Genomic DNA, 114,247 nt, shown 5'->3' with positions numbered 1-114,247 from the left:
CCGGACGCGGTCCAGCGCGACAGGGACGAAACGGCTTGCGTCTTGCTATGGTTCCTTCTTCTTCGCCGTGGGCGGACCGGGTGCCGGTCCGCCGCGGCCGGTCGTCAGCTCGCCTTCTTGGTGATCAGGGTCAGCGCGCCGCCGGTGTTCATGCTGGCGGCGACCACTTGCGCCGAGGTGAGCCCCTTGGCTTCCAGCGCCGACTTCACCTTGGGCGTCGCGTCGATAGAGCTGCGCAGTTTCTGCAGCCCGGCCTCGCCGCGCTCGGCGATCACCTGGTTGACCTGCGTCTGGGTGTCCTTGGGCAGCTCGGTGATGTCGACGATGTTGACGCTCTGGATCGTCGGCACGGCCGGCTGCGCGCCGGGCGCCGCGGGAGCGGTCGGCGCGGGCTGCTGCTGCTGGGCAGGCTGCTGCTGGGCGCTGGCGGCGCTCGCCAGCATCGCGGCAGCGGCGGCCGCCAGAAGTGTCGTTTTGCGCATGGATTTTCCTTCCATCGATTTGGCAAACGGTCGTTTCGGGGTGACTCGCCCACCTCAACCGCGAAATGGGAACACAAGGTGTCGCCCAGCGGGTCATTGCGTGACCATAGGATGGCGCCAATGTGGAGCCCGGCTTCGATCGGGCCGCTTTTCGGGAGCAAGTGCTGATGGCTAGAATTACCCGCGCCGCCTATGCGCAGATGTACGGCCCGACGGTCGGCGACAAGGTGCGGCTTGCCGACACCGAGCTCATCATCGAAGTCGAGAAGGATCTAACGCTCCACGGCGAGGAGGTGAAATTCGGCGGCGGCAAGGTGATCCGCGACGGCATGGGCCAGAGCCAGGTGTCGCGCGCCCAAGGCGCCGTCGACACCGTCATCACCAACGCCCTGGTGATCGATGCAAGCGCCGGCATCTTCAAGGCCGATATCGGCCTCAAAGACGGCCGCATCGCCGCCATCGGCAAGGCCGGCAATCCGGACATGCAGGACGGCGTGACCATCATCATCGGCCCCGGCACCGAGATCATCGCCGGCGAGGGCAAGATCATCACCGCCGGCGGCTTCGACGCGCATATCCACTTCATTTGCCCGCAGCAGATCGAGGAAGCGCTGATGAGCGGCGTCACCACCATGCTCGGCGGCGGCACCGGCCCGGCACATGGCACACTCGCCACCACCTGCACGCCGGGCCCTTGGCACATGGCGCGCATGATCCAGTCCTTCGACGCCTTTCCGATGAACATCGGCCTCTCCGGTAAGGGCAATGCCTCGCTGCCGGCGGGGCTGGAAGAAATGGTGCTGGCCGGCGCCTGCTCGCTGAAGCTGCACGAGGACTGGGGCACGACGCCGGCCGCCATCGACTGCTGCCTGTCGGTCGCCGACGCCCATGACGTGCAAGTGATGATCCACACCGACACGCTGAACGAGTCCGGCTTCGTCGAGAACACGGTGGCGACGATCAAGGGCCGCACAATCCATGCCTTCCACACCGAGGGCGCCGGCGGCGGCCATGCGCCCGACATCATCAAGGTCTGCGGCCTGCCCAACGTCATCCCGTCCTCGACCAATCCGACAAGGCCCTACACGGTCAACACGCTGGCCGAGCATCTCGACATGCTGATGGTCTGCCACCATCTGTCGCCGTCGATCCCGGAGGACATCGCCTTCGCCGAAAGCCGCATCCGCAAGGAAACCATCGCGGCCGAAGATATCTTGCACGACATCGGCGCCTTCTCGATCATCTCGTCGGACAGCCAGGCCATGGGGCGCGTCGGCGAGGTGGCGATCCGCTGCTGGCAGACGGCCGACAAGATGAAGCGCCAGCGCGGTTCGCTGCCTGAGGAGACCGGCGACAACGACAATTTCCGCGTCCGCCGCTACATCGCCAAATACACCATCAACCCGGCCATCGCGCACGGCCTGTCGAGGGAGATCGGCTCGGTGGCGGTCGGAAAGCGCGCCGACCTGGTGCTGTGGAACCCGGCCTTCTTCGGCGTCAAGCCGGAGATGGTGCTGGTCGGCGGCTCGATCGCCGCCGCCCCGATGGGCGATCCCAACGCCTCGATCCCGACGCCGCAGCCGATGCACTACCGGCCGATGTTCGGCGCCTACGGCAAGGCGCTGACCAACTCCTCGGTGACGTTCGTGTCGAAGGCGGCGCTCGACGCCGGCCTGCAGGAGAAGCTCGGCGTCGACAAGGCGATGGTCGCCGTCGAGAACACGCGCGGCGGCATCGGCAAGCATTCGATGGTGCTTAACGACGCCACGCCACACGTCGAGGTCGATCCGGAAACCTACGAAGTGCGCGCCGACGGCGAGTTGCTGACCTGCGAGCCGGCGACCGTGCTGCCGATGGCGCAGCGGTATTTTCTGTTTTGAAAAGATCAGCGCTTCTTGGCAATCGCCAAACCCGCAAATCCCTCGTGCTAGCCTTTGTTGTCCTCGGCTGTCTGGGCGGTTGCGGATATCTGAAAGAGCCGGTGGCCTTCCGCGCCGAATATGCGACTTTGAAATTGGAAGCAGAGCGCAAGTTTCCGACAGGTTCAAACGCGGCAGCCTTCGAAACATGGTTTGCCGGCAAATCGGCTTTTAGGCTGGCGAGCAATCCACCGGTTCTGCGACAATCCAAAGCTGGAGGTCAATGCGAGGTGCGCACCATGTGGCTTCGACGCGTCGAGGGTTGCATTAACATCATGGCTGCCAACTATTGCGTGGATGAAAAGGGCAAGATCGCTGAGATGACCTTTTCTCACTCCGGCTACTGCTAGCAACAAAGTCCGTTGCGGCTCTTAAAGGTACGCCGCAATATGCGGCTCACGACAAGTGGCAACGTGATCAGGCATGCCCACCGAAATAGCCTCCCCGCACGACGTCTTCCCGCATATCCGCATCGTCATGGGCATGGTGATCGGCCTTGGCGTGACCCGGCTTCTGTCGGGAGTTGCCCGCCTCGTCCAGCATCCCGGGCAGTACCGGCTCTATCCGGTGCATCTGGCCTGGGTCGGCTCCATGCTATTGCTGCTGGTGCATTTCTGGTGGTGGGAGTTCGGCCTGTACGCGCTGGAGACCTGGACCTTTGGCAAATATCTTTTCATCATCTTCTATGCCGTCACACTGTTCCTGCTCTGCGCGCTGCTGTTTCCGGATTCGATGCTCGATTACACCAGCTACGAGGACTATTTCTATTCGCGCCGCGCCTGGTTCTTCGGCCTGCTGGGCACCACCTATCTGCTCGACGTGATCGACACGCTGCTCAAGGGGGAGGAGCATTTCGCCCGCTACGGCCACGAATATCTGATCCGCACACCGGTCTTCGTCGGGCTCTGCATCGCTGCCATCATGGTGCGCGACCGCCGCTTCCACATCGCCTTCGTCGCCGTCACGCTGATCTATCAGGTATCGTTCATCCTGCGGCTCTTCGACACCATCGTCTGAGCGCCATTGGGCGGATGGACTGGATGAGCTACGCTTCGTTGGAAAGGCAGGTTTAGAGCCATGTACAAGGCCGTCGGATCGCGCGGGTCCCGGGTCAGCCGCGTCCTGTGGATGCTCGAGGAGCTCGGGCAGCCCTATGAATTCGTCGAGGTCAAGCTGCGCTCGCCCGAAGCTTACGCGCTCAACCCCTCCGGCAAGGTGCCGATCCTGATCGACGGCGATCTGAAGGTCACCGATTCCGCGGCGATCTGCGTCTATCTTGCCGAAAAGCATGCCGACAAAGGCATGGGCGCCAATCCGGGTCTCGCCGGCCGCGCCGAGATGGATTCCTGGATGCATTTCGCCCAGTCGGAATTCGAGGCGCCGCTGTGGAACAAGCTGCGCCACCGCTTCATTCTGCCGAAGGAAGTCCGCGTCGATGTCGGCCCCGCCGCCGCCCACGATTTCGCCGCGGAGGTCAAGGCGCTCGATCGTCGGCTCGGCGACAAGCCTTTCGCGCTCGGCGACCGATTTTCCGCGGTCGATGTGCTGCTTGGCGATATGGGTGGCTGGGCTCGCGCCGGGCGGTTTCCGATCGAGTCCGAACGCGTCAATGCTTATTTCGAGCGCGTGCTGTCGCGTCCCGCCCGCGCGCGGGCGCAAGCTAATGGCGGAGCCATGAGATGAAACTGAACATCAACACCGACTTCACCAAATTCCCGCGCGCGATCTCCGTTCTCGCCGCGGACAAGGCCGGAGCGACCGTCCCTTACGCTAGGGCAGTGCTTGCCCATGACGAGCGGCATCTGCGCCGCCGCGCCATCGAGACCGAGACCGGCGACAAGGTGCTGGTCGACCTGCCCGAGCCGGTGGCTCTCGACAATGGCGACCGGCTGGTGCTGGAGGACGGCCGCCAGCTCGAGATCGTCGCAGCACCCGAGGACGTCTACGATATCCGCGCCCGCGATGCCGTGCACCTCACCGAGCTCGCCTGGCATATCGGCAACCGCCATCTCGCGGCGGCGATCGAGGCCGACCGCATCCTCATCCTGCGTGATCATGTCATCAAGGCGATGCTGGAGGGATTGGGCGCCACGGTCAGCGAGGTCCGCGAACCGTTCAAGCCGGTGCGCGGCGCCTATTCCGGCCATGGCGGCCACGATCACGGCCATAGCCATGCGCACAGCCACGCCGAAGCGCATGCCCATGCGCATGGCGGCGAGCATTCCCACAGCCATTCGCACAGTCATTCCCATTCGCATGATGACCACCACCACCATGACTGAGCAGCCATCCGGCATCGCCCTGCTGCGCCTGATGGCGTGGCTGTCGCCGGCCTTTCCGGTCGGCGGTTTCTCCTACAGCCACGGCCTCGAACGCGCGGTGCAGGACGGTCTTGTGGCCGACAGGCAAAGCCTCGCCGCCTGGCTGGAGACGCTGGTCGAGATGGGCTCGGGCTGGAACGACGCCGTGCTGTTTGCCGAGAGCTGGCGCCGCGCCAGCGAGCTCGGCGATCTCGGCGAGATCGCGGCCGTCGCCGAAGCATTGGCAGGCTCGCGCGAGCGCCATGCCGAGACCATGCTGCAGGGCGCGGCCTTCCTCAAGGCAGCCTCGGCCTGGCCCAGTCCTGTGCTGGGGCGCCTGCCGGCCGATTGCCCTTACTGCGTCGCTGTCGGCGCCGTTGCCGGCGGCAACGGCATTGGCCTGACGGACGCGCTCTCCGCCTTCCTGCAGGCCTTCTTCTCCAACCTCGTCCAGGTGGCGATCCGGCTCGGCGTCGTCGGCCAGGTCGACGCTACGGCATCGTTAGCCGGCTTCGAGCCGCTGGCGCTGGCGACGGCCGCCCGCGCCGCCACTTCTTCGCTCGACGATCTCGGCGGCTGCGCCTTCGTCTCCGACGTCATGGCAATGCGGCACGAAACCCAGTACTCCCGGTTGTTCCGCTCATGATCGTGCTCGCCTTCGCGCTCTCGCTCGTCCTGCTCCTCATCACCGCGCTGCATGTCTATTGGGGCATCGGCGGCATCTGGCCGGGCACCGATGCCAAGTCATGCGCCCGAGCCGTCGTCGGCTTCCGCGGCGTCGACGAGATGCCGTCGCCTGGCGCCAGCTTTGCCGTCGCCGCCTGCCTTGGCCTGGCGACGCTGTGGCCACTGGCGCTCGAGGGCGTCTTTGCCTCGCCCTTTCCCAAGCCTGGCCTGGCCGCCACTTCGCTGCTCATCGCGCTGGTCTTCCTCGGGCGCGGCACTGCCGGCTTCACACCATGGTGGCGCCGGCTGGCGCCCGAACAGCCTTTCGCACGGCTCGACCAGCGCCTCTATTCGCCGCTCTGCCTGCTGATCGGAGCAGGCTTCGCAATCCTCGCCATCACGGAGTTTTCCGCATGACCCAGGCCAATGGCCCCCTTCGCATCGGCATCGGCGGTCCCGTCGGCTCCGGCAAGACGACGCTCACCGAAAAGCTTTGCAAGGCGCTGCGCGACGACTTCTCCATCGCCGTCATCACCAACGACATCTACACCAGGGAAGACGCCATGATGCTGGCCCGCCTGCAGGCGCTGCCGGAGGAGCGCATCGTCGGCGTCGAGACGGGGGGGTGCCCACACACCGCCATCCGCGAGGACGCCTCGATCAATCTGCAGGCGATCGCCGAACTGAACCGCAAATTTCCGGACCTCGACGTCATCTTCATCGAATCCGGCGGCGACAATCTTGCCGCCACCTTCTCGCCCGACCTCGCCGACCTCACGCTCTATGTCATCTCGGTCTGCCAGGGCGAGGAGATCCCGAGGAAGGGCGGGCCGGCCATCACCCGCTCCGATTTCCTCGTCATCAACAAGAGCGATCTGGCGCCCTATGTGAACGTCAACCTCGAAATCATGGAGAGCGACGCCGCCCGCATGCGCGGCAAGCGGCCGTTCGGCTTCACCGACCTGTCGCGCGGCAAGGGCCTCAAGGAGGTGATCGAGTTCATCGTCGAGCATGGCGGGTTGCAGTCGGCGCGCCCGGCCGCCTGACCCACGAGTTTGCCGTTGCTGGCTGGCCTTCAGCGCGGCATTGTCGCCAAAACCGGAGGATTTTCGATGAGCATCGCCCGCCTGCAGAAGGAACCGCTGAGCAACCTGCCCTTCTACGAGGAGCGCGTCGACCTCGCCTGCGCCTTCCGCTGGACGGCACGGCTCAACATGCATGAGGCGGTGGCCAATCATTTCTCGCTGGCCGTCAACGACGACGGCACCAGATTCCTGATGAACCCCAACCAGGTGCATTTCTCGCGCATCAAGGCGAGCGACCTGCTGCTGATCGACGCCAACGATCCCGCCACGCTCTCCGGCCCCAATGCGCCGGACCCGACGGCCTGGGGCCTGCATGGCGCCATCCATCGCAACGTGCCGCATGCGCGCTGCGTCATGCATGTGCACTCGATTCACGCCACCGTGCTCGCCTCGCTGGCCGACTCTCGCCTGCCGCCGATCGACCAGAACTCGGCCACCTTCTTCAACCGTCATGTCGTCGACGCCCATTATGGCGGGCTGGCCTTCGAGGAGGAGGGCGAGCGCTGCTCGCAGCTTCTGACCGATCCCAAGGTGAAGGTCATGGTCATGGGCAATCATGGCGTGCTGGTCATCGGCGACACTGCCGCCGACACCTTCAACCGCATGTTCTATTTCGAGCGCGCCGCCGAGACATACATCAAGGCGCTATGGACCGGCCGTCCGCTGCGCACCCTGTCCGACGCCATCGCCGAAAAGACCGCGGCTGAAGCCAACAACTATCCGGGCCAGGCCGAACGCCATCTCGCCGAGCTGAAGGCGATCCTCGACGAGCAGGAACCGGCCTACCGGAACTGAGGCCTCTTCCTTCTCCCCGTCACGCATACGCCATGCACACATCTTCTGTGACTGGCGTGACTGATCAGGCCGAGGCTTGATCGCCACGTGGTTCCCCCAATCCGTCGCTGCTTCGCAGCGCCACCTTTCCCCCTCCGGAGGGAAAGGAAGGGAGCGTTGACGGCAAAAAGCTTGGTGCCTTTCCTCTACCCCGTCGATCGGGGGAGAGGTGGCTCGGCGAAGCCGAGACGGAGTGGGGGTCGACCAGCGCTACATTAGACAATCCATGCGCCAAGCTACACGGTATCGCCAATGACCAGCCGCTTAGGATGACGGCGCCGACGCTTACGAGTTCGCTTAGAGCCCCAATTGCGCCCGCAATTCATCAGCGCTGTTGATCACCACGGCCCCCGGCGGCCCAGCCATCGGCGCTTCCGGCCAGAACATCGTGCGCATCCCCGCCGCAAGGCCGGCCATGGCGCCGGTCAGGCTGTCGTCGACCGCGACGGATTGCGCCGGATCGACCTCGGCCAGATGAGCGGCGCGCAGGAACGGCTCGGGATAGGGCTTGCCTTCGCGCACGTCGTTGCGGCTGATCGTCTTCATACCGGGGTAGATCAGGCCCACGGCGCGCAGATTGGCGTCGACGATCAGCCGGTCGGAATTGGAGACAACCGCTTGCTCGACACCGCGTTCGCGCAATTCGTTGAAGATCTCGATCGCGCCCGGGCGCGGCTTCAGCGTCTCGGCCAGCGGCAGGTAGTGATCGTATTTGCGCACGATCCAGTCGTCGAACGGCAGGTCGAGCCCGAATTCGGCGCGCAGCATTTCATAGACCGGCCATGCGGCGACGCCCAGCACCCGCTCATGCAGATTGGTCGGCGGCGCGATGCCGACGCTGCGCAGGGCCGCCACCAGAGCCGCCTCGTGCAACGGTTCGCTGTCGACCAGCGTCCCGTCCATATCCCAGAAAACCGCTTTCGGCGTCATGCAAGGCTCCTTTGCCGATCCCCTTAATCGGTTTGCGTGCCGAGATAAACCGTCAAGCAGGCCTTCCTTTGCCGCCGTCCCCATTCCCGGTCGCATCGCAAGTGCAGGCAATTGCCCTGTCGATAGACAATTGCGCGTTGGCACATTCCCTGTAAGCTAGTGGTACCCGCGCCCTGTTGGGCGGGTTTGGGAGGCAGAAGTGAATTCGCGGCAGGACAGCGGCAGCAACCGGTTGGACGACGCGGCGCGCGCCGGCTGGCTGTATTATGTTGCCGGCAACACGCAGGACCAGATCGCCTTGACGCTTGGCATTTCCCGGCAGACGGCGCAGCGGCTGGTGTCGCTGGCGGTCTCGGAAGGGCTGATCAAGGTGCGTGTCGACCATCCGATCGCCAATTGCCTCGACCTGGCGGCGCGGCTCAAATCGCGCTTCGCGCTCGATCTGGTCGAAGTGGTGCCGAGCGATCCCACCTCGTCCTCGACGACGATCGGCGTCGCCGAGGCGGCGGCGGCGGAAATCGAGCGGCGGCTGCGTTCCCCGGAACCCCTGGTCATGGCGATCGGCACCGGGCGCACGCTGAAGGCGGCGATCGAGCAATTGCCGCCGATGGAATGCCCGCAGCACAAGGTGGTGTCGTTGACCGGCAACATCTCGCCGGACGGCTCCGCCGCCTTCTACAACGTCATCTTCACCATGGCCGACAGGGTCAAGGCGCGCTCCTTCCCGATGCCGCTGCCGGTCATCGCCTCCTCGCCGGAAGAGCGCGACATGCTGCTCAGCCAGCCGATGATCCAGCCGACGCTGGCGCTGGCGGCGGAAGCCGACGTTACCTTCGTCGGCATCGGCGATCTCGGCCCCAAGGCCCCGCTCTACGAGGACGGCTTCATTTCCGAGGGCGAGTTGAAGTCGCTGCAGAAAGCCGGCGGCATCGCCGAGATCGTCGGCTGGGTGTTCGACCGCGAGGGCCGCATGATCGACGGCATCACCAATGACCGCGTCTCTTCGGCGGCGTTGCCGTCGCGCGAAAGGTCGCTGGTCATCGCCCTCGCCATGGGCGAGCGCAAATTGCCCGGCATCCTCGCCGCCGTGAACCGGCGTCTGGTCAACGGCCTCATCACCGACGAGCGAACCGCGACAGCCTTGCTTGGCGCATGATCTGCGCCTCGGGTTCGGAGCCGTTCATGCGCCAAGCCAGCAGGTGCCCCGATCTCCGATAAAATCAGCAGGGCCTAATTGTAGGGATCGAAATTGCCGTTGCCGTCCAGCAAGCCCATGTCGCGCTGCAGGTGCGGCGACAGCTCCCTGATGTCGAGATAGGCCCGCCGCTTCGCCCGATGGTGCGCAAATCCACGCACAAGCCATGAAAACCAAGCCTGGCCTGGAACGAGAAGCAGTTTTTCCTGTACCGTGGTCATGATCGTCAGCCTTCGCTATGTCTGGACGAGAGGTGTCGTCGACCCCAGATATCGGTCCGATCGGCCGCTGCGACCAATCAAACGTCGATCACGGCCCATAAGGAGGCCTTATGCCCGAACTCAGCTCACGGCAGCTCGCCCAGCTCCCGCCGCTCGCCGCGATCCGGGTCTTCGAGGCTGTGGCGCGGCATCTCTCCTTCACCAAGGCGGCCGCCGAGCTCGGCATGACGCAAGCCGCGGCGAGCTACCAGATCAAGCTGCTCGAGGAGCGCGTCGGCTCGCCGCTGTTCCTGCGCAAGCCCAAGCAGATCGTGCTGACCGAAGCCGGTCAGCGCCTGGCGCCGGCGGTCAGCGAGGCCTTCGCCCTGTTGAGCGGCGCCTATGCCGCGGCCCGCGGCGGCGCCGACGGCGTGCTCTGCGTCTCGACGCTGCTCACCTTCGCGTCGAACTGGCTCGCCCGGCATCTCGGCTCCTTCCAGGTCGCGCATCCCTCGCTCGCCGTCCGCCTCGACACCTCGAACCGCCTGGTCGACTTCGCCCGCGAGGACATCGACATCGCCATCCGCTCGGGCGGCGGCACCTGGCCGGGCGTCGAGGTGCACAGGCTGTTCAATGCCGATTTCACCCCTGTGCTCAGCCCGGAGCTTGCCGCCAGCATCGGCGGCGTCCGGGAACCGGCCGATCTCCTGCGCCTGCCGATCCTCGATCCCGGCGACATCTGGTGGCGGGACTGGTTCACCGCCGCCGGCCTGCCGGTCGAGGAGCTGGCCAGGCGCCCCAACACCAGCATGGGCGCCCAGGCCTATGAGGCCAATGCCGCGATCGCCGGCCAGGGCGTGGCGATCGTGACCAGGGCGCTGTTCAAGGCGGAGCTCGCCGACGGCCGCCTGATCCAGCCTTTCGATCTGGTCGGCGACGATGGCCATGCCTATTGGCTGGTCTATCCTACGGCGCGCCGCAACGTGCCGAAGATCCGCGCCTTCCGCGACTGGATCCTGGCCGAGATCGCCTGCCAATAGGCTGATCGCGAAAGCCCGTCCCTGGCCAACCCCGTCGCGCCTCTTCATGCATCTGCCCGTGCGCTTTTGCGTGTCGGCGCACGGGTCACTTGTGCTGCGCTGCAGCATCGAATCCGGCTTGACATAATTCACATCAGATGAGTAATTGCTCACAGCCAAGGCAAATGCTCACTTGGTTTATGGGAGGAATTTGATGAAACTTCGCACGCTCACCCTGGGCCTGTTGTCGGCCAGCGCTCTTGCGTTCGCCGCGCACGCCGAATCCATCACCATCGCCACCGTCAACAATGCCGACATGGTCCGCATGCAGACGCTGACCGACGACTTCAGCAAGGCTAACCCCGACATCACGCTCAACTGGGTCACGCTTGAAGAAAACGTGCTGCGCGAGCGCGTCACCACCGACATCGCCACCAAGGGCGGCCAGTACGACGTCATGACCATCGGCACCTACGAGGTTCCGATCTGGGCCAAGCAGAGCTGGCTGCTGCCACTCGACAAGCTCGGTGACGACTATGACGTCAAGGACATCCTGCCGGCTATCGCCGGCGGCCTTTCGGTCGACGGCAAGCTCTATGCGGCGCCCTTCTACGGCGAGAGCTCCTTCGTCATGTACCGCAAGGATCTGATGGAGAAGGCCGGGCTCACCATGCCCGAAGCGCCGACCTGGGACTTCATCAAGCAGGCCGCCGACAAGATGACCGACCGCGCCAATGGCGTGAACGGCGTCTGCCTGCGCGGCAAGGCCGGCTGGGGCGAGAACATGGCCTTCCTGACCGCCATGTCGAACTCATTCGGCGCCCGTTGGTTCGACGAGAACTGGAAGCCGCAGTTCGACCAGCCGGAATGGAAGAACGCGCTGCAGTTCTATGTCGACCTGATGAAGGCCGACGGCCCCGAGGGCGCCTCGTCCAACGGCTTCAACGAGAACCTGGCGCTGTTCCAGCAGGGCAAGTGCGGCATGTGGATCGATGCCACGGTCGCCGCATCCATGGTCTCCGATCCGAAGAGCTCGAAGGTCGCCGACAAGGTTGGCTATGCGCTGGCGCCCGACAATGGCCTCGGCAAGCGCGGCAACTGGCTGTGGGCATGGTCGCTGGCCATTCCCGCCGGCACGCAGAAGGCTGACGCGGCGCAGAAGTTCGTCTCCTGGGCAACCAGCAAGCATTACTCCGAGCTCGTCGCTTCCAAGCTAGGCTGGGCCAGCGCTCCTCCTGGCACGCGCACCTCGCTCTACAACAACGCCGAGTACCAGAAGGCGGCGCCCTTCGCCAAGATGACGCTGGACTCCATCAACGCGGCCGACCCGACGCATCCGACGGTCAAGCCGGTGCCCTATGTCGGCGTGCAGTTCGTCGCCATTCCTGAGTTCCAGGGTCTCGGCACCACTGTCGGCCAGCTGTTCTCGGCGGCACTCGCCGGCCAGTCGAGCGTCGACGACGCGCTGAAGCAGGCTCAGGACGCAGCCACCGCGGCGATGACCGAAGGCGGCTACATCAAGTAAGGCTCCTCCCGGTGCCGAACGCCGGTAGCGCATCATGACCGGCATTGGCCGCCCGAATCCCAGTCGGGCGGCCACCTTCACAATCTCGGAAATTGTGACACAACTCTAAAATCCGGCTGACATTTGGAGGGTGACCGTCATGGCTACTCAGCAGACCCGTTCGCTTGCCCGCTTCATGATGGCGCCATCGGTGATCCTACTGTTCGTCTGGATGATCGTGCCGCTTGCCTTCACGCTCTGGTTCTCGTTCCTGCAATACAATCCGCTGAACCCGATCCGCGACGGTTTTGTCTGGTTCTCCAACTACAAGCTGTTCTACTCCAACCCCGCATTCTTTGCGGCCATTCTCAACACGCTGACCATCGTCGTCAGCGTGCTGGTGATCACGGTGGTCGGCGGCATCCTCCTGGCGATGCTCATCGACCAGCCGATGTGGGGACAAGGCATCGTCCGCATCCTCGTCATCTCGCCGTTCTTCGTCATGCCGCCGGTAGCGGCGCTGGTCTGGAAGAACATGATCATGCACCCGCAATACGGCGTCTTCGCCGATATTGCGCGCTTCTTCGGCGGCCAGCCGATCGACTGGTTCGGCCAGCATCCGCTGACCGCCGTCATCATCATCGTCGCCTGGCAGTGGCTGCCCTTCGCCACGCTGATCCTGTTGACCTCGCTGCAGTCGCTCGACGGCGAGCAGAAGGAGGCGGCCGAGATGGACGGCGCCGGCTTCCTCAGCCGCTTCATCTATCTGACGCTGCCGCACATGTCGCGCGCCATCACCGTCGTCATCCTGATCCAGACGATCTTCCTGCTCTCGGTCTACGCCGAGATCCTGGTCACCACCAATGGCGGCCCCGGCTACGCCTCCACCAACCTGCCCTTCCTCGTCTATCAGAAGGCGCTGCTCGAATTCAAAATCGGCCAGGCGTCCGCCGGTGGCGTGATCGCCGTCATTCTCGCCAACATCGTCGCCTTCTTCGCCATGCGCGCAGTCGGCAAGAACCTCGATAAGTAAGGGAGGATAAGATGGCACGCGCAGTCACCACCCAGCACAAGACGATCGCCACGGTGGCGGCCTGGATCGTCGCCCTGCTGATCTTCTTCCCGATCCTCTACACGATCATCACTTCGTTCAAATCGGAGCAGGAGGCGATCCAGGGCTTCGCCCTGATCCCTTCGGGGACGTTCGAGAGCTATTCCGAGGTCCAGGCGCAGAGCGGCTATTTCAAGTTCTTCCTGAATTCGGTGATCCTGTCGGTTGGCTCGACCATCCTGGCGCTCATCATCGCCATCCCGGCGGCCTGGTCGATGGCCTTCTCGCCGACCAAGCGCACCAAGGACATCCTGATGTGGATGCTGTCCACCAAGATGATGCCGGCGGTCGCGGTGCTGTTCCCGATCTACCTGATCTTCCGCGACACCGGCTTGCTCGACAGCCGCGTCGGTCTGATGGTCATGCTGATGCTGATCAACCTGCCGATCGTGGTGTGGATGCTCTACACCTATTTCCGCGAGATCCCGGGCGAGATCCTGGAGGCGGCGCGCATGGACGGCGCCTCGCTGTGGAACGAGATCGTCTATGTGCTCACCCCGATGGCGGTGCCGGGCATTGCCTCCACCATGCTCTTGAACATCATCCTGGCCTGGAACGAAGCCTTCTGGACGATCCGGCTGACCACCACCGAGGCGGCGCCGCTGACCGCCTTCATCAGCTCCTTCTCCAGCCCGCAAGGCCTGTTCTGGGCCAAGCTGTCGGCGGCCTCGACGCTGGCCATCGCGCCGATCCTGATCATGGGCTGGTTCAGCCAGAAGCAGCTGGTGCGCGGCCTGACGTTCGGCGCGGTGAAGTAGTAGGGCGCCGCAAGCGGCGGACGACGGACAATAATCCCTCGGGGAGGAAACCATGGGAAACATCACGCTCAAGAACGTCTCCAAATCCTTTGGGTCGACGACGATCATTCCGAACATCGACCTGGTCATCGAGGATGGCGAGTTCGTCGTGTTCGTCGGTCCGTCGGGCTGCGGCAAGTCCACGCTGCTCAGGCTGATCGCCGGGCTGGAGGACACCAGCGGCGGCACCATCAACATCGACGGCCGCGACGTCACCGGCGAGGCGCCGGCCAAGCGCAAGCTGGCCATGGTGTTCCAGTCCTATGCGCTCTATCCGCACATGACGGTCGCCAAGAACATCGCCTTCCCGCTGAAGATGGCGGGCGAGGACCAGGCGACCATCGACAAGAAGGTCAAGGACGCCGCGCGGGTGCTCAACCTCACCAACTACCTCGAGCGTCGTCCGGGCCAGCTCTCCGGCGGCCAGCGCCAGCGCGTCGCCATCGGCCGCGCTATCGTGCGCCAGCCTTCCGCCTTCCTGTTCGACGAGCCGCTGTCCAACCTCGACGCCGCACTTCGCGGCACCATGCGCCTCGAGATCAGCGAACTGCACCACCAGCTCAAGACGACGATGATCTACGTCACCCACGACCAGGTCGAGGCCATGACCATGGCCGACAAGATCGTCGTGCTCAACGCCGGCAATGTCGAGCAGGTCGGCTCGCCGATGGAGCTCTACAAGACGCCGAAGAACCTGTTCGTCGCCGGCTTCATCGGCTCGCCGAAGATGAACCTGATCGAAGGCGCGCCGGCGGCGAAATACAGCGCCAAGACCATCGGCATCCGCCCCGAGCACATGAACATCTCGACCACGGCCGGCGACTGGAAGGCCTCCGTCGGCGTCGCCGAGCATCTCGGTTCCGATACATTCCTGCATGTCCATGCCGACGGCGTCGGCACCTTGACGGTGCGCGCCGACGGCGAACTCGCGGTCCATCATGGCGACACCATCTATCTGACGCCCGACCAGGCCAAGCTGCATCGCTTTGGCCCGGACGGAAAGGCGATGGCCCGGTGAGGCTCAAAGGCAAATCGGCGCTGATCACCGGGTCGGCGCGCGGCATCGGCAAGGCGTTCGCCGAAGCCTACGCGCGCGAGGGTGCGACAGTGGCGGTTGCCGACATCGATCTGGCGGCGGCCGAAAAGACGGCGGCCGCTATCGGCGACAAGGCCTACGCCGTCAAGCTGGACGTCACCGATCAGGCCTCCATCGAGGCGGCGGTGAAAGCGGTGGAGACCAGGACCGGCGGCCTCGACATTTTGATCAACAACGCCGCCATCTTCGACCTCGCGCCGATCGTCGAGATAACCAGGGCGAGCTACGACAAGCTGTTTTCGGTCAACGTCGCCGGCACGCTGTTCATGCTGCAGGCTGCTGCCCGTTCGATGATCGCCAGGGGCAAGGGCGGCCGGATCATCAACATGGCAAGCCAGGCCGGCCGGCGCGGCGAGCCGCTGGTCGCCGTCTACTGCGCCACCAAGGCCGCCGTTATCTCGCTCACCCAGTCGGCTGGGCTCGATCTGATCAAGCACCGCATCAACGTCAACGGCATCGCTCCCGGCGTCGTCGACAGCGACATGTGGGACCACGTCGATGCGCTGTTCGCCAGATACGAGAACCGGCCGAAGGGCGAGAAGAAGCGGCTGGTCGGCGAGGGCGTGCCCTACGGGCGCATGGGCAAGCCGGAAGACCTCGCCGGCATGGCCGTGTTCCTGGCCAGCGACGAGGCCGAATACATCGTCGCCCAGACCTACAATGTCGACGGCGGCCAATGGATGAGTTGACGGGGATGAGTTGAGGGGGAAAGGCGCCTCTCCCTTCCTCCGGGGAGAGGCTGCCGCCGGGGCATGCGGGGGCGGCATGAATGCTGGCAGGCAAATGCCGCCCCTCGCTGCCGCTCCTTCTCCCGAGGGTTGGGAGAATTGTCAGGCCATGTATCGGCCAAAGGGTAAAAGCAGATGACCGTGAAACTCTCTTCCTCGAACCTCGCCAAGCTCCCCCCGAAGGTCTCCGGTCCGAACTATGACCGTGCCAGGCTCAAGGCCGGGATCGTGCATTTCGGCGTTGGCAATTTTCATCGCTCGCACCAGGCCGTCTATCTCGACGACCTGTTCAACGCGGGCCTCGGCCACGACTGGGCACTGATCGGCGCCGGCGTCTTCGCCGGCGAGAAGATCGGCCGCGGCAAGCTCGAGGAACAGGACTGGCTGACCACGGTGGTCGAGCAGGACCAAGGCCATATGAGCGCCCGCGTCACCGGCGCCATGATCGATTTCCTGATGCCGGGCGAAGCGGCCGCGATCATCGAGCAGCTTGCCGACCCGGCGATCCGGATCGTCTCGCTGACCATTACCGAAGGCGGCTATTTCATCGATCCGGCTTCCGGTGTCTTCAACCCGACCCATCCCGACATCGTCGCCGATGCTCAGCCGGGTGCGGAGCCGAAGACCGTATTCGGCCTCATCCTTGCAGGGCTGGTGCGCCGCCGCGCCGACGGCATCGTGCCGTTCACCGTCATGTCCTGCGACAACATCCCCCATAACGGCCATGTCACCTCCGACGGCGTCATCGGCCTGGCGCGGCTGATCGACGAGGATCTGGCCAACTGGGTACGGGACAACGTCGCCTTTCCGAACGGCATGGTCGACCGCATCACGCCGGCCACGACAGACCGCGAGCGCGGCATCCTGGCCAGCGATTTCGGACTGGAGGACAACTGGCCGGTGTTCTGCGAGCCGTTCCGCCAATGGGTGCTGGAGGATCATTTCACCGCCGGCCGGCCGGCGCTGGAAAAGGTCGGCGTGCAGTTCGTCGGCGATGTCGCGCCCTACGAGTTGATGAAGATCCGTATCCTCAATGGCGGTCATGCCACGATCGCCTATCCGGCCGGACTGATGGACATCCACTTCGTCCACGAGGCGATGCAGGAGCCGCTGGTGCGCGGCTTCCTCGCCAAGCTGGAACGCGACGAGATCATTCCGACCGTGCCGCCGGTGCCGGACACGGTGCTGGAGGACTATTACCAGCTCATCGAGCGCCGCTTCTCCAACCCCAAGATTGGCGACACCATCCGCCGGCTCTGCCTCGACGGCTCCAACCGGCAGCCGAAATTCATCATCCCGACCATCGCCGACCGGCTAAAGGCGGGCAAGGGCGTCGCCGGCCTCGCGTTGGAATCGGCGCTGTGGTGCCGCTACTGCTTCGGCACCACCGACAGTGGCGTCGTTATCGAGCCCAACGATCCGAATTGGGATCGCCTGCAGGCGACCGCCAGGACGGCGAAGGATGCGCCCGGCGCCTGGCTGGCCATGGAGGACATCTATGGCGATGTCGGCCGCTCCGCCGCCTTCGCCGAGGCCTTTGCCCATGCGCTCAACGTCTTGTGGGCAAACGGCGCGCGCGAGACGCTGACGCGCTATCTCGCCGGCAAGCTCTGAAGCCACCGGAAGCAGCCAGGATGACGCCCGAACTGGTCATCTTCGACTGCGACGGCGTGCTGGTCGACAGCGAGGCGCTTTCGGTCTCTGCACTGCTCGGCATGATCGCGCTCGCGGGTGGTACGGTCTCGGAGGATGCCGCCTACGAGCATTTCCTCGGCAAGAGCATGAAGAGCGTGCGCGAGATCCTCGGCAGCGAGTTCGGGCTCGAGATCAGCGACCAGCACCTCACCGCGATGCGCGTCGACCTGATGCGCAAATTCCGTGAGGAGTTGAAGCCGATCCCCGGCATCAGGGAGGTGCTGCCGAGACTTGGCCTGCCGTTCTGCGTCGCCTCTTCCGGCACGCTGGAGCGCATCCGCTACGCGCTCGATGTCACCGGGCTGCTCGGCCTTCTGGAACCGCATCTGTTCAGCGCCGCCATGGTCAAGCGCGGCAAGCCGGCGCCGGACCTTTTCCTTCATGCCGCTGCCTGCATGCGGGCAAAACCACGCAAATGCCTGGTCATCGAGGACAGCCCGGCCGGCGTCGCCGCGGCCCGCGCCGCGGGCATGCGTGTCTTTGCCTTCACCGGCGGCTCGCATGCCGACAACCCCGCCTTGAAAGCGCGGCTTGCGTCGACCGAACCGGACTTTATATTCGCTGACATGCTGCAATTGCCCGATCTGATTGCAGGCCTGGGAGCGAGAGTAAAAGCATCTTGACCAACAGTTTCGTTTGCGCGGTCGATGTCGGCACCGGGAGCGCCCGCGCGGGCATTCTCGACGTCAATGGCATCTTGCTCGGGCGCGCCGATCATCCGATCGCCATGCATCAGCCCAAGGCCGATCACGCCGAGCATGATTCGCGCGATATCTGGTCGGCGGTCTGCAAGGCCGTGCGCGCCGCCGTCGCCAAGGCGGGGATCGCGGCCGATGACGTCGTCGGCATTTCCTTCGACGCCACCTGCTCGCTCGTGGTGCGTGGCAGGGATAGCGAACAGCTCAGCGTGTCGGTCACCGGCGAAAAGCGCTGGGACACCATCGTCTGGCTCGACCACCGCGCCATCGCCGAGGCCGACGAGTGCACGGCGAGCGGCCACGCCGTGCTCGACTATATCGGCGGCGTCATGTCGCCGGAAATGGCGACGCCGAAGCTGATGTGGTTGAAGCGCCATCTGCCAGCAACGTGGAACGAAGCCGGCTATCTGTTCGACCTCACCGATTTCCTGACCTGGAAGGCCACCGGCTCGCTGGCGCGTTCGCAATGCACCCTGACCGCCAAATGGACCTATCTGGCGCATGAGCAGACAAGCTGGCGGCGCGACTTCTTCGAGACCGTCGGCCTCGGCGATTTGTTCGAGCACGGCAATTTGCCGGAGAAGGCCAGCCCGGTCGGCGCCGATATCGGCCCGTTGACGGCGCAAGCGGCGGCCGAGCTTGGCCTGAGCGAAAAATGCCGGGTCGGCGCCGGCGTCATCGACGCCTATGCCGGCGCGCTCGGCGTGCTCGGCGGCTTTGCCGGCGACCAGAAGAACATCAGCCGACATCTGGCGCTGATCGCCGGCACCTCCTCTTGCGTCATGGCGATGTCGCCCGACCCGCAGCCCTTCGCCGGCGTCTGGGGGCCCTATTATGGCGCGGCGCTGCCGACGCTCTGGCTCTCGGAAGGCGGCCAGTCGGCCACCGGCGCGCTGCTCGACCACATCATCCGCTGGCATGGCGCCGGCGGCGAGCCGAATACAGCGATGCATGCCAGGATCGCCAGCCGCGTCGCCGAACTGCGCGCCGCCGAGGGCGAGGCATTAGCGGCGAGACTGCACGTGCTGCCGGATTTCCACGGCAACCGCTCGCCGCTGGCCGACCCGCACGCCGTCGGCGTCGTCAGCGGCCTGACGCTGGACTCCTCCTTCGACAGCCTGTGCAAGCTCTACTGGCGCACCGCCGTCGGCATCGCGCTCGGTGTGCGCCACGTGCTGGAAGCGCTGAACGAGAACGGCTATTTGATCGACACGCTGCACGTCACCGGCGGCCACACCAAGAACCCGCTGCTGATGGAACTCTACGCCGATGCCACCGGCTGCACTGTCATCGAGCCGCTGGCCGACGAGGCGGTCTTGCTCGGCACCGGCATGGTGGCGGCCACCGCCGCCGGGCTCTATACGGATCTGAACGCCGCCTGTGTCGCCATGCAGCAGGGCGGCAGGAAGCGCGCCGCCAATCCGGCGGCCGGCGCCCGCTTCGACCGCGACTACCGCATCTTCCTGGAGATGCACCGGCAGCGGCAGGCGCTCGACGCGATCAGCTGAGCAGGCTGCCGTTTCGTTCCGGCTTGCGCAGCGAGGCGCCGGATGTCGCGTCGAACAGATGGATGCTTTCCTCGTCGAATGTGTAGCGCACAGGCGCGCGCAACGCTGGGCATTCGCGCGCCGGCACCAACGCGCTGATCTCCTTGCCGCCGGAGCCGAACGTCACCAGCGCGTCATTGCCGTGGAATTCGATGAGGTCCGCGGTGCCCTGCAGCAGGTTCCGCCCGGCATCGGCGCCTGCCGTCTTCAGGTCGGGAGGCCGGATCCCGAGCACGGCGCGATCGCCATGCTGGAGATGGAAGGCCGAGCCGTCCAGCGAAAGCACCGTTCCGGCGCCGGTAAGCGACCAGCCGTCTCCCGCGCGGCCGACCGTCACCTCGACGAAATTCATGTTCGGCGTGCCGATGAAGCCGGCCACGAACAGGTTGCCGGGCCGGCGATAGATCTCCGCCGGCGAGCCGACCTGCTCGATGACGCCATCCCTGAGCAGCACGATGCGGTCGGCCAGCGTCATCGCCTCGAGCTGGTCGTGGGTGACGTAGACGGTCGTCGTCTTGAGCGACTGGTGCAGCCTTGCGATCTCGATGCGCATATGGTTGCGCAGCTTGGCGTCGAGATTGGACAGCGGCTCGTCGAACAGGAACACTTTCGGCGTCTTGATCATGGCGCGCGCGATCGCAACGCGTTGCTGCTGGCCGCCGGAAAGCTCGGTCGGCTTGCGGCCGAGATAGGGGTCGAGCCCCAGCGTCCGGGAAACCGCCTCGACCCGTTTCACGATCTCGGCCGCCGGCACTTTCTGCCGTCGCAGCCCGAAGGCGATGTTGTCGAAGATCGTCATATGTGGATAGAGCGCGTAGTTCTGGAACACCATGGCGATGCCGCGGTCGCCGGGCTCGAGGTCGTTGACCACCTTGCCGCCGATCGAGACCTCGCCGCCAGTGATGTCCTCCAGCCCGGCGAGCATCCTGAGCAGCGTGGACTTGCCGCAGCCTGACGGGCCGAGGAACACGACGAATTCGTGCTCTTCTATGCTGAGATTGAGATCTCGGATGACGGCGGTTGCGCCGTAGGCCTTGTCGACATGGGAGCAAACGATCGCGGACATGGTCAGCCCTTCTCGCCGGTAAGCAGGATCTGCAGCTTGACGTCCTGCGGGTTGCCCTCGGCCGCCCGCTCGAAGGCCTTGATGCTGTCCGAGAAATCATATGTGCCGGTGATCAGCGGCTTGAGGTCGACCTTGCCGGAGGCGATCAATTGCAGGGCGCGGTCGAAGATGTTGGCGTAGCGGAACACCGTCTCGATGCGCGCTTCCTTCGAGATCGCCGCCGGCACGTCGAGGCTGACCGGCTCCACCGGCAGTCCGACCAGCACCACCGCGCCGCCTGGCCGCACGATGTCGAACAAATTGGCGAAGGCTTTCGGGTTGCCGCTGGCTTCGAATACGATGTCGGCGCCCCAACCGCCGGTCGCGGCCGCGACGGCGTCGACCAGCGACTGCTCGCCGATATTGACCGGCATGATGCCTTGATACTGCGCGGCGATCTTCAGCTTGGGCGCCGAGAAATCGGAGATCAGCACCTTCGAGCAGCCGCCCGCCAGCGCCGCCAGCGCGATCATGATGCCGATCGGGCCGCAGCCGACGACGACGGCGACATCGCCGGGCACGATGCGCGCCCGCGCCGCTGCCTGCATGCCGATGGCGAAGGGTTCGACCATGGCGCCTTCGGCGAAGGAGACATTGTCCGGCAATTTGTAGGTGAAGGCGGCCGGATGCACCGCGAAAGGCGCAAGCACGCCATGCACCGGCGGCGTCGCCCAGAAACGCACGTCCGGATCGACATTGTAGATGCCGAGCTTCGTCGCGCGCGACGACAGGTTAGGCACGCCGGGCTCCATGCAGACGCGGTCGCCGACCTTCAGGCTCGCGACGTTGGCGCCGACCTCGATGATCGTGCCTGACGCCTCATGGCCGAGCACCATCGGCTGGCGCACTATGTAGCTGCCGATGGCGCCGTGCGTGTAGTAGTGCACGTCGCTGCCGCAGACGCCGACGGTGTGGATGGCGATCCTGACGTCGTCCGGTCCGACATCGAGCGGCAGCGCGATCTCGCGCAGCGACAGCTCGCCCTTTTTCTCAAGTACCAGTGCCTGCATCGGGTAATCCTCGCATCAACTCTTCTTTTGCCGGAAAACGGAATTCAGGAAGCCGCTGAGCACGCCGAGGAACAGCAGCGGCGGCAGCGACAGGAGCACGACCGAGGCATTGAGGATGCCCCACGGCACGTTCATGCCTTGCTGCGACAATTCCGAAGCGACGATCGGCAGCGTCTTGGCGTTGGAGCTGGACAGCATCAGCGCGATCAGGAACTCGTTCCAGACCAGCACGAAGCTGAACGCGATGGCGCCGGCGAGCGAGCGCGCCGCGACCGGCAGCGCGATCCGCCAGAACACCGAATAGGCGCCGTAGCCGTCGACGAAGGCCGCTTCCTCAATCTCCTTCGGCACGCTTTGGAAGGCCGGAATGGCGAGCCACATGATCACCGATATGGTGAGCAGCGAATAGGTGACGATCAGCGCCGGCAGCGTGTCGTAGAGGCCGATCTGCAGCCAGATCACCATCAGCGGTATGGCCACCGCCACCGGCGGCAGGAAGCGCAGCGACAAGACGAAGAACTGGATGTCGCCGGCGAAGCGGTTGGGATAGCGCGCCACCGCGTAGGCCGCCGGCAGGCCGAGAACGACGCCGATCAGCACGGCCAAGCCGCAGGCGACGACCGAGTTGTAGAGCCCGGTCATTACGCTGTCGCGGCCGATTATATAGCTGATGTTGGCAAAGGTCGGCGTGAACACCAGGCGCGGCACCCGCGTGATGATATCGACGTTGTTCTTCAGCGCATTGAGCGCCGTCCAGACGAGCGGGAACACGGCGAGGAATCCGGCCAGCGCCAGGATGGCCTTGGCGATCAAGCGGCCCGGTCGCATGCGGTATGGCCTCATGTCTGCACCCGCTTCCACAGCATGGTGAAGGTGATCACGGTGGCGATCATCATCAGCACCGCCATGGCCGACGCGTAGGAGACCTTGCCGGACTCGATGAAGCCTTGCGAGAACGCGTACATGTCGAGCGTCTCGGTCGCCACGCCCGGCCCGCCGCGTGTCATCACATAGATCAGGTCGAAAGAGCGCAGCGATTCGATCATCTTGACGAACATCAGGCTGATCAGCGGCGCCTTGAGCATCGGCAGCGTGACGTAGGCGTGGATCTGCCAGCGCCTCGCATGATCGAGCCGCGCCGCCTCGATCGGCTGCGGCGGCAATGTCTCGAGCAGCTTCAGCACGATCACCGCGAAGAACAGACCCCACTGCCAGACATCGACCGAGGCGACGGCGAACAGGGCGGTCGAGGCCTTGGAGAGTGGATCTAAGATCAGGCCGCCGGTGACCAGCCGGTAGGGATAGGTGGCGATGCCGTAGAGCGGATGATAGGCGAACTTCCACACGAAGGCCGCGGAGACGCGCGGCAGCAGCACCGGGATGATGAACAGCAGGCAGTAGACATTGCGCAGCCGCGGCGACGCCACTTCGAACATCAGCACGCCGAGGCCGATGGCCACCACCATCGTTGCCACGACGGTGACGATCTCCCATTTGACCGAGACCCAGACGGCGTTGAGGAAGCGGCGGTCGAGGAAAAGGTCGGCGAAATTCGAGAACCAGACCCAGGAATAGCCCGGCGAACTCAGCTCGCGGTTCTGCAGGGCGATGACGATGGCGTAGAGCGTCGGCACCATCGACAGCACCAGCAAGATGGCGAGCGTCGGGACAAGAAATGTGACGGGCAGGGAAGAGCGTCGGCGCATGGCCTATCCTCGCGGGCCTTTTCGGTGTTGGCTATCTTGAGAAAACACGCGGCGCGCAGGTCCCGGCATTCCGGCGAATGCCGTGGACCGCGCGCCGCGGCGGGAGGACTACTTCTTCTTCACCAGCTCGTTGGCGTAGGCCTCGAGTTCGTTGAGGCTGCCCTTGATGTCGGTGCGCGTGCCGGTGACCAGCTCCTCGAGGATGATGCCCCAGCGGTCGCCGAGATCCGGCCAGCGCGGATCCTGCCAGAAGTTCACCGCCGTCACCTTGCCGGTTTCGGCCAGCGCCTGGCCGAGATCGGCGCCGTAGATGTCGGCGAATTCCTTGCTGGACAGGATGCTGGTGCGGTTGAGCTCGCCGAACTGGTGCGCGTCGAGCCGGCGCTTTTCGTTCTCCTTCGATGTCGCCCAGGCGACGAACAAGCCGGCGCACTTCTTCGAGGCGTCGTCCGGATTGGCCTTCGTCGCGATGGCGAGGCCATGGCCGTAGCCGCCGCCAGGCAGCGGCGCGGGCGGCGGCAGGAAGCCGACCTTGCCGACCACCTGCGAGGTTTTCGGATCGACTGCCATGCCCGACAGCGGCGTCGATTCGACGAGGATGGCGACCTGGCCGGAGAGGAAGGCGCCGGTCGATTCATCCCAGCTGCCGGTCTGCGTGCCGGGCGCCGAATCCTTGAACAGCTTGAGGTAGGTCTCGGTCGCCTTGACGGCGGCGTCCGAATTGAAAGCCGGCTTGTCGCCGTCGAACCACTTGCCGCCATAGGCCTTGAAGTAGGGCATCCAGCGCCAGACATTGGCGCCCGAGCCGCGCGCGCCACGCAGCGCGATGCCATACATGCCCTTGTCGGCATTGGTCAGCTTCGGCACGTCGGCGAGCAGCTCGTCCAGCGTCTTCGGCGGCTGGATGCCGGCGGCCTCCAGAATGTCCTTGCGATAGACCATCAGGTCGCCACCGCCGGTCAGCGGCGCGAACCAGACCTTGCCGTCATAGGTGGCGACCTTCTGCCGGCCCGGATCGAAATCGGCGAAATCATATTCAGCCGGATAATAATCGGCGAGCGGCGCGATCCAACCGGACGACGCGAACAGCGCGACATTGGCTTCGTCGACATAGTAGACGTTGTAGTTGCCGACGGTGGACGCATCGGCGCGCGACTTTGCCCGGCGGTCGTTCTCGTTGAGGTAGTCGATCTGGAAGCCGGCGCCGGAGAGCTTCTTGAACTCGTCCTTGGAGTCCTCCAGCAGCGTCAGTCCGTCGCGCGGCTGCGCCAGCACCTTGACCGGCGCTGAGCAGACCGGCGCCTGCGCCAGCGCCATCGTTGAAGCGGATGCGGTAAGCACGAAAGCTGCGCCCAGGCTGGCAGCGAGCCGAGTTGATTTCATTGGTTTTTCTCCTCCAGGAATCGTCGCGGGAAGCGGCTGTCCTCGGGCTAAGCGACCCTCACCGTCGCCCGAGCGACTTGCCACCCGTCGCCAAAATGAGGAGTTGCAAAGGGGGAGGCTAGAAGCCCCGTTGCAGCAAACCTGTACTTTTATGCATTGTGCGGCGCAAAAAACCGCCAAGGCGGGACCGACCTGTCACACGAGTATCAGTGCTGTTTTGGGGGTCGGTTCTCGACCGGATCAGGCCCGCATCGCCAGCCGCTGCCGCGACAGCTTGCGGTAGGATGACGGCGTCATCTTGTGCTTGCGCAGGAAGGCGCGGTTGAAGTTGGAAATGTTCATGTAGCCGACCTGGAAGCAGATGTCGGTGATCGGGATGTCGGTATCGGAGAGCAGCTTGCAGGCCTGCCACAGCCTGAGCTTGGCGACATGGTCGCTGAAGCTGTTGCCCGTGTTCTTCTGGAAGAAGCGCGAGAATGTGCTTTCGCTCATCCCGGCCAGCTCCGCCACATCCGGCAGCTTCAGGTCCTCGGCGAAGTGCTGGAACAGATAGGTCAGCGTGCGCTGAATGATGTCGAGCGATTGGGCGTCGAGCAGCGGCGAGAAATCCGGCGACGACAACAGCTCGTATTCGTCGGTGCTGGCCAGGAGGTCGACCAGCTCGAGGAACAGGCAGAGCCGCGGCAGCCCGTGCACCGTGCCCATCCGTTCCATCAGCGCGGCGCCGTCGATTGCCGTCTGTCCGTGGAAGACCATGCCGCGCAGCGACCGCTCCAGGAACGGCTCCAGCTCGCGCAGCTCCGGCAGCAGGCCCGCCGAGCCGCGCAGCCGCTGCGGATCGAACTGCAACACGATATCGCGCCCTTCGATCAGCTCGCCGGGCTGCACGGCCGTCACCCAGTCATGCGGCAGGCCACCGCCGACGATCGCCAGGTAACCCGGCCCGAACTCGCCGATATGATCGCCCACCAGCGCCACGCCCGACGATTTCCTGAGCAAATGGATTTCGTATTCCGGATGGAAGTTCCAGACGTTGCGTTCCCACGGGTAGTCGTCCAGCCGCCACAGGAAACTGTCGCTCGCTTCGGTGACGATATGCTCGAAGGAGGGCACGGTGCGCGGGATCGCGGCGGTATTTTTCCTTTGCCTGAACGTCATCCATTCCTCCCGTCCCGGAAACCCGTAGCAGCCTCCGCGCGGCAAGTGAACGAGGCGCCGGCGCCGCTGGCTCAATGGTTCGCCGCCCGTCCTCCCTTGCCTTCATGTCGCGTTTCGTTCAATAGACGACGCAAACGGCGCCATTTTGCGCCGTTTGTGTGCGGCTTCCGGGCTCTGTCCCGACGCGCCGTGGTCTGAAGAGCAGGACAATGTCTGCGATCGAAGCCGGCGCTCGCGCGCCGGAAAATCTTTGGCGTCAGGAAATCAGGGCAACGCTTGCGCTTGCCTGGCCGATGGTGCTGACCAATCTCGGCCAGACCGCCATGACCGCGACCGACGTCATGATGATGGGTCGGCTGGGGCCGGACACGCTGGCAGCCGGCGCGCTCGGCGCCAACCTCTATTTCATGCCACTGATCTTCGGTCTTGGCCTGATGCTGGCGACCTCGCCGATGATGGCGACCGAGCTCGGTCGCCGCCGCCATTCGGTGCGCGACCTGCGCCGCACCGTGCGCCAGGGCCTGTGGCTGGCGATCCTGATCTCGATCCCGATCTGGGTCTTCCTCTGGCACGGCGAGAGCGTGCTTCTGGCGATGGGCCAGGAGCCCAGGCTGGCGCATCAGGCCGGCATCTATCTGCGCTGGCTGGAATGGGCGGTGCTGCCCTTCTATGGCTATATCGTGCTGCGTTCCTTCATCTCGGCGCTGGAGCGGCCGGGCTGGGCGCTGGTCATCGTCTTCGTCGCCGTCGCCTGCAACGCCTTCTTCAACTGGGTGTTCATGTTCGGCAATCTCGGCGTCGCTGCGATGGGCATTTCCGGCTCCGGCCTCGCCACCACGCTGTCCAGCATGCTGATGTTCTGCGGCCTGGCGGCGGTGCTGCTCGTGGAGAAAAAATTCCGCCGCTACCACCTGTTCGGCCGCTTCTGGCGCTCCGACTGGCCGCGCTTCAAGGGTCTGCTCAGGCTCGGCCTGCCGATCGCCGGCATCCTCGCCTTCGAGGTGACCATCTTCAACGCGGCGGCACTGCTGATGGGCCTGATCGACGCGGACTCGCTTGCCGCGCACGCCATCGCCATCCAGATCGCCTCGATCTCCTTCATGGTGCCGCTCGGCCTCAACCAGGCCGTCACCGTGCGCGTTGGCTTGGCTCATGGGGCCGGCAACCCGGAGGGCGTCTCGCGCGCCGGCTGGACCGCTTTCGTCATCGGCGTTTCCTCCATGGCGTTGATGGGGCTGGTGATGATTCTCTGGCCGCATTTGCTGATCAGCGCCTTCATCGATCTGAGCGATCCGGCCAATGCCAGGGTGATCGCGCTTGCGGTCTCCTTCCTGGCGTTTGCGGCGCTGTTCCAGATCTTCGACGGCGCGCAGGCGGTGGCCGCCGGCATGCTGCGCGGCCTGCACGACACCAAGGTGCCGATGATCTACGCCGCGATCGGCTATTGGGGCATCGGCCTGCCGCTCGGCGTGCTGCTCGCCTTCCATCTCGGCTTCAACGGCGTCGGCATCTGGATCGGCCTGGCGTCGGGGCTGGCCGTGGTGGCCGCGCTTCTGCTGGCGCGCTGGCTGCGGCGCGACCGCATCACGCCGCAGCTCGCCTTCGGGCATTGAAGAGAGCGGCCACCGAGATCGGTGGCCGTTCGTTTCATGGCTTGCTCAATTGCCGTCGGAAGACATGGCGCCCAGCAGCCTGCGGATGTCGCCGAAGCGCGCGATCGAGCCGAACACCAGCGCCGCCACCGCGACGAAGAACACTGACACCGCGGCCATGGTCGGCGTGTAGCCGTAGCGCAGCGCGTTGAAGATCTTGATCGGCAGTGTCTCGGTGGTGAAGCCGATCGTCATGTAGGCGACGATGTATTCGTTGAGCGACAGCACGAAGGCGAAGGCGTAGCCCGAGACGAGATAGGGCAGGATCAACGGCAGCACCACGGTCTTCAAGACGGTGCGGTCGTCGGCGCCCATGGTCGCCGCCGCCTCGACCAGCGAGCGGTCGATCGAGGCGAAACCCAGCGACAGCGTCACCAGCGGCAGCGTCACGAAGAAGATCGCGTGGCTGATGATGGCGGTGAAGAACTGGCCGAACAGCCCGACCGTCGCCCAGAAGCTCAGGAAGCCGAGCGCCGTGATGACCGGCGGCAGGATGAAGGGCGCCAGCCCCAGCACCTGGAAGATGTTCGCCCATGGCGCGATGCGCCGCCACAGGAACCAGGCAAGCGGCAGCGCGATGGCCACCGCGATCGCCGCCGAGCAGACGGCGAGCGTCACCGAATGGATCAGCGCCAGCCGCCATTCCGGATCGGTGAAGATCTGCGCGTACCAGGCGAGCGAGAAGCCGACCGGCGGGAAGGTGAGTTCCTGCCGCGAATTGACCGAGACGCCGGCGACGACGATGAGCGGCGCTGCCAGGAACAGCGCGACGAGGCCGAAATAGAGGCGGCGGAGCCAGGTCTCGATCATAGCGCGTTCTCCCTGCGTCCGACGAGCAGCGTCATGCCGACCAGTGCCAGCGAGATCAGCACCAGGAACACCGCCATCGCCGCCGCGAAAGGCATGTTGGACTGGTAGATCGCCTGGTCGGTGATCAGCACCGAGAGCGTCCAATGCTGCGGCCGCCCGAGGATCTGCGGCAAAAGATAGGAGCCGAGCGCGAAGACGAAGACCATGATCAGCGTCGCCACGATGGTGTTCCTGAGCGCCGGCGCGACAACGTTGAAGAAGGCCCTGACCGGCGAGGCGCCGAGCGTGCGCGCCGCCTCCAGCAAGGTCGGGTCGAGACGGACAAGCGCCGGGTAGAGCACCAGGATCGTGTAGGGCAGCGCCTGGTAGACCATGCCGGTCAGCACCGCGCCGAAGGTCGGCAGCAGCGCCACCGGCTTGTCCATCAGCCCGACCGCCACCAGAAGGTTGGTGATGCCCGCCGTGCGCGAGAACAGCGTCGACCAGGCAAAGCCGATGATGACCTCCGATAGCGACAACACCGACAAGAGGCCGACCAGCCACAGCGTCTGCACGCGGCGCGGCCGCCGGGTCAAAAGGTAGGTGAAGGGAAAGCCGATCGCCACGCAGCAGACGGCGACCAGCACCGCCAGCATCAGCGAGAAGCCGAGCACGCCGCCGAAGAAGGTCGACAGGAAGCGAGCGTAATTGTCGATGACGAAATCCGGCGTGTAGAAGCCGGACGGATTGCGCTTGAAGAAGCTGACCGCGATCATCGTCGAGAACGGCACGACGAAGAAGACGATCAGCATCAGGCCGGGAAAGAACAGCGGCGTATAGTCGGCTAGCGACCTGGGGGCTTCGCGTCTCATGAGCCGAGCACCACGCAGCTTTCCGGCGGCAGCACGACGCCGACCTTGGCGCCGACCGGCACGTCGTGCCTTTCGCGCGGGGTCGTCACCGCGACGATGCTGGTGTTGCCCACCTCGATGAAGGTCTCGATCGTGCCGCCGAGGTCGCGCACGAAGCTGACCTGGCCGGTGATGGCGCCGCCGGCAGGCTCGCCGAGATGCACATCCTCGGGACGGATCGACACCGAAGCCTTGGTCATGCCGGCCGGCATGGCGAGGCCCGCAATGGCGGTGCCGAGGATCGTCGTGCGCCCGGCACTGTCGACTTCCGCCGGCAGGAGATTGGTGATGCCGATGAAGTCGGCGACGAAGGCGTCGGCCGGCTTGCGGTAGATTTCGATCGGCGGCGCCGCCTGCAATATCTTGCCGTGGCCCATGACGACGACGAGGTCGGCCATGGTCATCGCCTCGCGCTGGTCGTGGGTGACGACGATGGTGGTTATGCCGAGGCTCTGCTGCAGCTGGCGCAGTTCCACCTGCATCGCCTCGCGCAGTTTGGCGTCGAGCGCCGACAGCGGCTCGTCGAGCAGGAACAGTTTCGGCGACAGAGCGAGGGCGCGGGCGATCGCCACGCGCTGGCGCTGGCCGCCCGACAGCTTCGCCACCGGACGGTCGGCGAAGCCCTCCAGGTGGATCAGCGTCAGCAGTTCGTCGACCCGCTTCTTCTGCTCATCCCTGGAGGCGCCGCGGATGCGCAGCGCGTAGGAGATGTTGTCGCCGACCGAAAGATGCGGAAACAGCGCCAGCGACTGGAACACCATGCCGAGATTGCGCTTGTGCGTCGGCAGCGGCGTGATGTCCTCGCCATCGAGAACGATGGCGCCGCTGGTCGGTTCCTCCAGCCCGGCGATCATGCGCAGCAGCGTGGTCTTGCCGCAGCCCGACGGGCCGAGCAGGCAGACGAAGGTGCCGTGCGGCACGTTGAGCTGGACATTGTCGACGGCGGCGAAGACGCCGAATTTCTTGGTGATGGCGTTTATGTTCAATCCGGACATGCTCACCCCTCTCTCAGGACGTTGCACCGCAAGGGCCGCCGGGCAGATGCCCGGCGGCCGGTTTCAGCTGGTGCTTAGCCGACGATCAGCTCGGTCCACTTCTGGTTGATCCAGTCGGCCTTCGACGTATAGAGGTCGTAGCGCGGGATGATCGGCTCGATGTCCGACGACACGGCGGCGAACTCCTCCGGCTTGAGGTCGAGCACCTCCTTCTTCAACGTCGGCGTGGTGCCGACCTTGCGCGACATCACGCCCTGCATCGAAGGCTGGCTCATGAAGTCGATGAAGGCGTGCGCTTCCTCGACCTTGGTCGAGGCGCGCGACAGCACCCAGTTGCCGGAATCCTGGATGCCGCCTTCCTTCGGGAAGGTCGAGCGGACATGGAAGCCGTCGGCGGCCGCAAGCCCGGTGACGTCGTGGTAGTACTGGCCCATCGGGATCTCGCCCGACTTCAGCGCCTGCTCGAACTGCGCCTCGTCGCGATACCACAGCCGGACATTCGGCTTGAGCTCGGCGAGTTTCTCGAACGCCTTGTTCAGCCCGTCTTCGGTGTCGAGCGCGTTGGTGCCACCCATGAAGGTCTTGGCCGTCACTTCGAGCAGGAACGAGTTGGAGGCGAGCGCCAGCAGGCCGAGCTTGTCCTCGTTGGCCTTGTCCCAGAGTGCTGCCCACGAGGTCGGCGCGTCCTTGTAGACGTCGGTGTTGGTGACCAGCGTGATCCACCAGGCCACCGCGCCGATGCCGGCGACGCGGCCGTCCGGATACTTGTTGATGAAGCGGGGCAGGAGGTCGCCATAGTGCTTGAACTTCGAGGTGTCGAGCGGCGTCCACAGTTCGGTCGACTGGCCCTTCAGCGTCGAGGTCTGCGACATCATCGAAAGGTCGGCCGGCGCCTGTCCGGCCTTGGCCGCCTGCTCGAGCTGCACCAGCCAGGCCTCGCCGGTCGGCTCGGCGACCGATTCCACCGCGATGCCGGTTGCCTTGGTGAATTCCGGAAAGACATGCTCGTCGAACGATTTCTTGAAATAGCCGCCATAGACGCCGACCTTCAGCGACTTGTCCTGCGCCCGCAGCACCGCGGGCATGGCGAGCACGCCGGCGGCGGCCAGGCCGGCGCCAAGCACGCCGCGCCGGGTGATGGGTGTTGCGATCAGTCTGTTCATCTCAATTCTCCTCTGTTTGTGCCGGTTGTCCGGCGGGTTCCCTTGGTTGCGTTTCTCCGCCGTCAGGCGGATCAGTGTGCCGCCGCTCGTTGCTCGAGCGCGCGGGCGTATTGCGTCAGTGGAAAGCACATGACGAAGAAGATCAGCGCCACCAGTCCGTAGACGGTGAACGGTTCGAAGGTCGCGTTGTTGATGGCGTTTGAGGTCCTGACCAGTTCCTCGAAGCCGATGATCGAGGTCAGCGCCGTCGACTTGATGAGCTGCACCAGGAAGCCGACGGTCGGCGCGCGGGTGATCGAGAACGCCTGCGGCAGGATGATCAGCCTGAGCTCCTGCAGGTAGTGCAGCCCGAGGCTGGCGCCGGCATCCCACTGGCCGCGCGGCAGCGCATCGACGCCGCTGCGCCAGATCTCGGCCAGATAGGCGCTGGCGAAGAAGGTGAGGCCGATCGCCGCCGCCGTCCATGGCTCGATGCGCAGCCCGAGCATCGGCAGGCCGAAGAACATCAGGAAGAGTTGCATCAAGAGCGGCGTTCCCTGGAACAGCGCGATGTAGCCGGAGGCAATCCGCCGGGTCCATTTGGTCTTGGCGATGCGCAAGAACAGCACGGCCAGGCCGACCAGCGCGCCGCCGACGAAGGCGGCGAGCGACAACAGCACCGTCCAGCGCGCGGCGAGCAGCAGGTTGCGCAATATGTCCCAGAAGGTGAACTCGATCATGACACGCCGGCTCCCAGAACACGGCGCCCGCCGCCGACCAGCAGCCGGCGCAGCCCCATCGACAGGCCGAGATAGACCAGCGTCACCACGAAATAGGTCTCGAAGGCGCGGAAGGTGCGTGCCTGCAGCATATCGGCCTCGTAGGTCAGTTCCCGCACCGCGATTTGCGACACCACGGCCGATTCCAGCATCATGATGACGATCTGGCTGGTCAGCGCCGGATAGATCACCTTCAGCGCCTGCGGCAGCACGATCTTGACGAACACCAGGCGAGGCCTGAGCCCAAGCGCCAGTGCGGCTTCCGTCTGCCCGCGCGGCACCGCGTCCAGCCCGGCGCCGACGATCTCGATCGTGTAGGCCGCCATGTTGAGCGTCATCGCCAGCATGGCGGCCAGGATCGGATCGAGCCTTATGCCGAGGCTGGGCAGGCCGAAGAAGATGAAGAACAGCTGCACCAGGAACGGCGTGTTGCGCATCACCTCGACATAGGCCGCGATCGCCAGCCGGAGCGGCTTCGGGCCGTTTCTTTTGCCGGCGGCGCCGAGGATGCTGAGGAATGTTCCCGCCAGCGTGGTGACGGCGATCAAAAGGATCGTCGTCGCCGCGCCGCGCGCGATCGCGCCTACCGCACCCGCAAGCCAGCCGAAGTCGAGGCTGTAGCCCATGGCAATGCCCCCTGCTGTCCCAGGATCAGTCCTTGAGGTTGTCGGGGTTGAGCGGCGTCTTCAGCCAGGCCTTCGAACTCTCGTCCAGCTTGCCGTCGGCCAGCATCTTGGCGACGGCGTCGTTGATCGCCTGCTTCAGCCGGTCCTCGTTCTTGTTGAGGCCGATATGCGAGGGCGAGGTGAGCAGCTGGTACTTCTGCTCCGGCTGCAGCGCATCCTGCTTGGCCAGAACCTGGGCGCCGACATCGTTGCCGACCACCATCAGCTGGGTCTGGCCGGAGATGAAGGCCTGGATGACGGAGTTGTAGTTGTCGAAGCGGCGGATGTCCGCCGAGGCCGGTGCCGCTTCGGTCAGCGAGGTGTCCTCCAGCGTGCCGCGATTGACGGCGATCGACTTGTCGGCAAGGTCCTCCTTGCCTTTGACGGCAAGCGCGGCCGGACCGATGACGGCGATGTAGTAGGGAGCGTAGGCGGCGGCGAAGTCGATCACCTCGGCGCGCTCCTTCGAGTAGCCGACGCTCATCAGGAAGTCGACGCGCTTGTCGGTGAGATAGGGAATGCGGTTCTGGCCGGTGACGCTGACGAGGTTCAGCTTTACCTTCAGGGAGTCGGCGATGGCCTGCGCCACGTCGATGTCATAGCCCTTGATGCTCATGTCGGCGCTGGCCGAGGAGAAGGGCGGGAAGTCGGAGAAGATGCCGACATTGATGGTGCCGGCCTTGGTGATGTCGTCGATGGCGTCGGCCCTGGCCGCCTGCGAGGCGAGGCCGGCGGCGCCGAGCATCAGCATTGCCGTGATGGCGGATTTCAGCGTGGTGCGAAGTGTCATTTTAGTTCCCCTTCTGGAAGCTTGTTGTTGAAACCGGCCGCCGGCTCCAGCGCGGCGGCCGTATTGGTCTGGCGCAGCCTCAGCCTTTCTTGATGGCCGGGCTGAACACCATCAGGCTCAGGATCTCGAACAGGACCTGGGCGCCGACATGGGCGGTGTTGGTGGTCGCGTCGTATTGCGGCGCCACCTCGACGACGTCGCCGCCGACGATGTTGAGGCCCTTGAGGCCGCGCAGCAGTTCGAGCACCTCGCGCGTCGTCAGCCCGCCGACTTCCGGCGTGCCGGTGCCCGGCGCGAAGGCCGGATCGACGCTGTCGACGTCGAAGGAAATGTAGGTCGGCCCGTCGCCGACGATCTTGCGCGCCTTCTCGATGATGGCCGGCATGCCCAACCCGGTCACTTCCTCGGCGTGCACGACCGTCATGCCGGACTCGTAGGAGAACTCCCACAGATACTCGGCCGAGCCGCGGATGCCGATCTGGATGGTGCGCGAGGGATCGAGCACGCCGTCCAGCACCGCGTTGCGGAACGGCCCGCCATGGTGGAACTTGGTCAGGTCGAACAGGCCGCTGGTGTCGCAATGGGCATCGATATGGATCATGCCGACCGGTGCCTTCTTGCCGACCGCCTTCAGGATCGGATGGCTGATCGAGTGGTCGCCACCGACCGAGAGCGGGATGACGCCGGCGTCGACGATCTGGTTGGCTCGGCGCTCGATGTCCTCATGGCTGGTCTCCAGCCGGTAGCGGCTCTGGAACGGCACGTCGCCGATGTCGGCGACGCGAAGCTCATGCGTCGGCGCGCACTCCAGCACATGGTTGTAGGGGCCGATGCGCTCGATGGCGCGCAGCGCCCGCGGCCCAAAGCGCGAGCCCGGACGGTTGGTGACGCCGAGATCCATCGGCACGCCGATCATCGCCACCTGCAGATCGCCGAAATCCGGCTTGTCGGCGGCCACCTCGCGGTAGGGCGCGGTGAGGAAGGTCGGGATGCCGGAATAGGGCGCCAGCCTGGTGCCCGACTTGGAGAAGATCTTGTCGGCGACCTTGCGGAACTTCGGGTCGAACATCTCGCCGCCATGGCCCTCGCCATACTTGCGACGCAACGCTTCAAGTTTGCCGCGATCGTAACCCATGTCGGTCTCCTCCGTCTGGCTGGTAGTGAAGCAACACCTATGATGCTGACCGCCATCCGGCCGGACCGCGGTCCCGCCCTGGCTGCCTGCAGATTTCACGTCTTGATGATGTTCCGGGACAAAGTTTCCGGCAGCTCCATTGAAAAATCAATTGATATTGTTAGGGTGTTTGTTGTGAGAAAATCTCACACTACTTGAGTGCACCATGGCCAAGCGTCTGCCCCCGCTGAATCCGCTGCGCGCCTTCGAGGCCACGGCCCGCCATGCCTCGCTGACCAAGGCTGCGGCGGAGCTGAATGTCACGCACGGCGCCGTCAGCCACCAGATCAAGGCGCTCGAGCAGTCGCTCGGCGTCAAGCTGCTCGAGCGCGCCGGCCAGCGGGTGAAGCTGACGCCGCACGGCGCCGAGCTTCTGCCGGCGGTGTCGAGCGCCTTCGACGGCATCGCCGCCGCCACGCAGCGCATGACGCGGCCGGCCAGCGCCGGCAAGCTCTCAATATCCTGCGTGCCGGCGCTGCTGCTCTTGTGGATGACGCCGCGATTGGGCTCGTTCACCGCGCAATATCCCGACATCCAGCTCACCTTGCTTCCCTCCAACGACGCCAGGGACATCCGCGCCCCGCATATCGATGTCTGCGTGCACTATGGCGATGGCAGCTGGAGCGATTGCTGGATGCGCAAATGGTCCGGCCTCGAACTGTTCCCCGTGGTCAGTCCGACGCTGATCAACAACCGCCCGATCCGCACCGTTCGCGATCTCGCCGACCATGTCATCCTGCATGGCGACGACGGCCGCGAATGGCACACCTGGCTGGCCGCCGCCGACGCGCTGGACCTGGAGCGCGGCCGCCGCCATCATTTGGGCGACGCGCGCACCGCGACCGAGGCCGCCGTGCATGGCCATGGCGTCGCGCTCGGCGATTCCGTCACCGCGAGCACGCTGCTGGCCAGGGGCCTGCTGGTCGCGCCGTTCAGCCTGTCGGTGCCGGCGGTCGACGACTTCTACGTCGTCTGCCGCAACGAGATGAGGTCGACGCCGATCGTCCAGCTCTTCATCGACTGGCTGTTCGCCGAGAAGGAACAGGCCGACGGCCGCGCCGACGCGCCGGTCGCGGGGCGCATCGGCAGCCGTCGGAAGCGCCCGGCGCTGAGGGTGATCGGCGCCAGGACGGCGTCCTGACGGCTGGACCGGGGCGACTTCTTTTTGTCGGGCCAGCCCGCAAAGCGGGAGGCGTTGCCGAAAATTCAATGCTAAGAGGCTGGGGTGAAGCAGTTCCAGGAAAAGCGGCCGGAATTGCGCAAGCAAGCGCTAGAGTGAGCAGCGAAGGCGACAGGACGAGATGGCAAAGACCGATATTGCGCGGCGCGTCTACAACCACACCTGGAAGCTGGACCCGATCGTCCGCAGCCTGCTCGACACCGATTTCTACAAGCTTCTGATGCTGCAGATGATCTGGGGCATGTATCCCAAGGTCGAAACCACTTTCTCGCTGATCAACCGCACAACCTCGGTGCGCCTCGCCGACGAGATCGACGAGCAGGAACTGCGGGACCAGCTCGACCACGCCCGCACCTTGCGCTTCTCCAAGAAGGAGATGATCTGGCTCGGCGGCAACACCTTCTATGGCCGCAAGCAGATCTTCGAGCCGGAATTCCTTGCCTGGCTGGAGGATTTCCAGTTGCCCGAATACGAGCTGTCCAAGCGCGACGGCCAGTACGAGCTCTCCTTCAGCGGTCCCTGGATGTACACGACCCTGTGGGAGATCCCGGCGCTGGCCATCATCAATGAACTGCGATCGCGCGCGGCCATGCGCGCCTTCGGCCCGTTCGCGCTCGACGTGCTCTATGCCCGCGCCAAGGCCAAGATGTGGGCAAAGACCGAGCGGCTGAAGGCGCTGCCGGGCATCCGCATCTCCGATTTCGGCACCCGCCGCCGCCACTCCTTCCTGTGGCAACGCTGGTGTGTGGAAGCCTTGAAGGAAGGCATCGGCCAGGCCTTCACCGGCACCTCCAACGTCCTGCTTGCCATGGACAACGACCTCGAGGCGCTCGGCACCAACGCACATGAGCTGCCGATGGTGTTTGCCGCCCTCGCCAATTCGGAAGAGGAGCTCAAGCAGTCGCCCTACAAGGTGCTGCAGGACTGGCAGCGCTACTATGGCGGCAATTTGCTGATCGTGCTGCCGGACGCGTTCGGCACCGCATCCTTCCTGCGTGACGCGCCGGACTGGGTCGCCGACTGGACCGGCTTCCGCCCCGACAGCGCGCCGCCGATCGAGGGTGGCGAGAAGATCATCGAGTGGTGGCGCGAGAGGGGCAAGGACCCCAGGCAGAAGCTGCTGATCTTCTCCGACGGGCTCGAGGTCGAGACGATCGAGGAGACCTACCGCCACTTCCGCGGCAAAGTGCGCATGTCTTTCGGCTGGGGCACCAACCTCACCAACGATTTCGAGGGCTGCGCGCCGACCGAAACCAACAGCCTGGATGCCATCTCGCTGGTCTGCAAGGTCACCGAGGCCAATGGAAGGCCCGCGGTCAAGCTCTCCGACAATCCGGCCAAGGCGACCGGGGACCAGAAGGAGATCAAGCGCTACCTGAGGATATTCGGCGAGAAGGACCGGGTGAGGCAGCTGGTCAAGGTTTAAAGGCTGCGCCTGTGGCCTGTGCCGATCCCGCATCGTCAAGCGAGATTGCAAGGCTCGATAAGCCGAGCTTCTTCGCGCTCCCCTCTGTCGTGCCGGACATCTCCCCCGCTGAGGCTGCTTTCCTCTCCCTCCGGAGGGGGGAGAGGTGGCGCCGCGAAGCGGCGACGGAGTGGGGGAACCACCTGGCAACCGCCGCAACGGGCATAGGAAAGAGGATCGCTTGCACGCATCGTCCTGACCCGCGCCAGGGTCGACCCCCACTCCGTCGAGCTGCGCTCGACACCTCTCCCCCGATCGACGGGGGAGAGGAAGGGTGCCAAGCCATCCGAGCAGGCGCCACTTCTCAATGGCAGACGCTTGCCTCTGAAGATAGTGCGATCTCCCCCCAAGTGGGGGAGATGTCCGGCAGGACAGAGGGGGGCGCCGTAAGGCGCAAACCTTCGCGAATGGCTCTCGCAGCAGCCTTCGCATCCCTCCCCACTTCCGCCTTCGCCCATGCCTCCGATCGCGGCCATGTCCTCCTCCTTCCCACCGGCTATTACGTCGCCGGAGGCGCGCTCGCGGTCGCCGTCAGCTTCCTTGTCCTGGCCCTGCTACCGCCCGCAGCCCTCGATCGCTTCTGGCGCCGGCGCCTGCCGCTCTTTGCCCTCGGTGACGCCTCTCGCACGATCGTCAGCGCGATATCTTTTGCCGGCTTCGCAATCCTCCTTGCCGCCGGCCTGTTCGGCAGCCGCGATCCACTGTCCAACCCGCTGCCGCTCGTCATATGGACGCTGCTCTGGGTGGGCTTGGCTTTGTTGCAGGGCGCGCTCGGCGATCTCTGGTCGTGGCTGAACCCCTGGTACGGACCGTCGCGGGTCGTCAGCCGCCTGATCGGACGCGGCGGTGAACAGGACGGCCGCTTGCCCGCATGGCTAGCCTGCTGGCCGGCCGTCGGGCTGTTCTTCGCCTTCGCCTGGTTCGAGTTGATCGACCCGGCGCCCGACGACCCGGCCCGGCTGGCATACGCCGCCGGCCTCTACTGGCTGCTGAACTTCATCCTGATGCTCGTCTTCGGCCATCGCGAATGGAGCCGGCGCGGCGAGTTCCTGAGCGTGTTCTTCGCCATGGTCGCGCGCTTTGCTGTTGTTGAGCGCGATGCGAAGTGCCGCCTCAGTCTCTGCTGGCCGGGCGCCAAACTGCTCTCCGCCGAGCCGTTGCCGACAGCCGGCATCGCCTTCCTGCTGCTGGCGCTGTCCTCGGTCTCCTTTGACGGCCTGTCGAAAACCTTCTTCTGGCTCGGCCTGTTCGGCGTCAATCCGCTGGAGTTTCCCGGGCGCACCGCGCTGATCGGCATCGGCAGCTTCGGCCTTGTCCTGACCTTCGTCCTGCTGGCAGCGGTGTTCGCGCTTGCCGTCCATATCGGCCAGCGCCTCGCCGGCGACCGGCATTCATTCGCGCAAGCCGCCGGCTTGCTGGTCTGGTCTATCGTGCCGATCGCGCTCGCCTACCATTTCGCCCACTACCTGACGGCGCTGCTGGTCGACGGCCAATATGCGCTGGCCGCCCTGTCCGATCCCTTCGCGCTCGGCTGGAACCTGTTCGACACCGCTGACATGGAAGTCGAAGCCGGCGTGGTCGCCGGCGCCGACTCGGCCTGGTGGCTGTGGAATCTCCAGGCCGGCGTCATCATCCTTGGCCATATGCTGGCCGTCCTCGTCGCCCATGGTCTGGCCTGGCGGCTGCATCCGGCCGCGGCGCGTGCCGCGCTCAGCCAACTGCCGCTCACGGTGCTGATGATCGCCTATACGGTCTTTGGCCTTTGGCTGCTTGCCACGCCGACCGCCGGGTGAAAGAGGCGGCCTCAATGCCTGTCGGGAAGTACGCTTGCCACGTCGAGGCTTTGGTGATTTAGTTTGTACACATGCAATTTTTGCCTCGTTACAGCCATTGGTCAAAACTCAAAAAACAGGGGAACTGCCGTGTCTGACAAGAATGGGTTTTTCGATCTTTCCAAGACCACTCTTTCGCGCCGCACCGCGCTGAAGGGCCTCGCCGCCGGCGCCGGCCTTGCCGTCGCGCCAGGCTTCGTCCGCTACAGCCAGGCGCAGAGCTCGGCGCCGGTCAAGATCGGCTTCCAGTCGCACCGCACCGGCATCGGCGCCGCCTATGGCCGCTGGTACGAGAAGACGAGCGCCGCCGCGGTCAAGGCTATCAACGATGCCGGCGGCATCAACGGCCGCCAGGTCGAGCTGGTCATCGAGGATGACGGCACCGATCCCGCCCGCGGCGCCGAGGTTGTCGGCAAGTTCGCCACCCAGCACAAGACCGACATCGTCTTCGGCACCTTGTTCTCGCATGTCGTGATCGGCTCGGCGCCGGCCGCCGGCGAAAACAAGATCCCTTACTTCGTCGTCAGCGAAGGTCACCACGTCGCCTCGACCAAGCTTAACCGCTACGTCTTCCAGCCCGGCATCACCGACGTGAAGAGCCAGATCCAGTCGATGGCGCCGTGGATCGCGGCCAATGCCGGCAAGAAGGTGACGCAGATCTTCCCCGACTTCGCCTTCGGCTACGACCATCGCGACTACCTGCCGCCGGCACTGAAGGCGCAGGGCGCCAACGTCATCGCCCAGATCGCCATCCCGCCGACGGAGTCGTCCTTCACCAAATACTTCCCGCAGATCCCGGCCGAGACCGAGGTGATCTATCACGTCATGGTCGGCCCGGCCGTGCTCACCTTCGTCAAGGAGCTCGGCGAATTCTACGGCTCGTCGCGGCCGCAGCTGTTCGGCTTCATGGATTCGCTCGAGGCGACCGACATCAACAGCCCCGGCCTCGAGTTCCTCGACGGCAGCCATTTCTGGGAAGGCTCGCCGCGCTATGCGCAGGCGGACGATTCCGCCGCCCAGAAGGCCTATCGCGCCGCTGTCGGCATCGACGACAATGGCGCCGCCGTCGGCGATGCCAAGGATGTCTCCACCGCCTCGCACATGTTCGGCTGCTGGGAAACGCTCTATGTCGTCAAGAAGGCGATGGAGGATGCCGGCTACAAGGGACCTGAAGATCGCGCCAAGCTGGTCGAGGCGACCGAGGCGCTGAAGGAGTTCGCCGAAGGGCCGGAGCATCCGCAGGGCCCGAAGACCTTCAACGGCAAGATCCACCAGTGCTTCGGTATCCAGAACATCTCCAAGGTCGAGGGCGGCAAGCTCAAGGTGGTGCACAAGACGAAGATCGAGGACGGCCTCTACGAGGCCGAGGGGGATTACACGACGCAGGCGCTGTGACTTAGTTGCGCCGACAAGCGTGAGCGCCAAGCCACCCCTCTCTGTCCTGCCGGACATCTCCCCCTCAAGGGGGGAGATCAGCATCTCATGCGAAGGCGGCCATCGGTCGGCCTTTGCGATTGGCGAAAGCGATAGGGAGAGCCAATCTCCCCCCTTGAGGGGGGTGAGGAGCGGTCCGCGAAGCGGACGGGAAGCCAATTGCTTGGCTTTCCGAGCGACGAACGCCCGGAGCGATAGCGCAGGGCCGGGCCCGGCAGGGCAGAGAGGGGTGCGCTTGGCACCTGCCTGCGTGTAGCATGCATTTCGGACCCCATCTCCTCCTCGCCGCCCTCGAAGGCCTCGTCACTTCCGCCGTGCTGGCGCTGACGGCGCTTGGCCTGTCGCTGGTGTTCGGCGTCATGCGCGTCGTCAATGTCGCCCATGGCGAGTTCTTCATGCTGGGCGCGGTGCTGGCCTGGGCGATCTCGACGGCGATCTCGGGCCATCCTGCACTCGGCTTCGTCGCCGCGCTGGTCATCGCGCCGCTCATCGTCGGCGCGGTCGCGCTGGTCGCCGAGCGGCTGGTGCTGCGCCGGCTCAATTACAATCCGGAAGCCACCATCGTCGCCACGATCGGCATGCTCTACATCATCCAGCAGCTGGCGCTGACCTTCTACGGCCCTGAGGCGCGCCCGGTCGAGCCGCCCTTCAGCTACCGCATCCTGCTGCCCTGGTTCGGCTATTCCGGCTACAAGCTGTCGGTGGTCGCGGCCTCCGCGCTGCTGCTCGTCGCCACCTGGCTGGTGCTGACACGGACCAAGGTTGGGCTGCTGATGCGCGCCACCCAGTATGACAGCGAGACCGCGCAAGCCTTCGGCATTCCGGTCGACCGCGTCTATGGCGGCGTCTTCGCCCTCGGCGCCATGCTGGCGGCAATAGCCGCGGTGCTGATCGTGCCGATCAGCCAGGCGCATTATCTGATGGGTCAGGATCCGCTGCTTTTGTCCTTCATCGTCGTCATCATCGGCGGCCTCGGCTCATTGCGCGGCACCCTCGTCGCCGCAGTGCTGATCGGCCTGTCGGACGGCATCATCTCGATGTTCTTCTCGCCGACGCTGGCCAAGATCATCGCCACACTTGTCGTTGCCATGGTGCTGGTGTTCCGGCCGCAAGGCCTGTTCGGGACGGCCTCGCGATGACGGAAGCTTCGCCGGCAAAGGCCTATTCGCTGCATCTCGGCGTCATCGCCCTGCTCTTCGCGCTGAGCTTCGTGCTGCCGGATTATCATCACGGCCTCATCGCCCGCATCATGGTGCTGGCGGTGTTCGCCATGGGCTACAATCTGCTGTTCGGCTATGTCGGCCTGCTCAGCCTCGGCCATGCCATGTTCTTCGCCGCCGGCCTCTATGGTGCGGGCTTAAGCGTCTATCATCTCGGCTGGAGCGTGCCGGCCGCCTTCCTCGCCGGCATCGCCTGCGGCGCGCTGCTGGCCCTGCTCATCGGTTTGCTGGCGCTGCGCACTTCCGGTGTGGCGTTCATGATCGTCACCATGATGTTCGCGCAGGTGTTTTCGCTGCTCATCCTCTATTTCGCCGTCTGGACCGGCGGCGACCAGGGCCTGGTCGTTCAGCAAGCGGCGCGGGTGCTGAACCTGGGCGGCACGACGCTCGACCTCACCAACCCGACCGTGCGCTACATGAGCGCGCTGGCCCTGTTCTCCATCGTCCTGCTGGCGACGCTTGCCGTCGTCCGCTCCCGCTACGGCCGCGTGCTGGTCGCCGTCCGCGAGAACGAGGAGCGGACGAAGATGCTCGGCTACGACACCTTCTCCAACAAGCTCGCCGCCGTCGTCGTCTCCGGCACCATCTGCGCGGCCTCCGGCGCGGCCTACGCGCTTTTGTTCGGCTATGTCGGCTCCAGCTTCGCCTCGGTGCAATATTCGATCCTGCCGCTGCTCTGGGTGCTGCTCGGCGGCGCCGCCACTGCGCTCGGCCCCCTCATCGGCACGCTGTTCATGTACTATGTCATCGACATCACCAGCGGCTTCACCTCCGCCTATCTGCTGATCGTCGGCGTCGCGCTCATCCTTCTGGTGCTGTTCTTCCCCAAGGGGATCATGGGCAGCATCCGCCAGCGCTGGCTCGGGTGGCTGCCATGATGCCGCTTTTGACCACCAGGGGCCTGTCCCGCAATTTCGGCGGCCTGCGCGCCGTCGACAATGTCGACTTCGCCCTGATGCCGGGCGAAATCCGCGCCGTCATCGGCCCCAACGGCGCCGGCAAGACCACCTTCGTCAGCCTGGTCAGCGGACGTATCCCTCCTTCGTCCGGGATGATCGTCTTCGACGGCGCCGACATCACCGGCCTGCCGGCCTACAGACGGGTTCGCCTTGGCGTCGCCTACACCTTCCAGATCACCAGCGTCTTCGCCAATCTTTCCGCCTACGACAATGTCGCGCTGCCGGTGCAGCGCACGCTGACCGACGGCCGCTCCAAGGGCGCGGTCAAGGCCGGCGTCATGGCCGCGCTCGAGCGCACCGGCCTTGCCGATCGCGCCCATATGCCGGCGGGCCAGCTCTCCTATGGCCACCAGCGGCTGCTCGAAGTGGCGATGGGCCTGGCGCTCAAGCCGCGCCTCCTGATCCTCGACGAGCCGACGCAAGGCCTGGCTGACAGCGAGATCGACAATTTCATCGAGCTGGTGCGCGAGATCGCCAAAAGCGCCACCGTGCTCCTGATCGAGCACAATATGCCCGTCGTCATGCAGCTCGCCGACCGCATCACAGTCTTCAATGCCGGCCGCATCCTCGCCGAAGGCACGCCGGAGCAGGTGCGCGAGAACCGCCAGGTGCAGGACGCCTATCTCGGGGCCGGCCATGACTGAGGCGAGGTCCAAGGCGCTGGCCATCTCCGGGCTCGACTGCTTCTACGGCGAGGTCCAGGTCCTCTACGGGCTCGACCTCGTGCTCGAGAAGGGCGAGGTGCTCTGCCTGTTCGGCCGCAACGGCGCCGGCAAGACGACGACGCTGAAGGCGGTCATGGGCCTGGTTCCGGCGGCCGCCGGTTCGATCAGTCTGGACGGCACGGAGCTGACCAGCCTGGCGGCGCACGACGTGCCGAAAGCCGGCGTCGCCTATGTGCCGCAGGGCAGGCGATTGTTCGCCGAGATGACTGTGGCGGAAAACATCGAGATCGGCCTGATGGCGCGCGGCAAGGGCAAGGCCGTGCGGGAAAATGTCCTCGACCTTTTTCCATTGCTGCGCCAGCGCCTCAGGCAGCGCTCCGGCACGCTGTCCGGCGGCGAGCAGCAGATGCTGGCCATGGCCCGCGCGCTCTGCCTCGAACCGCAGGTGCTGCTGCTCGACGAGCCGACCGAAGGGCTGATGCCGTCGATGATCGCCAAGATCCGCGAGACGGTGGCCAAGCTCCGCGAACGCGGCGTCTCCACCATTCTGGTCGAGCAGCGCGTCGATGCGGTTCTTTCGGTCGCCGACCGCGTTTGCTTCATCGAGAACGGCCGCAACCGCGAGACGGTCGATGTCGAGCAATTGCGCGCCGATCCGTCGGCGGTGCGGCGCTATGTGGGGGTGGGTTGAGGCGGGCGGCGCTTCAACCCCTAAGCGTCCAGCGCGCCGATTGCTTTCGCGCGTGCAAATGCCAGGCCGGCAATTGCGAGATCGCCGACCGCCATGCCACGAAAAACGAATGCTGTTCGCTCACGCGCGCCTTGACGACCCGGCACGTCGCCACCGACCAAACCCGTCAAGTCGCCGGCAACGAGTTCGGGCCTCACCATCGGCTTGCTCATCTGCGCCTCTTGCGCCAGATCGTCTATGACGATGCGATCGAAGATGGCCATGCTTTCAGGCACCCAGGGCAGGGCCAGATCGGTCATGGTGGCGAAGACTCCGGTCTGCAGCCATCGCGCATCCAGAAACGGAGCGGGCTCGGGTATCAATGTGACCGTCGTCACCACGATGTCGGCGGGTTCGACCGCCGCCTTGGCAGTATCGCTCGCTACCGCGGTCAGACCACGCGTCTCAGCCATCCGACACAGTGCTTCACCACTGGCTTTGCTCCGAGCAAAAGCCCGGATCTCCTGCAGCGGAAAAAGATCGGCCAGAACTTCGAGATGAGCACGCGCCTGCACGCCGCATCCGATGAACGCGACGCACGCCGAGTCGGCGCGGGCCAGACGCCTGGCCGCTACCGCGCTCAGCCCAGCCGTGCGCTTCGAAGTCACCCAATTGCCGTCGACCAAGGCAAGCGGCAGTCCTGTCTCAGCGTCGAGAAGGGTGACCAGCGAGTTCAGCGTTGCGAGTCCCCGCCCGGAGTTGCGGGGATTGACCACCAGCGACTTGGTGGCCAGCACTCGGGGTTCGGTCGCGACGGCGAGAGTAGCCATGATGTAGCGGTCGTCGCCCGGCAGCACCACCGCCTTCGGCGCACACCATACTTCGCCTCGCCTCTGACCGATGATCTGCCGCTCGATTTCGTCGACCACGTCGGACGTGGAAATCGCCAAGCTGTCCAGGAATTCGGCTGACAGATAGGGCAGGCTCTCGGCTTTGATGGTCATCGTCGTCCCAAGAATGGCTTGCGTTCGATAAGCATTCCTCAGGTTCAATCGAACCTATCCCGCACCTCGCTTCGCTAATAGCAGAAATTGCTGACCGCGCATACGCAAGCGCCGCCAGCGACCCCCATGCCGGTGGCCGCCGAACTCAACCGAAGAACAGAAATCCCGCGATCAGAAACGTCGGGATCAGCACCGTTCCCGACCACGCCATATAGCCGAAGAAGCCCGGCATCTTCACGCCGCGATGCCTGGCAATCGCGTAGACCATGAAGTTGGGCGCATTGCCGATATAGGTGTTGGCGCCCATGAACACCGCGCCTGCCGAGATCGCCGCAAGCGTGGTTGCGAATTCGCCCATCAGGCGCTGCGGATCGCCGCCGGCAAGCTCGAAGAACACCAGGTAGGTCGGCGCATTGTCGAGAAAGGACGACAGCGCTCCGGTCAGCCAGAAATAGGCGAGGTCGTTGGGCTGGCCGGAATCGGAGGTGACCAGCGCGACCAGCGGCGCCAGTGCGCCATCATGGCCGGCTCTCAGGATGGCGATCACCGGCACGATTGCGATGAAGATGCCGGCAAACAATTTCCCCACTTCCGTGATCGGCCCCCAGGTGAAGCCGTTCGCCTCGCGATGGCTCTTGCGCGAGACGGCGAGCGAGGCGAACGCCAGCGCCAAGATGACGGCGTCGCGCACCAGGTTCTGCAGCTCGAGCCCGACGCCGAAGATGGAAAAGCTGACGCCCGGCTTCCAGGTTGCGGAGAGCAGGATCGCGCCGATGACGCCGGCCAGCAGCGGCAGGTTGGCGACGCCGCGCAGGCGCACGGTCTTGTCCGGCGTCGGATCCTTGATCTTCGGCATACTACCCTCGCGTCGGTGCAGCATCGTGTCGATCGCCAGGAAGACCAGGAGCACCAGGCCGCCGGTGAACAGCGTCTCGCGCCAGAGACTGGCGGTCGTCCAGAAGAAGTCGACGCCGCGCAGGAAGCCGACGAACAGCGGCGGGTCGCCGAGCGGCGTCAGCGAGCCGCCGATGTTGGAAACCAGGAAGATGAAGAAGATCACGACATGGGCGTTGAACGGCCGGTTGTCATTGGCGCGCAGGATCGGCCGGATCAGGATCATCGAGGCGCCGGTCGTGCCGATCACCGAGGCAAGCAGCGCGCCGGCAAGCAGAAGCCCGGCGTTGACCAGGGGCGTGCCGTGGATGTTACCGGCAAGCAGGATGCCGCCCGAAATCGTGTAGAGCGCGAACAACAGGATGATGAACGACATGTATTCGGTGAGCAGCGTGTGCAGCACCGCTTCCATGGCCGAAGGGATGCCGAAGGCGATCGCCAGCGGCACCACCGCCAGTGCCGCCCAGCCGGCCGCGATCTTGCCGTAGTGATGCTCCCAGACATGGTGGAAGAGCAGGGGGCCGGTGGCGATCGACAACAGCAGGCCGGCAAATGGCAGCACCCACCAGAGCGACATCGCCGCGCCGGGCAGTTCGTGGTCCGCCGCTGCGAAGGCGAATTGCGGAAACAGAAGGACAGCCAGGGCGGGTAGGCCTGCCGCCAGTGTCCTCGCCAGTTGTATGAAGCCCCCTCGACGCCCCACAGTCCGGTCAGTCCGACAAGTGGTCTTCGAGCACCACGCCGGCCTCGCGCATTCGCTTCAGCATCGCATTGACCGAGCCGTTGAGGTCGATGCCGCGGCAGGCGTCTAGCCGCACGGTTGTCTTGAAGCCCTGCTTGACGGCGTCCAGCGCCGAAAAGGCGACGCAGAAGTCGGTCGCCAGCCCGACCAGCGTCACCGTGTCGACGCCGCGTTCGCGCAGATAGCCGGCCAGGCCGGTCTGGGTGGTGTGATCGTTCTCGAAGAAGGCCGAGTAGCTGTCGATCGCCGGGCGGAACCCCTTGCGGATCACCAGCTCCGCCTTGGTCCAGGCAAGCCCGGAATGAAAGTCCGAGCCGAGGCTGCCCTGGATGCAATGGTCGGGCCACAGCGTCTGCGGCCCGTAGGGCATCTCGATGGTCTCGAAGGGCTGCTTGCCGGGATGGCTGGAGGCGAAGCTCGAATGGCCGGCGGGGTGCCAGTCCTGCGTCAGCACGACGTGGTCGGTTCGCCGGATCAGGTCGTTGACCAGCGGCACGATCTCGTCGCCGCCGGCCACCGCCAGCGCGCCGCCCGGGCAGAAGTCGTTCTGCAGGTCGATGACAACAAGCGCTTCGTCGGCCATGGGGCCTCCTTCTCGTCTCGGCGTAGGCTTTGATAGAATGCCGCTGTCGCGACCGGACGCAGAAACTCGACCAGATGGCGGGCGGCGTCAACCTCCAGCGGCATAACAATCGCGTTGAGACCGTCAGCCTGTGCGGCGACAGGAAACTCCGGCTTTGACAATTCCTGCCGACTTGATATCATTTGCATACGAATGAATTTTGGCCGGTGGGACGCCGGCAGGTTCCCTCGCAAGGGCCCCTTTCTGGGAAGGCAAAGCGTGATCCGTTACGCGAAACCCACCACGGTCGACGAGGCGCTCGCCTTGCTTGGCGAGGATCGCTGGCGAATCCTGGCCGGCGGCACGGACTTTTACCCGGCGCAAGGCAACAAGCCGTTTCGCGACAACATCCTCGACATCAACGCCCTGACAGCGCTGCGAGGAATCGCGGAAAGCGAGGCGCATTGGCGGGTCGGCGCGCGCACCACCTGGACCGACCTCGTCCGCCAACCGCTTCCGGCGGCCTTCGATGCGCTGAAGGCGGCGGCGCGGGATGTCGGCTCCGTGCAGATCCAGAATGTCGCCTCCATCGCCGGCAATCTCTGCAACGCTTCGCCCGCCGCCGATGGCGTGCCGGCGCTGCTGGTGCTCGACGCCGATGTCGAGTTGCGGTCGGCGAAGGCGACGCGGCATCTGCCGCTCGGCGAGTTCATTCTCGGCAATCGCCGCACCGCCCTGGCATCGGGCGAGATGGTCACCGCCATTCGCATCCCGAAACCGGCGGCTGCCGGCACATCTGCCTTCGTCAAGCTCGGCGCCCGACGCTATCTGGTCATCTCCATCGCCATGGCGGCGGCGCGCCTTGTCGTCGACGATGGCGCCGTCGCTGAAGCGGCCATCGCCGTCGGCGCCTGCTCGGCGGTCGCCAGGCGGCTCGCGGGCGTCGAGGCGGCCTTGCTCGGCCTGCCGGCCGACGAAGCCCTTGCCGGCGCGGTGCTCGCCGCGCCGATCGACGAACTGTTGCCGATCGGCGATGTGCGCGGCAGCGCCGAATACCGGCTCGATGCGGCGCGCGAGATCGTCGTCCGCGCGGTCGCCGGCGCCATAGGCCACGCTGCTGGCGACAAGGTGGCCGCATGAGCCAGGTTCAGCCTCTTGTGAGCGTAGACCAGTCCGGCACGGGCATGGACCGCGCCGACATTGCCTTCGAGGTCAATGGCGCCGCCGTCAGCGTCTCCGTGCCGCCGGTCCGCCGCCTTTCCCAGGTGCTGCGCGACGAATTGGGGCTGACCGGCACCAAGGTCGGCTGCGATGCCGGCGATTGCGGCGCCTGCACCGTGCTGGTCGACGGCAACCCGGTCTGCGCCTGCCTGGTGCCGGCGGCCTCCGTGTCGGGCGCGACCCTGACCACGGTCGAGGGCCTTGCCAATGGCCGGCTGTCGGCGCTGCAGGCTTCCTTCCTGGAGCACGGCGCGGCGCAATGCGGCATCTGTACGCCGGGCCTGCTGGTGGCGGCGACCGCGCTTCTCGAACGCAACCCGCAGCCGAGCGAGGCCGAGACGCAGGATGCGCTGGGCGGCGTGCTCTGCCGCTGCACCGGTTATCGGAAGATCGTGGCGGCGGTGATGGATGCCTGGCGCCACGTCGATGGGCTTGACCATCGCATGCCCGAGACGGGTCGCGCCGTCGGCGCCTCGCCGATCCGCCTCGATGGCGTGCCGAAGGTCACCGGCGATGAGAAATTCGGCGGCGACTCCTTTCCGGCCGATGCGCTCGCCGTGCTGGTGGTCCGCTCGCCGCACTATCATGCCCGCTTCGCCTTCGGCGACATCGGGGCCTGGGCGGACGCCCGTCCCGGCATCGCCGGCGTCTTCACCGCCGCCGACATTGCGGGCCACAACTGCTTCGGCGTCATCGGTCCCTTTGCCGACCAGCCGGCGCTCGCGGAAGGCGTCGCGCGCTTTCGCGGCGAGGCGGTTGCGCTGGTGGCGGGCGAGCGCGAAGCGATCCTCGATCTCGATCTGACGGATTTTCCGGTTTCATGGACCGAGCTGCCGCATGTCCTGCAGCCTTCGGATGCGAAAGCCGATGGCGCGGCGCTGCTGCACCGGCACCGTCCGGCGAACCTGCTCACCTCCGGCTTCGTCGAACGCGGCGATCCTGACGCAGCGCTTGCCGGCGCCGCCGTCACCGTGTCCGGCGCCATCGAAACCTCCTATGTCGAGCACGCCTATATCGAGCCGGAAGCCGGCTATGCCTACATGGACGGCGACACGCTCGTCGTCGTCGCCTGCACGCAGGCGCCCTATATGGACCGTGACGACACGGCGAAGGTGCTCGGTCTTGCCGTCGACAAGGTGCGCATCGTGCCGACCGCCACCGGCGGCGGCTTCGGCTCCAAGCTCGACGTCTCGCTGCAGCCGCTGATCGGCCTGGTGGCGATGAAGACCGGCCGGCCGGCGGCCCTTGCCTACACCCGCAACGAATCGATGATCTCGACCACCAAGCGCCATCCCGCCGAGATGCAGGCAACTGTCGGCGCCGATGCCGAAGGCCGCGTCACCGGCATGGTCTTTTCCGGCGATTTCAACACCGGCGCCTATGCCAGCTGGGGGCCGACGGTCGCCAATCGCGTTCCGGTGCATGCCTCAGGCCCCTATTTGACGCCGAACTACCGTGCCGAGGGTCGCGCCATCCACACCAACGGCCCGATCTCCGGCGCTTTCCGCGGCTTCGGCGTGCCGCAGGCGACAATCATGCAGGAGACGCTCTACGACGAGCTGGCCGGCAAGCTTGGGCTGGATCGCCTCGATTTCCGCTTGAAGAACTGCCTTCGTAACGGATCCGAAACGGTGACCGGACAGCGCCTGGAATCGGGCGTCGGCATCGGCGAATGCCTGGAATCGCTTCGCCCGCATTGGGCCCGGGCGCTCGGCGAGGCCGAAGCGTTCAACGCCGCCGGCGAGGACAGAAAGCGCGGCGTCGGCGTCGCTTCCTGCTGGTATGGCTGCGGCAACACCTCGCTGCCCAACCCTTCGACCATCAAGGTCGGCATCTCGGCCGCGGGCGAGGTCGTGCTGCATCAGGGCGCCGTCGACATCGGCCAGGGCTCGAACACGGTCATCACCCAGATCTGCGCCGATGCGCTCGGCCTGCCGCTGGACAAATTCCAACTGAAGGGCGCCGATACCGCGATCACGCCGGACGCCGGCAAGACGTCCGCCTCGCGCCAGACCTTCGTCACCGGCAAGGCGGCCGAGAAGGCCGGCAGGGCACTGCGCGAGCAGATCCTGCGCTTCGCCAATGTCTCTGAGAAGGCAGCGATCGCACTCGATGGATCGAGCCTGGCCATCCGCGAAGGTGAAGCGACACGGAGCATCGATCTGTCCGAGCTGAAGGCCGACGCCGCCGGCCTGGTCTTCGTGGCGCAAGAAACCTACGACCCGCCGACGCTGCCGCTGGACGCCAAGGGCCAGGGCAAGCCTTATGCCGTCTACGGCTATGGCGCGCAGATCGCCGAGCTGGAGGTCGATCTCAAGCTCGGTACCGTGAAGCTGATCAGGATCACCGCCGCGCACGATGTCGGCAAGGCCATCAATCCCGTCCTGGTCGAGGGCCAGATCGAGGGCGGCATCGCGCAAGGCATCGGCATGGCGCTGATGGAGGAATACATCCCCGGCCGCACCGAGAACCTGCACGACTATCTCATCCCGACCATCGGCGACGTGCCGCCGGTCGAGCACATTCTGGTCGAGGTTCCGGACCCGGAAGGACCCTTCGGCGCCAAGGGCCTGGGCGAGCATGTGCTGATCCCGACCGCGCCGGCGATCCTCAATGCCATCCGCCACGCCACCGGCGTTCTGGTCACCAAGGTGCCGGCGACACCGGCCCGCATCCGCGCGGCGATCCGCGACAAGGAGGCACGCCGATGAGCGAGCTTGCCGAACGTTTCGAAACCCACGACCCCGGCGAGAAGCAGGTGGCGGAGAAGATCCGCTGCGATGCTTGCCCGGTCATGTGCTACATCGCCGACGGCCGCACCGGCGCTTGCGACCGCTACGGCAATGTCGGCGGCCGCATCGTGCGCATGGACCCCCTGACCATCCTCGACCATGCCGCCGAGGCCGGCGGCGCCGTCGTGCCGTTCGTTGCCGAGGGCGAGGCCTGGAACGGCGAGCTGGTCAACACTGGGCGCCGCTTCGTCACCGCGATCGGCGCCGGCACCACCTATCCGGACTACAAGCCGGCGCCCTTCATCGTCAGCCAGGAGGTCGAGGGCGTCGATCTTGTCACCGTCGTTACCGAGGGCATCTTCTCCTACTGCGGCGTCAAGGTGAAGATCGACACCGACCGCCACATCGGCGACGGGACGGCGACGGTACGTGTCGAGGGCGAGGCGATCGGCCACGTCACGACAGGCGAATACGGCTCGCAGATGCTGTCGCTCGGCGGCGTGCATCACCTGACCGGCGGCTCCAAGCAGGAAGGCCGCGCCACCTGCGACGCGCTGCTCAATCTCTGCAACCGCAAGCCGGTCGAGCTTACCATCGATGGCGGCGCGACCGTCATCGTCGAGGCAGGCAAGGCGCCGGTGATCGACGGCAAGGTCGAGCATCGCATGCGCGTCGGCTGCGGCTCGGCCACCATCGGCATGTTCGCCACGCAATGGCGCGGGCTGGTCGACGAGGTGGTGGTGGTCGACGACCACATCACCGGCGTCGTCTCCGAGCATCAGGCCGGCAAGGTGCTGGGCTGGCAGGACACCGGCATCAAGATCATCGGCCGCCGCTCGACGCCTGGCCGCTACTTCAAGGTCTCGGAGCCCGGCCTCGGCTGGGGCGGCACCTCGATCTCCGACCCGCTGTCGATCCTGGGCGACTGGAACGCCAAGAAGGGCGCGCGGCCCGGCCTGTCGCTGCTGATGGTTTCCACCACCGGCGAGCAGTTTGCCTACTACGAGCTCGACGATGACCTGAAGCCGGTCGAAAAGCCGTTCCCGGAACGGCTGCAGAAGTCCGTCGGCCTGATCGAGGACAATTGCGAGCCGGCGCTCTGCACCGTGCTGTTCATCGGCGGCGCTGGCGGCTCGCTGCGCGCCGGCGTCACCGAGAACCCGGTCAACCTGACCCGCTCGGTGCAGGGCCTGAGGACTTACGTCACCGTCGGCGGCGCGCCGGTCTATGTCTGGCCGGGCGGCGGCATCACGCTGATGGTCGACGTCACCCGCGTGCCGGAAGGCGCCTTCGGTTACGTGCCGACGCCGGCGCTGGTGGCGCCGATCGAGTTCACCTTGCGCCGCGACGACTATGTCAGGCTGGGCGGCTACGAGGCCGAGATCCGCAGCGTCGAGGACATCCTCGCCAAGGGTGGCGAGTACCTCAACCCGCGCCGCGGCACCGGCGCTCCCGTCAACAATCCCTGGCCGCCGCTGGCGCAGTTGCGGCGGGCAGCGGCGAACGGGGCCGGAGGATGAACAGCCCGCAGGCGCATTGGCTTGCCGACGGCCGGCGGCTCCATCTCAACCATGGGCCGATCGACCTGATCGTCGAGGCCTTTGGCGAGCCGGATGAATGCCGGGCCGCCTACACCCAGGCCGTCGCGCGGTTCGAGACCATCCTGATTGAGTTGGTCAAGGAGCTTCCCGAATTGCGGCTCCCGGCATTCTTCCTGGCGCCGCGCGATTTCGCGGGGCCGACGGCGCGCCGCATGGAAGCAGCCGTCATGCCGCTGGCGGAATGCTTTATCACCCCGATGGCCGCTGTTGCCGGTTCGGTAGCCGACGAAATTCTGGCGGCGCTGCTCGCCGGCCGCCGGCTGGACCGCGCCTATGTCAACAATGGCGGTGATTGCGCCCTCCATCTCAGCAGCGGCCAGTCGATGATATCGGCCATTGCCGGCACCGGGCATGGCATGGCCGATCGCGTTACCATACGCGCCGAGGATGGCGTTCGCGGCGTGGCGACCAGCGGCTGGCGCGGCCGTTCGTTCTCGCTGGGTATCGCCGATGCCGTCACCGTCCTGGCGCGGACCGGCGCCGACGCCGATGCCGCCGCAACGCTGATCGCCAACGCCGTCGATCTGCCCGGTCACCCTGCGGTCGAACGGGCGCTGGCGCGCGATCTTGCACCCGACAGCGATCTTGGCGACCGGCTGGTGACGCAGGGCGTCGGCGCGCTTTCGCCGGGTGAAGTGGCGCGGGCGCTGGACAACGGGCTTGCCGTCGCCGAAGATTTTCGCCGGCGCGGCCTGATATCGGCCTCGGCGCTGTTCCTTGCTGGTGAGACACGCATCAGTGGTTCGGTGGCGCTCGCCGCGCCCAACAAGCATAAAGCGAAGGAAACTGCCCATGCCTGAATTCCCGATCCGCAAGATCGCGGTCCTGACCGAAGAGATTTTTCACGATGGCGGTCCAGTCGCGGCAGCGCCACGCCGCCGTGCCGCTGCCTTGGCGGTGGTGAAGAACCCCTTCGCCGGCCGCTACGTCGAAGATCTGCAGAGCGCCATGGACGACCTGAAGCCGCTCGGGCTGCTGCTGGCCGATCGGCTGATTGCGGCGCTTGGCGGTGACGTCAAGCAGATCGACGGCTACGGCAAGGGCGCCATCGTCGGCTCCGCCGGCGAACTGGAGCACGGCGCGCTGTGGCATGTGCCGGGCGGCTACGCGATGCGCGAGCGGCTCGGCGATGCCAAGGCGATCGTGCCGTCAGCCAAGAAGGTCGGCGCCTTCGGTTCGCGGTTGGACGTGCCGCTCGGCCACATCAACGCCGCCTATGTGCGCAGCCATTTCGACGCCATGGAGGTCGGCATAAGCGATGGGCCGCGTCCCGACGAGATCCTGTTTTGCCTCGCCATGACCTGCGGCCCGCGCGTGCACGACCGCATGGGCGGCCTCGCGGCCAAGGACATCAAGGCATGGGACGGGCTGAGATGAGCGGCGAGGACAATCTGCTGCGGCTGGTCGAAGCCGAGGAGCCGGACGAGAACGGCTATCACCTGCAGGACCAGGTCGGTTTCATCCTGCGCAAGGCGCATCAGCGCCATGTGGCGATCTTCGCCTCGCAGATCGGCGATCTGACGCCGCCGCAATTCGCGGCTTTGGCCAAGCTCCACGACATAGGCGAGACCTCGCAGAACCAGCTCGGCACGCTGATCGCGATGGATGCCGCCACCGTGAAGGGCGTCATCGACCGGCTGAAGGCGCGCGGCCTGGTCGAGCTTTCCAAGCACGAGGTCGACAAGCGCCGCCTGCTGGTCAATTTGACGGCGCAAGGCCGCGAGGCGATCGAGCGGCTGATCCCGCTTGCCCGCGCCATCACCGAGGAGACGCTGGCGCCGCTATCGGCCAAGGAAGCAGCCACCTTCATGCGCCTGCTGGCCAAGCTGGCCTAACCGGCAGCGGCGGTTCCTGGATACGAAAAAGCCCGGCGCGAAGCCGGGCTTTTTTCTGGGTCCTGAGATCCGTCCGGGCCGACGACCTTCCCATAGAAGGTTGCGGCTTGATCAGTGATCAAACGCCTTGACGATTTCCTCGGTCATCTTCTTGGCGTCGCCGAGCAGCATCATGGTGCCGTCCTTGTAGAACAGCGTGTTGTCGATGCCGGCATAGCCGGAGCCGAGCGAGCGCTTGACGAACAGGCAGGTGCGGGCCTTGTCGACGTCGAGGATCGGCATGCCGTAGATGGGCGAGGACTTGTCGTCGCGCGCGGACGGGTTGGTGACGTCGTTGGCGCCGATGACATAGGCGACGTCGGCCTGCGCGAATTCGGAGTTGATGTCCTCGAGCTCGAACACCTCGTCATAGGGCACGTTAGCCTCGGCGAGCAGAACGTTCATGTGGCCGGGCATGCGGCCGGCAACCGGATGGATGGCGTACTTGACCTCGACGCCGTTGGCCTTGAGCTTGTCGGCCATCTCGCGCAGCGCATGCTGCGCCTGCGCGACCGCCATGCCGTAGCCGGGCACGATGATGACCTTCTGCGCGTTCATCATCAGATAGGCGGCGTCGTCGGCTGAGCCCTGCTTGACGGTGCGCTCGATGCCGTCGTCGGCAGCTGCCGCCGTCTCGCCGCCGAAGCCGCCGAGGATGACCGAGATGAAGGAGCGGTTCATGCCCTTGCACATGATGTAGGACAGGATCGCGCCCGACGAGCCGACCAGCGCGCCGGTGATGATCAGCGCCAGGTTGCCGAGCGTGAAGCCGAGAGCCGCGGCAGCCCAGCCCGAATAGGAATTCAGCATCGACACCACGACCGGCATGTCGGCGCCGCCGATCGGGATGATGAGCAGCACGCCGAGCACCAGCGACGCGGCGACGACCAGCCAGAACACCAGCTTGGCTTCGGTGGTGACCAGAAGCACGATCAGCACCACCAGCGCGATGCCGAGCGCCGCGTTGATGAAGTGGCGGCCGCCGATCATGATCGGCTTGCCGGACATGCGGCCGTCGAGCTTGAGGAAGGCGATGACCGAGCCGGTGAAGGTGATGGCGCCGATGGCGACGCCAAGGCTCATCTCGATCAGCGCCTGGGCATGGATGTCGCCCGCCGTGCCGATGCCGAAGCTTTCCGGCGCGTAGATCGCGGCGGCCGCGACCATCACGGCGGCAAGGCCGACCAGCGAGTGGAAGGCGGCGACCAGCTGCGGCATCGAGGTCATGGCGATGCGCCGCGCGGTGACCGCGCCGACGCCACCGCCGATGGCAAGACCGAGCACGATCAGGCCGAAGCCGCCGGCCGATGGAATGGCCAGTGCCAGGGTGGTGGCAATTGCGATGCCCATGCCGATCATGCCGTAGAGGTTGCCCTGTCGGCTGGTGGTCGGGTGCGACAGGCCGCGCAGCGCCAGGATGAACAGGATGCCGGAGACCAGATAGAGGAAGGAAGCGAAGTTGGCGTTCACGTCACTTGTCCTTCTTCTTGTACATCGCCAGCATGCGCTGGGTGACGAGGAAGCCGCCGAAGATGTTGACGGAAACCAGCATCAGCGCGACGAAGCCGAAGCCGGTGGCAAGGCCGGAGGCCGAGATGCCGACGGCAAGCAGCGCACCGACGACGATGACCGACGAGATGGCGTTGGTGACGGCCATCAGAGGCGTGTGCAGCGCCGGCGTGACCGACCAGACGACATAGTAGCCGACGAAAATCGCCAGCACGAAGATGGCGAAGCGGAAGACGAAGGGGTCGATGGCGCCGCCGGAGAGTGCATGGGCTGCATCACCCGCCGCCTCGGCGCCGGGCGCTGTGGCCAGGTCCTGCACGGCGAGCCTGACGGCGGCGGTTGCCTGGTCGAGCTGGTCGAGGGCTTTCTGCAAGGCGTCCATCACGCGATCCCCTTCGGCTTGGCAGCGGACTTGCTCGTAGCGGCTTTCTTGTCTGCGGTCTTTTTGGGCGCCGTTTTCTTCTCGGAAGCGTCGGCGACCAGGGTCGTGGCGGGCACAGCCGCCGGTTCAACGCGCGGCTGCTGGTCGGCCTTGGCGAAATTGGGGTGCACCACCTGGCCTGCGTCGGTCAGCATGGTCGCCTTGACCAGTTCGTCGTCGCGCTTGATGGCAAGCGTCTTGCTCTCCTTGTCGACCAGCGTCTCGAGGAAGGCGAACAGGTTCTTGGCGTAGAGCAGCGAGGCCGACGCCGCGACGCGGCCCGGCACGTTGAGATGGCCGACGATCTTGACGCCGTTCGCCGTCGTCACGACCTTGCCGGCTTGCGCGCCCTCGACATTGCCGCCGCGCTCGACCGCGAGGTCGACGATCACCGAGCCAGGCTTCATCGAAGCGACCATCGCCGCCGAGACCAGCTTCGGCGCCGGACGGCCGGGGATCAGCGCCGTGGTGATGACGATGTCCTGCTTGGCGATGTGCTCGGCGGTCAGCGCCGCCTGCTTGGCCTGGTATTCCTTCGACATTTCCTTGGCATAGCCGCCGGCCGTCTCGGCCGCCTTGAACTCTTCGTCCTCGACCGCCAGGAATTTCGCGCCGAGCGACTGCACCTGTTCCTTCACCGCCGGACGCACGTCGGTGGCGGTGACGACGGCGCCAAGCCGGCGCGCGGTGGCGATCGCCTGCAGGCCGGCGACGCCGACGCCCATGATGAAGGCCTTGGCCGCCGGCACGGTTCCGGCCGCCGTCATCATCATCGGCAGCGCCCGGTCATATTCGGCGGCCGCGTCGATCACCGCCTGGTAGCCGGCGAGATTGGCCTGCGAGGACAGCACATCCATCACCTGCGCGCGGGTGATGCGCGGCATGAATTCCATCGAGAAAGCGGTGATGCCGGCCTTGGCCATGGCGGCGACGGCCGCGTCGTTGCCGTAGGGATCCATGATCGCGATGACGGCGGCGCCCTGCTTGTAGCCCTTGAGCTCGGTGTCGGTCGGTCGGCGCACCTTCAGCACCACGTCGGCCTTCTTGGCATCACCGGCCGTGCCGATCTTGGCGCCGTTCGCGGCAAAGTCCTGGTCGGGAATGCGCGAGCCGGTGCCCGCGCCTTTTTCGACCACCACCTCGAAGCCGAGGCCGGCCAGTCGCTTCACCGTGTCCGGCGAAGCAGCAACGCGCTGCTCGTTCGCGTCAAGCTCACGAGGGATGAAAACCGTCTGCCCCACCGCATGATCCTTTCGGCTGGAACCTGTCTGCGCGGGACGCCGGCCGGGCCTCCGGCGACGTCCGAGGCAAAGGGTTTGGAAAGTCTACCGGAGAATGAAGAAGCCGGCGGCCAGGATCACGGCCCAGAGGATGACCGCCGAGAAGAAGCCGCCCACGAAGAAGCCGAAAGCCATGGAAATCATCACGGCGAGGCAAAAGAGCGAACCGTATTTGGCCAGCGCCAGGAAGCCCGCATAGGTGCGGTCATGCTCGGCATAGTCCATCTTCGCGCCCAGTTCGACAGGACCGGTCGGCGTGTGATCAGCCATAGGAATACCCCTTCGAAGACATCTTGGAGGCACATAGCGAAAAGCTGGACGCAGAGCAATGGCGCTATTGCCGCATCGCCCGGCACAACAGCCTCAAAGGAAAGTTGAAGACCGCGACCCCGACCGGCCCGCTGGCCGTGAAGGGGCGATGACGGCCTTCAGACCTTCAGCCGGCGAGATGCGGGAACAGTCCGAGCAAGCCGGCGATGATCAGATAGAGCGCGACGATGTAGTTCAACAGCCTGGGCATGACCAGGATCAGCACGCCGGCGATCAGCGAGATCAACGGGGTCAGCGTAAGCGCGGAAATGGTCATGTCGGGGTCCTTTCCAAAAGCGGTGATCGCCAATCCGTGGCGATACAATCTGCAGGTGGTGGCTGTCGCCACTTACAACGCCGGCGCGCCCGGAAGGCTCCAGCCGACGCATGTCGCCGAAGAAAATGTCGCGGGTTTCGGCACGGCGACAGGCGCAAAAAAAGCCGCGGGAGTCAGGCCGCCTCGAAATACTTGGCGGTCGGCAGGATGGTCAGCGGCGCCAACTCGCCCCGCTTGGGGCGTTGGAAAAGCATGCGCTGTTCGAACGTCGTGGAGTTGAAGAACGGGAAGCGATCCAGCGTCGCCTGCATGTTCTCGGAGCACTTCGACTGGAACAGATGCACGGGAACGGTCAGGCCGGGATAGTTCCGCGGCGGCACCGCCTGCTCGGATCGGAAGATGCGATGATAGAAGGCGGAATGCTCTTCCTTGATCGCCGTCAGGCAATAGGTCGGCTTGAAATGGCTGCAGGCGACCACCGCGAGCCTCAGCGTCACATAGGGCAGCACCCGCAGGCTGCTCGACCATTCGAGATCGGCGGCGAACCGGCTCGGATCGACGAAGGTCTCGCCGGCCGCCAGGCGCCGCGCCAGCACGTCGCCGAAGACATCGGTGCTGGGCGAAACTGGATGCTTCGCGTTGGCATGGTGAATTCTGATGGTGCTGACCAGCGAGCCGTCGAAGAACACGCCGAAGCGATAGCAATTGGGAAGGTCGTCGAAGCTGTCCTTCACCATGCGGGAAGCATCGGGCTTCACCATGCCGGCGTGAAGGTAGGAATTGTAGCGAAGCCGATAGATTGCCTCGAGGTCTTCGGCGCCGTCGCAAAGGCGATACTCGATGTGCTCCAGAACTTCCATGATGTGATCTGAAAACACCGAGGGACGCTGCTGACCCCTGGCTTTAGCCGCCGCCAGAGGCGTACCCACCAACTGAGCTTCCACTTTGTAAATCCTCGTGCCGCCGCAAAAGGACCATAGCGAACAGGCGAAAGAACCAGAAGCGAAATTCCGAGCTTTTGAGTTTACCCTAAATTAACGTTAACAAATGGTTAAACCCAAAGAATGCGCGGCTTCGGGGCGTTTCGGGGGATATTTCAGGTGGCGGCGAGCTTCGCGGCCGGCCGCAACTCAGCGGCGAAAGGCCAGGTCACGTTGGACATGGTCTCGATGCCCGACGCGCTCAGCGCGGCGCCGAAGAGGAAGCCCTGGACCAGGTCCGGCTTGACCGAATGCAGCAGGATCTTGAGCTGTTCGAAGGTTTCGACGCCTTCGACGGTGACGGTGAGACCGAGGATCCGCGTAAGATCGACGACGCCCTTCAGGAGGTCGAGCGAGCGCGGGTTCTGGGTGACGTCCATCAGGAACGAGCGATCGATCTTGATCTTGTCGAGCGGCAGCTTGTGCAGATAGCTCAGGCTCGAATAGCCGGTGCCGAAGTCGTCGAGGGCGATGCGCACGCCGAGCTGCTTCAGCTCCTCGATGTACTGCCGCGTCAGCGACTTGTCGTCGAGCAGCGCGGTTTCGGTGACCTCGATCTCCAGGCGGCCCGCCGCGAGCCCGGAAGCGGCCAGCGCGTCACGGACCTTCTGGATGACGTCGTGGTTGCGGAAATCCTTGGCGGACAGATTGACCGAGACGCTGGTCTGGTCCGGCCATTTGGCGCACTCGGCGCAGGCCGCCTGCAACACAAAGGTGCTGATCTCGGAGATGATGCCCATCTCCTCGGCCAGCGGGATGAAGATGCTCGGCGAAATCGGCCCGAGATCGGGATGATCCCAACGGCAGAGCGCCTCGCAGCTGGCGATGCGCATCGTGTGCATCGACACGATCGGCTGATAGACAACGCGCAGGCCCTTGCTTTCCACGGCGCTGCGCAGGTCAGCCTTCATCAGCTGGCGGTTGCGGAAGGCGGCGTCCATCGAAGCCTCGAACAGCCGCCAGTTGTTCTTGCCGAGCTCCTTGGCCTTGTAGAGCGCAAGGTCGGCCTTGACGATCATGGCATCGACGTCGGTGTCCGCGACCTTGGACAGCACGGCGCCCGCGCTGGCCTGGATGCGCAGCCCGTGACCGGCGACGTCGACTTCACCCTGCAGGTCGGCGAAGATCTGGTCGAGCAGGCCGGTCAGATGGCTCTCGTCCTCGATGCGATCGAAGAAGATCATGAATTCGTCGCCGCCGAAGCGGCTGACGGTGATGCCTTGCCCGGCAACGGCTGCCAGCCGTTCCGCCACGGCGTAGATCAGGCCGTCGCCGACGGGATGGCCGAGCGTGTCGTTGACGCTCTTGAAATCGTCGAGGTCGACCACCGACAGGCCGCACAGGCGATCCCGGTCGCCAGAGGCCATCAGTTCCCCGACGAGCTCATGGAAATAGGCGCGATTGGGCAGGCCGGTGAGGTTGTCGTAGCGCGCCATGAAGCGGATCTTTTCCTCCGCCTCGACACGCGCGGTGACGTCCTCGAAGGTGATGACGCCAAGGTCCTGGCTGCCTTCGCGCGCCGAGAATTCGAAGTGCTGGCCGTTGGAGAAGGACACCAGCACCTTGCGGTCGCGTCCCTCGCGCAGCGCGCGCGTCAGCTGCGCCTCGACATAGCGGCAGTCCTTCGGCGCCAGCATGCCGCCGGCAACGCCGCGCATCAGCAGCGAATGGATCGACCGCCCGAGCAGTTGCTCCGGCGATTTCAGCGACATCAGATGCGCGGCCTCGGCATTGCCGACGACCACCTTGCCGTCCGGGCCAAGCATGACCAGGCCATGCGACATGGTGTTGAGGGCGCGGTTGAAGCGCTGCGCGAGCTGCCTTGCCTGCTTGTGCCCGACGACGGCCGAGAACAGCACATTGCGGACGTGGTCGGCACTGCCCTTGATGATGAACATGAACGGGATGATCAGCAGGCCGAGCACGACATAGGGGATGTCAACCCTGAGAATGAGGGCGGCAGCGATAGGCCCGACGAAGGTCACTGCGAAGATCATGACCATGCGCGGCGAGCCGTAATTTCGGCCAACGACGGTCACCAGGGAGGCCAGCGTTACCGACAACGCGCCGATCTCGGCATAGGAATCCGAGTAGACATAGATGGATATGAAGCAAAAAATCCCCAGCAGCAGCCCTTGCAGGCTACCCTTCAGGATGTACTCGCGCTCCCATTTCGTTGCATCGGCGGCGTCGCGAATCTCGCCGCCCGAGCGATGGAAGCGCCGCAGGCTGAAGTAGCGCCAGACGCCGACGCCGAGCAACGCGCCGGCGAGCGCCAGGAAAACCGGCTGGCCGTTGCGCCAGTAGACCATGAGGCTGACGACGGCGTGGCAGCTCGCGCCGATGACCAGCATGTGCGCGTTGTCGAACAACGAGCGCACAAACTGGATATAAACATCCACAGGGATGTTATCGGTTTTTGTTCTGCCCATTACTGGCGCCCATTGAGCCCCAGCCTTGCCATAGTCCCATTAAAAAATCTTTAGCCTGGGCTGAAACGCCTGGTTTCCGGGCGCTTTTGGGGTCACTCGGCGGCCTGCAGTCCCGACCTTGCCGGCGCTTTCGCCAGGCGCTCCAGCAGTCTCGAACGCTCGCCGGCAGCCTTTTCGGCGCTCGCCTGCCTGACGTGGCCGTAGCCGCGGATCAGCGCCGGCACCGAGGCAAGCGCGGTGGCCGCCTCGATCCTGCCAGGCGCCAGCGCGCCGGCGATCAACTCCAGGTCGGCCTCGTACTGTGCCAGGAGCTGCCGCTCCATGCGCCTTTCCGCGCTGTGGCCGAAGATGTCGAAAGCCGTGCCGCGTAAGCCTTTCAGCGCCGCAAGCAGGCGAAACCCCTTCATCATCCAGGGGCCGAAATTCGATTTCCTCGGGCGGCCGTCATTGCCGCGCCGGCCCAGCATCGGCGGCGCCAGATGGAATTCGAGCTTGTCGTAGCTCTGGAACTGTTTCGACAGCTCGGCGGCGAAGGTGCCGTCGATATAGAGGCGCGCCACCTCGTATTCGTCCTTGATCGCCATCAGCTTGAAAAGGTTCCGGGCGGCGGCCTCGGTCACCACCGTCGAGCCAGGCGCCGCCTTGCCCTCGGCCTGGCGCAGCGCGGCGAGCTTTTGGGCATAGCGCTTGCCGTAGGCTGCGTTCTGATAGGCGGTGAGGAAAGCGACGCGGCGGGCGATGATCTCGTCCAGCGTCTCGGCGGGCGCGGCGGCCGCCTTGCCCGGCTGGCTGACGAGGCCGCGCACGAAATCCGGCTCATGCGCGGCGCGGCGGCCCCAGCGGAACGCGGCGACGTTCATCGCCACTGCCTCGCCATTGAGCTCGATCGCCTTCTCGACCGCCTCGGCCGACAGCGGCAGCCCGCCATGCTGGAAGGCGAAGCCGAGCATGAACATGTTGGCGCCGAGCGAGTTGCCGAACAATTGGGTGGCGGTGCGGGTGGCGTCGAAGAAATGCGCCTTGCCGTCGCCTGCGGCAGTGCGGATCGCCTTTTTCAGCCGCTCGACCGGCAGCGAGAAGTCGGCGGAGCGGGTGAATTCGCCGGGCATGATCTCGGCGGTGTTGGCGAGGAAGATCGTATGGCCCTCGCGCACCGCCGCCAGCACCTTCTGCGCGCCCGACACGACCAGGTCGCAGCCGAGCACCAGGTCGGCCTTCCCCGCCGAAACGCGGATGGCGTGGATCTCGTCCGGCGTGCGTGCGATGCGCACATGGGTGAACACCGAGCCGCCCTTCTGGGCGAGGCCGGCCATGTCGATCATGCCGCAGCCCTTGTCCTCGAGATGCGCCGCCATGCCGAGCACCGCGCCGATGGTGACGACGCCGGTGCCGCCGACGCCGTCGATGATCCCGGCCCATCCCTGCGCGCCGAGGGGGAACTCGGCCGGGGTGGGCACGCCATGGAGCGGGTCGGTCCTGCCGGCGATGCCCTCGGCCTTTCTGATCTTGGCGCCGTGCACGGTGACGAACGACGGGCAGAAGCCGTTGACGCAGGAGAAATCCTTGTTGCAGCTCGACTGGTCGATCCGTCGCTTGCGGCCGAATTCGGTCTCGACCGGCTGGATCGACACGCAGTTGGATTGCACCCCGCAATCGCCGCAGCCCTCGCAGACCAGCTCGTTGATGAAGATGCGTTTGTCGGGGTCGGGGAAGGTGCCGCGCTTGCGGCGGCGGCGCTTCTCGGCGGCGCAGGTCTGGTCGTAGAGGAGCACGGAGATGCCCTTGACCCCGCGCAATTCGCGCTGGACGAGGTCGAGGTCGTCGCGGTGATGGATGGTCGCGCCTGCCGGGAAGTCGGCCTTCCCCGCGTATTTGTCCGGCTCGTCGGTGACGATGGCGATGCGCTCGACGCCTTCGGCCCGCACCTGCCTGGCGATCATGTCGACGGTCAGCCCGCCCTCATGCGGCTGGCCGCCGGTCATGGCGACAGCGTCGTTGTAGAGGATCTTGTAGGTGATGTTGGCATCGCTCGACAGCGCGAAGCGGATCGCCAGCGCGCCGGAGTGATTGTAGGTGCCGTCGCCGAGATTCTGGAAGATGTGGTCGCGTTTCGAGAATGGCGCCTGGCCGACCCACTGCGCGCCTTCGCCACCCATCGCCGTGAAGCCGACGGTGTTCCTGTCCATCCACAGCGCCATGAAATGGCAGCCGATGCCGGCGGCGGCCAGCGACCCGTCCGGCACCTTGGTCGAGGAATTGTGCGGGCAGCCGGAGCAGAAGAAGGGCGTACGCGAGCCGATGTCGACTGTATCGGCGAGCATGGCCTGGAACTGGCGCAGTTTCGCCACCCGCGCCGCGATCTCTTGCGACGGGCCGATGGTGCGCAGGATCCGCTCGCCGAGCGCGATCGCGATCTCGTTCGGATCGAGCGCGCCCTTGGCCGGGAACAGCCAGTCGCCGCGCTCGTCCTTCTTGCCGACGATCGCCGGCTGGCTGGCGGTGCCGTAGAGGCTTTCGCGCAGTTGCACCTCGATCAGCGAGCGCTTCTCCTCGACGACGACGATGGTGTCGAGGCCGAGGGCGAAGTCGGCGACATGCTGCAGGTCGAGCGGCCACGGGCAGCCGACCTTGAACAGCCGGATGCCGATGCGGTTGGCCGCCGCCTCGTCGATGCCGATATCCTCCAGCGCCTGGCGTACGTCGAGATAGCTCTTGCCGATGGTGATGACGCCGAGCTTCGGATTGCGGCCGCCGGAATAGATGATGCGGTTCAGCCCGTTGGCGTGGATGAAGGCGGAGGCCGCGTTGCGCTTGTACTCATGCAGCCGCTCCTCCTGGCCGAGCATATCGATCTCGTGGCGGATGTTGAGGCCGCCGGGCGGCATGTCGAACGGCGGCACCACGATGTTCAGCCGCTCCAGCGAGGCGTCGACGGAGGCCGTCGATTCGATGTTGTCCTTGACGCATTTGATCGCCGCCCAGGTGCCGGCGAAGCGCGACATGGCGAAGCCGTAGAGCCCGTAGTCGATGATCTCCTGGACTCCGGCCGGGTTGAGGATCGGCACCATCGTGTCGACGAACAGGAATTCGGTGGCGTGCGCGTTGGTCGACGATTCAGCCATGTGGTCGTCGCCCATCAGGGCAAGCACGCCGCCATGCTTCGACGAGCCGGCGAGGTTGGCGTGCCGGAACACGTCGCCGGAGCGATCGACGCCCGGCCCCTTGCCGTACCAGACCGAAAAGACGCCGTCATGCGTGCCTTCGCCCAGCAATTCGGCCTGCTGCGTGCCCCAGCAGGCGGTGGCGGCAAGCTCTTCGTTGAGGCCGGGCTGGAAGACGATGTCGGACTGCGCCAGCTGCTTCTTGGCCTTCCACAGCTGCATGTCGAGGCCGCCGAGCGGCGAGCCGCGATAGCCGGAGACGAAGCCGGCGGTGTTCAACCCCGCGCGGCGATCGCGCTCGCGCTGCATCAGAAGCATGCGGATGACGGCCTGCGCGCCGGAAAGGAAGATGCGCTCCTTGCCAAGGTCGAACTTGTCGTCGAGCGCGACGTCATGCAGCGTCATCAGGCATTTCCTTCGCGGAGGGCGCACGGAATCGCGCGGCCTACGTCGGAGTGGGACGCCGCAGTCTTTCTCCCCTTGCCGGAGAGGTCAAACGAAATCGCAGGTGCCAGACGACGCGCAACAAACGGTCAAATCGGCGGCGGTTGACGCATGCAACGGCACCGGGGGCGGTTCAGCCGAGCACGAAAATTCCGGCCCCTGAACCTCAGGCGGCCTTCGAGCAATCGGGCTTGGGCTCGCCCGGCAGCTTGCCGTCGACATGGCCGATCATGTCCTTGTTGAGCTCGTAGACCGGCCCGACCACCAGCGGACGGTCCGGCAGCACCGACTGATCCATCGACGAGGTCAGCGTCGTCTCGAAGCTCTGCAGCAGCGTGCCATTGGCGTCTTCGATGCGGATCGAGATCGAATAGGGCTTGTCCTTGACCACGCAGGTGAGCGGCGGACTGGTCAGCGTTATATGCGGCAGCTTGGGCCAGATCTTCTGGTTGACGATGATCGGATCTCCCCCGGCCGGGTTCTGGAAGCTGACCACGGCAACCTGGCCTTCTCCCATCGGCCGCAGCGGGTTGAGGGTGACGACATAGGTGGCGATGCCCAGCCGGTAATTGAACTCGAACAGCTTGCCGGAAATGGCGAACAGCTGCTCCTTGCCGGAATCGCGGCAGGCGCCAAGCACCGCCACCGTCAGCAGAGCGGCGCCGAGAACGATCGAGCGCGAATTTTTCCTAGACATCGGTAGCCTCCCTGGCCGCCGTGCGGCGGCGGTAATAACGGTTTGCCTTTTGCCGGTTGCCGCACACCGCCATGTCGCACCAGAGGCGACTGGAATTGCGGCTGCGGTCGACGAACAGCCAGCTGCAGTTGGGACAGATTCTGAGCCGCGCGACCGTCTCCTCGCGCAGCAGCGACAGCGCCGAGACGGCCAGCGCCGACTCGAAGGCCATCGGTGTCGCCGGGTCGCCGAACGGCTGCCCCGAAGCGCCGATTTCGGTGCGGCTTTGCGCCAGTCCGTCGGCGCAGGCTGCCAGGAAATCGGGCAGGTCGCCGGTGGCGATCGCGCCCTTTGCCACCGCGTTGCGGAACAGGCGGTCGGTGGTCTCGCGGATCGACAACACCACCGGTGCGATCGCCGCGGGCGCCGGCGCTTCCAGCTTGCGACCGCCGAGCTCGCTGGCGCGGAAGCCGCTCGCCGCCTCGGCGAAACGGGCGATCTCGGCCGGATTGTCGAAACGGTCGAAGGTCTTCTCCGGGTCGTTGCGCAGCACGACGGTGTTCGCGGTGTCGAGCGCGAGAATGCCGCCGGTGAAGCGGTGCGGGGTCCAGGATACCGTCATGACAGAAACCTAACCGATAAATCGCGTTTGACAAGTTAGATTCCGAATGCAACGTTCCGCGCAGGGTTGCGAGTTGCCGCTGCCCCTGTTTCGAGCATGTCGTCGCCCCAAAACCGCTAGGCACTTTTGGGCGACATGCTCCGAGGTCTGCGCATGCTCTATTTCTTCCAGCAGGTTCTGAACGGGCTGCATTCGGGCGCGCTCTATGCGCTTCTCGCCTTCGGCTATGTACTGACCAACGGCATCCTGCACCGCACCAACCTCGCCTATGGCGCGGTCTTCGCCTTCTGCGGCCACACAATGATCCTGACCGCCGCCTTCGGCTACCAGGCGCTTTGGCTGACGCTCTATGCCTCTGTCGCGCTCGGCGTGTTTGCGGCCTTCCTCTATGCGACGCTGATCAGCCGCGTCCTGTCGCGCAACGTCTTCGAGCCGCTGGCCGACCGCTCGCCCAACGCCATCGTGGTGACGACGCTGGGCGTATTGCTGGTGCTTTCGGAGTCAAGCCGCATCGCCGCCGACACGCACGACCTGTGGCTGCCGCCGATGCTGGCCGTGCCGGTCGTCTTCGCCGAGCACGACGGCTTCAAGGCGACGCTGACGCTGATCCAGCTGCTCGACTGCGCCGCCGTGCTGGCGGCCATCGCGCTTGCCGCCTGGGCGTTCGCCCGCTCCCGGTTCGGACGCTCCTGGCGCGCCGTCTCCGACGATCCCAGGGCGGCGGCGATGTGCGGCGTCGACGTGCGCTCGGTCTTCCGCCAGGCGGTTCTGCTCGGCGGCTTCTGCGCCGCGCTCGCCGGCGTGCTGGCCGGCATCTACTACGGCAACATCAGCTTCGGCACCGGCCTGGTCTACGGGTTGAAGGTGCTCTTCGTGACGGCGGTCGGCGGCTATCTCTCGCCGCCGCGAGCCGCGCTCGGTGCCGCCGCCTTCGGCATGGCCGAATCGCTGTGGGCCGGCTATTTCCCGCTCGAATGGCGCGATGCCTGGATGTATCTGTTCCTCGTCGCCATGCTGGTGCTGATCGGCGCCGGCCGCGATCAGCAGAAAATCGCCTGACCTATCAGACTTTGGTTGCATCGTGCCCCGCTAGCCGGCGGTTTGCCGGCGTCCCCGTCTCACAACCATGTTGACCGCCCCTCTGCCGTGTTGACCCGCCGTGCCACGCACGGCATACCGTTGGGCCACTGCGGCACGTCGGAAAATAAGGGGAGCCGGCGCGCCTCCGACATCAGGGAGGAATGCATGGCAGGGCTGCTCGCTCTATCCAGAACGATCGACCGTGTGAACGAGTTCATCGGCAGATGGGTGTCGTGGGTGATCCTGCTGGCGATCCTGGTCAGCGCCGGCAACGCGATCATCCGCAAGGTCTTCGACATATCGTCGAACGCGTGGCTTGAATTGCAATGGTATCTGTTCGGCGCCGCCTTCATGCTGGCCGCCGCCTACACGCTGAAGCAGAACGACCATATCCGCATCGACATCGTCTACGGCATGTTCTCGCGCCGGGTGCAGCACTGGATCGACCTGCTCGGCCACATGCTGTTCCTGATGCCGTTCGTCACCCTGATGGTGATCTATTTCGTGCCCTATGTGTCGCTGTCCTTCCGCAGCGGCGAAATGTCGACCAATGCCGGCGGGCTGATCGTCTGGCCGGCGAAGGCGATCCTGCTTGTCGGCTTCTTCCTGCTGGCGCTGCAGGGCATCTCCGAGATCATCAAGAAGATCGCCATCATGCGCGGTGACATGGACGATCCCAATCCCTTCATATCGGCGCATGAGCAGGCCGAACTCGAGGCGAAAGCACTCGCCGAAGAAGCCAAGGCGCTCGCCGGCGAGGTGCGTCCATGATCGAGTTCATCGCCCAGAACATGGCGCCGATCATGTTCGCCTCGCTGATCATCTTCCTTTTGATCGGCTACCCCGTCGCTTTCTCGCTCGCCGCCAACGGCCTTTTGTTCTTCTCCATCGGCGTCCTGCTGTCGCCCTATTCGGGCGGCTCGATAAACCTGGCCTGGCCCCTGCTGCATGCGCTGCCCGACAATTTCTACGGCAGCCGGGTGATGTCGAACGACACGCTGCTGGCGATCCCGTTCTTTACCTTCATGGGCATCGTGCTGGAGCGATCCGGCATGGCCGAGGACCTGCTCGACACGATCGGCCAGCTGTTCGGGCCGATCCGCGGCGGCCTTGCCTATGCCGTCATCTTCGTCGGCGCGCTGCTTGCGGCGACCACCGGTGTCGTGGCGGCGTCCGTCATCGCCATGGGCCTGATCTCGCTGCCGATCATGCTGCGCTACGGCTATGACCGTCGTGTGGCGTCGGGCGTCATCGCGGCATCGGGCACGCTCGCGCAGATCATCCCGCCCTCGCTGGTGCTGATCGTGCTCGCCGACCAGCTCGGCCGCTCTGTCGGCGACATGTATGCCGGCGCGCTGATCCCCGGCCTCGTCCTCACCGGCATCTACATGCTCTACATCCTGATCATGTCGATCGTCCGGCCGAAATCGATGCCGGCCCTGCCGCTCGAAGCCCGCACGCTCGGCCATGGCGTGGTGTCGCTGATCGTGGCGCTGGCGGTTGCGGTCGCTGTGTCCTACGCCGCCTATCGCTATCTGGCGCCGGCGCATGGCGACAATGCCGACATTCTCGGCGCCTGCGTCGGCGTGATCCTGATCTATGTCGTGGCGATTGCCGACAAGGGCCTGAACATCAACATGATGTCCCGGTTGGCGCAGCAGGTGATCATCGTGCTGATCCCGCCGCTGGCGCTGATCTTCCTGGTGCTCGGCACCATCTTCCTCGGCATCGCCACCCCGACCGAGGGCGGCGCCATGGGCTCCGTCGGCGCATTGATCATGGCGGCGGCAAAGGGGCGGCTGTCGCTGGATGTGATCAAGCAGGCGCTGACCGCGACGACCAGGCTGTCCTCCTTCGTGCTGTTCATCCTGATCGGCGCGCGCGTCTTCTCGCTGACCTTCTACGGCGTCAACGGCCACCTCTGGGTCGAGCATCTGCTCACCTCGCTGCCGGGCGGCGAGGTCGGCTTCCTGATCGGCGTCAACGCGCTGGTCTTCGTGCTTGCCTTCTTCCTCGATTTCTTCGAGCTCGCCTTCATCATCGTGCCGCTGTTGGCGCCCGCCGCCGACAAGCTCGGCATCGACCTGATCTGGTTCGGCGTGCTGCTCGGCGTCAACATGCAGACCTCCTTCATGCATCCGCCTTTCGGCTTCGCGCTGTTCTATCTGCGCTCGGTCGCCGCGCGCGTGCCCTATCTCGACCGCATCACCGGCAAGCAGATCGCGCCGGTCACCACCGGCCAGATCTATTGGGGTGCGGTGCCCTTCGTCTGCATCCAGGTGATCATGATCGGGCTCACTATCGCCTTCCCGCAGATGGTGATGCACTACAAGGGCGCGGTGGTCGATCCGGGCACCATCGAGCTCAAGGTGCCGGAACTGCCGGGCCTGACGCCGCTCGGCACGCCGCCGGCGGATGGCGCCGCGGCTCCGGCCTCTGGCGGGGCGGCACCGGCAGCGCCGGCCACCGACCTGTCCCAGCCACCGAGCTTCGGCGACACGCCGCCCGCCAAGCCGGCGGCACCGGCACCCGATCTGTCGCAGCCGCCGAACTTCAATTGATGGGGGAGGCCCGACAGTTATGAAAGCGGTTCGCCTCGAGGACGTCGGCAGCATAGCGCTGCGCGAGGTCGACAAGCCGTCGGCCGGTGCGGACGATCTGCTGGTGCGGATCGAGGCCTGCGGCGTCTGCGGCACCGATCGCCATCTCTTCCACGGCGAGTTTCCTTGCAAGCCGCCGGTGACGCCCGGGCATGAGTTTTCGGGCATCGTCGAAGCGGTCGGGTCGTCGGTGATCGGCTTCTCCGTCGGCGACCGCGTCACCGGCGATCCCAACATCGCCTGCGGGCGATGCCCGCATTGCCATGCCGGGCGGGTCAACCTCTGCCGCAATCTCAATGCCATCGGCATTCATCGCGACGGCGGCTTCGCCGATTATGTCGTGATGCCACAGAAGCAGGCCTTCCTTCTGCCGGCGAGCCTCAAGCCGACGCATGGCGCATTCTGCGAGCCGTTGGCGTGCTGCCTGCACGGCGTCGACCTCGCCGCGATCAAGCCGGGCGGCTCGGTCGTCGTGCTGGGTGGCGGCGTCATCGGCCTGCTTACCGTGCAATTGGCAAGGCTTGCCGGGGCGAAGACCATCGTGCTGTCGACACGCCAGGCCTCGCGCCGCGCGCTCGCCGAGGAGCTCGGCGCGACGGCCTCAGTCGATCCAGGCGCCGGCGACGTTATCGATGCCATTGCCGGACCAGACGGGCTGGTGCCGGGCGGTGTCGACGTGGTGTTCGAATGCGCCGGCGTGCGCGATACGGTCGAGCAGTCGTTGCGGCTGGCGAAGGCCGGCGGCACCGTCGTCATCGTCGGGGTCGTGCCGCAAGGCATGCAGGTGGCGTTCGAGCCCTTCGACCTGCTGTTTCGCGAATTGAAGGTTCTGGGCTCCTTCCTCAACCCCTACACCCACGGCCGCGCCGCCGGGCTCATCGCCTCGGGCGCGATCGAGGTCGACCGGCTGATATCGAGACAGGTATCGCTCGAGGAGGCGCCGGCGGTGATCGCCAATCCGCCCGCGTCGGGCGAGGTCAAGGTGCTGGTGGTGCCAGGCTGAACAAGGCGCCTGCAAAGCCCGGGGCGATCAATCGCCGAAGTCTGCGCCGCCCCTCATCCCCTGCCAGAACCTTCTCCCCGTATAGTGACGGGGAGAAGGGGCTAAGCCCAGCCTACAGCTTGCCCTGGCGCTGCTGGACCATCATGAAGGTGTCGTAGTTGTACTCGGCCACCTGGGCCCAGAGATAGTGCTCCTTGCGGAAGCCCTTGATCGACTCCCAGATCTTCTTGAACGGCGCGTTCGAGGCTTCCATCTCGGCGTAAACCTCGTTCGCCTTCTCGAAGCAGGCGGCCATGATCTCCTGGCTGAACGGCTGCAACTTGGCGCCGCCGGCCACCAGCCGCTTCACCGCCGCCGGATTGAGGAAGTCGTATTTCTGCAGCATGTTGGCGTCGGTTGCCTGCGCCGCGGTCCGCACCAGCGATTTGTAGGACGCCGGCAGCTCTTCATACTTGGCCTTGTTGAACATCAGGTGGACGGTCGGGCCGCCTTCCCACCAGCCGGGATAGTAGTAGTAGGGCGCGACCTTGTAGAAGCCGAGCTTCTCGTCGTCATAGGGGCCGACCCATTCCGCGGCGTCGATGGTGCCTTTCTCCAGCGCCGGGTAGATGTCGCCGCCGGCGATCTGCTGCGGCACGACGCCGAGCTTGGCCACGACCTTGCCGGCAAAGCCGCCGATGCGCATCTTCAGGCCGGAGAGGTCGGCGACGGTGTTGATCTGCTTGCGGAACCAGCCGCCCATCTGCACGCCGGTATTGCCGCCCGGCAGGCCGAAAAGCCCCTGCGTGGCGAGGAATTCGTTGAACAGGTCGATGCCGCCGCCATGATAGTGCCAGGCATTGATGCCGCGCGCGTTGAGCGAGAACGGCACCGCCGCGCCCAGCGCCCATGTCGGGTCCTTGCCCCAGTAGTAGTATGCAACGGTATGGCAGGCCTCGACGGTGCCGGCGGCGGTCGCATCTGCTGCCTGCAGGCCGGGAACCAGCTCGCCGGCGGCGAACACCTGGACCTGGAAATTGCCGTCGGTCGCTTCCGACAGCATCTTGGAGAACACTTCGGCGCCGCCATAGATCGTGTCGAGCGACTTCGGGAAGGACGACGCCAGCCGCCACGTCACCTTCGGATTGGACTGGGCGATTGCCGGAGCGGCAAGCGTGGCCGCCGCCGCCGCGGCGCCGACGCCGGTTACGCCGGCCTTGCGGATGAATGAACGACGATCCATGAAGTTCCTCCCTTTTGGATCAACAGACCAACTTTCGGGGGAATCCTCGATACCCCGGCTCGGCCTGGGTGAGACAATACACGGGCGACAGGTCGAGTCCAGCGCGGCGGCGGCGCCTGGCAACTGCATTGCCGGGAAATCCGCGGGCTTGGGCGAGAACCTGCAACTATAGTCTAACGGCCAGTGGCGTGGCCCATACGACGCGCCGAAACTTGTCATGGAAAAGCGCCTTGGGATCGCCTATTTTGTAGGCAGAATAGTTCCTTAGCTCTCAACGGAAACCGGATCCAAAATGCAGCAGCCGCTCGTCGCCATCTCGACCGACGTCCGCCAATTCGACAACTACACCTGGCATGCTGCCCCGCAGCAATATCTGGAAGCCGCGCTCGTCGGCGCCGGCGTGTTTCCGCTGCTGGTGCCGTCTTTTGGCGACCGGCTCGACTTCGACGAACTCTTGTCGTCGGTCGACGGGGTCATGGTCACCGGCTCGAAGTCCAATGTGCATCCCTCGCTCTACGGCGGCGATGCCAGCGAGCGGAACGGCCCCTACGATCCGGCCCGCGATTCGACCACGCTGCCGCTGATCCGCAAGGCGATCGAGCGCGGTGTGCCGCTGCTCGCCATCTGCCGCGGCATCCAGGAGCTGAACGTGGCGCTGGGCGGCACGCTGGGCACCGAGATCCAGGAGCGCGAGGGATCGCTCGACCACCGCGCGCCGGTGAGCGACAATCAGGACGAGCGCTTCGCCATCCACCAGACGATTTCGATCAAGCCGGGCAGCTGCCTCGCCGGCGTCTTCGGCGCGGGCGAGATCAAGGTCAATTCACTGCATCGCCAGGGGATCGACCGGCTCGGGTCGAAACTGCAAGTCGAGGCGCTCGCCGCCGACGGGACGGTCGAGGCGGTGTCGGTTCGCGACGCCCGCGCGTTCGCGGTCGGCGTTCAGTGGCATCCCGAATATTGGGTCAAGTCGGACGACAACTCGGCCAGGATTTTCCGCGCCTTCGGCGATGCCGTGCGCCTGCATGCGGCGGCGAAAGCAGGCGTCCGCGCGGCGGCGGAGTAGGTCTGCCCAACCTCAATCGTGGTTCAGCGCCAGAAGCGGCGTGACCGGCGCGTAGGATTCGTAGCCGTCGCCATCGGCCACGCTGAAGGTGACGATCGGATCGATGCCGTTCGCGCTGAAGGCCACCGTGCCGTCGGCCTCTTCGCGCCAGAATTTCGCCCGCTCAATGCCGGGCAAAAGCTTGCGGCAGTTGGGGCCGACCGTCAGCAGCGTCAGCCCGCCCGATACCGCGGCGCCGCGCCGGACGGCGCAAGCCGCTTCGTCGCCATTGGCCGTCAATCGGTAGGTGCTGGACGGGGCCGTTTCGCCGGCGATGCTTTCGCCGCTGCCGGCGCGAAAGAGCTGGGCGCCACCCGCCACCGCGGCAACCGCCACCAACACGGGAAGCACTTTCACCTCGTCTCTCCCTACATTAAGCGCGCCGGCGCGCCTCAAACCTGGCCGACCATTCGGCTCTGCCTATGCATAACGAAGTATGCATAGTGATTCCAAATGGTTAACTGTTCGCTAAGAAATATGGCGGGGAGCCACCGGGCTCAGCCGCGCGGCTTGACCTCAACTGTCTCCGGCACCGGGGTCAGCGGCCGGCGCTCGCTGAACCAGGAGATGAGATTGTCGACGCACAGATCCGCCATGGCGCGACGTGTGTGCTCCGACGCCGAGCCGACATGCGGAAGCAGCGAAGTGTTCGGCGCCTCGAGCAGCGCCCTCGGCACGTTCGGTTCGTCGGCAAAGACATCGAGTCCGGCGGCGGCGATGGTGCCGTTGGCAAGGGCGGCGGCAAGCGCAGCCTCGTCCACCGTGCTGCCGCGGCCAATGTTGACGAAGACGCCGTTCGGGCCGAGCGCCGCCAGGATCTCGGCATTGATCGCCTTCTCCGTCGGGGCGCCGCCCGGCGCGATGCAAATCAGCGTGTCGACCGCCTCGGCCAGGCCTTTCAGGGTCGCGTGGTAGCCGTAGGGCAGGCCCTCAACCTTGCGGCGGTTGTGGTAGGAGACCGGCAGGGCGAAAGCCTCCAGCCGGCGGGCGACCGCGAGGCCGATGCGGCCCATGCCGAAGATGCCAACGCTGCGGCCGCGCAAGGTGAGCCGGCTCAGCGGGTAGTGGCCGGTCTTCACCCAGCCGCCGTCGCGCAGCCATTTCTCGGCAGCGTACATTTCGCGCACGGTGTTGATCAGCAGACCGATCGTGGTGTCGGCGACCTCCTCGGTCAGCACGTCCGGCGTGTTGGTCACCATGATGCCGTTTTGCCCGGCATGGCGGGCGTCGACCGAATCATAGCCGACGCCGAAATTCGCGATGATCTCGAGCCGGGGCAGTGCGTCCATCAGGGCTGCGTTGATGCCGCCGAAGCAGGCGATGCCGCGCACCGTCTCGCGCATCTCGTCGGTGACCAGCGACGGATCGGCCCGCTCGATCCCGATCCGCCGGAACGTGCGATCGATGCGGCCGACGGCATGGTCGTTGAAATGGCCGGGCACCAGGATGGCGACCGGCTGCTGTTCGGTCTTGGTCATGCCCGCTCCACCGGCTTGCCGGTCGACTGGCGCACATGCAGTTCCGGCTTGATCAGTTCCTGCGACGGCCGCACCGTCTGTCCATTCAGCTTGTCGAGCAGCGCGCTGGCAGCGCGGCGGCCGACCTCGCGCTGGCCGTTCCAGACCGTCGTCAATGCCGGTGTCGCGATTGCCGCCTCCTCGAGATCGTCATAGCCGGTGACCGAGATGTCGACGCCCGGCACCAGGCCGGCGCGGGCGATGCCGTTCATCAGTCCGATGGCGACGAGATCGTTCCAGCAGCAGGCGGCGGTCGGCTTGTCTTTCAGCGCCAAAAACTGGCCGGCGGCCTCGAACCCGGCCTGTTTGGTGCGCGGGCCGGCGATGCGCCAGGACGGCCTGACCTCCAGCCCCGCCGCCTCCATGGCGTTGAGATAACCCTGGTAACGGTCGCGGCCGGTCGACGTCTGGTCGGTGCCGCCGATCATGGCGATGCGCTTGTGGCCGAGCGAGATCAGGTGGTTGGTGGCCAGCGCCGTGCCATAGGCGTCGTCGCCGCGGAAGACCGGCACGTCGGCCCCGGCGACGCTGCGCGCGATCAGCACCGCCGGCAGGCCGTTGTCCTCGGCCATGACGATGTCCTCGGCCGGCGTGCCGATGGCCGGCGACATGATGACGCCGTCGGCGCCGAGCTGCAGCAGCGTGTCGATGAAGGTGCGCTGCTTTTCGAGCTGGTCGTAGTGGTTGGACAGGATGAAGGTCTGCCGGCTGCGGTCGAGTTCGCTTTCGATCGAGCGCAGGATCTCGGCGAAGAACGGGTTCATGATGTCGTGCACGACGACGCCGACAATGCCTGAGCGCGAGGTGCGCAGGCTGGCGGCGCGGCGATTGTAGATATAGCCGATGGCGCGGGCGTGTTCCTTGATGCGGTCGCGTGTGCTGCCCGCCACCAGCGGGCTGTCGCGCAGCGCCAGCGACACCGTGGCCGTGGACACACCGAGCGCATCCGCGATCGTCGAAAGCTTGATCTTCTGTGCCAGCCCTTCGCTCCCCGAACCGATTTAAACTGTTTAAAGGCGGCTCTTATGCCATCGATCCCCGGCAAATCAAAGTTTTTTTGCCAGGGCTTCGGCCTCTGCGTCCAGCGTCGCGCTGTTGCGCAGGCGAAGCCGGTGTTCGCGATGAATGATGTAAAGGCCGCTGGCGACGATGATGGCAGCCCCCAGCAGCGTCCAGCGGTCGGGAAACTGGTTGAAGATGATCCAGCCGGAAATGATCATCCACACCATCTGCGAATAGGGGTAGGGGGCGAGCGCCGTGGTGGTCGCCAGGCGATAGGCCTGCACCAGCAGCCAATGGCCGGTGGCGCCGAACACGCCGAGCATCAGGAGGATGAACCAGTGCCACCCGTCATGCGGCAACGACACTGAGAACGGCAGCATGGGCAACAGCAGCACGGTCGGCGCCAGTGCCGAGAACAGGATCAGGCTTTCCGAGCTTTCCGTAGCCGACATGCGGCGGGTCATGATGACATAGAAGCTGTTCGACAGCATCGAGCCGAGCGCGAAGAGATGGCCGATGCCGAACACGCCGACGCCCGGCCGGGTGATGATCAGCACGCCGACGAAGCCGGTGAGGATCGCCAGCCAGCGCCGCCAGCCCGCCCATTCGCCGAGCAGCGGACCGGCAAGCGCGGTGATCACCATCGGGCCGAAGAAGTAGATCGATGTCGTCTCCGCCAGTTGCAGGGTTCGCAGCGCGAAAATGTTGCACATGGTCGAGCCGAACAGGAACGCGCCGCGCAGGATATGCGCGGTCAGGTTCCTGGCGCGAAAACGCGACGGCTCGCGCCAGCCGCGCAGGAACACGCCGACAAGCAGCACATGAACGACGAAGCGAGCCCAGGCGACGATCAGCGCCGAGACGCCGGCCAGCACCAGATATTTGCTGCTGGTGTCGAGAAAGGTGAAGCAGACATACACGCACAGCATCAGCAGCATCGCCGCCGGCGGCGTTGCGCTGTCGTCTTGATTTTTGGGAATGCTCAAGGTCGGGCCGAGGAAAGGTAGACGCCACCTTTTGCGGCAATCGCCGCTGGCCGGCAAGCCAAAAGCGACTGGCCCAACAAGCGTCCCCGGACAGGCTCAGTCCAGGCGCTCCGTGGACCAGCGCCTGCGGGCTTCAATCATGACTGCATGCGGGCGCCCTTGACGATCTTGTCGACGAGCTTCTTCTCGGCACGCAGCGCGATGCCGACGACCCTGGCGTCATCGGGCGCGAATTCGGCGAAGACGGCGCGGTTGGCGGCGTCGTGCCCGGTCGAAAACATCTCCTCGACATAGGCCGATGTCGTCACGCCGCGCTCCAGCGCCCGGCGATGGATCGCATTCAGCGTCGGTCCGTCCGCCGACAGCACGATCACCGGCTGGATCGACAGCGGGTTGTAGATGTTGCCGGCACGGTCGCGGTAGGGCTCGCCGATGATCTCCGGGAACTGGGCAACGATGCCGCTGGTGAGGAAGGCGGTGACGTTGAGCTTTTGCCAGACGGCGAGATCGTCCCTGAGCACGATTGCAAATTTCGTATCGAACACCAAGATTCAAGTCTCCGGGAGGCGGCCTGTGAAAGGCCTGGATGAAGCGATGCCACACGATCTAGCCGCGGAGCCTGTGCAGGGTCTTGAACGTTCGTGCTCGGGCGAGGTCACCGGGGACGGTATCGTGTCGGCGCCGGCCGGCACCGGCATCGAGCGCATCGAGGCGCGCTTCCACGGCAATGCCTTCGAATTGCACCGTCACGACACCTATGCCATCGGCGTCACGCTGCACGGCGTCCAGCGCTTCCGCTATCGTGGCGCGCTGCGGCACAGCCTGCCCGGCCAGGTGATCGTGCTGCATCCCGACGAGTTGCACGATGGCGGCGCCGGCACGGAGGACGGACTGCGCTACAGGATCCTGTATCTCGAACCGTCGCTGCTCATCGATTGCCTGGAAGGCGCGCCGCTGCCTTTCGTTGAGGATGCGGTGGTGAGTGATCCGGCGCTGCGCGGCACGCTGCTGTCGGCGCTGGCGCCGCTGGAGGAAGAATTGGACGAGCTGTTCGTCGCCGATTTCATCGCGCGGCTGGCGCGGAACCTCGGTCGACATGCCGGGCAGCCGGCGAAGCCGATGGGAAAGACGGCATGGCGCGCCGCAGCACTTGCGCGCGATTATCTCGAGGAGAATGCCGGGCGGCCGGTGCGGTCAGGTGAACTGGAAGCCGTTACCGGCCTCGACCGCTACGCCCTCTCGCGCCATTTCCGCGCCACTTACGCCACCAGCCCGCATCGCTTCCTCGTCATGCGCCGGCTGCAGCGGGCGCGCCGGATGATCGAGGCGGGCGAGCCGCTGGCCGAAATCGCCGTTGCCGCCGGCTTCAGCGACCAGAGCCATTTCAACCGTCATTTCAAGAAGGCGTTCGGGCTAACGCCCGGGCGTTGGTCGGCGCTGGTGCAAAGCGCGACGCGCAGCGTCGTCGCTCAACCGCGAGACGCCCAGTGATAGCTCTCAGGCGCGACGCGCAGCGTCGTCGCCCTTTCCGCTAAGCCGCCGATGCTAGGGCGCTACTTGAAGCGACCATGCTCACCGCGTCGCTGGTTAAAGGGCAACGCTGGCGCACTGCGACGACGCTTCGCGTCGCGCTTACGCGTCGCTGCGAGACGACGCTGACGCGTCGCTCGTTAATCATCCAGCTCGGCGTCGTCGTCGATGAGCACCAGATCTTCGTTCGAAAGATTGGCTTCGACCCGGGCGAGCAGTTTGAACAGCGCCTTCTGGTCCTTCTTGTCGAGGCCCTTCAGCGCCTGCTTCTCGGTCTTCTTCACCGATTTCTCGATGGCGTGGATGATGTCGCGGCCGGTATCGGTGAGGAAGATGTGGGCCTGGCGGGCATCGGCGTTGGAGGCGCGCTTTTCGAGAAAACCCTGCGCCTGCAACCGGTTGATGGTCTTGGTGATGGTCGGCGGGCGCACGCCCAGGCGGCCGGCGAGGTTGCCGGGCGTCTGGCCGTCCTCGCGATCGAGCGCCAGCATGATCTGGTCCTGCCCGGCATAGAAACCATGCCCCAGAAGCCGCGCGGCGAGCGCCGTGCGCGCCAGTCGCGCCGCCGAATGCAGCCGGCTCATTGTCGCTGTCTTGTCCGCCTTGGCCATGGTCATCCCTCTTCGGCCGAACCGGTGCCGACAGCATAGAGGCTGCCTGCCGGTTGGCAATCGACGATCAAAAAGAATCCGGCTTGCAGAACAGCTTTGCCGGCAAGCATTGCGATGTCCGCCGAGGTGATGCCAGATGTTTATTTCAGTTAGATGACAAACGACTTTTCCCCTGGGGGAAGGCTTTCCGACGGGCGCGTCGAGGCGTGCAAAACCGAGCCTCAGCCGGACTTCACCGCGACGACCAGCAGCGCCTGGTAGGCGTCCGCCGCCTCGCGCAAGGCCGCCTGCGCCAGCGGTCCCGCGCGTCTCGCGATGCCGTCCCGCGCATTCGACGTGTCGCGCTTGCCGGCGCGCTCGGCATAGGGCGGCACGGACGCAAAGATCTGATCGCTGAGCGCGTCGGGGAAGAACAGCTGGCCGGTCATCGTCGAGCTGTCGTCCAGGAAGATCTTGAAGTGGATATGGGTGGTGCGGCCGCGATACCACCCGGGATAGATGGTGGCGAAGGACACGATGCCGCGTTCGTCCGTCTTCTGCCAGCCGCGCAGGAAAGTCTGGCCTGACGTGTCGACATCCTGGCCGTCGCCCTGGCCCGGATAGCCGGAATAGTGGCCTTGCGCGTCGCAATGCCAGACATCGACGCGCGCCCCTGCCAGCGGCCGGCAGGTGGCATCGACCACCTGCAGCTTCACAGTCAGGCCGACACCGCTCTTTCCCTCGGCGATGTCGGCGCGTTCGAGCTTCGGGTCGAAGTAGAACGGCCCCTCGGTCGCCTCGGGCGTGATGGCGCAAACGCCGGCGCCGGCATCGAAAAGGGCAAGCCCGGCATAGGGCGAAACCTGCGCCGCTGGCGCGGTGGACGGCATAAAGCTGCCGCCGCCGGCGGTGACGGCAATCAGGCCGAGCGCCCGGCGCCGGGAGATTGGCAAGGAAGCTCGCTTGTCGGACATCTGGCGCCTTTCCGGCCTGCTGCCTGGCCCATCGGTTTGCCGCGTGCAAATGCGTGGCACACACCCTATATGGAGCCGACACTCCCCTTTTCGAAGCCCGGATTTTCCGAGGCAGTAAGACTTTTCGAGGCAAGACATGAGCCAAGCGCAGACGCAGATCCCCGTAACCGTGCTGACCGGCTACCTCGGCGCCGGCAAGACGACCCTGCTCAACCGCATCCTGTCGGAGAACCACGGCAAGCGTTATGCCGTCATCGTCAACGAGTTCGGCGAGATCGGCATCGACAACGACCTGATCGTAGAATCCGACGAGGAAATCTACGAGATGAACAATGGCTGCGTCTGCTGCACGGTGCGCGGCGACCTGATCCGCGTCGTCGAGGGCCTGATGCGCCGTCCCGGCCGCTTCGACGCCATCGTCGTCGAGACCACGGGCCTCGCCGATCCGGTGCCGGTGGCGCAGACCTTCTTCATGGACGACGATGTGCGTTCCAAGACCAAGCTCGACGCCGTGGTGGCGCTGGTCGACGCCAAGCACCTGCCGCTCAGGCTGAAGGATTCCAAGGAGGCCGAGGACCAGATCGCCTTCGCCGACGTGGTGGTGCTCAACAAGACCGACCTCGTCACGCCGGACGAACTCGCCAAGGTCGAGGCGACGATCCGCGCCATCAACCCGTCGGCCCGGATCCACCGTACCACGCGCGCCGGTGTCGCGCTGGCCGAGGTGCTCGATCGCGGCGCCTTCGACCTTGCCCGCGCGCTGGAGAACGACCCGCATTTCCTCGAAGCGCACGACCATGATCACGATCACCACGATCATGACCATGATCACCATGACCATGACCACGATCACCATCATGACCATGCGCATCCTTCCGATATCCATGACGTGACGGTGCAGTCGGTGTCGCTGCGCGGCGGCGAGATGGATCCGAAGAAGTTCTTCCCGTGGATCGAGAAGATCACCCAGATGGAAGGCCCCAACATCCTGCGGCTGAAAGGCATCATCGCGCTGAAAGGCGACGATGAGCGCTACGTCATCCAGGGCGTCCACATGATCATCGAGGGCGACCACCAGCGCGCTTGGAAGGATGGCGAGAAGCACGAGAGCCGGCTGGTCTTCATCGGCCGCGAGCTCGACGAAGAGCGACTCAGGAAGAGCTTCGAGGCCTGCCAGACGGCTTGAACGTTCGGGAGAGGACAGGCTGCTTAGGGCGATCGAAGCACTGCCAAGCATTCTGTAGCGACAATTTCCAACCGTTGGCGCCGCCCCTCATCCGCCTGCCGGCACCTTCTCCCCGTATAGTGACGGGGAGAAGAAGGCTGGCCGCGATGTCGACGCCTATTCTGTAGCGCTGAAGATTGGCGAGATCATCCGCGACAGCCCTCTTTCTCCCCGTCACTATACGGGGAGAAATGTCCGGCAGGACAATGAGGGGCGGCGCCATCGCTGGCGAATATCCCCCTCATGGTTGCCGGACGTACAAACGTCGAGTAAGCCGCCTTCTGCACTTTCACCAGACAAAGATAGCCATGCCCACTGTCGCCCCGCTTGATCTCGAAGGCCATTGCGTCGCCGCCGTCTTCCTCGGCGATGTGCCGCATTTCGCGCTCGCCGATGGCACAATCCACCGCCTCGACAACGGCCATAAGACCGTTCAGGCCAATGACGGACTGCTTGCCTCCTTTCACGATGCCGCCAATGACCGGCTGATCACCGGCGGCGAGGACGGCAAGGTCTTTTCGATCACCGCGGGCGGCAACGTCGAGGAACTGGCGAGCGCCGGCAGGAAATGGATCACCAGCATCGCCGCCGGCCCGCAGGGCGCGATTGCCTTTGCTTCGGGCAAGACCGCCTTCGTGCGCTTCGCCGACGGCAAGACCAAGGAATTCGCCCACCCGCGCTCGGTCGAGGGACTGGCCTTCTCGCCCAAGGGCATGCGCTTCGGCGTCGCCCGCTACAATGGCGCGACGCTGCATTTCCCCGCCGCCGAGGGCAAGCCGGTGGAGCTCGAATGGGCCGGCGCCCATACCGGCATCACCTTCTCGCCGGACGGCGCCTTCCTTGTCACCACGATGCAGGAAAACGCGCTGCACGGCTGGAAGCTCGCCGACGGCAAGCACATGCGCATGAGCGGCTATCCGGCAAAGGTCAAAAGCCTGTCATGGGCGCCGAAGGGCAAATGGCTGGCGAGCTCGGGCGCGCCGGCGGCGATCGTCTGGCCGTTTACCGGCAAAGACGGACCGATGGGCAAGGCACTGCTGGAGCTCGGCACGCGCGGCAACGCCATGGTGACCACGGTCGCCTGCCATCCGAGCCAGGATGTGGTGGCGATCGGCTATGACGACGGCATGGTGATGGCGGTGCGCTTCGCCGACGCCAAGGAAGTGCTGCTGCGCCGCCCGGGCAAGGGCGCCATCACCGCGATGATGTGGGACAGGCAAGAGCGCCGCGTCGTCTTCGGCAGCGCCGCCGGCGACTGCGGCGTAATCGATATTTCCGCATAGCCGCGGCTATTCTGCCCCGCAGGATACTTTGCCTTTGACTTCAACCGGCTTGCCGTCCTGGTCCGTATCCGCCGCGGCGTCGTAGATGGCGAGCGTATAGCGCCCGTCATAGACGCCTTCGTCGCTGGTCTTGGTCAGGATCGTCAGTTCGACCGAGTTGATATGTTCAGCGACTTCGTGCTCGCGATAGATGTTCAGCCGCAATTCCTCGCCGTCGAGCCAGTATTGCGTCAGGTTGGAATCCTCGAAGACGGTCTTGCGCAGGCTGTCGCCGGCAGGCCTGCCGAGAATTTCGAGATCGCCGCGAAAATTGAACGTCGGCCCGCCCATGCCCCTGGTGACGCCGGCCTCGACCTGGAATATTGCCCCCGCATCCTCGGCGGAGCACCAGATGCCGCCGCTCGCAAGGGCCGAGCCAGCCGACAGAAGCAATGTCGCAGTGCAAATGATCGCCCGCATTTTTCTCCCCCAGAACCAAGCCACGCCCTTATTGATGCCGGGCTTTGCCTCGAGGTCAAGCGCCAGCCGGCTGCCGCTGAACCAATGCACGGCAAGCAGGCGGCCAATTGCGGTTTGAGACGGCGATTGTCTACAGTGAACGGCGAGAGGGGTCTTCATGCATTCAACCAGCCATTCAAAGACGTCGATCGGCGGCATCAGCCGCGAGCGCATTGCCATGCTGCGCGACACGGAGGCTGAGGTTTTCCGCAAGGCACGGCCGAAATCCGAGGCCAAGGCCGGCAACGGTCTGCCCGGCTTTTTCGGCGGCGTGCCGATGCATTGGATGAACGATTGGCCGACGCCGTTTCCGATCCTTGTCGACAGCGCCAGGGGCGCCACCATCACCGATATCGACGGCAACCGGCTCGACGATTTCTGCCTCGGCGACACCGGTTCGATGTTCGGCCATTCGCCGCCGCCGGTCGCCCGCGCCATCCGCCGACAGTCCGGGCACGGTCTGACCTATATGCTGCCCAGCGAGGATGCGCTGGCCATCGGCCCGCTGCTCCAGCAGCGCTTCGGGCTGCCGTTCTGGCAGATCGCCACCACCGCGACCGACGCCAACCGTTTCGCGCTGCGCGTCGCCCGCGCGGTGACCGGGCGCGAGAAGATACTGGTCTTCAACGGCTGCTATCACGGCTCGGTCGACGAGACGATGGTGCGGCTGGTTGACGGCAAGCCGGTGAACCGGCCGGGCCTGGCGGGCGAGTTCCGCGACCTGACGCGGGCAACGAAGATCGTGGAATTCAACGATGTCGCCGCACTGGAAGCGGCGCTCGCCGACAGGGATGTCGCCTGCGTCATCACCGAGCCGGTGCTGACCAACTCCTGCATGGTGCTGCCCGAGCCGGGCTTCCACGACGCGCTGCGGCGCCTCACCCGCGCCGCCGGCACGCTGCTTTTGATCGACGAGACGCACACCATCTCCACCGGTCCCGGCGGCTACACCAAGAAGCACGGGCTGGAGCCCGATCTCTTCGTCCTCGGCAAGCCGGTCGCCGGCGGCGTGCCGGCGAGCGTCTGGGGCCTGAGCGACGAGATCGCCAGCCGCTACGCCGCCTACAACCGGACCAAGGAGCCCGGCTATTCCGGCATGGGCACGACGCTGTCGGCCAACCCGCTGCAATTCGCCACGATGCGCGCGGCACTCGAAGAGGTGATGACCGAGGCGGCCTATGCCCGCATGGACCGGCTGGCGCGGCGGCTCGATGCCGGGCTGACCGCCGTCATCGACCGCTGCCGTCTGCCCTGGCATGTCGCCCGCGTCGGCGCCCGTGTCGAGTTCATCTGCGCGCCGGGACCACTGCGCAACGGCGGCGAGGCGGAGGCGGCGCAGCGCCGGAGCTGGAAGCCGCCATTCATGTCGCGCTGGTCAACCAGGGCGTGCTGATCGCGCCCTTCCACAACATGATGCTGATCTCGCCGGCGACGACGGCGGCCCAGGTCAACCGGCTGATCACCGCTTTCGCCGCCGTTGCGGCAAGGCTTGCGGCATGAGACAAGCGGCATGAGACAAGTGGCATGAGACAAGTGGCATGAGACAAGCGGCTGGAAGATCGGCGGCCAGCCAAAGCAGAGTTCCATCATGACTTCACCTTCGGGCTCGACGCCCACCGAGGCGAAAGCCTTTCTCGACACCCATCCGGAAATCGAGGCTTTCGACATCGTCTTGACCGACGCCAACGGCATCGGCCGCGGCAAGATCGTGCGCCGGCACGAGTTGATGGGCATTTTCGAGGGCGGCCGGCACCTGCCGATCTCGATCCTCGGCCTCGACATCACCGGCGAGGACGTGCACGAGACCGGCCTGGTCTGGGACACCGGCGACGGCGACCTCCGCGCATGGCCGATCCCCGGCACGCTGGTGCCGCTGCACGGCACCAGCCCGCCGCGCGGCCAGGTGCTGATGGCGATGTACCATCTCGACGGGCAGCCGATGAGCTCCGATCCCCGTCTGGCGCTCAAGCGGCAGGTCGAGCGCCTGGCGGCCAAGGGCCTGCATCCGGCCGGCGCCTTCGAGCTCGAATTTTTTCTTCTCGCCAATGAGCGCGATGCCGACGGCAAGGTGCAGCCGGCGCATGCCGTTCTCGACGGGCGCCGCTCGGCCAAGACCGAGGTCTATTCGGTTGACCATTTGCACGGCATGGAGCCGCTGTTTTCCGACATCTATGCCGCCGCCAGGGTACAAGGCATTCCGGCCGAGACGGTGATTTCCGAATATGCGCCGGGCCAATACGAGCTGACGCTGAACTACCGCAAGGACGTGATGCGGGCGGCCGACGACCTCGTCATGCTGAAGCGTCTGGTCAGGGCACAGGCGCGCCGCCACGGCGTCACCGCTTGCTTCATGGCCAAGCCGATCGAGAAATATGCCGGTTCCGGCATGCATTTCCATGTCTCGTTGCAAGACGATGCCGGCACGAACGTCTTCGCCGAGGCCGAAGGCGAAAAGTGGTCGCCGAAACTGCTGAGCGCCCTCGGCGGCCTGATCCAGACCATGGCGGAATCGATGCTGGTGTTTGCGCCGCATGCCAATTCCTGGCGGCGCTTCGTCTCCCAGTCCTACGCGCCGGTGGCGCCGACCTGGGGCGTCAACAACCGTTCGGTGGCGCTGCGCGTGCCTGCGGGCGACGCCAGGAACAGGCGCATCGAGCATCGGCCGTCGGGCGTCGACGCCAATCCCTATCTGGTGGCGGCGACGGTGCTGGCCGGTGTCTCCAGGGGGCTCGACGAAGGCCTCGATCCCGGGCCGGAAACCACCGGCAACGGCTATGAGCAGGCGGCCGGGCACAGCGCCATGCCGGTGGACTGGCGCGCCGCAATCGAGGCGGCGAGGGCATCGAGCTTCCTGAAGGAAGCGCTCGGCGCCGACCTGCACAAGACCTTCGTCGCCATCAAGCAGGCCGAATATCTGCGCGTCGCCCGCACCGTCAGCGAGCTCGACTACCACCTCTATCTGCACGAGGTCTGAGCGGAACCATAGCCCGCCCGGTCCATTTCACCCTGGAATGGATGAGGCACAGGATGGCCGCAACGACCCAGGCAAAGGCACCGGCCAGGCGCGGTTCGGACGATATCGAGCCGACACCCGGCGAGAAGGCGTCGATCGGCGACTTGCGCGAGGCGGCGAAAGCCTGTCGCCGTTGCCCGCTCTGGCGCAATGCGACGCAGACCGTCTTCGGCGAAGGACCGGACAGCGCCGAGCTTGTGTTCGTCGGCGAGCAGCCGGGCGACCAGGAGGATCTGGCCGGCAAACCGTTCGTCGGACCGGCCGGAAGGATCTTCGACGCCACGCTAGAGGATGCCGATATCGAGCGGCAGAAGGTCTACGTCACCAACGCAGTCAAACACTTCAAATTCGAGCCGCGCGGCAAGCGCCGAATCCATTCCAAGCCGAATGCCGGCGAGGTCCAGGCCTGCCGCTGGTGGCTGGACAGTGAACTCGATCTGATCAAGCCAAATCTGGTGGTGGCGCTCGGCGCGACGGCGGCGCAGTCGCTGCTCGGCAAGGCCGTGCCGGTGACGAAGATGCGCGGCGAGGTGATTGAGCGCGAGGACGGACTGCGCATCTTCGTCACCATCCATCCCTCCTTCATCCTGCGCATCCGCGAACAGGCGGACCAGCAAGCCGAACGGGAACGATTCTTCAAGGACATGAGCAAGGTGAAGCGGCTGATGGCGGTTTGATCAATTATGCTTCGGCGCGCCTCTTCGGATGCCCTCAACATTGATTAACAAGCATCGACAAGTTCGCGCCGCCCCTCATTGCCCTACCGGGCATTTCTCCCCGTATAGTGACGGGGAGAAAGACGCTGCCGCGCATGATTTCGCCAACCACAAATATAGCAGAATTAGCGCAGACGTTCGCAGCCAGTTGCCTTCTCCCCGTCACTATACGGGGAGAAGGTGCCGGCAGGCGGATGAGGGGCAGCGCCGACGCTTGCGCAAGGGCAATGCGGCACGCGTTAACGGACGAGAATCGCTCTCAAATCATTGACATTCGTGCCCGTCGGCCCCGGGACAAAGAGATCACCCACCGCATTGAAGGCCGTCCAGGCATTGTTGCCGGCGAGCATCGCCTTGGCGTCGATGCCGGCGGCGCGCATGCGCGACACCGTCGAGCCGTCGGCGAATGCGCCGGCATTGTCTTCCGAGCCGTCGATGCCGTCGGTGTCGGCCGCCAGCGCGTGAATGCCGTCCACGCCGCCAATGGCGATCGCAAAGGCGAGCAGGAATTCCGAATTGCGGCCGCCCTTGCCTTTTGCCCGCAGCGTCACCGTCGTCTCGCCGCCCGACAGGATCAGCACCGGCTTGGCAAACGGACGCTCGCGCGTCGCCACCTCGCGCGCGATGGCGGCATGAACGCCGCCCACCTCGCGCGCCTCGCCCTCGATGGAATCGGAGAGGATGACGGCTTCTATCCCCTGCCGCCTGGCCTCGGCGGCGGCGGCTTCCAGCGACACGCCCGCCGACGCGATCAGATGCACTTCATTGTCGGCGAAGACCGGATCGTCCGGGCGCGGCGCGTCCGCTGCCGGCGAATTGATGTGCGCCATGACCGAGGCCGGCAGCTTCATGCCGTAGGCTGATATCGATGCCAGCGCATCCTCGCGGCTGCCGGTGTCGGGAACCGTCGGCCCGGACGCGACGAGGGCCGGATTGTCGCCGGGAATGTCGGAGACGACCAGCGACACCACCCTGGCCGGATGCGCCGCGGCCGCGAGCCGGCCGCCCTTGATGGTCGAGACATGCTTGCGGATCGTGTTCATCGCCGCGATCGGCGCGCCGGAGGCGAGCAGCGCCTCGTTGACGGCGATCTCGTCGGCCAGTGTCAGGCCGGGAGCAGGCGAGGGCAAAAGAGCCGAACCGCCGCCGGAGATCAGCGCCACCACCAGATCGTCCACCGTCAGCCCGCGCACCTTGTCCAGCAGCCGGCGCGAGGCCTCAAGGCCGGCTGCATCCGGCACCGGATGCGCCGCCTCGATGATCTCGATGCGCTCGCATTTCGCGCCATAGCCGTAGCGGGTGACGACCAGCCCGTCGATCGGGCCGTCCCACACCTTCTCGAAGGCGGCGGCCATCTGCGCCGAGCCCTTGCCGGCGCCGATGACGATGGTGCGGCCCTTCGGCCTTGCCGGCAGATGGTCGCGGATCGTCTTTTCGGGATCGGCGGCGGCGACCGCGGCGTTGAAGATCGACGTCAGGAAGGATTTGGGGTCTGTCATTGTGCTTCCGGCGCCAGGGCCAATTGCTTGCGGTCGGCGCCCAGATGCGCGCACAGCGCGTCGACCACCACGCCGTGGTCCTCGCGCTCCGGCAGGCCCGAGACGGCGATCACGCCGATCACGCCGGCGCCGTTGACGGTGACGGGAAAGCCGCCGCCGGCCAGCACGTAGTCGGCGACATCCAGCCCCTCGCCGACCTTGAAGGTGCGGTCGGGGCGCTGCTGCTCCAGCACCATGCGATAGGTGCTTTTGAGGAACCGCTTCACCACATTGATCTTGCGCCGCGCCCAGTCGGGATTGGAGGCGTTCGAACCCGGCATCGCCGCGTAGAACAGCGGCCGGTCGAAGGTTCTGATGTCGACGATGATCGGCAGGTCCTCGGCCAGCGCCCGCTTGCGGATCGCCGAGCCGATCTCGAAGGCGACGGCCTCGTCGAAGGCAGGAAAGACCAGCGTGGCTTCCTGTTTCTTGATCAGAGCGATGTCGTCGGCAACGGCCATGTCGTTCCCCTGTCGATGTCGCCGCACGCTTTGGCCGATGGTTGCCGTGGGGTCAAGCCGGAATGCTAGATCGCGATCGCGCTCTTCGCCGGCCGGCCAGCGACATAGACCTCGCGGACAGTGCGGTCGTCGCCCAGCGTCTGCAGGAGAAACAGTTCCTCGGCCAGCGCGCCGACTGTCTCCATCCTGAGCCGCATCGCCGGCGTGACGCGGGCGTCGAGCACAACGATGTCGGCGTCGGTGCCGGCATCCAGCGTGCCGACCTTGTCGGCGACCGACAGTGCCTCGGCATTGCCGCGCGTCAATTGCCAGAAGGACTGGAACGGGTTGAGCTTCTCGCCGTTCAGCGCGATCACCTTGTAACCCTCGTCCATGGTGCGCAGCATGGAATAGTTGGTGCCGCCGCCGACATCGGTGGCGGCCGCGATCCGGAGCGGTTTTTCGCGCCGGCGGTAGCGCTGGTAGTCGAACAGGCCGGAGCCGAGGAAGAGGTTCGAGGTCGGGCAGAACACCGCCACCGAGCCGGAGCCCGACAGCGCATCCGCCTCGCGTTCGGAGAGATGGATGCAGTGGCCGAACAGGCTCTTTTTCCCGAGCAGCCCATAATGCTCGTAGACATCGGTATAGTCGCGCGACCAGGGATAGAGTTCCTGGGTGAAGGCGATCTCGGCATGGTTTTCCGAGAGGTGCGTCTGCATGTGTAGATCGGGATGCTCGCGGCAGAGCGCGCCGGCCATCTCCATCTGATCCGGTGTCGAGGTGATGGCGAAGCGCGGCGTGATGGCGTAGTGCTGGCGCCCCTTGCCGTGCCATTCCGCAATCAGCGCCTTGCTGTCGTCATAGCCTGATTGCGGTGTGTCGAGCAGGCCGTCCGGCGCGTTGCGGTCCATCATCACCTTGCCGGCGATGTTGAGCATGTTGCGGTCGTGCGATTCGGCGAAGAAGGCCTCGGCCGAGGCCTTGTGCACCGAGCAGTAGGCGGCGACCGTCGTCGTGCCATGCCGCACCATCTCGTCGAGGAACAGTCTGGCGATGCGGCGGCCGTGCTGGGCGTCGCGGAATTTCGTCTCCTCGGGAAAGGTGTATTTGTTCAGCCAGTCGAGCAGCTCGGCGCCGTAGGAGGCGATGATCTGCATCTGCGGGAAATGCACATGCGCGTCGATGAAGCCCGGCAGGATGAGATGCGGGCGATGGTCGATCCGTCTTGCCCCGTCGCCGGCCTGCTTCTCGATATCGGCATAGGCGCCTGAGGCGACGATCCGGCCGTCGCTGATCAGCAGGCCGCCATCCTCCTCGTAGCGCCAGGCGGAATGGTCGTCGATCGTTTCCGGCCAGCGCAGGAAGGTCAGCGTGCGGCCGCGCAGAAGAGTCGAGGTCATGCTTACTTTCCCGCGCCTTCGAACCAGGCGACCAGCAGCGCCCGCTCCTTGTCGCTGATCTGGGTGACGTTGGCGGGCGGCATAGCGTGGCTGCGGCCGGCCTGCAGGTAGATCTCGCGCGCATGCTCGGCGATGCGCGCGTCGGTGTCGAGCATCACGCCCTTCGGCGCGTGGTAGATGCCTTCATAGGCCGGCTCCTCGGCATGGCACATCGAGCAGCGGCCAAGCACCGTGTCGCGCACGGCCTGGAAATGCGCCGAGGCGATATAGGTCTCGGCCGCGGCGGAAGCCTTGGGTTCGCCGGTCAGGACCTTCGGCGCCGTCGACAGCCAGATGATGATGACGAACAGCACGGCGGCGCCGAGCCACGTCCAGGTCGGATTGCCCTTGCGGGCATGGACGCTGTTGAAATAGTGCCGGATCAAGACGCCGATGATGAACACCAGCGAGGCGATCACCCAGTTGAACTCGGTGCCGAACGCCAGCGGATAGTGGTTCGACAGCATCAGGAACAGCACCGGCAGCGTCAGGTAGTTGTTGTGCAGCGAGCGCTGCTTGGCGATCTTGCCGTATTTCGGGTCCGGCTTGCGGCCGGCGATCAGGTCGGCGACGACGATCTTCTGGTTCGGGATGATGACCATGAAGACGTTGGCCGACATGATCGTGGCGGTGATGGCGCCAAGATGCAGGAAGGCGGCGCGACCGGTGAACAGGTGGGTGAGTCCCCAGGCGATGAACACCAGCACGCCATAGAGCACCAGCATCAGGCCGGTGTCGCTCTTGCCCAGCGGCGAGCGGCAAAGCAGATCATACACAACCCAGCCGACGCCGATGGTCGCCATCGACAAAAGGATGCCGACCGGCACCGCCATCGGCAGCACATTGGGATCGATCAGGAACAGGTCGGCGCCGGCATAGTAGACCACGCACAGCATGGCGAAGCCCGACAGCCATGTGGCGTAGGACTCCCATTTGAACCAGGTCAGGTGCTCCGGCATCTCGGCCGGCGCCACCAGATACTTCTGGATGTGATAGAAGCCGCCGCCATGCACCTGCCATTCCTCGCCGAAGGCGCCGACCGGCAGGCCGGGGCGCTGGCGCAGCCCGAGGTCGAGCGCGACGAAATAGAAGGACGAGCCAATCCAGGCGATGCCGGTGATGACATGCAGCCAGCGGACGGCGAAGCTCAGCCAGTCCCAGAAAATCGCGAAATCCAGCATCGTGTTGCCCTTGGGAAGTCGTCCCTGCCGATTGCCCGACTTTACGGTCTGGCGCCAAAACGAAAAGAGGCGAGGTGCGCGATGACTTTCAAAAAAAAATAAAAAATACTAGGTTGCAAGCTGTGTTGAGATTCAGGTCAGGCCGAGCCGAAAACGGCGGGTTCCGAGAACCGGAGCGGAGCGTGCTTGAAGCACGTGAGCACCGGAAGCGCAGGAACCCACCGTTTGCAGGCCGGCATAACCTGAAAATCGACACAGCTTGACGCAGCCGTTTGAGAGCCACGCATGGCCTATCTCGACAACATCGCCGTCTTCGTCCGTGTCGTCGAGCTCGGCAATCTATCGGCGGCGGGGCGCGATATGCGTATTTCGCCGGCGGTCGCTTCCAACCGCATCAAGGAGCTGGAGAAGCACCTCGGCGTCCGCCTGTTCAACCGCACGACCAGGCAGCTGATGCCGACCGAGCACGGCACGGTATTCTACACCGGCGCCAAGCAGGTGCTGGAGGCGATAACCGAGGCCGAGGCCGCCGTCTCGGCATTGTCCGGCCAGCCGCGCGGCACGATCAAGGTGACGGCGCCGCTCGGCCTCGGCCGCCGGCTGGTCGCCTCCGGCATCCCGGACTTTCACGACAAATACCCTGATATCGAGGTGCGGCTCAGGCTTTCGGATCACAATGTCGACATCATGAAAGAAGGCATCGACGTCGCCTTCCGGCTGGGCATCATCGAGGATTCCAGCCTCAGGATGCGCGGCATCATGGAATGCGAGCGCGTGCTGGTGGCGGCGCCGAAATATCTGGAGGCGCGCGGCGAGCCGGCCGAGCCGCAGGAACTGATCGGCAAGAAGCACGACTGCCTGATGCTGCGCTATGCCGGCGCGCGCGAATATGTCTGGACGCTGCAGACGCCGGCCGGCCCGCAGAAATTCGAGGTGCATGGACCCTATGACACCGACGACGGTGACGTGCTGACCGGCTGGGCGCTGTCGGGTCGCGGCATCATCAACAAGCCGCGCTTCGAGGTCGAGCCCTTCATTCGCGACGAGCGGCTGAAGGTGATACTCGCCAAGACACCGCCGACGCCGGTGCAGTTCGCCGCCGTCTATCCGCACAAGAAGCTGCAGGACCCGAAGGTACGGCTGCTGCTCGACTTCATGGCAGAGCGCTGCCAGCGGCTGATCAAGGATATTCTGGCGGGCAAATAGGGGCTGGCCGGCAAGTGACGGCCCGCTGGCCCACTCCACAGGCTTGCCTTGCGCGAAGGCGGACTTAGGTTCGCGTCATGCATCTCGCCATTTCGCTCGACATTGCCGCCACCGACGGACAGGCCGGCCTGGACTTCCGCCGCATAGCCGGCTTCGTGCGGAAAATGGAAGCGGCCGGGATCGACCTGGTCGTCGTCTCCGATGCCGCCCCCAGCGGCGCTCGATCGACCAGCCCATTCGAGGCAACGACGCTATTGGCAGCTCTGGCGACCGTTACCGATAAAATAGGCCTCGTCGCCAGCGCCTCGACGCTCGCGCACCAGCCGTACAATCTGGCGCGGCGCTTCGCTTCGCTCGACATCATCAGCCACGGCCGCGCCGGCTGGAGCGCGACGATGGTCCAGGATCCCCGCCAGGCCGCCAATTTCAGCCGGCCTGAAGGTTTTTCGGACGATGATTTCCGTCGCCGCGCCGAAGAATTCATCGGCATCGTGCAAGGCCTGTGGAGAGGCTGGGACGCCGATGCGCTTTTGTTCGACAAGGCCGGCGGCCGTTTCCACGACCCGCAGAAGATGCATCTGCTTGACCACAAGGGCGGGTTCTTTTCGGTGCGCGGGCCGCTCAACGTGGCGCGCTCGCCGCAGGACGCGCCGGTGCTGGTCATGTCCGGCCTGTCCGAGGCCGACCTCGACTTCGCCGTCCGCGTCGCGGACGTCGTCCTGATCGCCGAAGGATCGCCGGAAGCGACAAGGGCTGCTTGTGACGACCTGAGAGGTCGCGCGCTTGCCGCCGGCCGCGAGCCGGATGCCATGAAGGTTCTGATGACTGTCGCCGGGGATCCCGAACTGAAGGCCGAAGTCGGCCCGAACGGCTGCGACGGCCTCAACTTTACTTTGCCGGCGGATCCTCCTGCGCTTGAGGCCTTTGCCGATCGTGTGCTGCCGGAGCTGCAACGTCGCGGCCTGGCTCAATCCGCACGTGCGGGCGCGACGTTGCGCCAGCATCTCGGACTTGAGGCGGGAGGCAAACCATGAGCGCGCGTCAGATGAAGCTCGGCGCCTTCCTGTGGGCGACAGGCCACCACATCGCCGCCTGGCGCCATCCCGATGCGCATGTCACGGCCGGTATCGACATCGACCATTACATACAACTCGCCCGCACGGCCGAAGCGGCGAAGCTCGACATGATCTTCTGCGAGGATGCTGCCGGCCTGCGCGAGGCCAACGTCCAGATCGCCAGCCAGACCTCGCGCTCGATCGGTTTCGAGCCGATCAGCCTGCTTTCGGCGATCGCCGTGCAGACCGAGCGCATCGGCCTCGTCTCCACGGCCTCGACCAGCTACAACGAGCCCTACGGGCTGGCGCGAACCTTCGCCTCGCTCGACCATCTGAGCGGCGGCCGCGCCGGCTGGAACCTGGTCACCTCGGCCAGCCACATCGAGGCCGCCAATTTCGGCTCGACGGGCCTGCGTCCGCATGCCGACCGTTACGAGCGGGCGCGCGAATTCGCCCAGGTGGTCGCCGACCTCTGGCGCGGCGACGGCAATGGCGGCCTCAACCATGACGGCCAGAGCTTTTCGGTCAGGGACGCGCTCGACCTGCCGCGCTCGCCGCAGGGCGCGCCGGTCATGGTGCAGGCTGGAGCCTCGGAGGACGGCAAGGACCTTGCCGCCAGGACCGCCGACGTCGTGTTCAGCGCGGCGCAGACCTTCGAAGAAGCGAAGGCCTTCTACGACGACGTCAAGCGACGGCTCGCCGCCTACGGGCGAGAGCCGGAAGACGTCAAGATCATGCCCGGCGTCGCGCCGGTCGTCGCCGCCACAGAGGCGGAGGCCCGGCAAAAGCATGAGGAATTGCAGGAGCTTATCCCCGACGAGGTCGGCGTGGCGCTGCTCTCCAGCTATCTCAGCATCTCCGATCTCTGGCGCCATCCGATCGACGGGCCGCTGCCCGAACTGCCGGAGAGCGAAGGCATGAAGAGCCGGCAGGCGCTGGTCGTCGAGCAGTCGCGCCGCGACGGCCTGTCCATCCGTCAGCTTGCCCGCCATTTCGCCGGCGCGCGCGGGCATTGGCGGATCGTCGGCACGCCCGCGCAGATCGCCGACGAATTGCAGGCGCGCTTCGAGGGCGGCGCCGCCGACGGCTTCAACGTCATGCCGTCCTGGTTCCCCGGCGAGCTCGACGCCTTCTGTGCCCTCGTCGTGCCGGAACTGCAGCGGCGCGGCCTGTTCCGCACCGACTATGAAGGCCGCACCCTGCGCGAACATCTCGGCCTGAAGCGGCCGGCATCGGATGCTTAGCCGGCGTCCATCATCCGGGCCGTGCCTGACACCCTGATCGAGCTGCCTGGCTGGGGCGGGATGTCGGCATGCAGCCGCGAGCGCATGCCCATGTCCTCGCCCTGCACGATGTCGATCGCGCCGCCATGCGGCCAGCCGAGGTCGCGCAGATAGCCGGCGAAGGCGGCGGTCGAGGCTCCTGTCGCCGGATCCTCGTAGACGCCGCCCGACGCGAACGGATTGCGCGTGTGGAACAGGGCGGGCGCTTCGGCATAGGCGAGCAGGATCGTCACCAGCCCTTCGCGCCGCATCAGCGCCTGCCCGCGCTTCAGGTCATAGGCCATTGCAGCCAGCGCCTCGCGCGACTTCAGCGCCAGCGCGAGATGGTCGGCACCGCCATGGATCAGCGCCGGCGGAATGGCCGGATCGAGATCGTTTGCCTGATAGCCGAACAGCGCCAGCGTCTCCGCGAGGAGCTCTGGTGGGGCCGGCCGGCTGCGCGTCGGCGGCGACTGCAGCGCCGCGACGATGTTGGCGCCGTCGCGAAACCCTTCGACGGTGATCGTTGCCTGATTGAGGGTGAGCGCAAAAATCCCGTCGCCGAACTGCCGCACCAGCGCAGCTCCAAGCGCGATCGTGGCATGGCCGCAGAACGGCACTTCGCTTTCCGGAGAGAAATAGCGGACCCGCCAGCCATCGCCTTCCGGCGCCGCAAAGGCGGTTTCCGAAAACCCGACTTCGGCCGCGACGCGCTGCATTTCGATGGCATCGTCCAAGACCGTGCCGATCACCACGCCGGCCGGGTTGCCGCCGTTGTCGCCATCCGAAAACGCCGCAATTCTCAATACGTCCATCAGGGGTCCGCCTCGTGCTTGTGAGGCGCGCAGAAAACACTTTCCCGAAAGATTTGGGAAATGAAGAAAGCGACGAGCAGCTGTGAGCGCTGGTCATATCCCAGCAGCGTCGCCGCCGGCGCCCCGGCGACTGGGCTCAGTCGGCCATCGCCTTCTCGGGCGTGCTTGAGGCAGTCGCCTCAGTGGCATGCGAGACCAGCGCCGTCATGATCTCCGCGGCGGCGAGCGCCGCGATGACCGGCGGGCGCTTGTCCTTCACCGCATTGCCGCCGATCGGCGAGACCAGGCGGTTGAACTCCGCCTCGCTGCCATCCGCCGATTTGAGGAACCAGTTCTTGAAGGTCGCCTTCTTGGTCTTCGAGCCGATCATGCCGACATAGGCGGCGTCGCCCCGCTTCAACGCTTCGGCGACGATCAGGAAATCGAGCGCATGGTCGTGGGTGAGGATGGCGAAGGCGGCTCCCGCCGGCGCATCGCGCACCACGGCCTCGGGCATCGGCGTCAGTCTGGTTTCGACCGTTTCCGGCATCCCTTCGAGCGCTTCGGCGCGCGTCTCGACGACGACGGCATGGATGGGCAGCAGCGCCAGCGCCGACGCCAGCGCCTGGCCGACATGGCCGCCGCCGAAGAGATAGACGTGAGGCAGATGCGCCTCCTCGACCTCGGCTTTGGCGATCAGCTCTTGTTCGAGTGCCGCATCGACCGGGCGGATCAGCACCTCGACGCGTCCGCCGCAGCACTGGCCGATTTCAGGCCCGAGCGGAACGTCGAGCGTGGCGAACATCTTGCCGGCGTCGCGCAGCCCCTCACCCTTACCCTCTCCCCGTAAGGACGGGGAGAGGGGGGCGCCAGCGTTGCGACTATCTCCCTTCTCCCCGTCACTATACGGGGAGAAGGTGCCGGCAGGCGGATGAGGGGCGGCGGCGACGTCGGCAAATTCCCCGAGAGGTGCAGGGCGTAAAGAGCCCAGCATCTGCCGCGCCTTGTCGATCGCCATATATTCGAGCTGGCCGCCGCCGATCGTGCCGTAAATCGCCGAGGCCGAGACCAGCATGAAGGCGCCGGTCTCGCGCGGGGTCGAGCCCTTGGTTGCCGCGACCTCGACCAGCGCGGCCCGGCCCGTTTGGCCGAGAAAATCCTTCAGGCTTTGCACCTTCGAGTTCATCGTCTGCATTCCCGATACGGAAATATAGAGTTTTTCGGCCCGAATTGCACCTTTGGCCCAGTTCAAGCCGGTCTTGCGGCTCTCAGCCGTTCGATCGCCATCAGCACCCGCTCTGGCGTCGCCGGCGCGTCGAGGCGCGGGCAGATCCTGTGGTCGGCGACGCTCGCCACCGCGTCCGACAGCGCGTGCAGCACCGACATGCCGAGCGGGAAGGGCGGCTCGCCGACCGCCTTGGAGCGGTGCACGGTCGGCTCATGCGCCTCCGGCCAGTCGGCCAGCGTGACGTTGAAGATCTTCGGCCGGTCCGACGCCAGCGGGATCTTGTAGGTCGACGGCGCGTGCGTGCGCAGCCGGCCCTTCTCGTCCCACCACAGTTCCTCGGTGGTCAGCCAGCCCATGCCCTGGATGAAGCCGCCCTCGATCTGGCCGAGGTCGATGGCACGGTTCAGCGAGCGGCCGGTCTCGTGCAGTATGTCGGTGCGCTCGACCACGTATTCGCCGGTCAGCGTGTCGACCGACACTTCCGAGCACGATGCGCCATAGGCGAAGTAGTAGAAGGGGCGACCCTCGCCCTTGTCGCGGTTCCAGTGGATCTTCGGTGTTTTGTAGAAGCCGGCTGCCGAGAGCTGGATGCGCGCCATATAGGCCTGCTTGACGAGGTCGGCGAAGGCGATCTCCTGGTTGCCGATGCGAACCCGGTTGGGCAGGAACAGCACCTGGTCGCGCGGCACCTGGTATTTCTCGGCCGCGAAATTGGTCAGCCGGTCCTTGATCTGGCGGGCGCCGTTCTGCGCCGCCATGCCGTTGAGGTCGGAGCCGGACGACGCCGCGGTGGCCGACGTGTTCGGCACCTTGCCGGTTGTCGTGGCGGTGATCTTGACCTGGTCGAGGTCGATCTGGAACTCTTCCGCCACCACTTGCGCGACCTTGAGATAGAGGCCTTGCCCCATCTCGGTGCCGCCATGGTTCAGATGCACCGAGCCGTCGGTATAGACGTGCACCAGCGCGCCGGCCTGGTTGTAATGCGTGGCAGTGAACGAGATGCCGAACTTCACCGGTGTCAGCGCCAGGCCGCGCTTGATGAAGCGGCTGTTGGCGTTGAAGGCCCTGATTTCACGCCGGCGCCGCTCATAGTTCGAGCTCGCCTCCAGCTCGGCAATGATGCGGTGGATGATGTTGTCCTCGACCGTCTGATGGTAGGGCGTGACGTTGCGGTCGCTGGTGCCGTAGAAATTCTTCTTGCGGATCTCGAGCGGATCCTTGCCGACGGCAAAGGCGACCTCGTCGATGACGCGCTCGGCGCCGACCATGCCCTGCGGCCCGCCGAAACCGCGGAAGGCGGTGTTCGACACCGTGTTGGTGTAGAGCGGCGCCGACTGCGCATGCACCGCTGGCCAGAAATAGGTGTTGTCGCAATGGAACAGCGCGCGGTCGGTCACCGGGCCCGACAGGTCCGAGGAGAAGCCGCAGCGCGCCGCGAACATGAAGTCGACGCCGAGTATGTTGCCGTCGTCGTCGAAGCCGACCTCGTAATCGACGACGAAGTCGTGGCGCTTGCCGGTGGCGGTCATGTCGTCGTCGCGGTCGGGCCGGATTTTCACCGCGCGGTGGTGCCGTTTCGCTGCGATCGCCGCCAGCGCGGCAAATTGGTTGCCTTGCGTCTCCTTGCCGCCGAAGCCACCGCCCATGCGGCGAATCTCCACCGTGATGGCGTTGCTCGGCACCCCCAGCGCGTGGCTGACCATATGCTGGACTTCGCTCGGATGCTGGGTAGAGGAATAGATGGTGACATCCTCGTCCTCGCCGGGGACGGCCATGGCGATATGGCCTTCCAGGTAGAAATGCTCCTGGCCGCCGACGCGCATTTTTCCCTTGAGCTTGCGCGGCGCTGCCTTGATCGCCGCCTCCGCGTCGCCGCGCTTCAGCGTCAGCGGCGGCGTGACCAGCTTGTCTTTCCTTGGGTTTAGCTCGCCGATGTCGGTGACGAAGGGCAATTGCTTGTATTCGACCTTGGCCAGCCGGGTGGCGCGGCGCGCCTGTTCGCGCGTCTCGGCGATGACGCAGAAGATCGGCTGGCCGTAGAACTCGACCTTGCCGTCGGCGAGCACCGGCTCGTCATGGCGGCCGGTCGGCGAGATGTCGTTCTCGCCGGGCACGTCCTTTGCCGTCAGCACGTCGACGACGCCCGGCGCCGCGCGCACCGCCGACAGGTCCATCCGGGTGATGGTGGCATGCGTTGCTGCCGAAAGGCCGAGGCAGCCATGCAGCGTGCCCGCCGGCTCCGGCATGTCGTCGATATAGACCGCCGTGCCGCTGACATGTTTGTGCGCGGAATCGTGGCGCTGGTCGCTGGCGACGCCGCCCTGGATCTTCTGCGCCTTCAGGTTGGGAACGTGCTTGGTCATTGGGCGCCTCCTTTGCCTTCTCCCCGTTCACGGGGAGAAGGTGGCCCGAAGGGCCGGATGAGGGGCAGCGCCGACATTAATGATTTTGCGAAAAGTGGCCGACGGTAGCGCCGCCCCTCATCTGCCTGCCGGCATCTTCTCCCCGTGAACGGGGAGAAGGACGCTGTCCGTCCGCTCGCGTTGGCTTGCATCAGGCCGCCTCGTCACGTGACACTTGGAACGGCGCCTTCGTTCCCATTGTTTCGATGTAGAAGCGCAGCAGAAGGTTCTTCCCCGCCAGCGCCCGATATTCGGCGCTTGCCCGCATATCGGTGAGCGGCGTGAAATCGCTGGCGTACTCGGCCATCGCGGCCTCCACGGTTTCCTCTGTCCACGGCTTGCCGAGCAGCGCCTTCTCCACCGCGAAAGCCCGCTTCGGCGTCGCCGCCATGCCGCCATAGGCGATGCGGATATCGGCGACGGTGCCGTTCCTGGCAAGGGTGAGGTGGAAGGCGCCGAGGGCGGCGGTGATGTCCTCGTCGCGGCGCTTGGTGATCTTGTAGACGGCGAACTTTGCCGCCTTGGCCGGCACCGGCACATGCACGGCCTCGACGAACTCGCCCGGCCGCCGGTCCTGCTTGCCATAGGCGACGAAGAAATCTTCGAGCGGGATCGTGCGCCGCTTGCCGCCGCGGCGCAGCGTCAGCCGCGCGCCGAGCGCGATCAGCGGCGGCGGCGTGTCGCCGATCGGCGAGCCATTGGCGATGTTGCCGCCGATCGTGCCCATGTTGCGCACCTGCTCGCCGCCGATGCGGTCGAACAGCGGCCCGAGCGCCGGAAGGCGCTTCGACAGCGTCGCGAAGGCTTCACTGTAGGTGATGCCGGCGCCGATCGAGATCACGCCCTTGTCCTCGGATATCGTGCACAGCCCGTCGAGATTGCCGATGAAGACCGCCGGCCCGATGTCGCGCATATGCTTGGTCACCCAAAGCCCGACATCGGTGGAACCGGCAACCAGCGTCGCGCCCGGCTCCTTGTCGAGCAGCTTGGCCAGATCGTCGGCGTCGGCGGGCACGATCAGCCGCGCCTTGCCCGCGCCGATCTCCACCCGCGCGCCGTCCTTCAGCGCCGCAAGCCTTGCGGTGATCGACTTGCGCTCGGCCGCCAGCGGGTCTTTCGCCGCCTTGCCGTAGCGGGAAATGGCCCGCGCCGCGCGCATGATCGCCTCATAGCCGGTGCAGCGGCAGAGATTGCCCTGCAGCGCCTTCTCGATCGCCGCGTCCGACGGGTCGGGCGAGCGCATCCACAGCGCGTAGAGCGACATCACGAAGCCCGGCGTGCAGAAGCCGCATTGCGAGCCGTGGAAATCGACCATCGCTCGCTGCACCGGATGCAGGTTTTCGCCGGTGCCGCGCAGATGCTCGACGGTGACGACGTGAGTGGCGTCGAGCGAGCCGAGGAAGCGGATGCAGGCGTTGACGCTTTCATAGACCAGCCGGCCGGCGGAAAGCCTGCCGACCAGCACCGTGCAGGCGCCGCAGTCGCCCTCGGCGCAGCCTTCCTTGGTGCCGCGCAGCGTCCGGTCGAGCCGCAGCCAGTCGAGCAGGGTCGCATCGGGCGCGACATCGGCCAGCGCGATGTCCTCGCCGTTGAGGATGAAGCGGATTTCGTTGCGGGTCTTGACCTTGGCCATCTCTCAACTTCCCCGATAGGTCGAATAGCCATAGGGCGAGATCAGCAGCGGCACATGGTAGTGGCGCGCTTCCGCCATGCCGAAGCGGATCGGCACGATGTCGAGGAAGGCCGGCTCCGGCAGGCTGGTCCCTTGCCGGCGCAGATAGTCGCCGGCGGCGAACACCAGTTCGTATTCGCCGGTGCGGAAATCGGCGCCGGCAAGCAGCGGCGCATCACAGCGGCCATCGTCGTTGGTGACCACCGTTTTCAGATGCGCCCGCGTCTGCCGCTCGATGCGGAACAGCTCGATCGACAGGCCCTTGGCCGGCCTGCCGGTCGCGGTGTCGAGCACATGGGTCGTCAGGCGCCCGCCATCGGCTTTCGACGTTTCTGCCACTGCCGTCTCCCATCCCCGTACTGTCGAACGTTTCTGGTCAATTGTGCGCCCATTAAAGGCGATGCATAAGTCCCGGTCGAGCGGAGCGTGACAAAAAGCACTTTCAAAAATTTTCGGGGGAATGCACGAGCACTCCTTTCGATATCTTCACCTCAACGATCCGGCAGGAGTGACAATGCGTTACGAACGGGACATGCGCGGCTATGGGGCCAATCCGCCCGATCCGAAATGGCCCGGCGGCGCACATGTGGCGGTGCAGTTCGTCGTCAATTACGAAGAGGGCGGCGAGAACTGCGTGCTGCACGGCGACAAGGCTTCGGAAGCCTTCCTGTCGGAGATCGTCGGCGCCGCGCCCTGGCTCGGCCAGCGCCACTGGAACATGGAATCGATCTACGAATATGGCGCCCGCGCCGGCTTCTGGAGGCTCCACCGGCTGTTCACCGAAGCGCAAGTGCCGGTGACCTGCTACGGCGTCGCCACTGCGCTCGCGCGCTCGCCCGACCAGGTGGCGGCCATGCAGCAGGCCGGCTGGGAGATCGCCTCGCACGGGCTGAAATGGATCGACTACCGCGATCATTCGCCCGAAGACGAGAAGCGCGACCTCGAAGAGGCGATCCGGCTGCATTACGAGGTGACCGGCGCCCGGCCGACCGGCTGGTACACCGGCCGCACCTCGGTCAACACGCTGCGGCTGGTCGCCGAGGAGGGCGGTTTCGACTACGTCTCCGATACCTATGACGACGAATTGCCCTACTGGTTCGACCGCGGCGGCCTGGAGAAGCCGCAGCTCGTCATCCCCTATACGCTCGACGCCAACGACATGCGCTTCGCTACGCCGCAAGGCTTCAATTCCGGCGACCAGTTCTTCGCCTATCTGAAGGACAGTTTCGACACGCTCTATGCCGAGGGCAGGGACGGGCGGCCGCGCATGATGAATATCGGCCTGCATTGCCGGCTGGTCGGTCGTCCGGGCCGCGTGGCGGCGCTGAAGCGCTTCGTCGATTATGTCAAATCGCATGACCGGGTCTGGCTGGCGCGGCGCATCGATATCGCCAGCCACTGGCGCGAGACGCATCCTTACCAGGCGCCGGCGCTGCGTCCGTCGCGGATGGAGTTCGAGGCCTTCGTCCATGCCTTCGGCAGCGTCTTCGAGCATTCGCCCTGGATCGCAGAGCGCGCCTACGAGCTGGAACTCGGCCCGGCGCATGACAGCGCCGGCGGCGTGCACAACGCGCTCTGCCGCGTCTTCCGCGCCGCAACCGAGGCCGAGCGGCTGTCCGTGCTCAACGCCCATCCCGACCTTGCCGGCAAGCTGGCGAAGGCCAGGCGGCTGACGGCGGAATCGGCCAGGGAGCAGGCCTCCGCCGGGCTCGACGCGCTGACCGACAAGGAACGCGAGCTGTTCTCCAAGCTCAACGCCGCCTACGTCACCACTTTCGGCTTCCCCTTCATCATCGCCGTCAAGGGCAAGAGCAAGGACCATATCCTGGCGGAGTTCGAGCGGCGCATCGGCAACAGCCGCGCCACCGAGTTCGAAACCGCCTGCAAACAGGTCGAGCGCATCGCGCTGCTTCGGCTGAAAGACATGCTGCCGCTCTAAATGTTTGGTTTTACGCAACTCCGGACGAAACACCGTCACACACTGGATTTGCTCTGAGGATCAGGACTATGGACATGATCAAGACGCCCGAGCGCACCTACTACGCACCGCATGGCGGCCATCCCGGCCAGAGCGAGCTGCTGACCGGTCGCGCCGTCTTTACCGAGGCCTATGCCGTCATCCCCAAGGGGGTGATGCAGGACATCGTCACCAGCGCCTTGCCTTTCTGGGACAAGACCAGGGTCTGGATCATCGCGCGGCCGCTGTCGGGCTTTGCCGAGACCTTCTCGCAATACATCGTCGAGGTCGAGCCCGGCGGCGGCAGCGAGCGGCCGGAGCCGGATGCCGGCGCCGAGGGCGTGCTGTTCGTGGTCGAGGGCGAGCTCAGCGTTTCGCTCGCCGGCAAGAAGCACGTGCTTCGCCCCGGCGGCTTCGCCTTCCTGCCGCCGGCGAGCGGCTGGACGGTGCGCAACGAAAGCAAGGCCGCCGTCCGCTTCCACTGGGTGCGCAAGGCCTATGAGCCGGTGGACGGGCTCGATACGCCACCGCCCTTCTTCGCCAACGAGCAGGACATCGCGCCGAGCCCGATGCCCGGCACCGCAGGCCGCTGGGCGACGACCCGCTTCGTCGACCCCGCCGACCTGCGCCACGACATGCATGTCACCATCGTCACGCTGGAGCCGGGCGCCGTCATCCCCTTCGCCGAGACCCATGTCATGGAGCATGGCCTGTACGTGCTGGAAGGCAAGGCCGTCTACCGGCTCAACCAGGACTGGGTGGAGGTCGAGGCCGGCGACTATATGTGGCTGCGCGCCTTCTGCCCGCAGGCCTGCTATGCCGGCGGCCCGGGAAAATTCCGCTATCTGCTCTACAAGGACGTCAACCGTCACGCCAAGCTCGGCGGCGCCGGCCTCGGAGGCCGCGCGCGGTGACCCGCATCGTCGCCCGGCCGCTGACGCGCGAGAACTTCGCCCCGTTCGGCGACGTCATCGACATGGGCGGCGACAATCACTACCCGATCAATGCCGGCAAGGCCGAGCGCTACCACGACCTCGCCACCGCCGAAGCCGCCGGGCCGAACGCCAGGGTGCTGATCTCGATGGTGCGCGGCACGCCCTATGAGATGCCGCTCAAGCTGACCATGGTCGAGCGCCATCCTTTCGGCAGCCAGGCCTTCATCCCGCTGTCGCCGCGCCCTTTCCTGGTCGTCGTCTGCCATGACGGCAAGGGCGGCCCCGGCGAACCGCACGCCTTCATCACCGCGCCCGGCCAGGGCATCAACTACCGCCGCAACCTCTGGCACGGCGTGCTGACGCCGATCGGCGAGGCGCAGGATTTCCTGATCGTCGACCGCGGCGGCGACGGCTCCAACCTCGAAGAGTGCCATTTCTCGCACCCCTACGAGATTCACCTTCCCTGAGTACCGAGACCCCATCATGACCGACATTTCGCTGATCGACCGCCTGCTCGACGTCATCGAGCACGACATCGTGCCGAAGACGGCCGAGGGCGTCGCCGATGGCAACAAGCTGTTCGGCGCCGCGATCCTGAGGAAGGACGACCGCTCGCTGGTGCTTGCCGAGACCAACAACGAGATCGAAAATCCGCTCTGGCACGGCGAAGTGCATTGCCTGAAGCGCTTCTACGAAATGCCGAAGGCAGAGCGCGTCGAAACCGGCGACGCGATCTTTCTCGCCACGCACGAGCCTTGCTCGCTCTGCCTGTCGGCCATCACTTGGACCGGCTTCGATAATTTCTACTACCTCTTCAGCCATGAGGATTCGCGCGACAGCTTCGCCATCCCGCATGACCTGAAGATCCTGAAGGAGGTCTTCACCCTCGACCCCGGCGGCTACAATGCCGAGAACGCCTACTGGAAGAGCTTTTCCATCCGCAGGCTGGCGCGGGCGCTGCCGGAAGCTGAGCGCAGCCGGCTGGAAGCGCGTATCGGCAAGATTTCCGCGCGCTACGACGAACTGTCCGGCGCCTATCAGGAAAGCAAGGCCGACAACGACATTCCGCTGAACTGACGCGGATTGACCAGCCGATTTCGCCGGCTGGCTCATGACGCGGTGAGGCGGGCTCCATCATGTGCCAGCCATGAAAACCGTCACCGAATTTCCCCGCAAGGTCATCGAATTTCCCGACATGGGCATCGTCATGCCGGATGGCTGCCGGCTGTCGGCGCGCATCTGGATGCCGGAGGACGCCGCCGACGATCCGGTGCCGGCGATCCTCGAGCATCTCCCCTACCGCAAGCGTGACGGCACCATCTTTCGCGATCAGCTGACGCATCCCTATTTCGCCGGTCACGGCTACGCCTCGATCCGTGTCGACATGCGCGGCAATGGCGATTCCGAAGGGCTGATGGACGACGAATATTCCGAGCAGGAATTGCAGGATGCCTGCGACGTCATCGCCTGGGCGGCGGCGCAACCCTGGTGCAACGGCAATGTCGGCATGATGGGCATCTCCTGGGGCGGCTTCAACTGCCTGCAGGTCGCGGCCAAGCAGCCGCCGGCGCTGAAGGCTGTAATCAGCCTGTGCTCGACCGTCGACCGCTATGCCGACGATATCCATTACAAGGGCGGCTGCCTGCTGATCGAGAATTTCGGCTGGGCCTCGACCATGCTCTCTTACTCGTCGCGGCCGCCGGATCCGCTGATCGCCGGCGGCAACCGCTGGCGCGATTTGTGGCTCGACCGGCTGGAGAACCAGCCCTTCCTGGCGCCGCTCTGGCTCAGCCATCAGCATCGCGACGCCTACTGGAAGCGCGGCTCGATCTGCGAGGATTTTTCGGCGGTCAAGGCGGCCGTGCTGTCGATCGGCGGCTGGCATGACGGCTACCGCAACACCATCTCGCATCTGGTCACCAACATCGAGGCGCCCGTCAAGGGCATCGTCGGCCCGTGGATTCACAAATACCCGCATTACGCCGGACCCAGGCCGGCGATCGGCTTCCTGCAGGAGGCCTTGCGCTGGTGGGACCGCTGGCTGAAGGGGGCCGAGACCGGCGTCGAGGCCGATCCCGACTACCGCGCCTATGTGATGGACAGCGTGCGGCCGGCGCGCTGGCACCCGGAGCGGCCAGGCCGCTGGGTGGCCGAGCAGGAATGGCCGTCGTCCAATGTCAAGGTAGAAGCGATCGATCTGATTCCGGAAGGCGCCAAGCCTGCCATCGTCGCCACGCCGCAAAGCTGCGGCCTTGCCGGCGGCGAATATTTCCCCTTCACCTTCGGGTCGGAACTGCCGGGCGACCAGCGCCCCGACGATGCCCTGTCGGTGTGTTTCGACCGGCCGGTGCTTGATCGGGCGATCGACATTGTCGGCGCGCCGGAACTCCTGGTCAGGGTCGCCTCGGACCGGCCCCAGGCCAACATCGCTGTCAGGCTCTGTGACGTCCATCCCGATGGCGCCTCGGAACTGATCTCCTACGGCGTGCTCAACCTGACGCACCGCAACTCGCACGAATTGCCCGAGGCGCTGCCGCCGGGCGAGAGTGTCTCGGCCCGTGTCGTGCTCGACCAGTGCGCCTACCGCGTGCCGGCCGGCCACCGGCTGCGCATTGCCGTTTCAAACGCCTACTGGCCGATGATCTGGCCCTCGCCGGAGCCGGTCCGCCTCGACCTGTCGAAGGCCACGCTCAACCTGCCGGTCCGCCCGCTGGCGACAGGCGACGAAGTTTCGTTCCCCGCCCCCGAGGGCGCCACGCCCTGGCAGACCGAGACGATCCGCCCCGCCAGTTCCGAGCGCCATGTCGACCGCGACGAGAAGACCGGCATCGTCACGCTTTCCATCACCGATGATTTCGGCGCGGTGCGCGACCTCGCGCATGGTCTCGCCAATGGCAGCATGGTCAGGGAGGTCTGGGCGATCCATCCCGATGATCCATCGTCAGCCTCGGGGAAAACCCACTGGACACAGACTTTGTCGCGAAATGGATGGTCGGTGCGTACCGAAACCTTCGCGGCGATCCATTCCGACCCGCAAAACTTCGTGCTGAGCGCCAGAATCGAGGCCTATGAGGGCGAAAACCGCGTCTTCGAACGCGACTTCGAACAGAAGATTCCACGCGCTCTCGTCTGAGAGCTGGCAGGATTGGTCCAATTGCGACGCGCCATTTACGCCACGGCATGTCGCATTCGGTCTTGCTTACAGCTTTCCGTTGCGCTCATTATCCTCACAAGAAACAAGAAACGGCCGCAAGGTCGAACCATCAGAGTGAGGAACCTGCAATGTCTAACGAACTGGACTATCTCAGCCGTCGTGTCGCCGCCGGCAAGCTCAGCCGTCGCGACTTTCTCGGCCGCGCCGCCGCGCTCGGCATCTCCGCTCCCTTCGCCAATTCGCTGCTTTCGAGCGCGGCCCGCGCCGCCGGTCCGGTTAAGGGCGGCACGCTGAAGGCCGGCCTCGTCGGTGGTGAATCCACCAACAGCCTCGATCCGGCGCTGATGATGACCCAGGTGCCGTTCGCCTTCGGCAAGTGCTGGGGCGAAATGATCGTCGAGCTGTCGCCTGACGGCAAGCTCGAGAACCGCATCGCCGAGGAGATCGGCTCCTCCGATGATGCCAAGGTCTGGACGCTGAAGATCCGCGACGGTGTCGAATTCCACAACGGCAAGACCGTGACCGCCGAGGACGTCGCCGCCACGCTCGAACGTCACTCCGACGAGAAGTCGAAATCCGGCGCTCTCGGCTACATGAAGGGCATCGAGAGCATCAAGGCCAGCGGCAAGGAAGTGGTGCTGACGCTGAAGGAGGCCAATGCCGACCTTCCCTACCTGCTCAGCGACTATCACCTGATCGTCCAGCCGAACGGCGGCAAGGACAAGCCCGATGCCGGCATCTCGGCGGGGCCCTATGTGGTCAAGACCAACGAGCCCGGCGTGCGCCATGTCGGCGAGCGCTTCGCCAACTACTGGCAGGGCGATAAAATGGGCCACGCCGACCAGATCGAGGTGGTCGTCATCAACGACGCGACGGCGCGCACCGCGGCCCTGCAGGGCGGCCAGGTCAACATGATCAACCGCGTCGAGCCGAAGATCGTCGACCTGATCAAGCGCGTGCCGGGCGTCACCATCCGCAACCATGCGGGCCCCGGCCACTACGTGTTCATCATGCATTGCAACACGGCGCCGTTCGACAACAACGATCTCAGGATGGCGCTGAAGCTGGCCATCGACCGCGAGGAGATGCTGAACAAGGTGCTGCGCGGCTACGGCTCGCTTGGCAACGACTTCCCGATCAACGCGGCCTACCCGCTGTTCACCGAGATCGAGCAGCGCAAGTACGATCCGGACAAGGCCAAGTTCCACTACAAGAAGTCCGGCCATGACGGGTCGGTGCTGCTCAGGACCTCCGATGTCGCCTTCCCCGGCGCCGTCGATGCCGCGCAGCTCTACCAGCAGAGCGCGGCCAAGGCCGGCATCAAGCTCGAGATCAAGCGCGAGCCGGGCGACGGCTACTGGAACGAGGTCTGGAACAAGCAGCCCTTCTGCGCCTCGTATTGGGGCGGCCGCTCGACCCAGGACCAGATGTACTCGACCGCCTATCTGTCGACGGCCGACTGGAACGACACGCGCTTCAAGCGTCCGGACTTCGACAAGATGGTGCTGGCCGCGCGCGCCGAGCTGGACGAGGCCAAGCGCAAGGCGATGTACCATGACATGGCCGTCATGGTGCGCGACGAGGGCGGCCTGATCCTGCCGATGTTCAATCAGTTCATCGATGCCACCGGCGCCAAGGTCGGCGGCTGGGTCGACGATCCGCATCAGGAGCTGATGAACGGCTACGCTCTGGCGAAGTGCTGGCTCGAAGCCTGAGTTCGGCCTTGCGGAGATGTCCTCACCCATCGTGAAACTGGTGGCCCAGCGCGTTGCGCTGGGCATCCTCCTCTTGTTGGCCGTTTCGGTCCTGATCTTCGCCGGCACCCAGATCCTGCCCGGCGACGTCGCGCAAGCCATTCTCGGACAATCGGCGACGCCGGAGTCGCTCGCCAATCTGCGCGAGCAGCTCGGGCTGAACCAGCCTGCCTATCTCCGCTACTTCCACTGGCTGGGCGGCGTGCTCACCGGCGATCTCGGCACCGCCATGTCGAGCGGGCAGGACATTGCGACATCGATCAAGGACCGGCTGTGGAACACGCTGTTCCTCGCCTTCTGGGCGGCGATCGTCGCCGTGCCGCTGGCGATCATCCTCGGTCTGATCGCGGTGCGTTACCGCAACGGCTGGGTCGACAAGCTGATCTCCGGCGTGGCGCTGGCCTCGACCTCGTTCCCGGAATTCTTCATCGGCTATGTGCTCGTCTTCTACTTCGCCGTGCAGCACCAATGGTTCCCGGCCATCTCCACCGTCTATGAGGGCATGCCGTTCGGCGAGCGCATGCAGGCCATCGCCTTGCCTGCGGCGGCGCTGACGTTGGTGGTTCTGGCCCATATGATGCGCATGACGCGCGCGGCGATCCTCAACGTCATGCAGTCGGCCTATGTCGAGACGGCCGAGTTGAAGGGTCTGTCGGCCTTCGCCGTCATCCGCAAGCATGCGTTCCCGAACGCCATCGCGCCGATCATCAACGTCGTCATGCTCAACCTCGCCTATCTCGTCGTCGGCGTCGTCGTGGTCGAGGTGATCTTCGTCTATCCCGGCATGGGACAGTATCTGGTCGACCACGTCACCAAGCGCGACGTGCCGGTCGTTCAGGCGGTCGGCCTGATCTTCGCCGCCGTCTATATCAGCCTCAACATCATCGCGGACATTGCGGCGATCGTCGCCAATCCGCGCCTCAGGCATCCGAAGTAGGAGGGAGCGGGACATGCTGAATATTGCACGCATCCCCCTACCGGCATTGATCGGTATCGTGCTGACCTCGCTGTTCGTGCTGGCAGCGATCTTCGCGCCCTGGATCGCGCCGCACGGCAATGCCGAGATTGTCAGCGACGTCCCTTGGGAACCGATGTCATCGGCGCACTGGCTGGGCACCGACAATCTCGGCCGCGACCTGCTGTCACGCATGATCTACGGCGCCCGCATCACCCTGTTCATCGCGGTGCTGGCCACCGCGCTGTCCTTCTCGCTCGGCGCCATACTCGGTTTTTCGGCCGCGGTGTTCGGCGGCTGGTACGACACCATCCTGTCGCGCCTCATCGACCTGCTGATGTCGATCCCGACGCTGATCATGGCCCTCGTCGTGCTTTCGGTGCTCCCCTCTAACGTGGTGACGCTGATCCTGGTGATGGGGGTTCTCGACTCCACCCGCGTCTACCGGCTGTCGCGCGCGGTCGCCGTCGACATCAACGTCATGGATTATGTCGAAGCCGCCAAATTGCGCGGCGAAGGCAGCGCCTGGATCATCTTCCGCGAGATCCTGCCCAATGCGCTGTCGCCGCTGGTCTCGGAGCTTGGCCTGCGTTTCATCTATGCGGTGCTGTTCTTGTCGACGCTCTCCTTCCTCGGCCTCGGCGTGCAGCCGCCGGATGCCGACTGGGGCGGCATGGTCAAGGAAAACAAGGACGGTATCGTCTTCGGCATCGCGGCGGCGCTGATCCCGGCCGCGGCCATCGCGGCGCTTGCCATCTCCGTCAATCTCGTCGCCGACTGGGTGCTCAACCGGACGGCAAGCCTGAAGGGAGGGCGCGGGTGATGGCCGACACCAAAGCGAAGCCCGGCATGCTGCTCGACATCCGCAACCTGCGCATCGAAGCGACCGTCTATCCGCCCGGCGAGCAGCCGAAGACCATCACCTTGGTGCACGACGTCTCGCTGACGCTGGAAAAGGGCAAGGTGCTCGGCCTGATAGGCGAGTCCGGCGCCGGCAAGTCGACCATCGGTCTGTCGTCGATGGGCTATGGCCGCGGCGGCGTGCGCATCACCGGTGGCGAGGTCATCCTCAACGGACGCGACATCCTGAAGGGCGGCAAGGAAGGCTTCCGCAGGTTGCGCGGCCGCGAGGTCTGCTATGTCGCGCAGTCTGCGGCCGCAGCCTTCAATCCCGCCCACCGGCTGATGGACCAGGTGGTCGAAGCTGCCCTTCTGCACGGCACGGCGACCCGGGCCGAGGCCGAGAAACGTGCCGTCGCGCTGTTCAAGAAACTCAGCCTCCCCAACCCGGAAACCATTGGCGAACGCTTCCCGCACCAGGTCTCCGGTGGTCAGCTGCAGCGCGTCATGACGGCGATGGCGCTGTGCTCCGAACCCGACCTGATCGTCTTCGACGAGCCGACCACCGCGCTCGACGTGACGACGCAGATCGACGTGCTGGCGGCGATCAAGGACGCCATCCGCGACACGCATGTCGCGGCGCTCTACATCACCCATGACCTTGCCGTCGTCGCCCAGGTGTCGGACGAGATCATGGTGCTGCGCCACGGCCGGCTGGTCGAATGGGGCGGCACCCGCCAGATCATCAAGGAACCGCGCCAGGAATACACCAACGCGCTGGTCTCGGTGCACGAGATCGCGCACCAGGAGCAAACGCCCGGCACGACGCCGGTGCTGTCGGTGAAGAACGTGACCGCCGCCTATGGCCGCAGCCACATCAAGGTGCTGAAAAACGTTTCGGTCGACATCTTTCCGGGCCAGACGCTGGCCGTCGTCGGCGAGTCCGGTTCGGGCAAGTCGACGCTGGCGCGCGCCATCACCGGCTTGCTGCCGCCCGAGCAGGGCAGCGTCGTCTTCGATGGCCGCACGCTCGGCAACAAGCTCGTCGACCGGCCGAAGGAGGATCTGCGCCAGCTGCAGATGATCTACCAGATGGCCGACGTGGCGATGAATCCGCGCCAGACGGTCGGCACCATCATCGGTCGGCCGCTCGAATTCTATTTCGGCATACGCGGCAGCGAGCGCGACCGGCGCGTCGCCGAGCTGCTCGACAAGATCGAGATGGGCAAGGGTTTCGTCGACCGCTACCCGGCCGAGCTCTCCGGCGGCCAGAAGCAGCGCGTCTGCATCGCCCGCTCGCTCGCCGCCAAGCCGAAGCTGATCATCTGCGACGAGGTGACGTCGGCGCTCGACCCGCTGGTCGCGCATGGCATCCTCGAACTGCTGCTCGGCCTGCAGAAGGAGGAAGGCGTCGCCTATCTGTTCATCACCCACGATCTCGCCACGGTGAAGTCGATCGCCGATTCGATCGCGGTGATGTATCGCGGCGAGGTGGTGCGCTACGGCGCCAAGAGCAAGGTGCTGGCACCGCCCTTCGATGCCTACACCGATCTCTTGCTGTCCTCGGTTCCCGAAATGGAGATCGGCTGGCTGGAGAAGGCGATCGCGGGTCGTCGCATGGCGAGCGCGGGCAACTAGGGCCCAGGAAGCATCGGCCTGCCCGTTTCACGGGTGTGGGCGCCGCGTGTCCGAGAGACCCGCGGCGTTCCGATTTCAAAGGACATTGGAATGGAGCCGCCGGTGGCGCTCGCGACAAAGCTTCTGCTTATCATCCTCGACGGCGTGCCCTACCGGAACTGGCGCCGGCTCATGGGTAATCTCGAAGGCTGGGTCCAGTCGGGCGAGGCGCGGGTCTGGAAGATGCGCTCGGTGCTCCCGTCGACCTCGGCCTGCTGCTATGCCTCGATCCACACCGGCGTTGCGCCGCAGGTGCATGGCATCCTGTCCAATGAGAACCGGTTCAGGGTCGAGCAGCCGGACATCTTCTCCGAGGTCAGCAAGGCCGGCGGCAGGACGGGCGCGGTCACCCATTCCTACTGGTCGGAATTCTTCCGCTCCTATCCGTTCGACCTCGTCGAGGACATGGAGTTCGACGAGCCGGGCGGGCCGATCACCCATGGCCGCTTCCACACCATGACCGGCTACAATGCCAGGAACCAGATGACGCCCAGCGATGCCGACCTGTTCGCCACGCTGACCATGCTGGCCAGGCGCCACGGCATCGACTACGGCATCCTCCACACCTGCACGCTGGATTCGATGGGGCATCGCTTCGGCCATGAGTGCCATGAGATGGACCATGCCGTCTATGCGATGGATGCCATGCTCGCCGGCTTCCTGCCGCTCTGGCGGCAAGCCGGCTACGAGGTGATCGTCACCGCCGACCATGGCCAGACCGACCGCGGCCACCACGGCGGCCATGACGACGAGATGCAGGATTTCGCCCTATACTATTTCGGCCCGGGCAAAGGTCCCGAGCCAGACACGCTGCTCGACCAGTTGCAGCTGGCGCCGACGGTGCTGAAGCGCCTCGGCGTGCCCGTGCCAGAGACGATGAAGGCGAAGCCGTTTTTGGGGTGAAACGCGGCGTTGGCGCCCCCTCTCCCCGTCACTATACGGGGAGAGGGTAAGGGTGAGGGGCAGCGCCAACATCGACAATTGCCGACGCCGGCGCCGCCCCTCATCCGCCTGCCGGCAGCTTCTCCCCGTATAGTGACGGGGAGAAGGCAGATATGTCCGAACCGGATAGATAGGTAACAGAATGGACCGATTGCATAGGTGACAGTTTTCTCCCTCGCCGGAGGACCCGGCGATGGTTTGGCGAGAGACTGGCATCATGGACGAGCGGCTTCGTTTTGTA

General features: G+C 65.4%; 105 protein-coding genes and 1 pseudogene. 58 read left to right on the top strand and 48 right to left on the bottom strand.

From position 1 onward, the window contains the following. Positions 1-104 precede the first annotated feature (104 nt). Positions 105-482: a hypothetical protein gene (locus tag EN786_RS29130; RefSeq protein WP_127282627.1), complete on the bottom strand. Its 378-nt coding sequence runs from the start codon at positions 480-482 to the stop codon at positions 105-107. A 164-nt stretch (positions 483-646) separates the two neighbouring features. Here EN786_RS29130 and ureC point away from each other — a divergent pair, with 164 nt between their 5' ends. The 9 genes from ureC to EN786_RS29085 all read left to right on the top strand — a co-directional run bounded on the left by ureC (position 647) and on the right by EN786_RS29085 (position 7,247). Then, on the top strand, positions 647-2,362 hold the full coding sequence (gene ureC, locus EN786_RS29125; protein ID WP_189340477.1) for an urease subunit alpha: 1,716 nt from the start codon (positions 647-649) through the stop codon (positions 2,360-2,362). Between the two features lie 44 nt (positions 2,363-2,406). Next, positions 2,407-2,751: a hypothetical protein gene (locus tag EN786_RS29120; protein ID WP_127310198.1), complete on the top strand. Its 345-nt coding sequence runs from the start codon at positions 2,407-2,409 to the stop codon at positions 2,749-2,751. A 73-nt stretch (positions 2,752-2,824) separates the two neighbouring features. Continuing rightward, positions 2,825-3,418, top strand: coding sequence for a hypothetical protein (locus tag EN786_RS29115; protein ID WP_127310199.1), 594 nt, complete (start codon positions 2,825-2,827; stop codon positions 3,416-3,418). A gap of 60 nt (positions 3,419-3,478) precedes the next feature. Further along, on the top strand, positions 3,479-4,084 hold the full coding sequence (locus EN786_RS29110) for a glutathione S-transferase family protein (RefSeq protein WP_127282625.1): 606 nt from the start codon (positions 3,479-3,481) through the stop codon (positions 4,082-4,084). Then, complete coding sequence (gene ureE / locus EN786_RS29105) at positions 4,081-4,683, top strand: urease accessory protein UreE (protein ID WP_127310200.1); 603 nt, start codon at positions 4,081-4,083, stop codon at positions 4,681-4,683. Before EN786_RS29110 ends, ureE begins: the two co-directional genes overlap by 4 nt. Continuing rightward, positions 4,676-5,347, top strand: a complete 672-nt coding sequence (locus EN786_RS29100) for an urease accessory protein UreF (RefSeq protein WP_189340475.1) — start codon at positions 4,676-4,678, stop codon at positions 5,345-5,347. The genes ureE and EN786_RS29100 overlap by 8 nt, the downstream gene beginning before the upstream one ends. Then, a complete protein-coding gene (locus EN786_RS29095) occupies positions 5,344-5,784 on the top strand; it encodes a DUF3995 domain-containing protein (RefSeq protein ID WP_127282623.1) in 441 nt (146 codons plus the stop codon). Before EN786_RS29100 ends, EN786_RS29095 begins: the two co-directional genes overlap by 4 nt. Then, positions 5,781-6,413, top strand: a complete 633-nt coding sequence (ureG, locus tag EN786_RS29090; RefSeq protein ID WP_127310201.1) for an urease accessory protein UreG — start codon at positions 5,781-5,783, stop codon at positions 6,411-6,413. Before EN786_RS29095 ends, ureG begins: the two co-directional genes overlap by 4 nt. 66 nt (positions 6,414-6,479) lie before the next feature. After that, positions 6,480-7,247, top strand: a complete 768-nt coding sequence (locus EN786_RS29085) for a class II aldolase and adducin N-terminal domain-containing protein (RefSeq protein ID WP_127310202.1) — start codon at positions 6,480-6,482, stop codon at positions 7,245-7,247. A 336-nt stretch (positions 7,248-7,583) separates the two neighbouring features. Here EN786_RS29085 and EN786_RS29080 read toward each other — a convergent pair whose 3' ends face one another. Then, positions 7,584-8,216 carry an HAD family phosphatase gene (locus EN786_RS29080; RefSeq protein WP_127282620.1) on the bottom strand — a complete coding sequence of 211 codons (633 nt, stop codon included), beginning with the start codon at positions 8,214-8,216 and terminating at the stop codon, positions 7,584-7,586. A gap of 199 nt (positions 8,217-8,415) precedes the next feature. Here EN786_RS29080 and EN786_RS29075 point away from each other — a divergent pair, with 199 nt between their 5' ends. Further along, complete coding sequence (locus EN786_RS29075; protein ID WP_127282619.1) at positions 8,416-9,372, top strand: sugar-binding transcriptional regulator; 957 nt, start codon at positions 8,416-8,418, stop codon at positions 9,370-9,372. Positions 9,373-9,446: 74 nt separating this feature from the next. Here the strand turns inward: EN786_RS29075 and EN786_RS29070 are convergent, their stop codons facing one another. Beyond that, positions 9,447-9,632, bottom strand: a complete 186-nt coding sequence (locus EN786_RS29070; RefSeq protein ID WP_127282618.1) for a hypothetical protein — start codon at positions 9,630-9,632, stop codon at positions 9,447-9,449. A 110-nt stretch (positions 9,633-9,742) separates the two neighbouring features. Here EN786_RS29070 and gcvA (EN786_RS29065) point away from each other — a divergent pair, with 110 nt between their 5' ends. From gcvA (EN786_RS29065) to EN786_RS29025, 9 genes are all read left to right on the top strand, one after another. Next, positions 9,743-10,651, top strand: a complete 909-nt coding sequence (gene gcvA, locus EN786_RS29065) for a transcriptional regulator GcvA (protein WP_135909166.1) — start codon at positions 9,743-9,745, stop codon at positions 10,649-10,651. Between the two features lie 193 nt (positions 10,652-10,844). Then, complete coding sequence (locus tag EN786_RS29060) at positions 10,845-12,155, top strand: sugar ABC transporter substrate-binding protein (protein WP_127282616.1); 1,311 nt, start codon at positions 10,845-10,847, stop codon at positions 12,153-12,155. A gap of 139 nt (positions 12,156-12,294) precedes the next feature. Beyond that, positions 12,295-13,167, top strand: a complete 873-nt coding sequence (locus tag EN786_RS29055) for a sugar ABC transporter permease (RefSeq protein ID WP_126057039.1) — start codon at positions 12,295-12,297, stop codon at positions 13,165-13,167. A gap of 11 nt (positions 13,168-13,178) precedes the next feature. Continuing rightward, entirely contained in the window at positions 13,179-14,003 is an 825-nt protein-coding gene (locus EN786_RS29050) for a carbohydrate ABC transporter permease (RefSeq protein ID WP_126057038.1), read from the top strand. 52 nt (positions 14,004-14,055) lie between these two features. Then, positions 14,056-15,060: an ABC transporter ATP-binding protein gene (locus EN786_RS29045; protein WP_127282615.1), complete on the top strand. Its 1,005-nt coding sequence runs from the start codon at positions 14,056-14,058 to the stop codon at positions 15,058-15,060. Beyond that, positions 15,057-15,827, top strand: a complete 771-nt coding sequence (locus tag EN786_RS29040; protein ID WP_127311186.1) for an L-iditol 2-dehydrogenase — start codon at positions 15,057-15,059, stop codon at positions 15,825-15,827. Before EN786_RS29045 ends, EN786_RS29040 begins: the two co-directional genes overlap by 4 nt. Before the next feature lie 174 nt (positions 15,828-16,001). Beyond that, positions 16,002-17,480, top strand: coding sequence for a mannitol dehydrogenase family protein (locus EN786_RS29035; RefSeq protein WP_127311187.1), 1,479 nt, complete (start codon positions 16,002-16,004; stop codon positions 17,478-17,480). Positions 17,481-17,500: 20 nt separating this feature from the next. Beyond that, the gene (locus EN786_RS29030) at positions 17,501-18,184 is read left to right on the top strand and encodes an HAD family hydrolase (protein ID WP_127392243.1); all 684 of its coding nucleotides are present in this window, start codon (positions 17,501-17,503) and stop codon (positions 18,182-18,184) included. After that, complete coding sequence (locus EN786_RS29025; RefSeq protein WP_135909164.1) at positions 18,181-19,767, top strand: FGGY-family carbohydrate kinase; 1,587 nt, start codon at positions 18,181-18,183, stop codon at positions 19,765-19,767. The genes EN786_RS29030 and EN786_RS29025 overlap by 4 nt, the downstream gene beginning before the upstream one ends. Here EN786_RS29025 and ugpC read toward each other — a convergent pair. The 6 genes from ugpC to EN786_RS28995 all read right to left on the bottom strand — a co-directional run bounded on the left by ugpC (position 19,760) and on the right by EN786_RS28995 (position 26,168). Beyond that, on the bottom strand, positions 19,760-20,872 hold the full coding sequence (gene ugpC / locus EN786_RS29020) for a sn-glycerol-3-phosphate ABC transporter ATP-binding protein UgpC (RefSeq protein WP_127309068.1): 1,113 nt from the start codon (positions 20,870-20,872) through the stop codon (positions 19,760-19,762). The two genes, EN786_RS29025 and ugpC, sit on opposite strands and share 8 nt — an antisense overlap. A gap of 2 nt (positions 20,873-20,874) precedes the next feature. After that, entirely contained in the window at positions 20,875-21,921 is a 1,047-nt protein-coding gene (locus EN786_RS29015) for an NAD(P)-dependent alcohol dehydrogenase (protein WP_127309069.1), read from the bottom strand. A gap of 15 nt (positions 21,922-21,936) precedes the next feature. Beyond that, on the bottom strand, positions 21,937-22,749 hold the full coding sequence (locus EN786_RS29010) for a carbohydrate ABC transporter permease (protein WP_127309070.1): 813 nt from the start codon (positions 22,747-22,749) through the stop codon (positions 21,937-21,939). Between the two features lie 11 nt (positions 22,750-22,760). After that, positions 22,761-23,627 (bottom strand): sugar ABC transporter permease, encoded by an 867-nt coding sequence (locus EN786_RS29005; RefSeq protein WP_127286999.1) that lies wholly within the window; start codon positions 23,625-23,627, stop codon positions 22,761-22,763. Between the two features lie 108 nt (positions 23,628-23,735). Further along, positions 23,736-25,010 carry an extracellular solute-binding protein gene (locus tag EN786_RS29000; RefSeq protein WP_127286998.1) on the bottom strand — a complete coding sequence of 425 codons (1,275 nt, stop codon included), beginning with the start codon at positions 25,008-25,010 and terminating at the stop codon, positions 23,736-23,738. A 240-nt stretch (positions 25,011-25,250) separates the two neighbouring features. Beyond that, positions 25,251-26,168 (bottom strand): AraC family transcriptional regulator, encoded by a 918-nt coding sequence (locus EN786_RS28995; RefSeq protein ID WP_127286997.1) that lies wholly within the window; start codon positions 26,166-26,168, stop codon positions 25,251-25,253. Between the two features lie 209 nt (positions 26,169-26,377). Between EN786_RS28995 and EN786_RS28990 the strand changes: the two genes are divergently transcribed. Beyond that, a complete protein-coding gene (locus EN786_RS28990) occupies positions 26,378-27,781 on the top strand; it encodes an MATE family efflux transporter (RefSeq protein WP_135909162.1) in 1,404 nt (467 codons plus the stop codon). A gap of 45 nt (positions 27,782-27,826) precedes the next feature. On the opposite strand, the gene EN786_RS28985 is transcribed toward EN786_RS28990, so the two are convergent. From EN786_RS28985 to speB, 8 genes are all read right to left on the bottom strand, one after another. Further along, positions 27,827-28,627, bottom strand: a complete 801-nt coding sequence (locus EN786_RS28985) for an ABC transporter permease (RefSeq protein ID WP_127309085.1) — start codon at positions 28,625-28,627, stop codon at positions 27,827-27,829. Next, entirely contained in the window at positions 28,627-29,481 is an 855-nt protein-coding gene (locus tag EN786_RS28980) for an ABC transporter permease (RefSeq protein WP_127285609.1), read from the bottom strand. Before EN786_RS28980 ends, EN786_RS28985 begins: the two co-directional genes overlap by 1 nt. Next, positions 29,478-30,515, bottom strand: coding sequence for an ABC transporter ATP-binding protein (locus EN786_RS28975; RefSeq protein ID WP_127309072.1), 1,038 nt, complete (start codon positions 30,513-30,515; stop codon positions 29,478-29,480). The genes EN786_RS28980 and EN786_RS28975 overlap by 4 nt, the downstream gene beginning before the upstream one ends. A 74-nt stretch (positions 30,516-30,589) precedes the next feature. Then, positions 30,590-31,678 (bottom strand): extracellular solute-binding protein, encoded by a 1,089-nt coding sequence (locus tag EN786_RS28970; RefSeq protein WP_127285607.1) that lies wholly within the window; start codon positions 31,676-31,678, stop codon positions 30,590-30,592. Positions 31,679-31,749: 71 nt separating this feature from the next. Continuing rightward, positions 31,750-32,397 (bottom strand): amino acid ABC transporter permease, encoded by a 648-nt coding sequence (locus EN786_RS28965; RefSeq protein ID WP_127309073.1) that lies wholly within the window; start codon positions 32,395-32,397, stop codon positions 31,750-31,752. Next, positions 32,394-33,062: an amino acid ABC transporter permease gene (locus EN786_RS28960; RefSeq protein WP_127285606.1), complete on the bottom strand. Its 669-nt coding sequence runs from the start codon at positions 33,060-33,062 to the stop codon at positions 32,394-32,396. The genes EN786_RS28965 and EN786_RS28960 overlap by 4 nt, the downstream gene beginning before the upstream one ends. A gap of 25 nt (positions 33,063-33,087) precedes the next feature. Then, positions 33,088-33,891, bottom strand: a complete 804-nt coding sequence (locus EN786_RS28955; protein WP_127309074.1) for a transporter substrate-binding domain-containing protein — start codon at positions 33,889-33,891, stop codon at positions 33,088-33,090. A gap of 79 nt (positions 33,892-33,970) precedes the next feature. Continuing rightward, on the bottom strand, positions 33,971-35,026 hold the full coding sequence (speB, locus tag EN786_RS28950; protein WP_127309075.1) for an agmatinase: 1,056 nt from the start codon (positions 35,024-35,026) through the stop codon (positions 33,971-33,973). 205 nt (positions 35,027-35,231) lie between these two features. Between speB and gcvA (EN786_RS28945) the strand changes: the two genes are divergently transcribed. The 8 genes from gcvA (EN786_RS28945) to EN786_RS28910 all read left to right on the top strand — a co-directional run bounded on the left by gcvA (EN786_RS28945) (position 35,232) and on the right by EN786_RS28910 (position 44,511). Further along, a complete protein-coding gene (gcvA, locus tag EN786_RS28945) occupies positions 35,232-36,206 on the top strand; it encodes a transcriptional regulator GcvA (RefSeq protein ID WP_127309076.1) in 975 nt (324 codons plus the stop codon). A 160-nt stretch (positions 36,207-36,366) separates the two neighbouring features. Further along, entirely contained in the window at positions 36,367-37,671 is a 1,305-nt protein-coding gene (pncB, locus tag EN786_RS28940; protein WP_127309077.1) for a nicotinate phosphoribosyltransferase, read from the top strand. Positions 37,672-38,117: 446 nt separating this feature from the next. Next, positions 38,118-39,503 (top strand): hypothetical protein, encoded by a 1,386-nt coding sequence (locus EN786_RS28935; RefSeq protein ID WP_245478127.1) that lies wholly within the window; start codon positions 38,118-38,120, stop codon positions 39,501-39,503. Between the two features lie 129 nt (positions 39,504-39,632). Further along, the gene (locus EN786_RS28930) at positions 39,633-40,937 is read left to right on the top strand and encodes an ABC transporter substrate-binding protein (RefSeq protein WP_127309078.1); all 1,305 of its coding nucleotides are present in this window, start codon (positions 39,633-39,635) and stop codon (positions 40,935-40,937) included. A gap of 296 nt (positions 40,938-41,233) precedes the next feature. Next, entirely contained in the window at positions 41,234-42,115 is an 882-nt protein-coding gene (locus tag EN786_RS28925) for a branched-chain amino acid ABC transporter permease (protein ID WP_127309079.1), read from the top strand. Next, on the top strand, positions 42,112-43,074 hold the full coding sequence (locus tag EN786_RS28920; protein WP_127309080.1) for a branched-chain amino acid ABC transporter permease: 963 nt from the start codon (positions 42,112-42,114) through the stop codon (positions 43,072-43,074). Before EN786_RS28925 ends, EN786_RS28920 begins: the two co-directional genes overlap by 4 nt. After that, positions 43,071-43,799, top strand: a complete 729-nt coding sequence (locus EN786_RS28915; RefSeq protein WP_127282895.1) for an ABC transporter ATP-binding protein — start codon at positions 43,071-43,073, stop codon at positions 43,797-43,799. Before EN786_RS28920 ends, EN786_RS28915 begins: the two co-directional genes overlap by 4 nt. Next, positions 43,792-44,511 (top strand): ABC transporter ATP-binding protein, encoded by a 720-nt coding sequence (locus EN786_RS28910; protein WP_127309081.1) that lies wholly within the window; start codon positions 43,792-43,794, stop codon positions 44,509-44,511. Before EN786_RS28915 ends, EN786_RS28910 begins: the two co-directional genes overlap by 8 nt. 20 nt (positions 44,512-44,531) lie before the next feature. Here EN786_RS28910 and EN786_RS28905 read toward each other — a convergent pair whose 3' ends face one another. From EN786_RS28905 to pncA, 3 genes are all read right to left on the bottom strand, one after another. Beyond that, positions 44,532-45,494, bottom strand: a complete 963-nt coding sequence (locus EN786_RS28905; protein WP_127309087.1) for an ornithine cyclodeaminase family protein — start codon at positions 45,492-45,494, stop codon at positions 44,532-44,534. Between the two features lie 145 nt (positions 45,495-45,639). Then, a complete protein-coding gene (locus EN786_RS28900; protein ID WP_245478129.1) occupies positions 45,640-47,052 on the bottom strand; it encodes a sodium:proton antiporter in 1,413 nt (470 codons plus the stop codon). Positions 47,053-47,098: 46 nt separating this feature from the next. After that, complete coding sequence (gene pncA, locus EN786_RS28895; RefSeq protein ID WP_127309082.1) at positions 47,099-47,713, bottom strand: bifunctional nicotinamidase/pyrazinamidase; 615 nt, start codon at positions 47,711-47,713, stop codon at positions 47,099-47,101. Between the two features lie 258 nt (positions 47,714-47,971). Here pncA and EN786_RS28890 point away from each other — a divergent pair, with 258 nt between their 5' ends. The 6 genes from EN786_RS28890 to EN786_RS28865 are packed head-to-tail and all read left to right on the top strand — an operon-like array spanning position 47,972 to position 55,081. Beyond that, positions 47,972-48,832, top strand: coding sequence for a xanthine dehydrogenase family protein subunit M (locus EN786_RS28890; RefSeq protein ID WP_127309083.1), 861 nt, complete (start codon positions 47,972-47,974; stop codon positions 48,830-48,832). Then, positions 48,829-51,624 (top strand): molybdopterin-dependent oxidoreductase, encoded by a 2,796-nt coding sequence (locus EN786_RS28885; protein ID WP_135909160.1) that lies wholly within the window; start codon positions 48,829-48,831, stop codon positions 51,622-51,624. Before EN786_RS28890 ends, EN786_RS28885 begins: the two co-directional genes overlap by 4 nt. Further along, positions 51,621-53,165 carry a 6-hydroxynicotinate reductase gene (locus EN786_RS28880; protein ID WP_135909158.1) on the top strand — a complete coding sequence of 515 codons (1,545 nt, stop codon included), beginning with the start codon at positions 51,621-51,623 and terminating at the stop codon, positions 53,163-53,165. The genes EN786_RS28885 and EN786_RS28880 overlap by 4 nt, the downstream gene beginning before the upstream one ends. After that, positions 53,162-54,046 carry a UPF0280 family protein gene (locus EN786_RS28875; protein WP_127311659.1) on the top strand — a complete coding sequence of 295 codons (885 nt, stop codon included), beginning with the start codon at positions 53,162-53,164 and terminating at the stop codon, positions 54,044-54,046. The genes EN786_RS28880 and EN786_RS28875 overlap by 4 nt, the downstream gene beginning before the upstream one ends. Further along, entirely contained in the window at positions 54,039-54,623 is a 585-nt protein-coding gene (locus EN786_RS28870) for an amino acid synthesis family protein (RefSeq protein WP_127282903.1), read from the top strand. The genes EN786_RS28875 and EN786_RS28870 overlap by 8 nt, the downstream gene beginning before the upstream one ends. Further along, on the top strand, positions 54,620-55,081 hold the full coding sequence (locus EN786_RS28865; RefSeq protein ID WP_127282916.1) for a MarR family transcriptional regulator: 462 nt from the start codon (positions 54,620-54,622) through the stop codon (positions 55,079-55,081). Before EN786_RS28870 ends, EN786_RS28865 begins: the two co-directional genes overlap by 4 nt. A 111-nt stretch (positions 55,082-55,192) precedes the next feature. Here the strand turns inward: EN786_RS28865 and EN786_RS28860 are convergent, their stop codons facing one another. The 10 genes from EN786_RS28860 to EN786_RS28815 form a co-directional block, all read right to left on the bottom strand. Next, positions 55,193-56,590, bottom strand: a complete 1,398-nt coding sequence (locus tag EN786_RS28860; RefSeq protein ID WP_135909156.1) for an NAD(P)(+) transhydrogenase (Re/Si-specific) subunit beta — start codon at positions 56,588-56,590, stop codon at positions 55,193-55,195. A gap of 1 nt (position 56,591) precedes the next feature. Next, positions 56,592-57,011 carry a proton-translocating transhydrogenase family protein gene (locus EN786_RS28855; RefSeq protein WP_127282905.1) on the bottom strand — a complete coding sequence of 140 codons (420 nt, stop codon included), beginning with the start codon at positions 57,009-57,011 and terminating at the stop codon, positions 56,592-56,594. After that, on the bottom strand, positions 57,011-58,291 hold the full coding sequence (locus EN786_RS28850; RefSeq protein WP_127310636.1) for a Re/Si-specific NAD(P)(+) transhydrogenase subunit alpha: 1,281 nt from the start codon (positions 58,289-58,291) through the stop codon (positions 57,011-57,013). Before EN786_RS28850 ends, EN786_RS28855 begins: the two co-directional genes overlap by 1 nt. 84 nt (positions 58,292-58,375) lie before the next feature. Next, the gene (locus EN786_RS28845) at positions 58,376-58,600 is read right to left on the bottom strand and encodes an aa3-type cytochrome c oxidase subunit IV (protein ID WP_126057003.1); all 225 of its coding nucleotides are present in this window, start codon (positions 58,598-58,600) and stop codon (positions 58,376-58,378) included. A 166-nt stretch (positions 58,601-58,766) separates the two neighbouring features. Further along, a complete protein-coding gene (locus tag EN786_RS28840; protein WP_126057002.1) occupies positions 58,767-58,916 on the bottom strand; it encodes a DUF3096 domain-containing protein in 150 nt (49 codons plus the stop codon). A 173-nt stretch (positions 58,917-59,089) separates the two neighbouring features. Next, complete coding sequence (locus tag EN786_RS28835; RefSeq protein ID WP_245478321.1) at positions 59,090-59,845, bottom strand: hypothetical protein; 756 nt, start codon at positions 59,843-59,845, stop codon at positions 59,090-59,092. Between the two features lie 167 nt (positions 59,846-60,012). Then, on the bottom strand, positions 60,013-62,328 hold the full coding sequence (locus EN786_RS28830) for an EAL domain-containing protein (protein WP_127282908.1): 2,316 nt from the start codon (positions 62,326-62,328) through the stop codon (positions 60,013-60,015). Between the two features lie 92 nt (positions 62,329-62,420). After that, positions 62,421-65,894 (bottom strand): indolepyruvate ferredoxin oxidoreductase family protein, encoded by a 3,474-nt coding sequence (locus tag EN786_RS28825; RefSeq protein ID WP_135909154.1) that lies wholly within the window; start codon positions 65,892-65,894, stop codon positions 62,421-62,423. A 205-nt stretch (positions 65,895-66,099) separates the two neighbouring features. After that, on the bottom strand, positions 66,100-66,630 hold the full coding sequence (locus EN786_RS28820) for a hypothetical protein (protein WP_127310634.1): 531 nt from the start codon (positions 66,628-66,630) through the stop codon (positions 66,100-66,102). After that, positions 66,623-67,231, bottom strand: coding sequence for a CGNR zinc finger domain-containing protein (locus EN786_RS28815; RefSeq protein ID WP_127310633.1), 609 nt, complete (start codon positions 67,229-67,231; stop codon positions 66,623-66,625). Before EN786_RS28815 ends, EN786_RS28820 begins: the two co-directional genes overlap by 8 nt. A gap of 153 nt (positions 67,232-67,384) precedes the next feature. Between EN786_RS28815 and EN786_RS28810 the strand changes: the two genes are divergently transcribed. From EN786_RS28810 to EN786_RS28795, 4 genes are all read left to right on the top strand, one after another. After that, positions 67,385-68,290: a branched-chain amino acid ABC transporter permease gene (locus tag EN786_RS28810; RefSeq protein ID WP_135909152.1), complete on the top strand. Its 906-nt coding sequence runs from the start codon at positions 67,385-67,387 to the stop codon at positions 68,288-68,290. 186 nt (positions 68,291-68,476) lie between these two features. Continuing rightward, entirely contained in the window at positions 68,477-69,082 is a 606-nt protein-coding gene (locus EN786_RS28805) for a TRAP transporter small permease subunit (protein ID WP_127309652.1), read from the top strand. Then, on the top strand, positions 69,079-70,872 hold the full coding sequence (locus tag EN786_RS28800; RefSeq protein ID WP_127309653.1) for a TRAP transporter large permease subunit: 1,794 nt from the start codon (positions 69,079-69,081) through the stop codon (positions 70,870-70,872). The genes EN786_RS28805 and EN786_RS28800 overlap by 4 nt, the downstream gene beginning before the upstream one ends. Positions 70,873-70,891: 19 nt before the next feature. Further along, positions 70,892-71,914, top strand: coding sequence for a zinc-dependent alcohol dehydrogenase family protein (locus tag EN786_RS28795; RefSeq protein WP_127309654.1), 1,023 nt, complete (start codon positions 70,892-70,894; stop codon positions 71,912-71,914). A 112-nt stretch (positions 71,915-72,026) separates the two neighbouring features. Here the strand turns inward: EN786_RS28795 and EN786_RS28790 are convergent, their stop codons facing one another. Then, positions 72,027-73,136, bottom strand: coding sequence for a TRAP transporter substrate-binding protein (locus tag EN786_RS28790; RefSeq protein ID WP_127287189.1), 1,110 nt, complete (start codon positions 73,134-73,136; stop codon positions 72,027-72,029). Between the two features lie 292 nt (positions 73,137-73,428). On the opposite strand from EN786_RS28790, the gene EN786_RS28785 reads away from it, so the two are divergent. Beyond that, the gene (locus EN786_RS28785; RefSeq protein ID WP_127309655.1) at positions 73,429-74,202 is read left to right on the top strand and encodes a gamma-glutamyl-gamma-aminobutyrate hydrolase family protein; all 774 of its coding nucleotides are present in this window, start codon (positions 73,429-73,431) and stop codon (positions 74,200-74,202) included. A gap of 12 nt (positions 74,203-74,214) precedes the next feature. On the opposite strand, the gene EN786_RS28780 is transcribed toward EN786_RS28785, so the two are convergent. From EN786_RS28780 to EN786_RS28760, 5 genes are all read right to left on the bottom strand, one after another. Next, entirely contained in the window at positions 74,215-74,598 is a 384-nt protein-coding gene (locus tag EN786_RS28780; RefSeq protein WP_127309656.1) for a hypothetical protein, read from the bottom strand. Positions 74,599-74,738: 140 nt separating this feature from the next. After that, complete coding sequence (locus EN786_RS28775) at positions 74,739-75,719, bottom strand: 2-hydroxyacid dehydrogenase (RefSeq protein WP_127309657.1); 981 nt, start codon at positions 75,717-75,719, stop codon at positions 74,739-74,741. Beyond that, complete coding sequence (locus EN786_RS28770) at positions 75,716-76,738, bottom strand: LacI family DNA-binding transcriptional regulator (protein WP_127285869.1); 1,023 nt, start codon at positions 76,736-76,738, stop codon at positions 75,716-75,718. Before EN786_RS28770 ends, EN786_RS28775 begins: the two co-directional genes overlap by 4 nt. 66 nt (positions 76,739-76,804) lie before the next feature. Then, positions 76,805-77,689, bottom strand: a complete 885-nt coding sequence (locus EN786_RS28765) for a DMT family transporter (RefSeq protein WP_187331356.1) — start codon at positions 77,687-77,689, stop codon at positions 76,805-76,807. A gap of 194 nt (positions 77,690-77,883) precedes the next feature. Beyond that, positions 77,884-78,291: a DUF2000 family protein gene (locus tag EN786_RS28760; protein ID WP_127285867.1), complete on the bottom strand. Its 408-nt coding sequence runs from the start codon at positions 78,289-78,291 to the stop codon at positions 77,884-77,886. A 49-nt stretch (positions 78,292-78,340) separates the two neighbouring features. Here EN786_RS28760 and EN786_RS28755 point away from each other — a divergent pair, with 49 nt between their 5' ends. Next, positions 78,341-79,237, top strand: coding sequence for an AraC family transcriptional regulator (locus EN786_RS28755; protein ID WP_127309658.1), 897 nt, complete (start codon positions 78,341-78,343; stop codon positions 79,235-79,237). Positions 79,238-79,416: 179 nt separating this feature from the next. Here EN786_RS28755 and EN786_RS28750 read toward each other — a convergent pair whose 3' ends face one another. Together EN786_RS28750 and EN786_RS28745 are read right to left on the bottom strand one after the other, a co-directional pair. After that, the gene (locus tag EN786_RS28750; protein WP_127309659.1) at positions 79,417-79,887 is read right to left on the bottom strand and encodes a MarR family winged helix-turn-helix transcriptional regulator; all 471 of its coding nucleotides are present in this window, start codon (positions 79,885-79,887) and stop codon (positions 79,417-79,419) included. Between the two features lie 221 nt (positions 79,888-80,108). Next, on the bottom strand, positions 80,109-80,840 hold the full coding sequence (locus EN786_RS28745; RefSeq protein WP_127309660.1) for an intradiol ring-cleavage dioxygenase: 732 nt from the start codon (positions 80,838-80,840) through the stop codon (positions 80,109-80,111). Positions 80,841-80,976: 136 nt separating this feature from the next. Here EN786_RS28745 and EN786_RS28740 point away from each other — a divergent pair, with 136 nt between their 5' ends. Both EN786_RS28740 and EN786_RS28730 read left to right on the top strand, forming a co-directional pair. After that, positions 80,977-82,026, top strand: a complete 1,050-nt coding sequence (locus EN786_RS28740) for a GTP-binding protein (RefSeq protein WP_127309661.1) — start codon at positions 80,977-80,979, stop codon at positions 82,024-82,026. A gap of 347 nt (positions 82,027-82,373) precedes the next feature. Next, the gene (locus EN786_RS28730) at positions 82,374-83,348 is read left to right on the top strand and encodes a WD40 repeat domain-containing protein (RefSeq protein ID WP_127309662.1); all 975 of its coding nucleotides are present in this window, start codon (positions 82,374-82,376) and stop codon (positions 83,346-83,348) included. Between the two features lie 6 nt (positions 83,349-83,354). Here the strand turns inward: EN786_RS28730 and EN786_RS28725 are convergent, their stop codons facing one another. Beyond that, complete coding sequence (locus EN786_RS28725; protein WP_127309663.1) at positions 83,355-83,807, bottom strand: hypothetical protein; 453 nt, start codon at positions 83,805-83,807, stop codon at positions 83,355-83,357. Positions 83,808-83,964: 157 nt separating this feature from the next. Between EN786_RS28725 and EN786_RS28720 the strand changes: the two are divergent. The 3 genes and pseudogenes from EN786_RS28720 (at position 83,965) to EN786_RS28710 (ending at position 87,536) form a co-directional block, all read left to right on the top strand. After that, positions 83,965-85,346: pseudogene (locus EN786_RS28720) on the top strand (aspartate aminotransferase family protein). 88 nt (positions 85,347-85,434) lie between these two features. Then, entirely contained in the window at positions 85,435-86,820 is a 1,386-nt protein-coding gene (locus tag EN786_RS28715; RefSeq protein WP_127309665.1) for a glutamine synthetase family protein, read from the top strand. Positions 86,821-86,873: 53 nt separating this feature from the next. Next, a complete protein-coding gene (locus tag EN786_RS28710; RefSeq protein WP_127309666.1) occupies positions 86,874-87,536 on the top strand; it encodes a UdgX family uracil-DNA binding protein in 663 nt (220 codons plus the stop codon). 278 nt (positions 87,537-87,814) lie between these two features. Here the strand turns inward: EN786_RS28710 and EN786_RS28700 are convergent, their stop codons facing one another. The 4 genes from EN786_RS28700 to EN786_RS28685 all read right to left on the bottom strand — a co-directional run bounded on the left by EN786_RS28700 (position 87,815) and on the right by EN786_RS28685 (position 92,173). After that, positions 87,815-89,074, bottom strand: coding sequence for a glycerate kinase (locus EN786_RS28700; RefSeq protein WP_135909150.1), 1,260 nt, complete (start codon positions 89,072-89,074; stop codon positions 87,815-87,817). After that, complete coding sequence (locus tag EN786_RS28695) at positions 89,071-89,574, bottom strand: heme-degrading domain-containing protein (RefSeq protein WP_127311311.1); 504 nt, start codon at positions 89,572-89,574, stop codon at positions 89,071-89,073. Before EN786_RS28695 ends, EN786_RS28700 begins: the two co-directional genes overlap by 4 nt. Positions 89,575-89,639: 65 nt before the next feature. Then, positions 89,640-90,953 carry a guanine deaminase gene (guaD, locus tag EN786_RS28690; RefSeq protein WP_127311312.1) on the bottom strand — a complete coding sequence of 438 codons (1,314 nt, stop codon included), beginning with the start codon at positions 90,951-90,953 and terminating at the stop codon, positions 89,640-89,642. A 2-nt stretch (positions 90,954-90,955) separates the two neighbouring features. After that, positions 90,956-92,173 carry a urate hydroxylase PuuD gene (locus EN786_RS28685; RefSeq protein ID WP_127311313.1) on the bottom strand — a complete coding sequence of 406 codons (1,218 nt, stop codon included), beginning with the start codon at positions 92,171-92,173 and terminating at the stop codon, positions 90,956-90,958. A gap of 285 nt (positions 92,174-92,458) precedes the next feature. Between EN786_RS28685 and EN786_RS28675 the strand changes: the two genes are divergently transcribed. From EN786_RS28675 to EN786_RS28665, 3 genes are all read left to right on the top strand, one after another. Beyond that, entirely contained in the window at positions 92,459-93,379 is a 921-nt protein-coding gene (locus tag EN786_RS28675) for a LysR family transcriptional regulator (protein ID WP_127285407.1), read from the top strand. Positions 93,380-93,456: 77 nt separating this feature from the next. Next, positions 93,457-94,413, top strand: a complete 957-nt coding sequence (locus EN786_RS28670; protein ID WP_127311315.1) for an LLM class flavin-dependent oxidoreductase — start codon at positions 93,457-93,459, stop codon at positions 94,411-94,413. Continuing rightward, positions 94,410-95,678 (top strand): LLM class flavin-dependent oxidoreductase, encoded by a 1,269-nt coding sequence (locus tag EN786_RS28665; RefSeq protein WP_127391962.1) that lies wholly within the window; start codon positions 94,410-94,412, stop codon positions 95,676-95,678. The genes EN786_RS28670 and EN786_RS28665 overlap by 4 nt, the downstream gene beginning before the upstream one ends. Here the strand turns inward: EN786_RS28665 and EN786_RS28660 are convergent. From EN786_RS28660 to uraH, 5 genes are all read right to left on the bottom strand, one after another. Further along, a complete protein-coding gene (locus EN786_RS28660) occupies positions 95,675-96,511 on the bottom strand; it encodes a PhzF family phenazine biosynthesis protein (protein ID WP_127311801.1) in 837 nt (278 codons plus the stop codon). The two genes, EN786_RS28665 and EN786_RS28660, sit on opposite strands and share 4 nt — an antisense overlap. 136 nt (positions 96,512-96,647) lie before the next feature. Beyond that, positions 96,648-97,676, bottom strand: coding sequence for a xanthine dehydrogenase accessory protein XdhC (gene xdhC / locus EN786_RS28655; protein ID WP_127311800.1), 1,029 nt, complete (start codon positions 97,674-97,676; stop codon positions 96,648-96,650). Between the two features lie 62 nt (positions 97,677-97,738). Next, a complete protein-coding gene (xdhB, locus tag EN786_RS28650; RefSeq protein ID WP_127391960.1) occupies positions 97,739-100,081 on the bottom strand; it encodes a xanthine dehydrogenase molybdopterin binding subunit in 2,343 nt (780 codons plus the stop codon). Between the two features lie 190 nt (positions 100,082-100,271). After that, entirely contained in the window at positions 100,272-101,753 is a 1,482-nt protein-coding gene (xdhA, locus tag EN786_RS28645) for a xanthine dehydrogenase small subunit (RefSeq protein WP_127311421.1), read from the bottom strand. Between the two features lie 3 nt (positions 101,754-101,756). Continuing rightward, the gene (gene uraH, locus EN786_RS28640; RefSeq protein WP_127285650.1) at positions 101,757-102,131 is read right to left on the bottom strand and encodes a hydroxyisourate hydrolase; all 375 of its coding nucleotides are present in this window, start codon (positions 102,129-102,131) and stop codon (positions 101,757-101,759) included. A gap of 175 nt (positions 102,132-102,306) precedes the next feature. On the opposite strand from uraH, the gene puuE reads away from it, so the two are divergent. The 10 genes from puuE (at position 102,307) to EN786_RS28590 (ending at position 113,967) form a co-directional block, all read left to right on the top strand. Next, positions 102,307-103,731: an allantoinase PuuE gene (puuE, locus tag EN786_RS28635; RefSeq protein WP_127311420.1), complete on the top strand. Its 1,425-nt coding sequence runs from the start codon at positions 102,307-102,309 to the stop codon at positions 103,729-103,731. Between the two features lie 68 nt (positions 103,732-103,799). Beyond that, positions 103,800-104,663 (top strand): bifunctional allantoicase/(S)-ureidoglycine aminohydrolase, encoded by an 864-nt coding sequence (locus EN786_RS28630; protein ID WP_127311419.1) that lies wholly within the window; start codon positions 103,800-103,802, stop codon positions 104,661-104,663. Further along, complete coding sequence (locus EN786_RS28625; protein WP_135909148.1) at positions 104,660-105,151, top strand: ureidoglycolate lyase; 492 nt, start codon at positions 104,660-104,662, stop codon at positions 105,149-105,151. Before EN786_RS28630 ends, EN786_RS28625 begins: the two co-directional genes overlap by 4 nt. A gap of 16 nt (positions 105,152-105,167) precedes the next feature. Continuing rightward, positions 105,168-105,761, top strand: a complete 594-nt coding sequence (locus EN786_RS28620) for a nucleoside deaminase (protein ID WP_127311417.1) — start codon at positions 105,168-105,170, stop codon at positions 105,759-105,761. Between the two features lie 70 nt (positions 105,762-105,831). After that, positions 105,832-107,817 (top strand): CocE/NonD family hydrolase, encoded by a 1,986-nt coding sequence (locus tag EN786_RS28615; RefSeq protein WP_135909147.1) that lies wholly within the window; start codon positions 105,832-105,834, stop codon positions 107,815-107,817. A gap of 149 nt (positions 107,818-107,966) precedes the next feature. Then, positions 107,967-109,553, top strand: coding sequence for an ABC transporter substrate-binding protein (locus EN786_RS28610; RefSeq protein ID WP_127285656.1), 1,587 nt, complete (start codon positions 107,967-107,969; stop codon positions 109,551-109,553). A gap of 16 nt (positions 109,554-109,569) precedes the next feature. Beyond that, complete coding sequence (locus EN786_RS28605; protein ID WP_127285657.1) at positions 109,570-110,529, top strand: ABC transporter permease; 960 nt, start codon at positions 109,570-109,572, stop codon at positions 110,527-110,529. A gap of 13 nt (positions 110,530-110,542) precedes the next feature. Then, positions 110,543-111,370 (top strand): ABC transporter permease, encoded by an 828-nt coding sequence (locus EN786_RS28600; protein ID WP_127285658.1) that lies wholly within the window; start codon positions 110,543-110,545, stop codon positions 111,368-111,370. Then, positions 111,370-113,025: an ABC transporter ATP-binding protein gene (locus EN786_RS28595; RefSeq protein ID WP_127311196.1), complete on the top strand. Its 1,656-nt coding sequence runs from the start codon at positions 111,370-111,372 to the stop codon at positions 113,023-113,025. Before EN786_RS28600 ends, EN786_RS28595 begins: the two co-directional genes overlap by 1 nt. Positions 113,026-113,127: 102 nt before the next feature. Further along, complete coding sequence (locus tag EN786_RS28590; RefSeq protein ID WP_127311195.1) at positions 113,128-113,967, top strand: alkaline phosphatase family protein; 840 nt, start codon at positions 113,128-113,130, stop codon at positions 113,965-113,967. Positions 113,968-114,247: the final 280 nt, after the last annotated feature.

Origin of the sequence: Mesorhizobium sp. M4B.F.Ca.ET.143.01.1.1, assembly GCF_004792275.1 — a bacterium.
Classification (GTDB): Bacteria; Pseudomonadota; Alphaproteobacteria; order Rhizobiales; family Rhizobiaceae; genus Mesorhizobium; species Mesorhizobium abyssinicae.
This window is presented reverse-complemented; position numbering and strand designations above follow the sequence as displayed.

Coding starts and splice junctions, on each gene's coding strand:
- EN786_RS29130 (WP_127282627.1), bottom strand. CDS start 482: ATGCGCAAAACGACACTTCTGGCGGCCGCCGCTGCCGCGATGCTGGCG.
- EN786_RS29115 (WP_127310199.1), top strand. CDS start 2,825: ATGCCCACCGAAATAGCCTCCCCGCACGACGTCTTCCCGCATATCCGC.
- EN786_RS29110 (WP_127282625.1), top strand. CDS start 3,479: ATGTACAAGGCCGTCGGATCGCGCGGGTCCCGGGTCAGCCGCGTCCTG.
- ureE (WP_127310200.1), top strand. CDS start 4,081: ATGAAACTGAACATCAACACCGACTTCACCAAATTCCCGCGCGCGATC.
- EN786_RS29100 (WP_189340475.1), top strand. CDS start 4,676: ATGACTGAGCAGCCATCCGGCATCGCCCTGCTGCGCCTGATGGCGTGG.
- EN786_RS29095 (WP_127282623.1), top strand. CDS start 5,344: ATGATCGTGCTCGCCTTCGCGCTCTCGCTCGTCCTGCTCCTCATCACC.
- ureG (WP_127310201.1), top strand. CDS start 5,781: ATGACCCAGGCCAATGGCCCCCTTCGCATCGGCATCGGCGGTCCCGTC.
- EN786_RS29085 (WP_127310202.1), top strand. CDS start 6,480: ATGAGCATCGCCCGCCTGCAGAAGGAACCGCTGAGCAACCTGCCCTTC.
- EN786_RS29080 (WP_127282620.1), bottom strand. CDS start 8,216: ATGACGCCGAAAGCGGTTTTCTGGGATATGGACGGGACGCTGGTCGAC.
- EN786_RS29070 (WP_127282618.1), bottom strand. CDS start 9,632: ATGACCACGGTACAGGAAAAACTGCTTCTCGTTCCAGGCCAGGCTTGG.
- gcvA (WP_135909166.1), top strand. CDS start 9,743: ATGCCCGAACTCAGCTCACGGCAGCTCGCCCAGCTCCCGCCGCTCGCC.
- EN786_RS29060 (WP_127282616.1), top strand. CDS start 10,845: ATGAAACTTCGCACGCTCACCCTGGGCCTGTTGTCGGCCAGCGCTCTT.
- EN786_RS29055 (WP_126057039.1), top strand. CDS start 12,295: ATGGCTACTCAGCAGACCCGTTCGCTTGCCCGCTTCATGATGGCGCCA.
- EN786_RS29050 (WP_126057038.1), top strand. CDS start 13,179: ATGGCACGCGCAGTCACCACCCAGCACAAGACGATCGCCACGGTGGCG.
- EN786_RS29045 (WP_127282615.1), top strand. CDS start 14,056: ATGGGAAACATCACGCTCAAGAACGTCTCCAAATCCTTTGGGTCGACG.
- EN786_RS29035 (WP_127311187.1), top strand. CDS start 16,002: ATGACCGTGAAACTCTCTTCCTCGAACCTCGCCAAGCTCCCCCCGAAG.
- EN786_RS29030 (WP_127392243.1), top strand. CDS start 17,501: ATGACGCCCGAACTGGTCATCTTCGACTGCGACGGCGTGCTGGTCGAC.
- ugpC (WP_127309068.1), bottom strand. CDS start 20,872: ATGTCCGCGATCGTTTGCTCCCATGTCGACAAGGCCTACGGCGCAACC.
- EN786_RS29015 (WP_127309069.1), bottom strand. CDS start 21,921: ATGCAGGCACTGGTACTTGAGAAAAAGGGCGAGCTGTCGCTGCGCGAG.
- EN786_RS29010 (WP_127309070.1), bottom strand. CDS start 22,749: ATGCGACCGGGCCGCTTGATCGCCAAGGCCATCCTGGCGCTGGCCGGA.
- EN786_RS29005 (WP_127286999.1), bottom strand. CDS start 23,627: ATGCGCCGACGCTCTTCCCTGCCCGTCACATTTCTTGTCCCGACGCTC.
- EN786_RS29000 (WP_127286998.1), bottom strand. CDS start 25,010: ATGAAATCAACTCGGCTCGCTGCCAGCCTGGGCGCAGCTTTCGTGCTT.
- EN786_RS28995 (WP_127286997.1), bottom strand. CDS start 26,168: ATGACGTTCAGGCAAAGGAAAAATACCGCCGCGATCCCGCGCACCGTG.
- EN786_RS28990 (WP_135909162.1), top strand. CDS start 26,378: ATGTCTGCGATCGAAGCCGGCGCTCGCGCGCCGGAAAATCTTTGGCGT.
- EN786_RS28980 (WP_127285609.1), bottom strand. CDS start 29,481: ATGAGACGCGAAGCCCCCAGGTCGCTAGCCGACTATACGCCGCTGTTC.
- EN786_RS28975 (WP_127309072.1), bottom strand. CDS start 30,515: ATGTCCGGATTGAACATAAACGCCATCACCAAGAAATTCGGCGTCTTC.
- EN786_RS28970 (WP_127285607.1), bottom strand. CDS start 31,678: ATGAACAGACTGATCGCAACACCCATCACCCGGCGCGGCGTGCTTGGC.
- EN786_RS28965 (WP_127309073.1), bottom strand. CDS start 32,397: ATGATCGAGTTCACCTTCTGGGACATATTGCGCAACCTGCTGCTCGCC.
- EN786_RS28960 (WP_127285606.1), bottom strand. CDS start 33,062: ATGGGCTACAGCCTCGACTTCGGCTGGCTTGCGGGTGCGGTAGGCGCG.
- EN786_RS28955 (WP_127309074.1), bottom strand. CDS start 33,891: ATGACACTTCGCACCACGCTGAAATCCGCCATCACGGCAATGCTGATG.
- speB (WP_127309075.1), bottom strand. CDS start 35,026: ATGGGTTACGATCGCGGCAAACTTGAAGCGTTGCGTCGCAAGTATGGC.
- gcvA (WP_127309076.1), top strand. CDS start 35,232: ATGGCCAAGCGTCTGCCCCCGCTGAATCCGCTGCGCGCCTTCGAGGCC.
- pncB (WP_127309077.1), top strand. CDS start 36,367: ATGGCAAAGACCGATATTGCGCGGCGCGTCTACAACCACACCTGGAAG.
- EN786_RS28935 (WP_245478127.1), top strand. CDS start 38,118: ATGGCTCTCGCAGCAGCCTTCGCATCCCTCCCCACTTCCGCCTTCGCC.
- EN786_RS28925 (WP_127309079.1), top strand. CDS start 41,234: ATGCATTTCGGACCCCATCTCCTCCTCGCCGCCCTCGAAGGCCTCGTC.
- EN786_RS28920 (WP_127309080.1), top strand. CDS start 42,112: ATGACGGAAGCTTCGCCGGCAAAGGCCTATTCGCTGCATCTCGGCGTC.
- EN786_RS28915 (WP_127282895.1), top strand. CDS start 43,071: ATGATGCCGCTTTTGACCACCAGGGGCCTGTCCCGCAATTTCGGCGGC.
- EN786_RS28910 (WP_127309081.1), top strand. CDS start 43,792: ATGACTGAGGCGAGGTCCAAGGCGCTGGCCATCTCCGGGCTCGACTGC.
- EN786_RS28905 (WP_127309087.1), bottom strand. CDS start 45,494: ATGACCATCAAAGCCGAGAGCCTGCCCTATCTGTCAGCCGAATTCCTG.
- pncA (WP_127309082.1), bottom strand. CDS start 47,713: ATGGCCGACGAAGCGCTTGTTGTCATCGACCTGCAGAACGACTTCTGC.
- EN786_RS28885 (WP_135909160.1), top strand. CDS start 48,829: ATGAGCCAGGTTCAGCCTCTTGTGAGCGTAGACCAGTCCGGCACGGGC.
- EN786_RS28880 (WP_135909158.1), top strand. CDS start 51,621: ATGAGCGAGCTTGCCGAACGTTTCGAAACCCACGACCCCGGCGAGAAG.
- EN786_RS28875 (WP_127311659.1), top strand. CDS start 53,162: ATGAACAGCCCGCAGGCGCATTGGCTTGCCGACGGCCGGCGGCTCCAT.
- EN786_RS28870 (WP_127282903.1), top strand. CDS start 54,039: ATGCCTGAATTCCCGATCCGCAAGATCGCGGTCCTGACCGAAGAGATT.
- EN786_RS28865 (WP_127282916.1), top strand. CDS start 54,620: ATGAGCGGCGAGGACAATCTGCTGCGGCTGGTCGAAGCCGAGGAGCCG.
- EN786_RS28855 (WP_127282905.1), bottom strand. CDS start 57,011: ATGGACGCCTTGCAGAAAGCCCTCGACCAGCTCGACCAGGCAACCGCC.
- EN786_RS28845 (WP_126057003.1), bottom strand. CDS start 58,600: ATGGCTGATCACACGCCGACCGGTCCTGTCGAACTGGGCGCGAAGATG.
- EN786_RS28840 (WP_126057002.1), bottom strand. CDS start 58,916: ATGACCATTTCCGCGCTTACGCTGACCCCGTTGATCTCGCTGATCGCC.
- EN786_RS28830 (WP_127282908.1), bottom strand. CDS start 62,328: ATGGGCAGAACAAAAACCGATAACATCCCTGTGGATGTTTATATCCAG.
- EN786_RS28825 (WP_135909154.1), bottom strand. CDS start 65,894: ATGACGCTGCATGACGTCGCGCTCGACGACAAGTTCGACCTTGGCAAG.
- EN786_RS28820 (WP_127310634.1), bottom strand. CDS start 66,630: ATGTCTAGGAAAAATTCGCGCTCGATCGTTCTCGGCGCCGCTCTGCTG.
- EN786_RS28815 (WP_127310633.1), bottom strand. CDS start 67,231: ATGACGGTATCCTGGACCCCGCACCGCTTCACCGGCGGCATTCTCGCG.
- EN786_RS28810 (WP_135909152.1), top strand. CDS start 67,385: ATGCTCTATTTCTTCCAGCAGGTTCTGAACGGGCTGCATTCGGGCGCG.
- EN786_RS28805 (WP_127309652.1), top strand. CDS start 68,477: ATGGCAGGGCTGCTCGCTCTATCCAGAACGATCGACCGTGTGAACGAG.
- EN786_RS28800 (WP_127309653.1), top strand. CDS start 69,079: ATGATCGAGTTCATCGCCCAGAACATGGCGCCGATCATGTTCGCCTCG.
- EN786_RS28795 (WP_127309654.1), top strand. CDS start 70,892: ATGAAAGCGGTTCGCCTCGAGGACGTCGGCAGCATAGCGCTGCGCGAG.
- EN786_RS28790 (WP_127287189.1), bottom strand. CDS start 73,136: ATGGATCGTCGTTCATTCATCCGCAAGGCCGGCGTAACCGGCGTCGGC.
- EN786_RS28785 (WP_127309655.1), top strand. CDS start 73,429: ATGCAGCAGCCGCTCGTCGCCATCTCGACCGACGTCCGCCAATTCGAC.
- EN786_RS28775 (WP_127309657.1), bottom strand. CDS start 75,719: ATGACCAAGACCGAACAGCAGCCGGTCGCCATCCTGGTGCCCGGCCAT.
- EN786_RS28765 (WP_187331356.1), bottom strand. CDS start 77,689: ATGCTGTGCGTGTATGTCTGCTTCACCTTTCTCGACACCAGCAGCAAA.
- EN786_RS28755 (WP_127309658.1), top strand. CDS start 78,341: ATGCCACACGATCTAGCCGCGGAGCCTGTGCAGGGTCTTGAACGTTCG.
- EN786_RS28750 (WP_127309659.1), bottom strand. CDS start 79,887: ATGGCCAAGGCGGACAAGACAGCGACAATGAGCCGGCTGCATTCGGCG.
- EN786_RS28745 (WP_127309660.1), bottom strand. CDS start 80,840: ATGTCCGACAAGCGAGCTTCCTTGCCAATCTCCCGGCGCCGGGCGCTC.
- EN786_RS28740 (WP_127309661.1), top strand. CDS start 80,977: ATGAGCCAAGCGCAGACGCAGATCCCCGTAACCGTGCTGACCGGCTAC.
- EN786_RS28730 (WP_127309662.1), top strand. CDS start 82,374: ATGCCCACTGTCGCCCCGCTTGATCTCGAAGGCCATTGCGTCGCCGCC.
- EN786_RS28725 (WP_127309663.1), bottom strand. CDS start 83,807: ATGCGGGCGATCATTTGCACTGCGACATTGCTTCTGTCGGCTGGCTCG.
- EN786_RS28715 (WP_127309665.1), top strand. CDS start 85,435: ATGACTTCACCTTCGGGCTCGACGCCCACCGAGGCGAAAGCCTTTCTC.
- EN786_RS28710 (WP_127309666.1), top strand. CDS start 86,874: ATGGCCGCAACGACCCAGGCAAAGGCACCGGCCAGGCGCGGTTCGGAC.
- EN786_RS28700 (WP_135909150.1), bottom strand. CDS start 89,074: ATGACAGACCCCAAATCCTTCCTGACGTCGATCTTCAACGCCGCGGTC.
- EN786_RS28695 (WP_127311311.1), bottom strand. CDS start 89,574: ATGGCCGTTGCCGACGACATCGCTCTGATCAAGAAACAGGAAGCCACG.
- guaD (WP_127311312.1), bottom strand. CDS start 90,953: ATGACCTCGACTCTTCTGCGCGGCCGCACGCTGACCTTCCTGCGCTGG.
- EN786_RS28685 (WP_127311313.1), bottom strand. CDS start 92,173: ATGCTGGATTTCGCGATTTTCTGGGACTGGCTGAGCTTCGCCGTCCGC.
- EN786_RS28675 (WP_127285407.1), top strand. CDS start 92,459: ATGGCCTATCTCGACAACATCGCCGTCTTCGTCCGTGTCGTCGAGCTC.
- EN786_RS28670 (WP_127311315.1), top strand. CDS start 93,457: ATGCATCTCGCCATTTCGCTCGACATTGCCGCCACCGACGGACAGGCC.
- EN786_RS28665 (WP_127391962.1), top strand. CDS start 94,410: ATGAGCGCGCGTCAGATGAAGCTCGGCGCCTTCCTGTGGGCGACAGGC.
- EN786_RS28660 (WP_127311801.1), bottom strand. CDS start 96,511: ATGGACGTATTGAGAATTGCGGCGTTTTCGGATGGCGACAACGGCGGC.
- xdhC (WP_127311800.1), bottom strand. CDS start 97,676: ATGAACTCGAAGGTGCAAAGCCTGAAGGATTTTCTCGGCCAAACGGGC.
- xdhB (WP_127391960.1), bottom strand. CDS start 100,081: ATGACCAAGCACGTTCCCAACCTGAAGGCGCAGAAGATCCAGGGCGGC.
- xdhA (WP_127311421.1), bottom strand. CDS start 101,753: ATGGCCAAGGTCAAGACCCGCAACGAAATCCGCTTCATCCTCAACGGC.
- puuE (WP_127311420.1), top strand. CDS start 102,307: ATGCGTTACGAACGGGACATGCGCGGCTATGGGGCCAATCCGCCCGAT.
- EN786_RS28630 (WP_127311419.1), top strand. CDS start 103,800: ATGGACATGATCAAGACGCCCGAGCGCACCTACTACGCACCGCATGGC.
- EN786_RS28620 (WP_127311417.1), top strand. CDS start 105,168: ATGACCGACATTTCGCTGATCGACCGCCTGCTCGACGTCATCGAGCAC.
- EN786_RS28615 (WP_135909147.1), top strand. CDS start 105,832: ATGAAAACCGTCACCGAATTTCCCCGCAAGGTCATCGAATTTCCCGAC.
- EN786_RS28610 (WP_127285656.1), top strand. CDS start 107,967: ATGTCTAACGAACTGGACTATCTCAGCCGTCGTGTCGCCGCCGGCAAG.
- EN786_RS28605 (WP_127285657.1), top strand. CDS start 109,570: ATGTCCTCACCCATCGTGAAACTGGTGGCCCAGCGCGTTGCGCTGGGC.
- EN786_RS28600 (WP_127285658.1), top strand. CDS start 110,543: ATGCTGAATATTGCACGCATCCCCCTACCGGCATTGATCGGTATCGTG.
- EN786_RS28595 (WP_127311196.1), top strand. CDS start 111,370: ATGGCCGACACCAAAGCGAAGCCCGGCATGCTGCTCGACATCCGCAAC.